Consider the following 114,870-nt stretch of genomic DNA (forward strand, 5'->3'; position numbering starts at 1 on the left):
CGCGGCATCGTCGCTGACACCTCGGCGGCACTGCCGATGCGCGGGAAGTTCCCTCGGCGAGATTCGAACTCGCACGACGCAGGGTCTGAGCCTGCGGCCTCTACCAATTGGGCTACGAGGGATGGAGCGCGGACGAAGGGATTCGAACCCCCAACCGGCGACTTTGGAGATCGCTGCTCTTCCGTTGAGCTACGTCCGCACGGAGAGGGCGACGAAAAAGGGCCGCTCCGTGGCGAATTGCCCGGCAAGCGGCCCTGGGAGAGGTCGAGAGAACGTCTCAGGAACCACGTCGAGCGAGCAGGCGTAGGACGCGCCACTGTCGAACACATTGCGAACGGCGCTGTCGCCGATCCATCTGCCCGATCATCATCACGTCTCCTTTCGCCTGTCCCGCAGTGTGATTCGAGCCTAGCACCACGAATCCACCGAGGAAACGGATTTATCCGCGGATCGGGAACAGTGGCTCGATGATACTGAAATCTATTGTGCCGCTATGTATCTCGGAAGGGGTCAGGACTTGCGGGCCTGCACGGTGAAAGTGAACGGCAGCCGGTCCCGGCCTTCGATCAGCCGCCATTCGCCGTCGTCCCCGCACGTCATCCGGCCGGGCAGCACCTGCCACGGCGCGCTGTCGTGCTCGACCAGGCCGGTGATGCTCAGCCCGGCGTCGAGCAGCGCGGTGACGATCTCGCCGAGACCGTGATTCCACTGGTGGGTGGTGGTGGCCTCCTGGAGCGCGCCGTCGGTCTCGACGTAGGTCTGCGTCCCGGTCCACACCTGCGGTTCGGCGGTTTCGAAGTACGGGTACGTGACCGCCAGCAGGTCCTCGCGGGCGTCGTCGAGCGTGCTCGCCATCGGATGCCCGTCGCGCAGCAACAACCGGCCGCCGGGGCGCAGCAGTGCGGCCACCGTCCGCGCCCAGCGGTCGATACTCGGCAACCAGCACAGCGCGCCGATGCCGGTGTACACGAGGTCGAAACGTTCCGGGCCGAGCGCCGTCACCGCGTCGTAGACATCGGATTCCACGAAATCGATTGCGGCCCCGCAGCGTTCGGCGAGGGAACGTGCGTGCGCGAGCGCGACCGGTGAGAAGTCCAGTCCGGTCGGGTTCGCTCCGAGCCGGGCGAGCGACAGCGTGTCGGTCCCGAGATGGCATTGCAGATGCACCGCGCGCAGCCCGCGGATATCGCCCAGTCGCGGCAGGTCGAAACGCACCACACCGCTGAGCAGCCCCGGATCGGCGACATACCGTTCCAGCGCGTAAGCGGGTGAATTCGCGTGCAGGGGTGCGCGCTCGTCCCAGTTCGCGCGATTGACGTTGCGATAGTCACTCATAGCGGTGACCATCGCACGTCGATCGGCTTGTGCGCAGGGGAATTTCGCGCGGTATGGATCGTGGTGCCGGGTGTCGCTACTCCGCGAATGCGCCCATGGTCGGCTTCCACTCCACGATGCGGGTTTCGTGGATGAGGCCGTGTTGGGCGAAGGGGTCCTGGGCGAAGAGGGTTCGGGCGGCGGGCAGGTCGTCGGCGGCGATCAGGATGAGGGCGCCGGAGCCGTCCGGGTAGGGGCCGCTGGTCAGGACGGTGCCCTCGGCGAGGAGGTCGTTGAGCCAGGCACGGTGGGCGGGGCGATGCTCGTCGCGGCCGGCGGCCCGGTCCTCGGCGTAGGTGTAGTGGACAGCGAAGATGGCCATGGGGACTCCCGGACGTTCGGAGCGGACAAGATCAGAGGTTCAGCAGCATACGAGTATTGCCGAGGGTGTTGGGTTTGACGTAGCTCAGGTCCAGGAATTCCGCGACGCCGGTGTCGTAGGAGCGGCACATCTCGGCGAAGACCTCGGCGGTCACCGGCGTCCCGTCGATCTCGGCGAAACCGTGCCGCTCGAAGAAGGGGACCTCGAAGGTCAGCACGAACAACCGGCGCAGTTGCAACTCGCGCGCGATCGTGATCAGCTGATCGACGATCAGGCGGCCCACGCCCTTACCCTTGACGCTCGGATGCACCGCCACCGTGCGCACCTCGCCCAGATCCGCCCACAGCACGTGCAATGCGCCACAGCCGATCAATTCGCCGTCCAGTTCGGCGACCCAGAACTCCTGCACCGCCTCGTAGAGCGTGACCAGGTTCTTCTCCAGCAGAATCCGCCCGGCGTACACGTCGACCAGGGTCTTGATGGCGGGCACGTCCGAGGTACGGGCGCGGCGCACGATCGGGGCGTCGGCCACCGTCCCGTCGCTCGAACCGCTGTGCGTCGCCCGTGTCGTCATGGGGTGCACAGTAGTCGGGTTCGGTACCGATAGTCTGGTGTGGTGCCGCACATCCACTCCGCCCGCTCGCCCGAGTTTTTCCGGGCCCGCCCCGGTCGAGGGTGCCGGTGAGCGTGCAGAGCGACGACATGGACAGCGGCTGGTCCGACTCACACCACCCCCGGACCGAAACACCGCGCGCGCGCCCGAATCTGGTGCCCGCCCCACCCGCGCAGAGCGCCGAACCCGCCCCGGTGCCGGTGCTCAACATCGCCAACATCCTGACCGTGCTGCGCATCCTGATCGTGCCGTTGTTCCTGGTGGCGCTGTTCACCGGGACCGGGCACGACACCGGCTGGCGGATTCTGGCCGCCGCACTGTTCGGCATCGCGGCCATCACCGACCGGATCGACGGTCAGGTGGCGCGCAAGTACGGTCTGGTCACCGATTTCGGCAAACTCGCCGATCCGATCGCGGACAAGGCGTTGATCGGCGCGGCGTTGATCGGGCTGTCGGCGCTGGGCGATCTGGCGTGGTGGATCACGCTGGTGATCTGCGCGCGTGAGATCGGAATCACGCTGTTGCGATTGGCCGTCGTGCGGCGCGGGGTGATTCCGGCGGGTCGCGGCGGCAAACTCAAGACCTTGGTGCAGTCGCTGGCCATCGCGGTGTTGCTGCTGCCGCTCTCGGGTGTGTTCGCGACCGCGGGGCTGTGGTTGATGTATGTCGCCGTCGCGCTGACCGTGGTCACCGGTTTGGACTACGTCGTGCAGGCCGCGCGCCTGTGGTCCCGCCCGGCCCAGCCCAAATGACGGTGGACATCGATCCGCTCACCGCGGCAATTCCGGCCGCTGACCTGGTACGACTCTTGATCGCCGCACGCGCGACCGTGGCCACCGCCGAATCGCTCACCGCTGGGCTGCTGTCGGCGACGATCGCGGGCGTGCCGGGGGCGAGCGCGGTGCTGCGCGGGGGTCTGATCGTCTACGCGACCGATCTCAAACACACGCTGGCCGGGGTGGACGAACAGTTGCTGGCCAGTGCCGGACCGGTTGCGGCGGGGACGGCCGAACAGCTCGCGGCCGGGGCGCGGCGGGTGTGCGGGGCGGACTGGGGGATCGGGTTGACCGGGGTCGCCGGGCCCGATTCGCAGGACGGTCACGCCGTCGGCACCGTGTTCCTGGGGGTGGCGGGTCCGGACGGAACCGAGGTGTTGCGGTTGAAACTGGCCGGTGACCGGTGGACGATCAGGATGGGAGCGGTGCACGCGGCCGTGACCGAACTCGCCCGCGGCCTGGGCGGGGGATGAGCGAGTCGGCGAGGGAGCGGCCACCGATGGGAACCAGTCGAGGGCACGTGACGTTGTCACTTGCATAGGCTCGGTCCGGCCAGGCATGAACCGTTAGGAGAACGAGATGACGCTGCTACGAGAGGCAATCGGAGACAGTTTGCGGCGTGCTCGGATCGCCCAGAGCCGGACCCTGCGGGAGGTGTCGACCTCGGCCCGGGTGAGTCTGGGCTATCTGTCCGAGGTGGAGCGCGGCCGCAAGGAGGCGTCCAGCGAACTGCTGGCGGCCATCTGCCAGGCCCTGGACGTGCCGTTGTCCGAGGTGCTGTCCGATGTGAGCATCACGATGGCCGAACAGGATTTCGCCGCCGGACGGGCCCAGCGCGAACCGGCGCTGCCCGAGCGCGCCGCCGCACCGGCCGCGCCCGCGCCGTCGGCCTTCGCCCGGATTCCTGGGGAGACCAGGATCGTCATTCCCGCGCCCACCGCCGACAAGCTGGTACTCGTCCAGGCGAACTGACGCGGGAAAGATTTTCGACCGGTAAAGGTATGTGATCGGTATCGGCGAGGCTGTGCGACGGAACGGAAACGGATAGATTCTCTAGTGGGCTTCGGTCCCGGGCGAGTTTCGCTCGCCCGGGACACCGGGCATATGGAGGATAGGTACCACAGGGGTGCGTGACGGTCGCGCACTACAGTCGCGTGGGAGCGCGGCGCGTCAGATGGAGGCGGGATCAATCGATGGCTAATCCGTTCGTCAAGGCCTGGAAGTACCTGATGGCCCTCTTCGATTCCAAGATCGAGGAGCACGCGGATCCGAAGGTACAGATCCAGCAGGCCATCGAGGAGGCGCAGCGGCAACACCAGGCGCTGTCGCAGCAGGCCGCGTCGGTGATCGGTAATCAGCGTCAGCTGGAGATGAAGCTGAACCGTCAGCTGGACGAGGTGGAGAAGCTCAACTCCAACGCTCGCCAGGCGGTCATGCTCGCGGATCAGGCCGCTACGGCCGGTGACACCGACAAGGCGATCCAGTACACCAACGCGGCCGAGGCATTCGCCGCGCAGCTGGTCACCGCCGAGCAGTCGGTCGAGGATCTGAAGGTGCTGCACGACCAGTCGTTGCAGGCGGCCGCGCAGGCCAAGAAGGCCGTCGAGCAGAACGCGATGCTGTTGCAGCAGAAGGTCGCCGAGCGCACCAAGCTGCTCAGCCAGCTCGAGCAGGCCAAGATGCAGGAGCAGGTGTCCGCATCGTTGCAGTCGATGGACTCGACGCTGGCCACCCCGGGCAGCACGCCGAGCCTGGACGCGGTGCGCGAGAAGATCGAGCGCCGGTACGCCAACGCGCTGGGCGCCGCGGAGCTGGCCGGTAACTCGGTGCAGGGCCGCATGATGGAGGTGCAGCAGGCCAGCGTGCAGATGGCCGGGCACAGCCGCCTCGAGCAGATCCGCGCCTCGATGCGCGGTGATTCGCTCACCGCCGGTGACGCCACCCCGCAGGTGACCGCCCCGGCCCCGAATCCGGCCGCGGCGCAGCCGCAGGTGAACCCGGGTCAGGCCGCGCAGCAGTAGTCCGTGCGGCGGTTGCCGCGAGTTCGAGAACAGTTCGAAAGGCATCGAGGATGGGGAGATCGCAGGCCGCCGACGAGCCTGCGACGGGCCGTGCCCGCCCGTCCGCGATGCGCTCTCGGGTGGCACGAGAAGTGTTGTCGCAGTCCGGAATCGAGCCCGAACAGCTCGACCGGGCGCGACGACTGCCCGACACCCTGCGGGAGGCGGGGGAGACCGCGATGCACGCCGTGCGCGCCTGGGCCGATCCGCGGGAGCGGGAGTTGCGGCGGCGTCGGCGCGCGCGGCGACGCAGTCTGCGGTGGAGCGCCGCCTCCGGAATCACGGCACTGGGTGCGGCCGGGCTGGCGATCGCCTCCGCACCCGCCTGGGCGGTGATCGTGCTGGGCAGTGGTGCGGCGGCGCTGGTGACCGGAGCCGCGGTCAGCACCCGCAGTTATCTGCATCTTCGTCGAAATCCCTTGCCGCAGGCCGCATTCGTGCCGCGTCGCCTGCCGCCGGTCCGGTCGGCGGCGCGGGCGCCGATCGCTCGTCTGGTGCGCGCCGAGGCCGCGTTGCACGCGTTGAGCGCGCGCATCTCGCAGGGTGGCCGGATGCCCGCGGCGGATCTCACCGATACCGTCGAGACCGCTGCCTCCTGCGCTGCGGCACTACATGCTCTGGCCGCCGATACCGTGGCCATGGAGAAGACGGCAGCTGTTGTGGGACAAAGTGATTCGATCCCGGGCCTGGACCTGTCCGGGCAGGTGCGGGTGGTGGTCGCCCGGCTCGACTCGGGCGTCGTCGAATACGAGGCCCTGGTCGCCGCCGCGGGCCGCATTCTCGCGGTCCCCGAATCCGCCGCGCTGCCCTCCGAAATCGATTGGGCCCTGGTGCATCTCCGCGAATCCGCCGATCGCCTGGACGGCTGGGCGCAGGCGCTGACCGAGCTCGCCGACAGCCGGTTCCGCTGACCTCGGTTCGGAAATCCGGCGTGATCACCGGGAATTGCGGGGTCATTCCGGGTAGGGTCTGCGGCCATCGCTGTCGTCGACGATAGGAGTGGATTCATGCGTGTCAGGCGAATGACTGCCGGGGTGGTTGCGATTACCGGGTTCGCGGTGCTGGGTGGGGTGGTGGGTGCGGCCGGTGCCGGTGCGCGTCCGGTCATCGCGCAGCAGCAGTACACCTGCACCGGGACGGATTGGGCGGGGAAAGCGTTGCCGGCGCTCACTTTTCAGATTCCCGGTAGTGCGTACCAGGCGGCGCATCGGGCGCAGACAACGTGGGGTGGGGTGGCGAAGTTCTCCTCAATCGTCTGTCAGTCGAGTTGAGTGTCAGCAGGTTAGGCTAAGCTTCGCGAGTAGGCCGCTGATCGGTTGCGAGACCGGAATTTCGGTGTGCGGGTGGGAATTCGTGGGGAAGAAGGACTGACGTGGTGCGAGAGAGTGGATCGGGGAGTTCCGCCGGGCATACCCAGGGAGAGAGCGTGTGGGTGCCGACGCCGGATGGGCGGCGGCTACACACGATGGTGTTGGCCGGGCCCGGGGATTCGGAGATGCCGACGGTCGTCTTCGAATCGGGGGCCGCGGTGAACCGGTCGATGTGGGCGCTGGTGCAGCCGCTGGTCGGGGAGTGGGCGCGGGCGATCGTGTACGACCGGTCCGGGTACGGGCGCAGTGCCCCGGATCCGGAGTCGCGGACGCTCGCCAGAATGGCCGCGGATCTCGGCGCCGTTCTGGACCATTTCGGGCCGGGGCCGTATGTGCTGGTCGGGCACAGTGCGGGTGGTCCGATCGTGCGCACGACGGCGGCCGCGAACCCGGAGCGGATCGTGGGCCTGGTGCTGGTCGACCCGACCGAGGAGGGGCAGGATGTGCTGTTCCATCCCGTCGTGCGGCGGTTGGAGAGGGTGGCGTTGGCGGCGCTGCGGTTGGGTGCGCGGCTGCGGGTGCTGCCGTGGTTCTATCGCTCGACCGTCACGCCGTTGCCCCCGGACGCGCGGCAGGATATGCGGCGTGAGGGATTCACGCTCCAGGCGATGCGGACGTTCACCGCGCAGCAGCGCACGAATCTCGACGAACTCGCCGAATATCGGGATGCTCCACCGGATTTGGGTGAGCTGCCCCTCACGGTGATCTCGGGTGGTCGCGGGGGTAACGGTGTGCCTCGTTCGCAACGTCCGGTGCTCAACGCCCTGCACGCTCAGCGCGCGGCGCGTTCGTCGAACGGACGTCACGTGGTCGCAGCGCGCTCCCACCACTACGTGCTGCTCTGCGAGCCCGAGCTGGTCGCCGACGAGATCCACCACCTGGTCGAGGCCGCCGCGCACCGCTGAGCGGGTGTCCGCAGTGGGCGGGCGCGGGTACCGTGGAAGGTGCGGTCCGACGGGTGGGGGTCCTCGGGAACTACCCTGATTTAACCCTGATATCGGGGTTGACGTGGTGATTTTCCCCGGCGGGATCGGCAGTATGGAAGGTGTCGGATCACGCAGGGAGCCCTACTTTCCGGCCTCAACGGCCGGACTCCATTGCGGGCGGGCGGCGGGAGGAATGGAGCAAATGAGCATGTTCTGGAAGATCCTGGGCGTGGTCGCAGTCGTGTGGCTGGCGTTGATGGTGGTGGGCGCGCTGGTGAAGGCGCTGTTCCCGATCCTGATGATCAGCCTCGTCGTATTCGGGCTGTACCTGCTGTACAAGGCGGTATCGGGCTCGAAATCGACGGTCGACAAGCTGTAGACCGCGTCGCGAGGGCCGCCCGGGAATTCGTTCCGGGCGGCCCGTTCGCATGCGCGGTGCTTCAATGGGACCCATGGAACAGGTACCCGAGGACTGGCAGACCGGACTCGTCATCGCCGCGCATCCCGGCGACATCGAGTACGAAGCCGCGGCCGCGGTGCATCGATGGACCATGCAGGGCAAGCGGATCCGCTATGTGCTGGCGAGTCGCGGCGAGGCGGGGATCGCGGGACTACCCCCGGCGCAGACCGGTCCGCTGCGGGAGAAAGAGGAGGTCGCCGCGGCGAAGGCGGTCGGGGTGTACGACGTGGAATTCCTCGACTACCCGGACGGCCGGATCGAGGAGAGCCTCGCGCTGCGCCGGGATCTGGCGCGGGCGATCCGGCGGCATCGCCCTGAGATGGTCGTACTGTTCGACTTCCGCGACACCTGGGCGCCCGGGCGGGCCAACAGCGCCGATCACCGCGCGGTCGGGCGGGCCGCGCTGGACGCGATCGCCGATGCGGCCAACGAGTGGATCTTTACGGAGTTGAGCGGTCTGCCGATCTGGACGGCGCGGTGGGCGGCGGTGACCGGACAGGCCGCCACGCACGCCGTCGACGTCACCGATTCGATCGCGGCCGCGACGGAAGCCGTTCTGGCGCATAGTCGTTATCTCGCGGCGCTGGGGCCGGCGCCGGTTGCGGTGCGGGCGCGGGAGATCGTCGAGAACGCCACGGCGGCGGTCGACGGGTTCGCGGCCGAGCGGGCGACCGGGTTCGAGCTGTTCTACATTCGGGGCTGAATTGCGCTGTGGCCGTGGCTGATTCGCGCTACGTCTGTTGCTGCGCCGCCGCGACCCGTTCGATCACCGGACGCCAGAATTCCAGAGGCGCCACGGCGAGTCCGACGATCTTGCCCGCATCGTCGGCCCGGCGCAGGGTGAGTGCGGCGGTGAAATCCGGATCGGCTTCGAATGCGGTGGCTTCGGCGGGTGTCATCGGGCCGCCCTGAGTGACCAGGGTGCGTCTGCTCGAGTCGGACAGTGTCGCGGTGTGGTGCGAATCCGTCGCTGCCAGATAGCGTTTCGCGACGACGTGCAGTTCGACCAGTCGCGCCACATGCTCACCGAGCAGCCCACGCACCGCGTCCGCGCCGGTCCGGCCGTGTCCGGCGTCGTCACCGGGAACCAGCAGGTGGCCGATATCGTGCACCAAACCCGCGACCTGGAGTTCCTCGTCCTCGGGATGATCGCGCCGCAACAGCTCCGCGCACTGCCGATCATGATCGAGAATATCCACCGGATCACCGCTGCGATCGGGCATATCCCAGGCATTCGCGCAGGTCGCGAGCAGGAACATCAGTTCGTCCACGGATTCGGGCGCGGGTAGTGCGGCCCGTTGTTCGTGCGTCGCGTCGCGCATGGGTCGTGCTGCGTGCTGCTCGCTCATGGTGCCGGGCATGCGGTGTGTGGTTCGCTGCTCGCTCATAGTGCCAGGCGTGGGGTGCGTTGGGTTCTGCTCACGCATTGTGGTGGGCGCGCGGCGTGTGGTGTCCTGCTCGCTCACGGTTCTCCTCGCCTCGGTGTTTGTCATGGTAGCCAGCGGACGTGCTTGGTTGCTGTGTGTAGCAGCATCATCGAGGGCGGTGCGGGGGTGGGGTGGGGCCGGGCGCCTGCGGGGGTTGCGGGGGTGTGGCAGGGTGGGTGGATGCGAGTTGCTGTGGTCGCGGGACCGGATCCGGGGCATGCGTTTCCGGCGATCGCGTTGTGTCTGCGGTTGCTGGCGGCGGGGGATGAGCCGGTGCTGTTCACCGGGCCGCGCTGGCTGGATGTGGCGCGGGCGACGGGGATCGGGGTGCGGCGGCTCAAGGGGCTCGCGCCGCGGCCGCAGGACGACGAGCTCGATGCCGGAGCGCGCATTCACGAACGCGCCGCGCACATTTCCACCGAGATCCTGCCCGAACTCGGGGCGATGCTGCCGGAACTGGTCGTCTCCGATGTGCTGACCGTCGGCGGCGGGATGGCGGCCGAACGGATCGGGGTGCCGTGGGTGGAGCTGTCCCCGCATCCGCTGTATCTGCCGTCGAAAGCGTTGCCGCCCATCGGAAGTGGGCTCGCGCCGGGGGAGGGCTGGCGCGGGCGGGCACGGGATGCGGTGCTGCGCGGGATGACCGGGCGCGCGATCGCGCGCGGGGACCGTCAGCGGGCGGCCGCGCGCGCGAGTGTCGGTCTGCCCGAACAGGATCCGGGTCCGGCCGCCCGGCTGATCGCCACCCTGCCCGCGCTCGAGGTGCCGCGACCCGATTGGCCGGACGAGGCGCACGTGATCGGGCCGCTGCTGTGGGAGCCGACCACCGAGACGCTGCCGCTGCCGCCCGGGGACGATCCGCTGGTCGTGGTCGCGCCCTCGACCGCGCAGACGGGTGTGTCCGGGATGGCGTCGACGGTGCTCGAGGCGCTGGACGGGGTGGGTGTGCGGGTCGCGGTGTCGACCCTGGATACGCCGCCCGCGGACCTGCCGCCGTGGGCCACCGCCGGACTCGGACGGCAGGACGAACTGCTCCGGCACGCCGCGGTCGTGGTCGGTGGCGGCGGGCACGGTCTGCTCGCGAAATCGCTGCTGGCCGGTGTGCCGATCGTGACTGTCCCGGGCGGCGGGGATCAGTGGGAACTGGCCAATCGTGCTGTGCGCCAAGGGGTTTCGCTGCTGGTGCGGCCGTTCACCGTCGAGGCCGCGCGGTCCGCGGTCCGCACGGTCCTGGCCGAGCCGTCCTTCACCACCGCCGCGCGGGCCGCCGCCGCGAGCGCCGCCGAGGTCGACGATCCGGTCGAGATCTGCCATCGCGTCTTGGACCGCGCCCGCTTCCGCTGAGCACGACCTGTAGCCTCGACACGGTGCGGTTGACGGAATTCCAGGAACTGTTGCATACCGAGTTCGGGGTGTCCCGCGGCGACGTCCTGCTATCCGATCACGTATTACCCGCCATGGGCGGCCGCACCGGCGCACAGGCCATCGAGGACGGCGTCGACCCGCGCGACGTGTGGCGCGCGCTCTGCGGAGAATTCGACGTCCCCCGCGGTCGCTGGTAGTACTCCCCGCTGTTTCCCGCTGGGTCGAGGCTCACGAGTGTCTCGATCCGAACCCTCCGGGCATGGATGACGTAGTCACCCCTGTCGATCTGCTTCGAATGATGACGGCTGTCCGGTCCGGACGGTAACTCCCGCGCGGATCCGAGCGGCATTCGGGCGGATTTGATCGAACGTGGGGTGGGCCGGGGTCCGGGGGCGGATCATCGTCGGCGGAGATGGCTGTCCGTACAGGTGTCGGTTATGCATTTCCGGCATTACTCGGCGGCTATGGGTGATGTTGCTGTGCCGGGTTCGGTGGTGCGTGGGGTGGCGGGGTGTGTGGTCGGTTCCGGTGGCGGACAAGCGGTTCCGGTGTGGGCGTGTGGCGAGCCCGGAAGGGCAGATCAGCGGGCGACCGAGGGGTTGCCGGAGGCGGTTTCGGGCTGCTCACGGACTTGGCCGGAATCGAAGTGAAAATGGAGCTTCCGCCAGACGGAAATGCTACTCTCGTCACTTGACAGATCAGGAGAACGTGCATGTTTGGTACTGGAAGTGCACGCCGGGGCGTCGATCGGGGGTTGTCGGGTGAAGTTCGAGGGTGTTGCCCGGGCCGGAATGTTGCTACAGTAACTGTGTTACGGAGGTAACATTCTCGCCTGAGGAGAATGACGCTTCCTACTCCAGGAGGAGGCGGACGCCGGGGTAACCCCCCGACGGATCCGCCTCACCGATGCCGGGCCAGCGCACAGCCCCGTGCTGCCCGAGCGCTCGGCATGCTGCGTCGGTCGCGCAACTCGCGGTTGCGGCATGGAAGTACGCCGGATCAGGGAGGAATCGATGACCGACAGTGCCGAACCCGTAGCAAGTGAAGTGAGGCCGTGATGAGCGCACCAGCGGCCGGAATGGATGTTGCCGGGCAGTCGGCGGTCGGTGAGATCAAGCGGTGGATCGCGGGATATCTGCGACGCCACCCGCTGGCCTCCCTGGAAACCGTTGGCGCACAAGTCATTCTGGCGGTGCAGGCGGTGCGGTACCTGTGTGTCGACATCGTCACCGGGCAGTTCCCGTTCCGGGAGTTCGTGCAGCAGGCCACCTTCATGGCCAAGACCGCGGTGGTGCCGACCGTCGCGGTGGCGCTGCCGATCAGCGCGACCATGTCGATCCAGTTCGGCCTGCTGGCCGGACAGGTCGGCGCGACGTCGCTGGCCGGCGCGGCGGGCGGGCTCGCGGTGATCCGCCAGGTCGCCCCGCTGGTCACGGCGATTCTGCTGGCGGCGGCGGTCGGCTCGGCGATCTGCTCGGACCTGGGCGCGCGCACCATCCGCGAGGAGATCGACGCGATGGAGGTCATGGGCGTCTCGGCGCTGCGGATGCTGGTGGTGCCCCGGCTCGCGGCCGGAATCCTGGTCGCGATGGGCCTGACCGGTTTGAGCTGTTTCGTCGGATTTCTCGGCGGATATCTGTTCAACGTGTACGTGCAGAATGGCGTCCCGGGTAGTTATCTGGCGACGTTCTCCTCCTTCGCGACCATCGGTGATCTCTGGCTGGCAATGGTCAAGGCCATCACCTTCGGCATCATCGTCACGCTCGTGTCCTGCCAGAAGGGATTGAGCACCAAGGGTGGTCCCGGCGGTGTGGCGAATTCGGTGAACGCGGCCGTGGTGGCCTCCATCGTGCTGCTGATGATCGTGAACGCCGGCTTCACCGAGTTGTACACCCTGCTGTTTCCGAGGACAACGCTCTGATGGCATCCAGATATTATTTTCCGGGCACGAAAACTGCCCTGGTGGCCGGTAACGCGACGGCCGTCCCGGTCATGCGGCTGGGCTACATGGCCACATTCTTCTTCCGGATGATCGGCGGAATTCCGGTGGTGCTGCGGCATTATCGGGCCGAATTCCTGAAGATCCTGTCGAATGTGACCTGGGGCAACGGCTCCATCGTGGTCGGCGGCGGCACCGCGCAGGTGATCCTGGTGCTGGGGGCCGCGGCTGGCGTGGTCGTCGGCATCGAGGGTTTCAGCGCGCTGAAACTGCTGGGTATGGCCCCCGCGACGGGCATGATCGCCTCGACCGTGGCCACCCGCGAACTCGCGCCGATCATGGCCTCGATCGCGTTCGCGGCCCAAGCCGGATGCCGGTTCACCGCGCAACTGGGATCCATGCGGATCGCCGAGGAGATCGACGCACTGGACTCGATCGCGATCCGCCCGATTCCCTATCTGGTGACCACGCGCATGCTGGCCTCGATCGTGGCGATGATTCCGCTGTATCTGGCCTGTCTGGCGGTCAGTTATCTCGGCGTGGAAATCGTCGTCGGGGTGGCGGGCGGACAGTCGCCGGGCACTTACGAACATTATTTCCGACTGGTACTGAGCGGGTCGGACATAATCTATTCCCTGGTGAAGGCGATCGTCTTCGTCGTCACCACCACGACGATTCAATGCTATTTCGGCTTCTACGCCTCGGGCGGCCCGCAGGGCGTCGGGGTGGCGGCCGGACGGGCGATGCGCGCGAGTATCACCGTGATGATCTTCGTGGATCTGATGTTGACCCTGACGCTGTGGGGTTTCAACTCCGGCGCGAGAATCAGCGGGTAGCCGATGTCCATTGCATTCGAATCCGACGGCAAGGTTCTGCCCAATTGGAAGCTTTTCCTGCGCGGGCTGGGATTCCTGATCGTGCTCGTGGTGATCGGGGTGGCGATGATCGCCCGATCGCAGGGCGTATTCGACAAGACCGTGCAGGTCACCGCCGATCTGGTGAACGTCGGCGACGGCCTGCCCAGTAAATCCGATGTGAAGTACGAGGGCGTGCTGGTCGGCATGGTCGACAGTGTCACCCCGGCCACCGACGGCGGGCCCAATCAGGTGCACATCTCGCTGCTGCCGCAGTACTCCTCGGGCATTCCCGGCACGGTGACCGCGCGGGTGGTGCCCAGCAACGTGTTCGCGGTGCCCTCGGTGCAGTTGGTCTACAACGGTCAGGGCCGTTCGCTGGCCTCGGGTGCGCACATTGCCGAGGATCGCAGCCTGGCGACCGTGCGGTTGCAGACCTCGCTGACCGCGCTGGACAAGATCGTCGCCGCGGCCGGACGGTCGGAGTCCGATCCGGTGCTGGGCATCCTGACCACCGTCGAGCAGGCCACCGCCGGACACGGCGCGCAGGCCGCGCGCGCGGGCGCCGAGCTGACCCGAATCGCCCAGGCGCTCAACGGAGTCATGGCCCCGGACGGCACCGCGCCGATGCTCGGCACCCTCGCCGACGCCCTGGCCGGACTGCGCGATTCGGCGCCGGATCTGCTGGGTGCGGTGCACAATGCGGTCGGCCCGCTGCGCATGGTCGCCGAACAGCGAGATCAGTTGACCACCTTGCTCGGTGGCGGCCTGACCACCACCGGCACCATCGGCGCGGCCCTCGAGCACAACACCGGCACGATCACCGGACTCACCGGCAAGTTCTCCCCGGTGCTGGACGTATTAGCAAGGGGCAGTGCGAATTTCACCCAGATGACGACCTCGGAGACGATCCTGTCGAGTAAATTCCGCACCCTGTGGCATCCCGACGTGCAGAACATGACCGCCAAGGTCATCATCGAACTCACCCCGCACAAGCAGTACACCCGCGCCGACTGCCCGCGCTACGGCAATCTGGTCGGCCCGAGCTGCGCGACCGGCCCGGCCGGTGGACCCACCATCGTGGCCCCGCACACCGCGCCCGCGAGTTACACCGGCGGCAATGTCGGTGACACCGGAAGTCCGCGCGAGCAGCGGCAGATCGCCGCGCTGCTGGGCGGAAAGCCCAATGCCGCAACGGATCTGATCGTCGGTCCGCTGCTGCGGGACAACTCGGTGACGGTCACCCCGGCCTCGGACACGCAGCCCGCCGTCCCGTCAGGAGCGCACCGATGAGCTATCGCAAACCGCTGATCTGGCTGATCATGTTCCTGACGGTCTCGATCCTGCTGACCTGGACGGTCTATATCACCTTGGCGCGCAGCGTGAGTGGTCGCACCGACTCGTATTCGGCGTTGTTCACCGACGTGTCGGGCCTGCATTCGGGCGATGACGTCCGGATGGCGGGCGTGCGGGTCGGCCGGGTGAAAACTGTTGCGCTGCAAGGGATCAACGCCAAGGTGACCTTCGAGGTGCAGCACGATCAGGTGCTGTACGGCAACACCTCGGCCTCGATCACGTACCAGAACCTGATCGGGCAGCGCTATGTCGGTCTGTCCCTGGGCAACTACGGCGATCCGAAGGTGCTGCCGCCGGGCGGGCAGATCCCGATCGCGCACACCGAGCCGTCCTTCGACATCTCCAAGCTGCTCAACGGATTCGAGCCGCTGTTCAGCGTGCTGGATCCGCAGCAGGTGGACAACATCACCCAGGCGGTAGTGCGGTCGCTGCAAGGGGACAACGGTGCGATCACCTCGCTGATCTCCCAGACTTCCGAACTGGCACAGTCACTTTCGGGTCCGGATCAGATTCTGGGGCAGGTCATCGACAACCTCGCCGAGGTGATGTCGGATCTGGCGAAACAGAGCGGGAACCTGCAGACCGTCGTGCAGCAGACGCGCAAGATCTTCGACGGCCTGTCGCAGGATCGGGACGCGCTGTTCAACCAGGTCAGCTCGATTTCCGCGGTGGTGGGCCGGGCGGCGGCGGTGGTGCGCGGCTCGGCGCCGGCGATGAACGACTTCGTCGTCCGCCAACCGGGATTCGCGCAGCATTTCATCACCAACAAACAGAAGTTCGCGTACCTGGGCTTCAATCTGCCGTACATGCTGAAGGGGCTGTCCCGGATCACCAATACCGGCGCCTACCTCAACGCGTACGTCTGCAATGTGCAAGTGAGCGCCGTTCCCGGCATCGATCCGCTGATGTCGCAGATCCTCGGGATGACGACGCCCAGTGGCAAGGTCGAGAATTCGGCGATCTGTCGATAGGGATCATGGTGAGAAGACTCGGACACATGTGGCAGCGGATGCGTCGGCGTCCGCTCGAGGAGTACGGCACACTGCGGATCGGCACAGTCGCGATGGTGGTACTCGCGGTCGTCGTCGGTGTCACGGTCTTCGTGAACTCACTACATCTGGGCGATGACAGCTATACCGCGAATTTCGCTCAGGCAGCGGGGGTTTCGGCGGGGGACGCGGTGACATTGGCCGGGATCCAGGTCGGCACGGTCACCGGGACCAAGCTCGACGGCGATCACGTGGTGCTCACCATGAAGCTGCACCGCGATCTGCCGCTGGGCAAGGACACCAAGGCCGCGATCAAGCTGACCACTCTGCTCGGATCGCGGTACGTCGAATTGCGGCCCGGGGGTGCGGGGCATCTGCGCGACAACGTGATTCCGTTGTCCGCCACCGAAGTTCCCTACGATCTGCAAGCCGCGCTGGCCAATGCCACCACCACCTTCGGCGGGATGGACGCGGATCGGATCGCGAAATCCATGCAGGAGCTGAGCACACAGTTGCAGGGCACGCCGAAACTGGTGCCGCAGGTGTTGCAGAACGTCAGGGATCTGGCGACCGTCATCGCGGATCGGCGCGATCAGCTGGGTTCGCTGCTGACCAGCACCCAGCAGGTGACCGATGTGCTGGTGCAGCAGAAGGCCGAACTCGCCCAGTTGATCGGGCAGGGCCGGAATGTGTTGTCGCAGATCATCTCCCGGCAGGCGGCGGTGGTGAATCTGCTCAATGCCACGACGACGCTGATCCAGCAGCTCGAACCGATCGCGGTCGGTGATCGCGCCGAAATACAGCAGCTGCTCACGAATCTGCGGCAGATGACCGGGATGCTGGCCGGACACGACGATCTGCTGCGCAACCTGCTACAGATTCTGCCCGTGCCGTGGCGGTTGTTCGCCAATGCCACCGGAACCGGTCAGGAATTGGTCGGTAACGGCCCGGACGGCGCGTTCATCGATTCGTTCATGTGCGCGCTGAGCGGATACGCGCAGAAGGTGAATCGGCCCACGTACCTGAAGGATTGCAAATGAGTACCGTGGGCCGCGCGCTGAAGCTGCTGCTCGTGCTGGTCACCGGTGTCGCGGTGGCCGGATGTTCCAGCGGGCCGGTCGGGAATCTGGTCGACTCCTCGATCACCGTGACCGCGAAATTCACCTCCGCCAACGGGCTGTACAAGGGCAATACCGTTGCGGTGCTGGGGATGAAGGTCGGCAAGGTCGTCTCGGTGACCCCGCATCCGACGTATGTGGACGTGACGATGCAGGTGGACAAGTGGGTGAAGATTCCGGCCGACGCGATGGCTGTCACGGTCTCGGATTCGCTGCTCACCGATCGGCACGTGGAATTCACGCCGGTCTATCACAGCGGTCCGACGCTGGGTGACCACGCGGTGCTGGGCACCGATCGCACCCGCACGCCGGTCGAGTTCGACAGCCTGCTCGCCATGGCGGACAAGCTTTCCCAGTCGCTGGGCGGGGACGGCAAGGGCAACGGGCCCGTCGCGGGCCTGCTCGATGTCAGCTCGCAGATCGCCACCGGGAACGGTAAGGAGATGCGGGACGCGATGACCGAGTTGTCGCGCGCGCTGCGCATGGGTTCGGACAACGGCGCCGCGACCAAGGACGCGGTGACCAAGGTCGTGCGGAATCTGGACGCGCTGACCTCCGCGGCCTCGCGCAACGATCAGCAGATCCGCGAATTCGGTTCGGGCGTGGACACTCTCAGCGGAATCCTGGCCGATCAGAACCTGGGCGCGGGGGATACCGGTAAGAAGCTCAACCAGATTCTGGTGCAGGTCACCGATCTGCTGCAACGCAATCGGGACAACCTGCACGGCCTGGCGACCAATACCGACACCGTCACCAAGTCGATGGCCGACTACAACGACAATCTGGCCGAGTTCCTGGACATCTTCCCGATGGTCACCGACAACGTCTACAACGCGATGGACACCAATATCGGCGCGTTGCGCGGCACCGTCGGCCTGGACAAATTCCTGCTGGACGGCCAGATGGTCAAGGAGGTCTGCAACCTCCTGCAACTGCACAATCTGGGCTGCGCGACCGGCACCATGCGCGATATGGGACCGGACTTCGGCATCGGCCAGATGCTCGCGGCCATGGCGGGAGCTCCGGGCGCGGCGCAGCCCGGTGGTCCGGTGAATCAGCAAGGGGTACCGAGGAAATGACGATATTCCGATCCAGGCGACGGTTGGCTGGTCTCGCGGCGATGGTGGTGCTGTCGAGCAGCGCGTGTTCGGTGAGTCTGGACAAGTTGCCGCTGCCCGCGCCGGGGGTGGGGGCCGATTCCTATTCGCTCACAGCGACTTTCGCCAATGCGCTGAATCTGCCGACCAAGGCGAAGGTGCGGCTCAACGGCGCCGATATCGGTGAGGTCGAGTCGATGCAGGCGAAGAATTACACGGCTCTGGTGCATATGCGCATCAAGTCCGGGGTGTTGCTGCCGACGGGGACGTCGGCCGAATTGCGTTCTGCCACACCGATGGGCGATGTGTTCGTCGCGCTGACTCCGCCCGCGCATCCGGATCCGGACGCGCCCCGGCTGGCCGACGGCGCGAGTATTCCCGAGCAGTCCACCGCCGCGGCCGCGACCATCGAAGAGGTGCTCACCCGGGCCGCACTGCTGGTCAACGGTGGTGCGATCGAGAACGTCACCACGTTGGCGAACAGTCTCGGTGCGGCGGTCGGCGGGCGCGGGGACAAGTTGGCCCTGATGATCCAGCAGACCCGTCAGCTGGTGGACAGTCTGCTGGCTCGCACCGACCAGATCCGGAAAGTCCTGGCCACCACGAAGGATCTGAGTGCGACGCTGGCCGCGCATCGGCCCGATGTGAATGCCGCGGTGGCCGCGGCCGGGCCGGCGGTGCAGGTCATCGGCGACAATACGCAGCAGATCATCGATCTGGTCGGGCAGTTGAACGGGATCAGCCAGCAGTTGTCGCGGTATCCGTCGGTGCAGGGCAAGAACGATCTGAGCCTGATCAAATCGGTCAACGAGCTGGCCGCGAATATGAATGCGGCGGCGAACAATCCGAAGGCGAACCTCGATCCGCTCATCGCGATCCTGCCGATCGTGGTGAAGGTGACCGATGCGCAGTCCGCGCACGTGAACGTCGACATCGCGCGGCTGGCGATCGGCGCGACGCCGGACATCAATTCGCCCGGTGACGCGGGGTCGACCATGCCGACGCCCACGGATTGGACGAATTTCGTTGGGTCGCTGGCATATACGTTGAACCGGCTCAAGGATCGCGTGACGGTGCCGGGCGCCGCACCCGCACCGGGAGTGATTCCGGGTCTGATTCCGGTGCCGGGCGCCGTGACGAAACCGGGGACGACGACGGGACCGGGCCGATGAGCATCTCCGCGATATTCGAACCGCCCGCGCGCGCAGTGGTTTTCGGCGCACGCGCGCTGACCCGGCATCGGCTGCTGACCTCGATGGTCGGCCTGGTGCTGGTGTTCGTGCTGGGCGCGGGCTATCTGCTGCTGGGGTCGCTGAAGATCGATCCGCTGCACGCGCAGTACCAGGTGACGGTGCAGTTGGCGCAGTCCGGTGGGCTGCTGCCCAATCAGGACGTCACGTTGCGCGGCGTGCCGGTGGGACGCGTGCAGTCGGTGAACATCAACGGCGACAAGGTGATCGCGGTCGCGGCCATCGACAACGGCGTGCACATTCCGGTGGGCGGCGACGTGCGGGTCGCGGCGCTGTCGGCGGCGGGGGAGCAGTACCTGGACTTCCTGCCGACCACCGACAAGGGGCCGTATCTGACCGACGGCGCGGTGGTTGATCCCTCCCGCACCTCGACCCCGGTGCCGCTGGCCACCCTGCTCGATCACCTGAACGGTCCACTGCAACAGATGGATCCGGCGAAGCTGAAGGCCATCGAGGCCGAACTCGGCGTCGGTCCGCAGGGACCGGACAAGCTGGCCGCCATCCTGGACGGCGGCATGTTCATGGTCTCGACGCTGGATTCGGTGCTGCCGCAGACGGTTTCGCTGCTGCACAACAGTAAGACGGTGCTGACCACGATGAGTCAGGTGAGCCCGGGCCTGCGTAGGACGTCGCGGAATCTGGCCGAGGTGATGGCCGGTGTCGGCTCGATGACCGGCGGCTACCGGACCATGGTGAACGCCGTGCCCGGCCTGACCACCTCGATCGATCAGATCATCGCGGACAACTCCCCGACCATGGTGCAGTTGCTGGGCAATCTGGCCACCACCTCGCAGATGGCCTACCTGCACATTCCGGCGTTGAACGAATTCTTCTGGCCGCAGCAGCGCGCCGGTTCCGCGCTCGACGCCATCTCCTCGGCCTTCCACGACGGCGGCGTCTGGGCGGAGGTCGCCATCTACCCGCGCTCGACCTGCGACTACAACGTGCCGCGCCTGCCCGGTTCGGTCCCGAACTTCCCCGAACCGCTGCTGAACGCGCGCTGCACCAGCCCGGCGCCGAATCTGGTGCGCGGCGCGGCCAACGCGCCACGCCCGCCCGGCGACAACACCGCCACCGCACCGCCCGGCTCGAACCCGCTCCAGCGCGCGGATCCGACACCGACCGGCCCACTGTCGATCCCGACCCCGTACGGGGGCTCGCCCGCCCACAACTGACCCGCGTCGCGGTAACCAGCCCGAGACCCGACGAATGGAGATACAGATGAACGAGCACACCGCGTTGGTGACAGCGGAGCGCGATGCCGATCCATCGGCCGAGCTGGACGACGATGCCTCAGTGCGTGAGCAGGCCGCTGATTCCCTTGCCACAGAGGTGGATTCCAAGCTCGGAGTCGACCCTGAGCTCACCGGCTCCGATGCGGTCGAAGACCATGCGCAGAAGTCACCAAAGGACGAGGCAGGTGCTACGGAGAACTCGGCGGCCGTGCGCAAGTCGAAGGCCGCGGAGAAGAGGAACGCCGAGAAACCGACGGTGAAGCAGGATGCGGCCGCCGACGAGTCCACCGCCGTGACTAACTCCGTCGACACGGAGACGGTCGATGCGCATAGTGCTGCGGCCGAGGAGGATTCGGTCGACACCGAGACCGACGCCGAGGCACCCTCGAACGAAACCGACGCTGCGGCAGCGAAACCCCGCTTCCGGTGGCGCAGCCTGATTCCCCGCCCGCTCACCGCCGTCCTGCTACTCCTGCTGGTGGCGGCCATCGTCCTCGCGGCGGTGTTCGGCTGGAAACTGAAGGCGCGCAACGATGACGCCGCATCCGGGCAGGCCGCGCTGGCCGCGGCGAAGGATTACGCGGTCGCGTTGACGAGTATCGATTCGACCCACATCGACGGCGATTTCTCGACCGTGCTGAACGGCGCGACCGGCGAGTTCAAGGATATGTACAGCCAGTCCGCCACCCAGCTCAAACCGCTGCTGCTGCAGGCGAAGTCGGTGAGCAAGGGGCACGTGGTGGCCGCGAGCGTGCAGTCCGCGTCGAGTGATCACGCGGTGGTGCTGCTGTTCGTGGACGCCGAGATCACCAACGTGACCAACCCGACCCCGCGCGTGGACCGCAACCGCATCCTGATGACCATGGACCGCGTCGGCGGGCACTGGTTGGCCAGCAAGGTGGACCTGCCCTGACGAATTCGCCGGAAGTGCTTGCGGTCAGGGCTTTTTCGCGTACGGCGCGCTGACCGCGGGGGTGGCCACGCCGACCTCGACGCGTACCCGGTCCTGATAGAAGCCGAGATGTCCGCGGATCAGCGCGACCTCGGCATACGGTTCGGCGTACTCCCAGACGATCGGTTCGTCACCGTCGGCCGCCCGCCAGTATCGCGCGGTGCCCTTGAAGGGGCAGCGGCTGGTGAGGTCGATGGGGGTCAGCAGATCGAAACGCACATCCTCCTGGGGAATGTAGAACGCGATGCCGTGATCCTGTTCCGCGACCAGCAGACCCGCGCTGGTCTCGGCGAACACCCGATCCCCGGCGGTGACGCGGATCAGATTGCGGACCCGGGTCACCTCCACCCGGTAGTCCGGCCAGTCGACATATCCCGACGGTTCCATGTGTCATGCCTTTCTCGCAGCAGCCGCACTACCCCTGCACAACGCCGGAACCCGGCACCGGAATTCCTCCGATGCCGGGTTCGATACGTCCGCGATCAGCTCGCCCGGTAGGCCGCGGCGTACTCCTTGCGGGACCTGGTGGAGGTGTCCACGTCCTTGGCCTGCGCGCGCAACGCGCCCACGGTCGCCTGGTCCTTCGGGATGTGTGCGAACGGATCCCAGTTCAGGAAGCGGCAGGCGTTCTGCCAGGTGATCTTGTCGATATCCGAGTCGTCGGCGCCGACGGCCTGCAACTCCTCGAGCACGAATTCCGGCGCGTTGGGCCAGATCGAGTCCGAGTGCGGGTAGTCGCACTCCCACGCGATGTTCTCGATGCCGATCTCGTGCCGCAGCTTCAGCGACGTCTTGTCGGTGACGTAGCAGGCGACGATGTGCTCCTTGAACACCTCGCTGGGCAGCTTGCCGCCGAAGTCGCGACGCAGCCAGCGCTGGTTGGTGTAGTGCCGGTCGGAGCGGTCCAGGAAGAACGGGATCCAGCCCACGCCGCCCTCGGAGAACGCGACCTTCAGACCCGGGTAGGTGCGGAACGCCGGACCCCACAGCAGGTCCTGCGCGGCGATCAGCGAGACGCTGGGCGCGAGCACCATCAGGTTGTCGATCGGTGCGTTCGGGGCCAGGTTCAGCACCCGGAAGCCCTGTCCGATATGCAGATTCATCACGGTGCCGTGTTCGGCGAGGGCGGCCCACACCGGACCCCAGTACTCGCCGTCGTGGTAGCTGGGCAGGCCGTCCAGGTGCGGCAGCTCCGGCATGGACACCGAATGGCAGCCCTTCTCGGCGACGCGCTCGATCTCCGCGACGGCGAGCTTCGGGTCCCACAGCGGCAGGATCGACAGCGGGATGAACCGGCCCGGGTAGGCCCCGGCCCAGTCCTCGATGTGCCAGTCGTTGTACGCCTGGATCATCGCGACGGTGATCTCGTCCGGGAAGTGGGCCAGATGTCCGGCGCTGAACCCGGCGAAGGTCGGGAAGCACATGGAGGACAGGATGCCGTTGACGTTCATGTCGCGGATGCGCTCGTGCACGTCGTAGACGCCGGGCCGCATCTCGGCGTATCCGGCCGGGTCGTAACCCCATTCCTCGGCGGGCCAGGAGACCACGGCGTTGAGGCCGGTCACACCGGTCGGGCGGTCACGGTAGACCCATCGGTCGATGCCCTTGTCGTCGACGATCACCTTGGGGGCCAGATCGGCGTACTTCTTCGGGACATGGCCGTCGAACATGTTGATCGGTTCGACCACATGGTCGTCGATGCTCACCAGGATCATGTCGTCGATATTCACGGGACTCCTTGCTGGTTGTGCGGAATGTCGTAAGAGTCGACCTCGGCTGTCTCTCGGAGATGCGCAATCTCCACACATGAGAATGATACTCTCGCGCCCCTCTCGCCCGCCAGGGTGGCAGCCGATGTTGGGGAACGAGTCCTGTCTTGTCGCGATCGAAACCTCACGTTGCCGTCTGCGAGAATGCTATTCTCATTTCAGTTATACGAGTTCGGTCCCGGAGGCGTTTTCGATCGGTGTCGTTCTCGTCGAAGTTCCTTCGGGGGCCGGATGGATGGAGAAACAGGTGCGAACGATGACGTGCAGCACGCGAGCCGAGACCCTGAATTCGCTCCGCGAGAGCCTGCGCGTGCAGGCCACCCGGACGGTCGTGCTCTACTCGGCGGTCGCCGCCGATCTCGGCATCACCGTCGCGGATCTGACCTGTCTGAATCTGCTGTGGATGCGCGGGCGGCTGACGCCCGGGCGGCTCGCGGAGTTGCTCGGCATCGCGCGCGGCGGCGCCATTACCGCCGTGATCGATCGGCTCGAGCGCGCGGGTTACGTGCGGCGGACCCGTGATTCGGAGGATCGCCGCAGGGTGTGGGTGGAATTGGTGGCGGTGCGCGCGGAGGTTGCCGTGGCGCCGCTGTTCGGTGAACTGGCCGCGTTGGACGAGACGCTGCCGCAGGACGACGAGACGCTGGCGGCGCTGGTGGATTTCGTGCGCGACGTCAACGGGGCGCTGGCCCAGGCGACCGCGCAGGTGTCGGGTAATCGCGCGCTCTGAGCGGTCGGCGTGCGGCTCGATCGCGAGGTCGCGAAGGTGTTCGCACGCATCTCGTCAGAACGGCTCGCTTCGCTGGGGAGAATGTTATTCTCGCCGTGATGCCGCCCCGGCTCCGGCGAAGGATGGAAATCATGGTTGCTCACATCTCCGGTTCGCGCGATCAGGCTCTCGACGAGGTGTACTCGGTCGCGGGCTGGCGGGCGCACTCCCGTAAACACCTGCTGCGCTACCGGCTCGCGGTGGTCGCCTCCGATGCCGCGGCGGCCGTGCGACACGTCGGCGGCTGGATCTACGACCGGACCATGGCGGGCTGGGAGGTCACCGCCATGTTGGCCGACACCTCCGATGTGCGCCCGCTCCGGATTCTGGGCGCGGTCGTGCTGGACCTGGAGGATTCGCTGGCCTCGCCGGTGCACGACATCTGGCCGCACGCGGTGGCCGTCGCGCCGGAGATGATCGAGAGCGATCCGCGGGTGCGGCAGGGGGTGCTCGATTCACTTCAGCAGCGGCGCACGGAGATCGCGCTGTGGGGTGCGCAGCTGCCCGCCGATCTGGACGGCCGGCTGGAGCCCGCGCATCATCGGCTCAGTACCGCCGCGCGGGCGTTCAAGGGCGTCGCGCTGGCCGCCGCGGGGGAGCCGGAGGGGGAAGTGAGCGGCGTCGAGACGTTCCACTGCGGCGAACTGCTGCTCACGGGACTGTGGGGCGGGGCGGATCTCACCAGGACCGCCTGACGGATATGATATTCTCGTTTTGAGAGAATGGTAATTTCGTTGCGCCGGAGGGGATCCGTGCGGTCGCCGGAGCGGTGTCGTGGCGAAGTCGGACGCGGATCGTCGCGGCCGCGGAAAGGATCGCAATGGTCAAGAACGGCAATCGGCTGCGCAGTCAGGTGTGCGATACCGAGGTGATCGTGGTGCGGGCTGCGGACAGCCTCGCGGATCTGCGTGCCGGAGGTGTTCCTATGATCCCGATCGACGGGAAGCCGGAACCGGGTGCGACGGCGGCCGCCGAGCTGAGCGAGGGCAATCTGCTGGGCAAGCGGTACGTCGACGAGTCCGGGGCCGAGGTGCTGGTGACGAAGGCCGGTGCGGGCACCCTGAGCGTCGGCGCGACGCCGCTGGCGCTCAAGGAGGCCAAACCGCTTCCCGCCAGCGACTGAACCGGAAGGGATTCCGCCATGAACTCCAAGATGCTCGTATTCTCCAATGCCGTTGCCGGACAGGATGATGCGTTCAACGACTGGTACGACAACGTGCACCTCGCCGAGGTGGTCGAGGTGCCCGGCGTGATCAAGGGTGAGCGGTACGAGATCGCGCCCAGCGCGCTCGGCGGTGGCGGCGAGCCCCCGCATCGCTACCTCGCGGTGTACGAACTCAGCGGCGATCCGGACGAGGTTGCCAAGGCGTTCGGCGCGAAGGCGGCCACCGGGGAGATCAAGCTGAGCCCGACGCTGGACATGTCCACGTTGTCGGTGCAAATCTGGCGTGCTCGCGGTACGGACTGAGTTCCGAAGAGGTCGAAAAGCTTGTGGCCCGGCGTGATTCGCCGGGCCACAGGTGTTTCACCTTGTGTAGGAAACGGGTTCGTCACCGATGATTGCAGCGGGACCGGTGACAACAGGCGGACCGGCGATGATGGGCGGCTCGGTGCCGCGCCGCCCATCGTGGTGCCGAAGCTGTTGCGGTGGATCAGGATTCGGGTTCGCTCATCCGGATGATGGCGTGGGCCGGGCAGTCGAACAGGGCGCGCAGTACGCCGTCGCGGTCGGCGGGATCGACGACGCCGTCGCCCTCGAGCGAGGCGTAACCCCAGTCATCGAGGGAGAAGTAGCCGGGGGCGTGGGCGGCGCAGGCGCCGAAGCCGTCGCAGAGCGTGCGGTCGAGTCGAATCTTCACGGCACCAGGACCTTTCGGGCGTCGAACGGGCGATCGGCTCGGTACATCTGTTGCGCGCAGTCCGGGCAGTTGCCCGCGAGGTGGGCGGTGATCTCGGCGGGGAATCTGCTCAGCAGGGTGGCGGCGGTGTTGCACGCGCCGTCCAGGGTGCCGCAGGCGCCGCGACCGCGCAGCACCACCGACCAGCGTTGCAGGCGTTCGAGATCCGCGTCGGTGGCCCGGCCGTCGCGCAGGGCGGCGGCGACCGCGGCCATGGCGGCGGTGCCGTTGAAGCAGGAGCCGCACTGTCCGGCGTTCTCGCGGTCGAAATATTCCAGCACCGCGGCGGCCACGGCGACCGGGCATTCGCCGGTGAGCAGACAGATCGCGCCGCAGCCCAAGCCGTAGCCGAGGCCGCGGATGGATTCGTGATCGAGGGTGGCGTCCAGGATCGCGCGATCGGCGATTCCCGAGAAGTAGCCGCCCATCAGCGCGCCGCGCACATCCTGGGGTGAGATGCCGTGCAGGGCAAGCAGATCGGTGAACGGCGTGCCGTGCGGGAGTTCGTACAGGCCCGGACCGCGACCGCCGCCGGTGAGCGTGACCAGGAAGGTGCCGGGGGATTCGGGCGTACCCGTCGCGCGGAACGCCTGGCCACCGTGCCGATGGATGTAGGGGAGATTCGCCAGGGTCTCGACATTGTTCACCGCCGTGGGCAACTCGTCCACGCCGGATTCGAACGGCCGCGGCGGTTTGTCCGAGGGTTTGGCCGGGCCGCCGTTGATCGCGCGGATCGCGGCGGTCTCCTCACCGGCCACGTAACCCGGTGCGACGGTGACCAATTCGATGCGCACATCGGCGATTCCGGCGTCGTCCAGTTCGGTCAGCGCGGCGTCGACACGCTGTGCGGCCTCGGGATCGGAGAGGTATACGTACGCGTACCGCGCACCCGCCACCGCGGCGGCCAGGCGCAGCCCGTCCAGCACCAGATGCGGGCGGTGGCACAGCAGCCAGTGATCCTTGAGCGAGGCGGGTTCCCCCTCCTCACCGTTGGCGACCACGACGGTCGCGCGGCCGCGCAGGTGCGCCGCACGCACCGAATCCAGTTTGATCGCCGTCGGGAACGCCGCGCCGCCGCGTCCGCGCAGACCGCTGTGCCGAATCTCCGCGAGCAGCTCCGCCGCCGAGTCGAGCGCGCGGTAGCCCCCGCTCGCGCGATAGGCCGACAGGTCCTCGACCGCCGCTCCGGCGCGCAGCAGACGCGGTGTGACACCGGGCGCGGCGACCGGGGCGAGTACCTCGGGTTGGTTTGGAATATCTTGCATGACAACCTCTTTCGGCTGGAAACAGGCCAGTGGACGGAAGTCGGTCACGGGCTGGCAGCGACGCCGCGCCGGTGGTTACGCTGGCCGACATGAGAACCGCAGTGCTGCGTATCGATGTCGACCCGGCCCGGGAACTGACGGTGGAACGGTGGGGGCGGGGGATGGGCGCCCTGCGCGAGAACGCCGCGACGCTCGCCGCCGAAATCCTCGGCGACAGTGCGGAACTCCCGGTGCGCCGCGAGGTACAGATGCTGATCGACACCGACGACGCCGACGCCAGTATGAGTGAAGCGATTCGACTGTGCGCCAAGGCATTCGGCACCGAACCGACGGCCTCGACGATCACCTACGTCAGCCGCGGCACCGACGACGACGCGCACGGCGTACTGGCCGGTTTCGGCCTGACCGGCGAGGTGGCGCGCGAGCCCGGCACCGATGGTTTCGACATCGTGCACGTCACGCTGCGCGCGGCCGACCTCGAACGCATCCCCGAGAGCCGGATCCACACCGCGCTCGAGGCCGCACTCAACTGCGAGGTCCGCATCGGCACCCGGTGAGGGGCGGGCGGCCACCGTCATGGGCGGTCCAGGAATTCCAGGATCGGCGGGGCCGCCAGCACCCAGGTGTCGAACATGTTGTAGTGATCGACCCGCCCGGCGACCTGATCCTCCATCGCGCGTTCCCAGGCGTCCTCGGGCCACGGCGGTTCGATGACGGTCGAGTTCGCGATCAGGCAGCTCACCTCGAGCGAGGTCCGTTTGGGATGATCCAGATCGCCAGCCCCACCGCGAATGATCAAGGTGGGCACCGTGATTCGATCGAACATCTCGTCGTCCACCCCGGCGATGGTCTGCCCGGGTTTGGACACGTACGCGTTGAGCCAGCGCAGCGACAGCTTGATGAACTCGTCCCGATCCAGCTCCCGCAGCCGCTGTTCGTTGCGCGGATTGACCGCCACCCGCTCCCGCCATTCGCGCAGCTTCGGCAGGGCCGCGGTGCCGCCGCCGCGCACGGCCTGCAAACTCGGCAGCACGTAGTACGCGCCGAGATTGAACGTCCCGTAGATGCCGCCGACGATATTCCAGAGCGCCAGTTTGGTGACCCGCTCCGGATACAGCATCGTGGTCAGCATCGAATCGCGCGCGCCGCCCGAACCGCCCGCGAGGATGCACGGACCCTCGCCCAGCGCGCCGAGCAGGCTGTTCAGCGTCTCGGCGCGCATATGCGATTCGGACTGCCCGTAGAACTGCACATCCGAGGCGCCGCAGTTGGGCCGATCCCACAGCAGCACCCGATAGCCGCCGGCCACGATCGCCTCGGCCAGCGGGCGCAGTCCCGGAATATCCATCCCGAACCGGCCCCCCGGCGTCAGCACGACCAGATCGCCTGTGTCGCCGAGCATTTCGTAGACGACCTCGCCGCCGTTCACCGTCACCGAAGCCATGGGCTCCCTTTCTCAGGCCAGCACGACGACCGAGTCCCCGACGATCCGCACCGGATAGGTGCGGATGCTCCACTCGGGTTTGACCGCCGTCGTTCCGGTCGCCAGTTCGAAACCCCACTGGTGCCAGGGGCAGTAGATGTATTCCTGATCGCGCACCATCACCTGATCGCCGGGCACCGATTCGTCGACGACGGTGCGTCCGCGCGCGCGGCCCGAACACAGCGGACCGCCCTCGTGCGGACAGTAGTTCGCGATCGCGTAGAACGTCCCGTTGACGTTGTAGACCCCGACCCCGTGCCGCCCGATCGGCACCACCTTGGACGATCCGGGCGGAATCTCCTCGACCGTCGCGACGACGTGCTCACGCCCCTGCGCCAGGCGAGGCGGATGCTCCTCGGCCATCAGAACACCCGTCGCTGTCCGTCGAGCGCGGGCACCGTTTCGGGCAGGTGGTAGGTCTCGATCCCGTTGAGGTACATGACCTTGTCGCGCGCATGCACCGGCAGATGTTTGACCAGCCAGCGCGGATCGTCGAACGTCCAGTGCGGATAATCCGAGGAGAACAGCAGGATCTTGTCCGCCTCCATCCACTCGAACGCCCGGGTCAGCTCGGTCTTGTCCTCGGGATAGTCCAGCGGCTGCGTGGTGAACCGGATGTGTTCCTTGACGTAATCCGAAGGCTTGCGCTTGATTCCGGTGAAGGAGCCGCGCGCGCGGTGGATCGCGTCCATCCGCCACATCAGCGGCAGAATCCAGGTGAAGGCGTGCTCCACGAACACGATCCGCAGCGTCGGATACCGGTCGAACACGCCGTCGAAGATCAGGCTCATGATCTGATTCGCCGCGAGCATCGAGTACGTGACCATGAAATCGTGGTTGTAGCTGGGGAATCCGACCGGCGGCATCGGCATCGTCTCGTACGCGCCACGGCTGAGGTGGCAGCTGACCGGCAGATCGTGTTCGACCGCGGCGGCCCAGATCGGGTCGTACCGCGCATCGCCCCAGGACGGTCGCGGTTCGGCCTTGATCAGGATCTGCGACATGTAGGGATGCCCGGCCCAGTCCCCGATCTCGCGCACCGCTTGGCCCGGGTCGTCGATGGCCACGCAGATCGAACCGCGCCAGCGCTGATGCCAGTTGTTCTTCGCGTCCAGCCAGTGATTGGCGAGCCAGTGGTTGATCCCGGTCGCCATGGCCGAGGTCGCCTCGGGCAGCCGGGTGGCCTTCACGGTCGGTTCCAGGATGGCGATATCGGATCCGGCGTCGATGATCAGCTGCCGGAACGCCAATTCCGGGTCGCTGCCCGGGAATTCGCCGCCCTCGGGGAAGGTGTCCACGCGCATCGCGTAGCTGTGCGCGTAGTCGGGCGCGTCGTAGACGATGGTGTCGCCGACGCGGTGACTCAGGAAGTACGAGGTGCGGTACGGCTCGGGGATGTACTCCAGGAGTTCCCCGCGCCGCGGCACCGGGTGCACGTCCGAGTCGACCACCCTGACCGGGGTCTGCTCCGCGGCCGGTGCGCGATGCTGTTGATGAGCCAGCGTCATGACCTCTCCTTCACACGGTGGCCGATGCGGCCGGTACCTCGATGCCGTAGAGCCGGGATGCGTTGCGCCAGCACACTTTCTCGCGCTGCTCGGGGGTGAGTGCGGACGGCAGTTCGTCGATGTCGGCGCAGTGCCAGTGCGGGTAGCTGGAGCCGAACATCAGCATGTCCTGTTTGCCGGTGAAGTCGAGCCATTCGCCGGCGAAATCGGCCTCGCCCGGACCGTCGATGCTGTTGTGCACGAAGTAGATGTGTTCGGGCAGATAGTCACTCGGCATGCGTGGGGCCCAGGGGGTCTGCTCGAGATGCGGCCGCCCGAAGGTGTCCATCCGCCAGATGATCGGCGTGAGCATGTCCGCGGCGCCGTCGGCCCAGACGAATCTCAGCTCCGGGATCCGCTCGAACACGCCCTCGGCGATCATGTTCATCAGGTGATAGATGTAGTTCAGCGAGGTGAAGCCGAAGTACTGCTCGTAGGTGCGGGTGTGTCCGGACGGCGTCGGCGGCAGGCCGACGCTCTCCCCGGTCTCGCTGTGCACCGCCACCGGCAGGCCCGCGTGCGCGGCGGCCTCCCACAGCGGCCAGAACTGTGGTTTGCCGTACAGCTCCCGCGACTGGAGCGGCACGCCGATCTGCACGATGCCGGGATGGCTTGCCCACCTGTCGATTTCGCGCAGCGCGCCGGAGATGTCCTCGGGATTCACCCGCAGCGTGCCGCGGAAGCGGTCGGCGTACGGATTGTCCTCGAGCCAGCGCGAGACCATCATCTCGTTGTGCGCGGAGAGCATGGCCGTGGTCAGATGCCGGTCGGGCAGGATGCCGCGCGTCATCGGGTGCAGCACGGCCACATCCACGCCGCGCCCGCCGAACAACGCCTCGCCGACCAGTTCGGGATCCGAACCCGGGTACTGCTTGTTCGGGCCGCGGGTGCCCGGCGCGTATTCCCCGCCGGGTGCGCCGTACCAGTCCATCTCCACGTCCGGGATGCCCCGGCTGGCGAACGGTTCACGCAGGAATCCGCGCATGTCCCGGTTCGAGCGGAAGAAGATGTGCACGCTCGCGTCGATGACGGGGATGCGGGTCCCGTCGGCCAGTAATCTGCTCATCGGTTCACTCCCGGTGCGCCGCTCAGGTCCAGTCGATCCGCGCGATATCGGGGCGCTCGGTCACGGGTGCGGCGAGTTGCTGTGTGTCGCAGACCTTCTGGAGTTTCTGGATGGTCTCCTCGAGCCCCGGGCCCAGGCGCTTGCCGGGGGTGAAGGTGGCCGGGAGGTTCCGCATACCCTGGATGACGCCGATGGTCTCGTAGTGCACGGTGCCCTCGGGGTCGCACTGGTAGTCCGGCATCCGGTCCAGCACGGCGGTGAGCATCTTCTTGAACACCGCGCGCGCCACGTTCGAGCCGATGCAGCGGTGGATGCCGAGTCCGAAACTGAAGTGGCGGTTGCCCCTTCGGTCCAAGTCCACCGTGTTCGGGTCCGGGAAGACCTGCGGATCGCGGTTGGCCATCGCCCAGGACAGCCACAGCCGGTCGCCCTCGGCGAACTGGGTGTTCGCGACGGTGACGTCGGAGGAGATGGTGCGGCCGTCGCCCGGTGCGGGGGTGAAGTAGCGCAGGAATTCCTCGGTGGCCGGATCGAGCAGGTGCTCGCGTTCCTTGCTGAGCGTTTCGCGCTGATCGGGGTTCTGCGACAACCACTCCAGCGAATGCGCGGTGAGCGCGGTGGTGGTGTCGAAGCCGCCGCCGATGAGCAGGCCCAGCATGCCCAGGATCTCCAGATCGGGCGCGGGCTCGCCGTCGATGCGGAGTTTGATCAGGCCGTCGACCAGGCCGGGACGCGGGCTGGCCTTGATCTCGATCAGGCTGTTGAGCAGGTCCAGGCCCATCGCGCGGTGCATCTCGGCCACGCGCGCGGCGTCGGGGGAGCTCTCCGGGGTGTAGACCGCCGCGTGCACCGGCTCGCTGTACATCGACCAGCGGTCCAGCGGGATGCCCAGCATCGCCAGAGTCAGTACCGCCGGAACGATATTCGCCATATCGTCCACGAAATCGATGCGGCCGGACTCGATCTTCTCGTCCAGGGCCGCGCGCACGATCTCGTCCACGACCGGATCCCAGCGCTTGACCGCGGCGGGGGACAGGTACGGGTTCAGCACCTGCCGGTACAGCCGGTGCTCGGGGTCGTCCATCTCGAGCATGCCGCCGCGCACGGCCTGCGCGCGCCGGGCGGTCGGGATCGAGATCCCTTTGTAGCCATTGCGATCGCCGGTCACGTCGTGGTCGTTGGAGACGTGCGGGCAGCGCGCGAGTTCGAAGACCGCCGTGCTGTCCGCGGCCACCCAGTGCCCGCCGTGCGTGTCGCTCCAGGCGACCGGGCACGTGGCCTGCATCTCCTGGGTGATCTCCTCGAACCGGTGCCGGTATTCGGGGGTGTGCCGGTCGAAGCTGTACCGGATCTTCTTGCGGTCCTGGTCGACGGTGGTGTCTTCGATGCTCACGTTGTTCTTCCTCCGCAGCTCACGGATTTAGCCGCACCCTCGCGACCACCTGGTGGGTGATGCGCGAGGGCGCGGTCCGGGGGATCACAGGTGGTGTTCGTACAGCTTCAGGTAGCCGCCGCCGTCGACACGCATCTGCATGCCGGTGACGTACCGCGCCTCGTCGGAGGCCAGATAGAGCACGGCGTTGCTGATGTCCTCGGGCTCGACGTAGGGGATGAGCATGGACTGCTGCACGCCGAACACCGGTTCCGCGTCGGCGCGGGTCGGGTGCTCGAGGTCGGGGCGGAACGAGCGGTACATCGGCTCGCTCTGCAACATCGGGGTGTTGCAGTTGGTCGGGTGCACGACGTTGGCGCGGATGCCGCGCTCGGCGAGCTGGCGCGCGAGGTCGTAGACGTAGGCGGTCAGCGCGCGCTTGGAGTGCACGTAGGCCGAGCCGCCCGGATCCTTGCCCGGCTGATCGACTTTGGAGATGTCCATCAGGGCGGCGGTGGAACCCGTCGCGATGATCGAGGCGCCCTCGCTCAGGTGCGGGATCGCGACCTGGATGGCGTTGATGGTGCCGATCAGGTTCGTGTTGATCACGTCGATCCACGCCTGCATCGGCGGCTGGCCCTTCATACCGGCGATACCGGCCTGGGCGACGACGATGTCCAGCCGCCCGAGTTCGGCGATGCCGGTCTCGACCGCCGCCTGCAACTGTTCCGCGCTGCGCACGTCCGCCTTGGCGGTCACCACCCGGCGACCGGCCGCGGAGACCAGTTTGGCGGTCTGCTCGAGGTCCTCGGGCCGCGCCAGCGGGTATCCGACGGTCGAGATGTCCTCACACAGATCCACCGCGATGATGTCGGCGCCCTCCTCGGCGAGGCGGACCGCGTGACTGCGACCCTGCCCGCGCGCGGCACCGGTGATGAACGCGACCTTGCCTTCAACACGTCCCACAGCTGACTTCCAATCTCTCTCACCGGGATGGCGCTGCCGCCGCGACGGATCTCCGTCCCCGCTGGTTGCCGCAGCGGCCGATGCGTACGACATCGGCCGCTTCATGATCTCGCCATAGAAGAATTTTCCTTGCGGTGGAAGAGAACATTACTCTCGCGCCGAAGTTGCCGCAAGGGTCCGAGAGTGGCACTCGGCAAGGGTTCCCGGGGGAGATTTTCAAGGCGAAGCACCGTCGTTTCGGCGGATTTCCGGGCATTTTCTGCGAAAGTGACCTTTGCATCTGACGAGAACATTATTCTCGTCTACATCGAAGGGCGCCGCCTGTGACGCCCGACCGAATGAGAGCCGAGATGCGAACCATCCCCGAGGAATTGCGCCGCAGCTACGAGCGTGCGGGCTGGTGGCGGCCGGAAACGCTGGGCGATCTGCTCGGGCGCGGCCTGGCCGCCGCGCCCGAGGCCGAATTCCGGGTGCATTCGCAGGTCAGGCCGTGGTCGGGCACGCTGGCCGAGGTCGAGCACACCGCGCGGCGGCTCGCGGCCGGACTGCGCGCGCGAGGCGTGCGGCCGGGTGATGCGATCGCGTTCCAGCTGCCCAACTGGATGGAGGCCGCCGCGACCTTCTGGGCCGCGTCGTTCCTCGGCGCGGTGGTGGTGCCGATCGTGCACTTCTACGGCGACCGCGAGGTCGCGCACATCCTGGGCACGGTGCGCCCGGCGGTCTACATCACCGCGGCACGGTTCGGCACGCGCAGTTTCGATCCCGGTGTGGCCGTGGGAGTTCCGGTGGTGGGCGTGGTCGGGCGGGATTTCGGCGCATTGCTGGCCGACGAGCCGATGCGCGGCACGATTCCGGTCGATCCCGCGGGCGCGGCGTTGATCGCGTTCACCTCGGGCACCACCAGTGCGCCCAAGGGTGTGGTGCACAGCCATCAGACATTGGGTTGCGAGGCAAGGCAATTGGCCGAGCAGAACGCGCTGGACACCGAGGATCAGCTCACCGCGACTCCGGTCGGGCACTTCATCGGCATGCTCGGCGCGTTCCTGCTGCCGGTGTTGAGCGGCAAGGCGATTCATCTGCTGGACGTGTGGGAGCCGGGCAAGGCGCTGGCGCTGATGAGCGAGTACGGCCTGTCGGTCGGCGGCGGCCCGCCCTACTTCGTGACCAGTCTGCTCGATCATCCGGACTTCACTCCCGCGCATCTGGATCACGTGCGATACGTGGGCCTGGGCGGTTCGGCGGTGCCCGCCGCGGTGACCCGCCGCCTCGCCGATCTGGGGCTGATCGCGTTTCGCGCCTACGGCAGCACCGAACATCCCTCGATCACCGCGTCCCGTTACACCGCACCGGAATTCGAGCGGCTGAGCACCGACGGGCGGCCGCTGCCGGGGGTGGAGATCCGGTTGGCCGACGACGGCGAAATCCTCAGTCGCGGACCGGATCTGTGCCTGGGCTACACCGATGACGAACTGACCGAACGGGTTTTCGACGCCGAGGGCTGGTACCACACCGGCGATATCGGCGTCCTGCACCCGGACGGTCATCTCACCATCACCGATCGCAAGGCCGACGTCATCATCCGCGGCGGTGAGAACGTCAGCGCGGTGGAGGTCGAGGAGGTGCTGGCCGCAATGGCGGCGGTGGCCGAGGCGGTCGTGGTGGCCGTCCCGGACGCGCGGCTGGGCGAGATCGTCGGCGCGGTGCTGCGGATTCGTCCGGGGCACGCGCTGCCCTCGATCGAGGCCGTGCGCGGGCATTTCCGGGAGGCGGGCGTCGCGCGGCAGAAATGGCCCGAGCGGCTGTTCGAGGTGGCGGACTATCCCCGGACGCCGAGCGGCAAGGTGCGCAAACAGCTGATCCGCCAGCAGATTGCCACATCCAACTGACGAGAATATGATTCTTCTCATTCGTAAATGGAGGTCTCATGGCTAGTCGTGCAATCGACGCCGATACATCCGAATCCGAAGTCGACGTCGTCGTGCTGGGCAGCGGCGCGTCCGGCCTGACCGCGGCGCTGACCGCCGCCGTGCGCGGCGCCTCGGTCGCGATCGTCGAGAAGGCCGCGACCGTCGGGGGAACCAGTGCGGTATCCGGTGGTATCGCGTGGATTCCGGCGCACGACCGCTCGCCCGACGGGCCGCTGAGCATCCAGGACGCGCTGCGGTACCTGCACGCCCAGTCGCTGAACTCGATGGACGACGAACTGGTGGAGACCTTCGTGCGCACGGGCGCGCGGATGGTCGAGTTCGTCGAGAAGCACAGCGGGCTGCGGTTCGAGATCGCCGACGGTTTCCCGGATTACAAGCCCGAACTGCCCGGCGGGCGGCCCGGCGGCGGACGCTCGCTGAGCCCGGTCGCGTTCGACAGGTCGCGGCTGGGCCGGTGGCGCGAGCGGATCACCGCCTTCCCGGAAGACTGGAGCAACGTCGGGTTCGACGCCGAGACGCGCGCGCGGCTGCACGCCGGGACCGACACCGAATCGACGGATCTGGTCGTGGCCGGGGCCGCGCTGGTCGCGGGACTGCTGTTCGGCGTGCTCGAGGCCGGGATCGTGCCGCGCACGAAAGCCCGTGCGGTGGAACTGCTCTCGGAGGACCGGAGGATCACCGGCGTGCGGTTCACCACGCCCGAGGGTGAATCGGTCATCCGGGCGCGCAAGGGCGTGGTACTCGCGACGGGCGGCTTCGAATGGGATCCCGGACTGGTCCGGGCGTACCTGCGCGGTCCGATGTCCGGGCCGGTCTCCCCGCCCAACAACACCGGTGACGGTCTGCGGATGGCGATGGCGCACGGCGCGGATCTGGGCACGATGAGCGAGGCGTGGTGGGTTCCGGTCGTGCAGATCCCAGGCGACACCATCGAGGGCAAGCCGCGCAGCCGCAGTGTGCGGCTCGAGCGCACCCGGCCGCGCAGCATCATGGTCAATCGCGCGGGGCGGCGGTTCGTGAACGAGGCGTCGGAGTACAACTCGATGGCCGGGGCGTTCCACTATCTCGATCCCAAGGGCGGATACGTCAACGATCCGGGCTGGATCGTGTTCGACGCCGAACATCTGCGCCGGTACGGCTTCCTGGGCGTCGCGCCGGGGGAGACGGTGCCCGAATGGTTCTGCGAGTCGAAGGATTTCGAGGAACTGGGCGCGAAGACCGGCATCGATCCGCAGGGGCTGGCCGCGACGGTCGAAGCCTGGAACCGCGACGTCGCCGCCGGTGTCGATCCCGACTTCGGCCGTGGCGCAAGCGCTTACGACGGCTGGTGGGGTGACGAGAACGCCACCACCGCCGCGGGCCGCACCCTCGGCCCAGTCGACACCGCGCCCTACTACGCGGTGCCGGTGACCGTCGGCGCGATGGGCACCAAGGGCGGACCGCGCACCGATCGCGACGGGCGGGTGCTGCACGTGGACGGCGCGGTCATCCCGGGGCTGTTCGCGGTCGGCAATGCGATGGCCGGTGTCACCGGACGGGCCTACGGCGGGGCGGGCGGAACCATCGGCCCCGGCATGGTGTGGGGCTTCCGGGCCGGTCACACCGCCGCGACCGGTACGTCGGCGGACGACTGAAAACAGCTGTCCCGCCCGATCGAGTCGCCGGAACGGGCAGGCCGGATCAAGGAGGTTACGAGTTGTCGGAGTACGAGAGCATCTGGAGCGATCTGCAGGGCGTCGCGTTCACCCAGGGCTATCTGGACGTCGGCGGGGTGCGCACCCGCTACCTGCACGCGGGCGACCGGGACAAACCGGCGCTGGTGCTGCTGCACGGGTCGGGCGGGCACGTCGAGGCGTATTCGCGCAATCTCCAGGCGCACGCCGAGCACTTCTCCACCTGGGTGATCGATATGCTCGGGCACGGCTACACCGCCCGGCCCGGTCACCCGCTCGAGGTGAAACACTATGTGGCACACCTGATCGCGTTCCTGGACGCGGTCGGCGTCGAGCGCGCGAGCATCAGCGGTGAGTCGCTCGGCGGCTGGGTGGCCACCCGCACCGCGATCGACCACCCCGACCGGGTGAACCGGCTGGTGCTCAACACCGCCGGGGGATCGCAGGCCGATCCCGAGGTGATGAAGCGGATCATCACGTTGTCGATGGCCGCGGTGACCGAGCCGACCTGGGAGACCGTGCAGGCCCGGATCCGCTGGCTCATGGCCGACAAGACCAAGGACTACGCCGACGTCGTCGCGAGCCGCCAGCGCATCTACCGGCAGCCGGGTTTCGTCGACGCGATGCGCGACATCATGGCGTTGCAGGACCCGGAGATCCGGCAGCGCAACATCGTCTCCCCCGAGGACTACGGCCGCATCACCGCCCCCACCCTCGTGCTGTGGACCAGCGACGACCCCACCGCCGACGTCGCCGAGGGCCGCCGCATCGCCTCGATGATCCCCGGCGCGCGCTTCGAGGTGCTGCCCGACTGCGGTCACTGGCCACAGTACGAGGACCCGAAGAGCTTCAACGCTTTGCACATCGATTTCCTGCTGGGCGGCTGATCGTGAGTGAGCCAAGCGATTCCGCCCCGGACGCTGGGGGCTGCGACATCGATTCCACTGGGCCGGGTGTGAGTGCTGCCGGGCTGGGGGGCGCAAACGCGCTCGGTCCGAAGAGGCTCGGGCTGGACAGTATGCAGCGCGGAGATGCGGGCCAGGGTGAGCGCGGCCTGAACGGGGCCGAGCAAGACGATGCTGGGCCGAGTGGTCCCGGGCCGGCGAGCGTAGTCCCGCAGGGGGCCGATCAACGCGATTCCGGCGCAGTCGATTTCGGGGACCGAAGCTTCGGTGCGGAGAGCTCCGCGCAAGTTACTTCTGCGGCAGTGGGTTCCGGGTCGTTCATCGATGTGGATGTGGTGATCGTCGGGGCCGGGCCGGTGGGATTGACGCTGGCGAACATCCTTGGTGGGTACGGCGTGCGGACTCGTGTGGTCGAGGAACGGCCCACGTTGATCGACTATCCGCGTGGGGTCGGGCTGGATGACGAGTCGTTGCGTACGTTCCAGTCGATCGGGTTGATCGAGCAGATTCTGCCGCACACCACGCCGAATCAGTTCATGCGGTTCGTGGATGGTAAGCGGCGGCTGCTGGCCGAAATCGCGCCCACCGATGCACAATTCGGATGGCCCAAGCGCAACGGGTTCGTGCAGCCGCTGGTGGATGCCGAGTTGTCGGCCGGGTTGTCGCGGTATCCGCATGTCGAGGTCGTCTGGGGTGCGGGGATGAATTCGGCGACCGATTCGGGGGATCGGGTCAGCATCGAATTAGCCACTGAGACAGGGACTTCCACTGTCAGCGCTCGTTACCTGATCGGCTGCGACGGCGGCCGGAGCGCGACGCGGCGGCAGATGGGTGTCTCGTTCGAGGGCACCACCTCCTCGACCCGCTGGCTCGTGGTCGATCTGGCCACCGATCCGCTCGGGCATCCGAATCTCGAGGTGGCCGCCGATCCGGCGCGGCCGAACGTGTCGGTGTCCATCGCGCATGGCATCCGGCGCTTCGAATTCATGATCCACGACGACGAATCCGATGAACTGGCCGAGGATCCCGCGTTCGCCCAGCGCCTGATCGCGCCGTTCATACCGCATCCCGACCGGCTCGAGGTCATCCGGCGGCGGGTGTACACGCATCATTCGCGGATCGCGGGATCGTTCCGCAAGGGCCGGATGTTCCTGGCCGGTGACGCGGCGCATCTGATGCCGGTGTGGCAGGGCCAGGGATACAACAGCGGCATCCGCGACGCGGCCAATCTCGGCTGGAAGCTCGCCGCGGTCGTCACGGGTAAGGCCGGTGACGGGCTGCTCGACAGCTACGACCTCGAACGCCGCAAGCACGCACGGGCCATGATCGACCTGTCCACCATGGTCGGCAAGGTGATCTCGCCGACCGACCGGAAGGTGGCCGCGGCGCGGGACGTGCTGGTCCGTGCGGCGGCCGCGATCCCGCCGGTGCGCCGATACGTGCTGGGCATGCGATTCAAGCCGATGCCGAAATACGAGCAGGGCGCGGTGGTGCACACCTGGTCCCGCACAACGAAATCCGCGGTGGGCACGCTGTTCATCCAGCCGCGCGTCGACACCCGCGAACAGTCGAACGTGCTGCTGGACGAGGTACTCGGCCCCTGGTTCGCGGTGCTGTGCTGGAACAACGCGCCCCGCCGTGTCCTCGGCGACACGGCGTTCGGACAGTGGAAAGCGTTGGGGGCCAGGTTCTTCGAGATCCTGCCGGTCAACCAGCTGCACTGGACCGGGCACGACGATCCGGACGTGACCATCCTGGCCGATCGCGGTGGCGCGCTGAAGAAATGGTTCGACGGCCAACAGGATTCGGTGCTGTTCCTGCGCCCGGACCGCTGTATCGCGGGCGCGAGCATCGCCCAGCTCGCCCCCGAGCTCAGCGCGGATCTGCTGCGCACCCTCACCGTCGTCCCGGGAGGAGGTCCCGATGCCGCTGGCACTGTGCTGCGTCTCGCACAGCCCTCTACTTGATCTACCCGGACCGGATTCCGAGCTGCTCGACGATATCCGCGCGGCTCTGGACCGGGCCGCGGAGTTCGTCCGCGAGTTCGATCCCGAACTGGTGGTGATGTTTTCGCCCGATCACTACAACGGGTTCTTCTACAAGCTCATGCCGCCGTTCTGCATCGGCGCGGCGGCCTCGGGCGTCGGTGACTACGGCACCCACGCCGGACCACTGGACGTGCCCGCCGATCTGGCCCGCGACCTGGCCGAATCGGTGCTGGACGCGGGCGTGGACGTGGCGATGTCGATGTCGATGGAGGTCGATCACGGCACCGTGCAGCCGTTGCAGCGGCTGCTGGGCGCGGCCACCGCGCGTCCGGTGATCCCGATCTTCGTCAACTCGGTCGCGGTGCCGCTAGGTCCGCTGCGCCGGGCCGCCGCGCTGGGGGCGGCGGTCGGCGATCACCTTGCGGGCCTGGGCAAACGGGTGCTCGTGGTGGGTTCGGGCGGGTTGTCCCATGACCCTCCGATGCCCGCGCTGGCGACCGCGACGGGTCCGGCGCGCGAACGAATCCTGAACGGCGGCACCATGTCCGGCCAGCAGCGTGCCGCACGGCAGCAGCAGGTGATCGCGGTCGCGCGCGAATTCGCTTCCGGCAGCGGGCAGTTGCGCGCGCTCAATCCCGACTGGGACCTGCGGGTGCTCGGCGCGCTGGACGACGGCCGCCTGGACGAGTTCGACGACTGGTCCAACCCGTGGATCACCGAGGTCGCGGGCAACTCCGCACACGAGGTGCGCACCTGGGTCGCGGCCTTCGGCGCGCTCGCGAGCCAGGGCCCCTACGGGACCACCGTGCGCTACTACCGGCCCGCCCCCGCGCTGATCGCCGGATTCGCCGTGCGCACCGCGCTCCCACAGCGCGATCTCGATTCGACCAGCAGGAGGCAGCCGTGACAGCAGAGACCACCGGAACCACGGAAACCGGTGCCGCACACCAGGATGACGCCTTCGACCGCACCGTGGACGTGCTGGTGGTCGGCTCGGGCGGCGGCGGGATGACCGCGGGCCTGGCCGCTCGGGCCGCGGGCCTGCGCACCCTGATCGTCGAGAAGTCCGCGCACTACGGCGGCTCCACCGCGCTGTCCGGCGGCGGCATCTGGGTGCCCAACGCCCCCGCCCAGGTCCGCGACGGCTACAGCCCCGATCCCGAGGGCGTGGTCCAATACCTGCGCACCATCACCCGCGGTCTGGTCACCGAGGAACGCCTGCGCGCCTACGTGGAGACCGCGCCGGAGATGATGGAGTTTCTCGAGCGCAGCAGCGACTGGTTCGAATTCGTCTGGAAGCCGGGCTATGCCGACTACTACCCGGAACTTCCCGGCGGCTCGGGCGAGGGCAGCACCATCAACGTCCCGCCGATCGATCTGCGCAAGCTCGGCCCCGACGAGGAGCAGCTGCTCCAGCCGCTTGCCCTCGCGCCGAAGGGAATCTGGCTGGGCCCCAAGGATCTTCGGATGTTCTACCAGGTCCGGCAGAACTGGCGCGGCAAGGCCGTGCTGGTCAAGCTGGTGTGGCGGATGTTCCGGGCCCGGGTGTTCGGGGATCGCATCGCCGCGATCGGCCAGTCGCTGATGGCCCGCATGCGCCTGGCCCTGCGCGAGCACGAGGTGCCGCTGTGGCTCGATTCCCCGATGAAATCCCTGATCACCGGGCCGGACGGCGAGGTGATCGGCGCGATCGTCGAACAGGACGGCCGCGAACTGCGGGTGCGCGCCGAGGGCGGTGTCATCCTGGCGACCGGTGGATTCGAGCACGACATGGTGTGGCGCAAGGAATTGTGCCCGGAGATCGATCAGGACTGGAGTTTCGGCAATCCGGCCTCGATGGGCGACGGGATCCGCGCGGGCCAGGAGGTCGGCGCCGACACCGATCTGCTGGACGAGGCGTGGTGGTTCCCGTCGATCCAATGGCCCGACGGCCGAATGCAATTCATGCTCAACGAGCGGATGATGCCCGCCCAGTTCATCGTCAACGGCGCGGGTAAGCGATACATCAACGAGGCCGCGCCCTACATGGATTTCGGCCACGCGATGATCGAGGGGCAGCGCTCGGGCGTCACGCACATCCCGAGCTGGTTGATCACCGATTCGCGGTCCTGGCACCGGTACGTCGTCGCGGGACATCTGCCCATTCCGAAGGTCCCGTTCGCGCCGGTGCCGACCGGCGGGAAGATCCCGCAGGCGTGGCTGGACTCCGGCGTGGTGAAACAGGCGAACTCGTGGGCCGAACTCGCCGCGAAGATCGACGTGCCCGCGGACCAATTGGCCGCCACCGCAGAGCGTTTCAACGAACTCGCGCGCAAGGGCCACGACGACGACTTCCAGCGCGGGGACAGCGTCTACGACAACTACTACGGCGACCCCACCCTGCCCAACCCCAACCTGCACCCGCTGGGCAAACCGCCCTACTACGCGTTCCGGATGGTGCCCGGGGATCTGGGCACCTCCGGCGGTCTGCGCACCGACGAGTTCGCCCGGGTGCTGCGGGCGGACGGCACGGTCGTCGCCGGTCTCTACGCGACCGGTAACACGACCGCCGCGGTGATGGGCCGCAGCTATGCCGGGGCCGGGGCCACCATCGGACCCGCGATGACCTTCGGATACATAGCGGCCCAGCACATTTCAGCACAGCAGACGACCACCGATCCCAACGGAGGAAGTAAATGAAGATATCCCTGTTCTACGAATTCGCCCTGCCGCGCCCGTGGGTCCCCGACGACGAGCGGCAGATGTTCCAGGACGGGCTGGACGAGGTCGAGGCCGCCGACAAGGCCGGTTTCTCCACGGTGTGGCTGACCGAGCACCACTTCCTCGAGGAGTACTGCCACTCGACCGCGCCCGAGATGTTCCTGGCCGCGGCGAGCCAGCGCACCAAGGACATTCGGCTCGGCTTCGGCGTCATGCACATGCCGCCCGCGATCAACCATCCCGCGCGCGTCGCCGAGCGGGTCTCCACGCTGGACCTGATCTCCAACGGGCGCGTGGAATTCGGCACCGGTGAGTCCTCCTCGGTGGGTGAGCTGGCCGGATTCAATATCGACCCCGCCGACAAGCGCGGTCAGTGGGAGGAGGCCCTCGACGTCGCTATCCGCTGCATGATCGAGGAGCCGTTCACCGGATTCAAGGGCAATCACATCGAGATGCCCGCCCGCAACGTCATCCCGAAGCCCGCGCAGCGGCCGCATCCGCCGGTGTGGGTGGCCTGTACGCGGCCGTCCTCGGTGCAGATGGCGGCCCAGAAGGGTATCGGCGCACTGAGTTTCGCGTACACCGGCCCGGGTCCGCTGGCCGAGCGCGTGCGCGGCTACTACCAGGAATTCGAGGACAAGGCCGAGCCGACCATCCCGATCCTGAACCCGAACATCCTGGCCATCGGCGGCGACCTGTCGATGATGGTCGCCCCCACCGACGAGCAGGCGTTGCAGCGCCTCGGCGTCGGCGGCGGGTTCTTCTCGTTCGGCATCATGCACTACTACATGACCGGCCAGCACACCCCCGGTCGCACCGGCGTCTGGGATCGCTACCTGGACGCGGTCAAGGAGGACGAGACCCTCGCCTACGGTCCCGGCCGCGGCGCGATCGGCTCGCCGGACACCGTGCGCGAATTCCTGCGCGGCTACGAGGAGAGCGGGGTCGACGAGATCATCCTGCTGCTGAACCCGCGCAGCCACGAGGGCACCATGGAGTCCATCGAACTGATGGGCAAGGAAGTACTGCCCGAGTTCATCGAGCGTGACGAGAAGCAGGTCGCGGCCAAGGCCAAGCGGCTCGAGCCGATCATCGAGAAGGTCGAGGCGCGCCGGAAGCCTTTGGCGGGACCGGAATTCGACGAGAGCTACTCCTTCGGCGGGCTGCCCACCGGACGCGGCGGCAAGTTCACCGCGAGCGAGATCCCCGAGGCCATGGCCGAGATCAACGAGGGCCGGGTGCAGGCCGCCCAGCGCGCCAAGGACGAGCAGTAGCGGTAGCGAGGTAATCGACGATGGGACGAACAGATCAGCTGTGGCGCTATGACGGTCGCCGGGTCGTGGTGACCGGATGCTCCTCGGGCATCGGCGCGTGCGTGGCCGAACAGGTGCGGGAGCTGGGCGGGACGGTGATCGGGCTGGATCTGGCCGAGCCGTCCGGTGAACTCGACGGGTTCCACCGGGTGGACATGGCCGACGCCGACTCGATCGACCGCGCCGTGGCCGCGATCGGCGGACCGGTGGACGCGCTGTTCAATGTCGCCGGGGTGTCCTCGGGCATCGGCGATCCGCTGAAGGTCGTCACCATCAATTTCCTGGGCCTGCGCCGCTTCACCGAGGCGCTGGCGGCGGGAATGGGCCCGGACTCGACGATCGTGAGCGTGTCCTCGCTCGCCGCGTCCGGGTACCTCGAGCACCGCGAGCAGTCCGACGGACTGCTCGCGACCACCGATATGGCCGACGGAATCGCTTGGTGCACAAGCAATCCCGAGGCGATCGCGGACGGCGGCTACCGGCTGTCGAAAGAGGCGATCATCTACTACACGATGCGCAACGCCGTCCCGCTGGGCGCGCGGGGCATCCGCATCAACTGCACCGGGCCGGGGGTCACCGAGACCCCCATCCTGGATCAGCTGCGCTCGGCGTACGGGGCGCAGTATCTCGACACCATCCCCAAACCGCTCGGCCGCGTCTGCGAGCCGGCCGAGCAGGCGGCCGTCCTGGTGTTCCTCAACAGCCGGGCCGCCAGCTATGTGCACGGCCAGGTGCTGTGGGTGGACGGCGGCAATGTGGCCGCGCGGATCGCGGGCACATCCACCACAGAAGGAGAGGCATAGTGGCCACCCTGACCGAATTCCGGCGCGTCGCCGAACAAGTGAGCAACTGGGGCCGCTGGGGCGCGGCCGACGAGCTCGGCACGCTCAACTTCATCACCCCGGACAAGATCGCGCAGGCGGCGGGGCTGGTGCGGCACGGGCGGGTGTTCCCGCTCGGGGTCGACTTCGATTCCTCGGGACCGCAGGGGGCGTTCAAGTTCCGGCAGAACCCGGTGCACGTGATGACCGTCGACGGCGGCGACGCGCGGACCATGGCGCAGTACGGACCGCAGTGGGCGGCAAACGGTTTCGGTCAGGAGTTCGGTGGATTCTTTGCCGGAGAAGAGAATCCGTTCCGGTTCAACGACGACATGATCGTCATGCCGTTGCAGGCGGCCACGCAGTGGGACGCCCTGTCGCACGTCTACTACGACGAGAAGCTGTACAACGGATTTCCGGCCGATTCGGTGACCAGCGCGGGTGCGTTCCACTGCGGGATCGACAAGGTCGACGGCAAGGGCATCACCACCCGCGGCGTGCTGCTGGATCTGGTGCGGCATCGCGGCGCGGACGTCTTCCTCGAGCCCGGAAACCCCATCACGCCGGACGAATTGGACGAAGTGGCCAAGGCGCAGGGCGTGGAGATCGGCCGCGGTGACATCGTGCTCGTGCGCACCGGCTGGTGGTCCCGGTTCCAGGAGACCCGCGACGGTGCCGAACCGTATTCGGGCCTGGACTGGATGTGCGCCAAGTGGTTGCACGAACGGGAAGTGGCCGCCGTGGCCGCGGACAACCTGATGGTCGAGGACGTGGTGTCCGGCGTCGAGGGCACCTTCCTGCCGATGCACATGCTGTGCCTGCGCGATATCGGCCTGATGCTCGGCGAGTACTGGGATCTGACCGCCCTGGCCGCGGATTGCGCCGCCGACGGGGTGTACGAATTCCAGCTCGTCGCACCGCCTTTGCGGGTCGTCGGCGCGGTCGGCTCCCCGATCAACCCCATCGCGATCAAATAACGAGCCTGGAGGTTTCGACATGACCGCAAGTACGACCAGTGCGGACCCCGCCGTGGCGGCGCGCGACGGACGGCCGTTCGTCGTCGGCCTCGGCGGCACGTTGCGCGCGGGTTCGACGACCGAACGGGCGCTGCGGCACTGCCTTTCGGCCGTCGAGCGCCAGGGCGGGCGCACCGCGTTGTTCTGCGGTGCGGACATCAACCTGCCCATGTACAACCCGCACGACCCCGAGCGCACGCCCGAGGCGATCGCGTTGATCGAGGCGTTGCGCAGTGCGGACGCGGTGGTGATCGGCTCGCCCGGCTACCACGGCGGCATCTCCGGACTGGTGAAGAACGCGCTGGACTACATCGAGGATCTGCGCGGCGACCCGACGGTCTACCTGGACAACAAACCGCTGGGCTGCATCACCTGTGCGTACGGCTGGCAGGCCGCGGTCGGCACGCTGGGCCAGCTGCGGGCGATCGGCCACGCCCTGCGCGCGTGGCCGACACCACTCGGCGTGCCGATCAATTCGGCCGATCCGATCTGGGACGCCGAGGGGAACCTGTCCGACGAGACCGTCGCAGCGCAGCTGGATCTGCTCGCCACCCAGGTGCTCACCTTCGCCCCGGCGGGCGGTGCGCGGGCGTGAGTTCCCGGACACCGGATCCGGCCGCGGTGCGCGCGGCGATCACCGCGCTGCGCCGCGGCCGAATGGTGTTGCTGGTCAGCGAGATCGACGGCGGGTATCGCGGCGATCTGGTGCTGGCCGCCGAGCGGGCGACCGCGGAGTCGGTCAACCTGCTCGGCGGCATCGGGCGCGGGCTGGTGCACGTGGCCATGCGGTCGGCGGCGCTGGACCGGCTCGAGATCCCGCCTGCCGATCCGTCCATGACGGGTCCGGGGCGAGCGCGGTTCCGCGTGCCGGTGGGTTCGGTCGCGGCGGGCGCGCATGCCTCGCAGCGAGCGAAAACCATTCGTGCGCTTGCGGATCCGGCGAGCATGCCGGGCGACTTCGGTCGTCTCGGGCACGTCTTTCCGCTCGGCTGCGCCGAACTGGGCGTGCTCGAGGCGCCCGCGCCGCCCGAAGCCGCGATGGATCTGGCCGAGCAGGCCGGGATGTCGGCGGCGGGTGTGCTGTGCGAGGTCTGCGGGGCCGACGGGGAAGCGGCCCAGCTCCCCGAACTCCTCGAACTCGGTGCCGCGCACGGCTTTCCGGTGGTGTCGATCGAGGACCTGATCGCCTACCGCCGCCGCGAACTGTGCCGGGTGGAACGCCGCGGCGTCGCACGAATCCCCTTGCCGGTGGGCGAATTCCGCGCGGTCGGCTTCATCGACGGCCTCGGCCGCGACCACATCGCCTTCGTCCACGGCCAACCCAGAGCCGATCGCGTGCCGTTGGTACGAGTCCACGTGGAATGCCTGTTCGGCGACACGCTGGGCTCCCTGTTCTGCGACTGCGGCGCGAGATTCGAGCGTGCGCTGGAACTGATCGCCCACGCGGGCCACGGCGTGCTCGTCTACGTGCGTTCCCGCGACGCCGTCCTACGAGGTCTGCCCACAGGCGAGAACCACACTGCCACAACGCATCAGGTCGACCCTTCCGACCTGCTGTCTGCCTTCGAAATCCTCGACGAACTCGGCCTGCACGAGATCCGCCTGCTCACCGCCCCCGACGAGGACCCCTACCTCCCCGACCAGGTCCGCATCCTCGACCGGATCGCGTTGACCGCCGACGCGCACGAAATATCCGACCGGCCATCGTTTCGGGCCGATGCCGCATCGACCCAGGGGCCGATCGGAAAGGTCTCGTGATGAGCACAACCGGTGCGCCGACTCGAGTTTCGAGGTCGCGATGTTGAGCGAACTACGCCGAGAGGACTTGCGCTGCAACGCCCATGGTGTTCGTGCGCAGGCGTGCTGCCTGGCTCCGATACGTGTTGTCGGCACCGGAATGACGACTGAGAATATCTGTGCCACAAAAGGACTGGCTCTGTTGGGCACTCGGTGGTTGTGCGCCTTCCCGACGGTCCGCTCGGAAGCACATAACGCTGGCGGTGCTCGACACGACGGCCGCGGCAGGCTACGCAGAGTGCGTGCCCGGAGGCTGTGCTGTGACGACCGAATGTGTACAAGAGACAAGGGATTGACACACCGCAGCGATGTTGCGAGATCTTGGGAGAGTCGGCCGTGGAGCGGGAGCAGAGGGCCGCTCGCTGTCGGGGCGATAGTGGAAGGGGATCAGCGATGAGCCAGGAGGCAGTTGTGCGGCTGGGCGTTGGTGTGCAACGTAGGACGTTGGTTGTGGATGGGTTGGTGACCAGTTATCTGGAAGCCGGGGCCGGTGAGCCGGTGGTGCTGCTGCACGGCGGGGAGTTCGGGGCGGGGGCCGAGGTCGGTTGGGAGCGCACGATTGGTGTGCTTGCGGAGCGGTATCGGGTGATCGCGCCGGATATGTTGGGGTTCGGGGAGTCGGCGAAGGTGGTGGACTTCACCGATGGGCGGGGGATGCGGATTCGGCATATCGCACGGTTTCTCGCGTTGTTGGGGGTGGAATCGGCTCACTTCGTGGGTAATTCGATGGGGGCGGTGAACATGTTCGCCGATATCACCTCTGCGGCACCGCGTTTGCCGATGCGCAGTATGGTGACGATCTGCGGTGGCGGGGAGATCCAGAGCAACGAGCACATGCGTGCGCTCTACGACTACGATGCCACTCCGGAAGCCATGCGGCGCATCGTGATCGCGCTGTTCCACTCGGACAAGTATCCGGCCGACGAGGAGTACGTGCGTCGGCGGTACGAGGCGAGTGTTGCGCCGGGGGCGTGGGAAGCGTTGGCGGCGGCCCGTTTTCGTCGTCCCGGTGCCGACGCGCCGCCCGCGCCGTCGAGTCGCCGTGCGTACGAACGCATCTCGATTCCGGCCCTGGTGGTCGAGGGCGGCGGCGACAAGCTGCTGCCGCCGGGGTGGGCCGCCGAGATCGCCGGTGCGATCGCGCTCGGACGGCACGCGGTCGTCCCGGAGGCGGGGCACTGCCCGCAGATCGAGCAGCCCGAGGTGGTCAACGAACTGCTGCTGGCCTTCCTGGACGAGCAGTCCCGCACCGAGTCCGAGTCGCCCGCGCCCGTCCGGGTCGCAAACGCGAGTTCGGCTGTGGCCGAACCAAATCGAAAGGATCGAACATGATCGACGAACTGGCCGGAAAGGTCGCCGTCGTCACCGGCGGGGCCTCCGGAATCGGCCGCGCGACGGTGGCGAAACTGGTCGCGGAGGGCGCGAAGGTGGTCATGGGCGACCTGGACCCCGAGCGCGGCGCGGAGGCGATCGCCGAACACGGCGACGCGGCGGTGTTCATGCAGACCGACGTCTCCGACCCGGCGCAGGTCGAGCGGCTGGTCGAGCACGCGGTCGCGACCTTCGGCGGCCTGCACGTGATGTGCAACAACGCGGGCATTCCCGGCAAGATGCATCCGAGCCTGCTGCTGGACGACCTCGCCGACTTCCACCGGGTGCTCGGCGTGAATCTGCTGGGCGTCATGGCGGGCACCAAATTCGCCGCGCGGCACATGGCCGAGCACGGCGGCGGATCGATCATCAACGTGTCCTCGGTCGGCGGCGTCATGGCGGGCGGGGGAGTGCAGACCTACCGCGCGTCCAAGGCGGCGGTCATCCACTTCACAAAGTCCGCGGCAATCGAGTTGGCGCAGTACGACATTCGCGTCAACTGCCTCGCGCCCGGCAATATCCCGACCCCGCTGCTGACCACCTCGGCCGCCGGGATGCCGCCGGACAAGGTGGAGCGTTTCGCCAAGGCCGTGCGCGCGTCGATGAACAGCGAGCGGCCGCTGCCGCGCGAGGGCGAGCCCGAACACGTCGCGGACGCGGTGGTGTACCTGGCCGGTGATCGGTCGGTGTACGTCACCGGGACCGTGCTCGCGATCGACGGCGGCACGACCGCGGGTAAGCCGCTCAAGCCGCGCAAGAAGCCCGAGGAGGGCAAGTCCGCCGAGCAGAACTCGGCCGCACAGGCGGCCGTGTCGAAGAACTGAGCTGCGACGGAACCATTTCCTAAGTCAATCAGTTGACTTAATCCCCTTCGAGGTATTGACTGGAGGTAATCCCGTGATCGGAATCGAGAACATGATTCTGCAACGGCCGCTCAGTCGATACCGCTGTGCGGCTCCGGCGGGAAATCCGAAGGGGCACATGATGGGATCCGTTCGTTCCGACCGCGTGGACACCACGCGCGAGGCCATCCTCACCGCCGCGGAACGCCTGTTCGCCGAGCGCGGCATCGCGGCGGTGTCGAACCGTCGGGTGAGCGAGGCCGCGGGCCAGGGCAACAACACCGCGGTCGGCTACCACTTCGGCGGTAAGGCCGATCTGGTGCGCGCGATCGTGCGCAAACATCACGTCTCCACCGAGCGGCTGTGTCAGGAGATGGTCTCGCGGCTGGGTCCCGATGCCGGACTGCGGGACTGGGTGGGCTGTCTGGTCCGCCCGATGACCGAACATCTTGCGGCACTGGATAATCCGACGTGGTATGCGCGTTTCAGCGCGCAGGTCATGCCCGATCCGGTGTTCCGCGACCTGATCTCGGACGAATCGCTGGCCTCGCCGTCGGTGGTGCGCATCGTGGAGGGTCTCCAGGGCTGTCTGCCGGAGTTGTCGCCGCAGTTGCACCGGGAGCGAAATGCCATGGCGCGCTTGCTGATCGTGCACAGCTGCGCCGAACGCGAGCGCGCGCTCGCGGACGACACGCTGGTGTACCGCACGAGCTGGGAACAGACCGCGGTCGGCCTGATCGACGCGATCACCGGGCTGTATCTGGCCCCGGTCACCCGAGGGGGCGCGACATGACCGACCCCCACCCGATCGTCGACAGAGCCGTACGAAAGAGGAGCCCGCAGTGACCACATCCGGTCGAATCCGCCGCACGGGCGTGCTCGTGGTCGGAGCCTCCGTCTCGGGGCTGAACACGGTCGAAGCCTTGCGCCGCAGCGGTTTCCGCGATCGCATCACGGTCGTCGGCGACGAACCGCACCTGCCCTACGACCGTCCGCCGCTGTCCAAGCAAATCCTTTCCGGCGCATGGCGTCCCGAACGCACGCTGCTTCGAGCCCCGCGCGTGCTGGCCGATCTGAACATCGATCTGCTGCTGGGCCATCGCGCGCTGTCGCTGGACCCGTCCACTCGCACGGTGCTGACCACATCCGGTCCGATCACCGCCGACGCCGTCGTAATCGCCACCGGCGCAACGCCTCGCGCGCTGCCCGTCCCCGACGGAACGAGCGGCGTGCACGTCCTGCGCACCCTCGACGACTCCCTCGCCCTACGTGACGAATTCGCCGCGAACCCGCGCGTCGTCGTGGTCGGCGAAGGCGTACTGGGTGCCGAAATCTCCGCCACGGCAAGACAATCCGGCCTCGACGTGACCATGACCGGCCCACTGCACGCGCCGATGGCCGCCCAACTCGGCGACCTGGTCGCCACGCAGCTCGCCGACCTGCACACCCGGCACGGCGTAGCGCTGCGGCTGGGCGTCGGAGTGCAGCGCATCCTCGGTGAGAACGGCCGGGTATCCGGTGTGCGCCTGGAGAATTCGCAGATCCTGCCCGCCAGTGTGGTGGTCGTGGCGATCGGTGCGATCCCCGCGACGGACTGGCTCACCGACAGCGGCCTGAGCCTCGACCGTGGCGTGGTCTGCGATGCGACCTGCCGTGCCGCCGACGGGATCTACGCGGTCGGCGATGTCGCCCGCTGGCCCGGCAACGACGTGAATTCCACTGTCCGACTGGAGAATCGCACCCACGCGGCGGAACAGGCCGCCGTGGTCGCGGCCAATATCCTCGGCGCCGAGGATGTCTACCGGCCGATTCCGTACTTCTGGACCGATCAGTACGAGGTCAAGATCCAGGTGCACGGCACCATCACACCCGATGCGCGGGCCACCGTCGTCGACGGCGATCCCGCGCAGGGCCGCTTCCTCGTGCGATACGAGCGCGAGGGCGTGCCGACGGCGGTGCTCGGCTGGAACATGCCCAAACAAGCGCGCATGCAGCGCCGGATCCTGGTGGACGCGCAGTCCGCACCGGGCCCGGCGCTGACATCGGCGCATTCATCCTAGGAAGTAGGTCTCGATGAAAGTGACTGTCGACCAAGACAAATGCATCGCGGCGGGCCACTGCGTCATGCATGCCGGGGCGGTGTTCGATCAGCGCGACGACGACGGCGTCGTCATCCTGCTCGACGCGAATCCGCCGAGCGAACTCGCCGCGGACGTACGGCACGCGGCGGCGATGTGCCCCGCACTGGCCATTCAGATCGAGGAATGAACCGACATCCTGCGGTTCGCCCCGCAGCCGATCACCAGGAGTGAGAAGTGTCCGAAGCATTGACCGACACGGCCACGCAGGTCCCCGAATATCCGATGCTGCGCTCGTCCGCGTGCCCGTTCGCGCCCCCGCCCGAGGCGACCCGGCTGGGCCGCGACAAGCCGCTGAACCGGGTGCGGATCTGGGACGGCAGCACCCCCTGGCTGGTGACCGGACACGCCGAGTTCAAGGCGCTGATGTCCGATCCGCGGGTCAGCGTGGACGATCACGTCGCCGGGTTCCCGCACTGGAACGAGGGTATGGCCGCGATGGTCGAGACCCGGCCCAAGTCGCTGTTCACCACCGACGGCGAGGAGCACAGCCGGTATCGCCGGATGCTCACCAAGCCGTTCACCTTCAAGCGGGTCGAGGCGCTGCGAACGGCGATCCAGCAGATCACCGACGATCACATCGACAAGCTGCTGGCCGGACCGCAGCCCGCGGATCTGGTTGCGGGACTGGCGCTTCCGGTGCCGACGCTGATGATCAGCGAGATGCTCGGCGTGCCGTACGAGGATCACGAGTTCTTCCAGCAGCAGGCCGTCACCAGCGTCGACCGCTTCGCCACCAAGGAACAGGCCGAGAAGAGCCGAATGGGCTTGGCGCGCTACCTGATCGATCTGGTGAAGAAGAAGCTGGACGAGCCCGCCGAGGATCTGATCTCCGATATCGCCGAGCGCGTGCGCGCCGGGGAGATCGATATGAAGGAGGCCTCGCAGCTGGGCACCGGCGTGCTCATCGCCGGGCACGAGACCAGCTCGAACATGATCTCGCTGGGAGCCCTTGCGCTGCTGGAGAATCCGGAGCAGTTCGCGTTGCTGCGCGACACCGATGATCCGAAGGTGGTCGCCAACGCGGTCGAGGAGTTGATGCGGTATCTGAGCGTCATCCAGAACGGGCAGCGGCGAGTCGCGTTGGAGGACATCGAGATCGCGGGGGAGACCGTGCGCGCGGGTGACGGTCTGATCCTGGACCTGGCACCGGCCAACTGGGACGAAAAGGCTTGGGAGCAACCGGACAAGCTGGATCTGACGCGTCCGGCCGCGCAGCATGTGGGCTTCGGTTTCGGTCCGCACCAGTGCGTCGGGCAGCAGCTCGCGCGCGCGGAGTTGCAGATCGTCTTCCAGACCCTGGTGCGCCGGATTCCCACACTGCGCCTGGCGATTCCGTTCGATCAGGTCGAGTTCAAGCACGATCGGCTCGCGTACGGGATCTACGAACTGCCCGTGGCCTGGTAGCGATCGGAACGCGGTCACCCGGCCGCGCAGTCCGCCCCCGCCCCTCGGTGCCAGCCCGGGGCGGGGGCGGTTGTGTGCTGCCCCGCGTCCGCGATGTCTTCCGGATTCTCGATGAGAATGAGACTCTCGAGATATGAGAAGATCAGTTGCAACAACGTTCTGTCACATTTACACTGAGTAGTACTTTTTCCGAAGCCTCGGTCCCGGTGAAGCCCGCCCGCATCGAGCGCGATGAACTTCTCTGCGAGAGGTGAACCCCTGTGACCACCAGCGCGGCCAGTGACGTCTACTACGACCCCTACGACGTGCGGCTCAACGCGGATCCCTATCCGATGTTCAAGCGGCTGCGCGAACAGGAGCCGCTGTACTACAACGAGCAGCACGACTTCTACGCGCTGAGCCGGTTCGAGGACGTCAACGCGGCGCTGCTGGACCACGGCACCTACAGTTCGGCCAAGGGCGCGATCATCGAGCTGATCAAGGCCGATATCCCGATTCCGCCGGGCGTGCTGATCTTCGAGGATCCGCCGATCCACGACATCCACCGAAAACTGTTGTCGCGCATGTTCACTCCGCGCAAGATCCGCGAACTCGAGGACAAGATCCGCGAGTTCTGCGCGCGCAGCCTGGACCCGCACGTGGGCACCGGCAAGCTGGATTTCATCGCCGACATCGGCGCGCAGATGCCGATGCGCGTAATCGGCATGCTGCTGGGCATTCCGGAGCAGGACCAGGAGGCCATCCGCGATTTCGCCAACGAGCAGATGCGCACCGAGGAGGGTAAGCCGATGAAGGCCGCCTCCGAGGGCATGGACACCGGCGACATCTTCGGCGCGTACATCGATTGGCGGGTCGAGCACCCCTCGGACGACATCATGACCGAGCTGCTGAACGTCGAATTCACCGACGACACCGGCACCGTGCGGCACCTGACCCGCGAGGAGTTGTTGACCTACGTCAACGTCGTCTCCGGCGCCGGCAACGAGACCACGACCCGCCTGATCGGTTGGGCCGGAAAGGTTCTCGCCGAACACCCCGACCAGCGCCGCCAGCTGGTCCAGGATCCGAAGCTCATCCCGAACGCCGTCGAGGAACTACTGCGCTTCGAGCCGCCGGCCCCGCACGTCGCCCGGTACGTCACCCGCGACGTCGAACTACACGGCCGCACCGTCCCCCAGGGCAGCGCCATGATGCTCCTGATCGGCTCGGCCAATCGCGACCACCGCCACTTCGCCCCCGACGGCGACGTCTTCGACATCCACCGCGACACCCGCCAACACCTCACCTTCAGCGTAGGCACCCACTACTGCCTCGGCTCCGCCCTGGCCCGCCTCGAAGGCCGAATCGCACTGGAAGAGATCCTCAAACGCTTCCCGGAATGGGAAGTAGACCTCTCCACCGCCAAACTTTCCCCCACCTCCACCGTCCGAGGCTGGGAAACGCTCCCCGCCACCACCCGCTGAGGTATTTCCGGGCACCCTCCAAGATCTTTCGCTGAAACCGAATGCCTTCCTGTGGGTGGTAGTGGCGGCATGGTGTATATCGGTTTTGATATACCTGCCAGGTGAGCGATCATCGGCCGCGGAAGGCTATCGATACTGGCAAGAAGCGGTATCGGATGGCAGAAGCGCTAGCGGAGGAGGAGAAATGACGCGACAGCGGTTCAGCTCGGTGTGGGATGCGATCTCCGACACCCCGCAGGAAGCCGAAAACATGAAGGCGCGAGCGGTATTGATGCGTGCCATCAACGACAGGCTGGACGAGTTCGATTGGTCGCAGAGCACTGCGGGTGCGAACCTCGGGCTGACGCAGCCGCGAGTGTCCGATCTGCGGCGCGGCAAGCTCGGTAAGTTCAGCTTGGATGCCTTGATGGATATCGCGAAGAAGGTCGGGCTGACGGTGGAGCTGAAGATCACCGTGGACGAGAAGTGCGGTGCGTAATGGACCTGTCCAGCTCGCTGGACAGGTCCAGTTGACCATCACCGCTGCGGAGGCCCTTGCCGTGGTGCGGGGCACTTGGCAGGACCTCGCAAGCGATAGCTGACCGATATGTTCTGCTCGGCCGCCGGGGCGCTCACCCGGGCCTTATGCCGATGCGGGGCCGAGTGTGCCTGTGCCGCTGGTTGTTTCGGGCATTGCGGTGGTGTCGCGGTGGCGGGTGCGGGGGCCGAAGAGGGCTAGTACCACTGCGCCGATCATCCAGGTGGCGGCGATGAAGATGAAGACGGAGCGGTAGCCGCTCCAGGTGTAGAGGTGGGCGATGATCAGGGGGCCGGCGGCGTTGGAGAGGCGGCCGAGGCCGTAGGAGACGCCGGTGCCCAGGGAGCGGGTTCTGGTGTCGAAGAGTTCGGGGGAGTAGGCGTAACCCAGTGCGGTGTAACCACGTTCGAAGAGGTTCACCAGGAAGCCGAAGGTGACGATCATCGCGGGGGTGAAGGTGAGTCCGTAGAGCAGACCGCAGGCGGCGATGACGGTGCCGAAGACGACCAGGCACCATTTGCGTTCGAACCGGTCGGTGACCTGGGCGGCGAGGTACGAACCCAGCGGCGCGCCGACCGTCGACAGCGCCACGTACAGCGTCGAACTCTGCACGCTGAAGCCCTCCTTCGCCAGAAGTGAAGGGGCCCAGGTGGAATAGCCGAAGAATCCGATCGACTGGGTCACCCACAGGACGGTCAGCAGCAGTGTGGGCAGCAGGTATCTGCGCTGTAGCAGCAGCGACAGCGGCGCCTTCGTCGCGGGCGGCGCGTCGACCTGCGGCGCGGGTTCGGCGAGCGGGCCGTGCTGGGCGATCACCCGGGCCTCGATATCGCGCAGTACCGCCTCCGCGGCGGCGTAGTCGCCCCGATTCTCCTGCCACACAGGCGATTCGGTGAGATGCCGGGACAGGAACAGCACGATCAGCCCGAGCGCGCCCCACAGATACACCAGCCGCCACGTCCAGGGCGCGAGGCCGACCAGTCCGCTGGCGATGAAATTGGTGACCGGGGTGCCGCAGATACCGATCACGATGGCGTACGCCTGGTATTTACCGCGCACGGCCGCGGGGAAGATCTCGCTGACGTAGATGACCGCGACCACCGTCATCGCCGACAGGCCCGCGGAGGTCAGCACTCGAAATACCCCGAGCGACAAGATATCCCAGGAGAATACGGCCGCCAGCGAGAACGTCGAGAAGAACAGGGTCGTCCACAGCAGCGCCTTCTTGCGGCCCCAGCGGTCGGCGATCCAGCCGGCGGCCAGCGATCCGATGAACATGCCCACGAACGACAGCGAGGTCACATAGGCGATCTCGTCGACACTCACCTTCCACAGCTTGATCAGTCGCGGCGCGGTGATCGAAAAGCTGTTGATGTCGGCGAATTCGAAGAAGTACGCGATCGCGACCGCGGCCAGGGTGAGGTAGTGGTACCGGGAGATGGGCAGCCGGTCCAACCGGTTGGCCGCATTGCAACGCTGCATGGTCGATCCTTGTCGAGCTGAGTGAAAGCGGTTGTGGTTCAGGAGATCTCACCGGGCCAGTACAGCCGCATCGGATTGTCGACGAGCAGCTTGCGCTGGAGTTCCGGCGTCGTGGCGATATGCGGGATGTGGTCGACCAGCAGCCCGTCGTCGGGCATGTGGTCGGTGAGGTTCGGATGCGGCCAGTCGGTGCCCCACAGCACCTGGTCCGGAAATTCCTCGATCACCTTGCGCGCGAACGGAACCACGTCGGTGTACGCATTGCGCTCGCCGTCCAGCGCGGGCGGCCCGCTCAGCGAAAGCCGTTCGGGGCAACTGACTTTCACCCAGGCTCCGGTCCGCTCGGCGAAGCGCAGGAAGTTCGAGAACTCCGGCCCGTCGACCGGCCGCCCCACATCCGGGCGACCCATGTGATCGACCACCAGCGCGATGGGCAGCGTAGCGAAGAAATCCTCCAGCTCGGGCAGATCCGGAGCCTCGAAGTAGATCACGATATGCCACCCGAGCGGCGCGATCTTCGCCGCGATCGTGGCCAGATCGTCCTTCGGCGCGGTATCGGCCAGCCGCTTCAGAAAGTTGAACCGCACCCCCCGCACCCCCGCCTCATCCAACGCCCGCAGCTCACCCTCACTCACATCCGGCCGCACCGTCGCGATCCCCCGCGCCCGCCCCCGGGCAGCCCGCACCGCGTGCACCATCGCCCGATTGTCGGCCCCATGACAAGTGGCCTGCACGATCACATTCCGCCCCACCCCGAGCCGATCCCGCAACCCGAACAACTGCTCCTCGGACGCATCACACGGCGTGTACTTCCGCTCCGGCGCGAACGGAAACCGCTCCCCGGGCCCGAACACATGACAGTGCGCATCGACCGCCCCTACAGGCAGCCGGAACCTCGGTGCACCCGGCTCCGGACACCAGTCCAACCACCCGGCGGACTTCGTGAATGTGATGTGCTTCCCAGCGGCCATGGAGCAAACATAATCGTTGACAAGATTGTTGACAATAATTCGGAGATTTTCCCCATGCCGGACCGCGCAGCACCGCAGGCGTGACCCGCGCGCCGGAGCGACGACGAGCCACACCTGCGGCGTGGTGGCTGGCGAAGTCAGCGCGACGGAGTCTGCCGAGACCCGTCGTCGATACCCCGGAGGTAGACCACCACCGGTACCGCACTGAACACGAGTGATTCGTACAGCCGTCGGGCCGGGGCGTGGAAATCATCGCCACCGGTGCCGATCTGGACGACTTCGACCCCGGCCTCTCACATGCCCGCGATGGCCCGCTCGCACAGCATCCGCCCGATCCCCTTGCCGCGCTGATTCCCGCGCACGCACAGCACGTCTATCTCGCCGTGTCGTCGATCCGAATCACTGTGCCACGCAACGTATCCGACGATCTCGCCACGTTCTTCGGCCACCGCGACGTGCCTGCCTTCCGTAGGGCAGAGCAGCCCAGGAACCATCCGCCGATAGTCCTCGTCCCAGGTGTCGTGCTGGTGTTCGAAAACCTCGGGAGTAACCATCGCCCGGAAGGTCTGTTCATAGAAGGGACCGAAAACCTCGATCGTAATATCAACGGCCGCAACAAGATCGGCCTCCGTGCACATTCGTATACGCATGTCGCTGTCTTCCGCTGAGTAGATTCGCCTGCATCCGTGCGCCCCGGTGGGGCTGCACGGCAATCGGTGAGTCGTCTACTCAGCGCCGGGTGCGCCCTGCGGCGAAACATGCCATGCCGGAACGTTAGCGGGATACCGTCGGCAAGTCATGGGGATTTCGGGATACTTCGGTGTGTGTCGAGCGGGTCGTCCGATGATGCTGAACCGGTGGGCATCCCCGGTTGCTCGATGCGTGTCGCGGCCGGTTCGTGCGACGGAGCATCGGCAGCGCCCGCTATCGGACTGACTGATACGTATGTGCAGTGAAATATAGTGTGCGCGAATGTGATTGAGTCACTTGTCCAGGGTGAAGATTCTGATTTCACATTGGCTCAGGGGTGTTCCTGGAGGCTTTTCGGCGTTAGCATTCGAACATGGATTCGATAGGGGTGGAAGATGGCGGGCTGACTGCGGACGCGTTGCTGGCTGCGGTCGGTGAGTTGATGGAGCGGCCGTTGACGCCGTTGTCGGACGGCGAGTTGGTGAGGTTGTTGCTGGCAGTGGAGCATGCGGCTCGGGCGGTCGCGGTGATACAGCATCGGTTGACGATGACGGTCGATGCTGCTCGATCTCAGCGGATGTGGTGCGCCGAGGTGGATTGTGGAGGTGGAGTGCGCGATCGGAGGGCAGTTGAATGTGCGCGACTGGCCGAGTTGGTCGGCGATTTCGACGCGGTCAACGGTCCTGCGGATCCGATGGCGTTGGCGGAGAAGATCTCTCGGTTCACCCGCCGTGGATCGGGTGCCGAGCGGTCCGAGAACGAATAATTGGCGTAGGAGTGTCGCCGAGCGGGCTGATGTCGACAGCGCTCGCATCGAACTGGAAGGGGCGATGAGTTTCGGTGGGGGTGGGCGTCTGTATTTGTGACCTGATCGACTGCACTCTAGGAGGAGTCCTGTGAGCGTCACCTATACCGTGGATGTTTTCTCGAGTCTTGATGGGTTCGGTACGGCCAGTGGGGACTGGGGTGGGTACTGGGGGAAGCAGGGGCCCGAGTTGCTCGGGCGGCGGCTCGCGTTGTATGCGGAGCCGCAGCGGATGGTGTTCGGGGCCAACACTTATCGGGCGTTCGCGCAGATGCTGGCTGCTGGGACCGAGGAGACGGTGGGCGATGCGTGGGTTACCCGGATGCGGAATCTGCCTGCGACGGTGGTGTCGACGACGCTCACCGGGCCGCTCGATTGGCCGGATGCGACCGTCGTGAGTGGGGATGCCGTCGATGTCGTCGGTCGGCTCAAGCGGGAGTCCGAGGTGCCGTTGCGGTCGCACGGGAGTCTGTCGATGAATCGGGCGTTGCTGGCGGCGGGGCTGGTCGATCGTGTGCAGGTGACCGTTTTTCCGGTCATCACGGGTCGAACCGGTACCGAACCGATCTTCGGGGGTGCGGCCGACTTCGACCTCGAACTGCTCGAAGCCCGCACCCTCGACGGCAGCATCCAGGAACTCGTCTACCGGCCTACCCTGCACGCCTGATATTCCTTGGTAGACAGTCGATTTCGGGCTGTCGGAGTGACGGAGACGTACGGTGGGCTGATGTAGTGACGCCGTGCGGCGTCACTGGCCATCAACCTCGAAGCAGCGCTACTTCGCCGCCAGTTTCTCGGCCTTGTCCGCCTGTTCCTGCGCCTGAGCACGGTAGAGGCGACGCAATCTCAACACACCCAGATCATGCTGATAGAGGTTCTCGGCTTGGTCGGCGTCGGCGGCCATATGCTCGAGCATGACCCGGTCCTGCTCGAGGACGTGCCAGTGCCGCTCCTCCAGCTTGGTGCGGTACAGGAACTGCCAGACGTCGCGTTCCCACCCGGTAACCCTGCGGTAGCGCCAGAAGAAGACGGCGGTGCGGTGCTCGTCGATCGGAGTCCCGATCCCGACGATGCCGAACTGCCCGCCGGGGCCTGCGGTCGGCGGATAGGGGATTTCCAGGTCGACCCAGTCGATTCCGGTGCGGCAGAACTCGACCCAGTCGAAGTTGACGCCGCGCTGGTCCGTCTTCTCGAAGAAGAAACCCCGGTCGGTCTCGCGGATGCGGAAACGCGCGGTGGTCCCGCCCGCGAACATGGTGTGCGAATCGCGATGCAGGAACGCGCCGTGCATCGGGTCCAGCAGATTCTCCATGGCCCAGCGCCACGGCGACTCCCATTCGGCGTAGCACAGGAACGCGGCGGTGTCCTCGTCCACGAGCGGGCCGGGCAGCTCCAGCGGGCCGGGCTCGGCGGCCGGATCGATGCCGAACCAGGCCAGGATCGCGCCCGCGACCTCGCGCACGGGCAGGCTCCGCACGAGCTGCTTACCCTCGAGATTGCAGCCGGGCATACCGGGCACGGCCACCACGGTGCCGCCGCCGTCGACCTCGATGCCGTGATAGCGGCAGGCGATCCGGTCACCGAGATGCTGACCCAGCGACAGCGGCGCGCCGCGATGCGGACACCGGTCGGCGAGCATCCGCACCGTCCCGTCGGACTGCCGGTACAGCAGCCAGTCCTCACCGAGGCGGGTGATGCGCCGCATCCCGCCGCGCTCGACGAAGTCGGACGGGCAGATGGCGTGCCACTGGTCGCGCATGCCGGTGGTGAAGATCCGGTCGGCAGTCAGTGTGGCAGTGGGTGATTCGTTCATCAGCGGGCTCCCAGCCGTGCGATTTCGGTGGTGAAGGATGCGGCGGTCCATGCCTGGCCGTCGGGCGCGTAGATGCTGCGGCCGTTGAGCCCGGCCACCAGGGCCTCGAGGGTGTGGTCGCCACCGCCGAAGACCTCCTCGATGGCCCCGGCCAGTTTCATTTCGTACGGGGTGGGTTCGCCGGTGCGAGCCTGGTGGATGACCAGGTACTGGTCGTTCATTGGATTCTCCTAGAGGTCGAGCACGAGCTCGTCGGTGAGCGCCCGGGAGACGCAGATCATCATGGTTTTCCCGGAGGTCTGTTCGGCGCTGGACAGCACATCGTCGCGATGGTCCGGAACACCTTGCAGCACAGTCGTTTCGCAGCTGCCGCAGATACCTTCGCGGCAGGAACTGGGCACGTCGACCCCGGCCTCTTCCAGAGTGTCCAGGATGCTGCACCCCGGGGCGGCGGTGGCGGTGATGCCCGAGCGCTGGCACACCACCCGCACGGGCTGCTCGCCTGCCGCTTCGGTCGGGCTGGACCGTGCGGTGGGCGCGAAACGTTCGAGCCGGACCGTCCCCTCGGGCCAGGCCGCCCCGAGTTGTTCGACGGCGCCGAGCATGCCCTCGGGTCCGCAACTGTAAACCAGTGTGCCGGAACGTGATTCACCGAGCAGTTCGGGCAGGTCGAGTCTGCCCTCGCAATCCTCGCTGACGACGTGCACGCGGTCACCGTGCGGCAGGAGTTCGTCGAGAAACGCGAGTGCCGCGCGGGTGCGCCCGCCGTAGTGCAGTTCCCAGTCCGCACCCCGCCGCTGCGCCTCGCCGATCATGCCGAGCAACGGTGTGATGCCGATACCTCCGGCGAGGAACAGATAGCTCGGCGCGTCGAGCAGCTCGAAGTTGTTGCGCGGCAGGCTGATCGTGATCGGCCGGCCGACCCGCAGACCGTCGTGCACATACCGGGAACCACCCCGCGAGTCCGGGGCGAGATGGACCGCGACGCGGTAGCCGGTCTTGTCGGCCGGGTCGCCGCAGAGGGAATACTGCCTGATCAGACCGTTGCCCAGATGCAGATCGATATGTGCGCCCGGCGTCCAGTCGGGGAGCGTCGCGCCGTCGGCGTCTTCCAGCCGGACGGATACGACCTCGCGCGCCTCCCAGCGCAGCTGGCGCACTACCAGCTCGAGGGTTTCGACTCCCATATCGCGACCTCCTTCGGTCGAAATGCCTGTGCGCCAACTATTTCGGCGCTGTGATCAGTTGCCATGCGTTGCGTGCGGCAGGTGAGCGTCCCGGTCAGGACGCCGTCGGCACCGACACCGGCGGCGTGAACGCCGTCCGCATCGGCCCGTACGCCACCAGATCGACCTCGACGATCACGGGCGCCTGTAGACTCGCGGCCTCGGCGAGTACCGTCGTCGCCTGATCCGGGCCTTCGATGCGGCGATACGGCACCCCGATCGACTCCGCCAGCAGCGCGAAGTCCGGATTCACCAGATCTACCGCATATGTGTGAGTCCCGTTGGCCTGCTGCATATTCCGCAGCACCCCGTAGCCGCCGTCGTTGCAGACGAGCAGTACCAGCCACGGCTTCTCCTGCGCCATGGTCAGGATCTCTCCGAAGTGCACCGCCAGCCCGCCGTCGCCGCACAGCGCCAGCGTCGGGCGGGTCTCGTCGGCCAACGCCGCGCCGAGCGCCATACCCAGCCCCTGCCCGATACCGCCGCCACGCGGGAACACATTCGCGCGCGGATCGTAGACGGGCAGCAGCCGGGTGCCCCACGAACTGGAGGCGATGGTGACATCCCGCGCGATCACCGCGTCCCGGGGGAGTGCGGCGCGCACGGCGTCGGACAGGACGGCATGGTCGCCGAGCCCGTGCCGCTGCGTTGCCCGAACCTGCTCACGGGTGGTGCGAGCGCGCTCGGTCCAGGCGGCGTCGACGGGCGCGAGACGTCCGGATTCGATTGCGGCGCGCAGAAATTCGCCGATATCGCCGGTCACCGGCACGGTCGCCGGATACACCCGGCCGTTGGCCGCCGGATCGAGATCCACCTGCACATGTGCGGCCGGCACCGGCATGCTGTAGTCACCGGTCTCGTTGGAGCGGAAATGCGTTCCGAGCGAAAGCAACAGATCGGCCTCGCCGAGCAACTCCCGCCCCGCGGGCGAGGTGCCGTAGTTCCCGATGCACAGCGGGTGATCCTCGGGAACCGCACCGCGACCGGAGTTGCTGGTCAACAGCGGCACACCCCAATGCTCAACCAGCGCAAGCAGTTCCGCGCCCGCTCGGGCGACACCGCCACCCGCCCAGATCACCGGCCGTCGCGCGGTCGCCAAAGCCGCGATCGCCGCCTCGAGCTGCCCGGCGTCGGGCCCGGGAGCCCGCGGGACGACCAACTCCTCGACGCTGATCTCCTGCTCGGCGTATTGCAGGTCGATCGGCCATTCGACACTGACCGGACCGCCCGGCCGCGACAACGCCCGCACCACCCCGTCCCGCAACGTCTTGCCCGCCGACGCGGCATCGAGAACCGTTGCGGCATAATAGGACACGGCCTGCAACATGCCCAGCTGATCCTTGGTCTCGTGAATGAACCCCCGACCCGATCCCAGGTACCGGCTCTCCACCTGACCGGTAACATGCAGCACCGACGTTCCCGCGGAAAGGGATTCGACCAACGCCCCGGCCGCATTGCCCGCACCCGTGCCGGTGCTGGTCAGCGCGCACCCCAAACCGCCTGTCGCACGGGCATATCCGTCGGCGGCATTGACCGCGGTCGCCTCGTGCCGCACCGGCACGAACCGCAGCTCCCGCGCGACCGCCTCCACCAGCGGCTGATTGTGCACGGACACGATGCCGAAGACGGTGTCCACACCGGCCTCCCGCAACACCTGCACCAGCAGGTCTCCACCATTTCGACGCACTGTTCGCGCTCCTCTCACATGTAACGGGCGACGCCGCCACAGACGTCGAGAACAGCGCCGGTCACATAGGACGAGCGCGGGGACAACAGGGTGACGATCATGGCCGCGACCTCCTCGGCGTGGCCGAACCGGCCCAGGCCGATACCGCGATCGGCGGCGATCTCCGCCTCCCATTCGGCGAAAGTCGCAGTGCCACCGGACTCTTCGTAGCGCCGACGCCACTGCCCGGTATCCACCAGGCCGAGCGCGACCGTGTTCACCCGGATACCCTCGGGCGCGAATTCGATCGACATCGACTTGGTGAGATTCAGCAGTCCGGCGCGGGCGGCGCCGGTGGTCACCAGCCGCGGTTCGGGCTGCCGCGCCAGCACGGCATTGATATTGACGATGGCCGGCGCGGGCGAGCGACGCAGCAGCGGCAGCGCGGCGTCGACGGTGTTGAGCACGCTGGCGAACTTGAGGTCGAGTTCATCTCGCCAATCATCGAGTCCCGCTTCGGCTCTCGGCACCATCCGAGACTTTCCGGCATTGTTGACCACGCCGTCCAGCCCGCCGAAACGCTCGACCCCGGCCGTCACGAGGGCGTCGACCGCGGCGGTGTCCCGCACATCGCAGGCGGCGGCATACACGCGCTCGGCACCGGGCAGCGCACCGACGACCCCGCGCAGCCGCTCGACATCACGGGCGCAGGTGACGACGTTCGCACCCTCCTCCAGCAGCAGCGCGACCGTGGCCGCACCCACTCCCGAACTACCGCCGGTCACCAGGTAGGTGCGGCCACCGATGTTCAGATCCATTGTGTCCGTTGTCCTTTCCGTGCCGTCAGTGCAGGACGAAGCCGCCGTCGACGACCAGTTCCTGGCCGGTGATGTACCCGGCCTCCGGGCCGAGCAGGAAGGCGACCGCGCCGACCAGATCGGCGGGTTGCTGCGGCCGGTCCAACGCCCGGTTCAGCCGGTACAGCTCGTGCCGAGCCGCGGGCACGAACGCGGCGGATTCGCTCTCGGTCAACCCCGGCGACACCGTGTTGACGGTGATGCCGTACGGCCCGAGATCCCTTGCCGCGGTACGGGTCAGCGCGGCCACCCCGCCCTTGGCGGCGATGTAGTGGGTCAGGCGTGGCGATCCGTACCGGGCCGCGTCCGAGCCGATCGACACGATCCGCCCGCCCGCACCGGCCGCGATCAGCGCCCGCGCCGCGCCCCGCGTCACCAGGAAGGTGCCGCGCAGGTTGACCCCGACCACCCGGTCCCAGTCGGCGGCCGCGAGTTCGTGAATTGCCTTGCCGCCCACGCCATCCGCGAGCGCGGCATTGTTGACCACGCCGTAGAGCGGGCCGTCGGCGGCAATGGTCGCGAACATCGCGTCCACCGAATCCTCGTCCAGCAGATCGACCGGGACGAACCGCGCGTCCGCACCCGCGGCCCGCAGTTCGGCGGCGGCGTCCTCGCCCCAGTCCGCCCGCACATCGGCCAGCCACAGGGTGGCGTGATCGGCCGCGAGCCGTCCCGCGATCGCCCGGCCCAGGCCGCGACCGGCCCCGGTGATCAGAATCGTCCTGCCCGCCAACATCAGTCGCGCGTGATTCCGTGCATCGCCGAGGTCTCCGGGTAGGTGGGGACCTGGGGCTTGCGGGTGCCGATGACGACGCAGAACAGCGCGGTCTGCTCGCCGTTGTTCTTCAGGCTGCGCGGCACGCCGGCGGGCACCACGATCATGTCGCGGTAACCGAGGGTGCGGGTCTCGACCTTGCCGTCGCGGTGCACGCCGACCTCGATCTCACCCTCGAGCACGAAGAACGCCTCCTCGGCGTCGTGATGGGTGTGCTCGGGCCCCTCGGCGCCGGGCGGCAGCATCATATTGGAGAAGGTGAAGCCCTCCGAGGCGATGATGCGGCGGTCGTCGTCGTGGTTGCCGGTCGCGCCGGAACCGACGTAGCGGATCTGCGCGCGCCGGAACCGCTCACCGGCCTTGGCCTGGAAGCCCAGCGCGTCCCAGTCCTCGTGGCGGCTGGCGCGGGTCAGCACCAGCGAATCGGTGAACTCGGCCAGATCCGATGTCGAGTAGTCCATGATGAATCTCCTTGTGTGTCTAGCGGTTCCGCAACCGCTCGGTGATGTGGACGAAGGATTCGACCCAGGCGTCGAACGCCTCGGACCGCTCCTGATTGGCCAGATGCCCGGCTCCCCGCAGGGTGACGAACACCGCGTCGGGAATGCCGCCCGCCAGGATCTGTCCGGCCGCGACCCCGGTGACGCCGTCCTGATCGCCCGCCAGCACGAGGGTGGGCACGTGGACGTTCGGCAGGTCGGCGGTGTGGTCGGTGGCGGCCATGGATTCGGCCGCGGCACGATACCCGTCCGGCCGCAAAGCGCCGGCCATCGCGGCCGCGACCGCGGCGACGTCCTGCGAATCCGCCTGCGGTGACAGGAGTTTCGGTGCGCGCGCGGCGGCGAACCGCTCCGCCCCGACGGCATCCAGTTCGTCGGCTCGGGCGCGCATAGCCGTTGCGGCCGAGGGGTCGGCGCCCGAGCCGACGGTGGAGCTGCCCAGGATCAAGCTGCGCAGCAGTTCGGGGTGCCGCAGCGCCAGGCGGGTCGCGATGACCCCACCCCACGACATGCCCAGCACGTGGGCGGTCCCGCAGCGGTCGGTGATCACCTTGGCCGCGCGATCGGCGTAATCGTCCATGGTGCACGGGGTTTCGGGGATGGCGCTGCGGCCGTAGCCGGGCGCGTCCCAGGCCAGCACGTGCAGCCGGTCGGCCCAGTCGGCGAACTGCGCGACGAAAGTGTCCGCGCTGCCGCCGATTCCGTGCAGCAGCACGATCGGCGGGGCGTCCAGCGGCCCGAGTTCGGTGACGTGTAGATCGGCCATGGCTCAGTACTTCCCGGCGGCGACGCGGACGCCGGCACCGATCTCGCTGGCCTCGACCGCCCCCGGAATCCGCTCGCGCAACTCCGGAAAGCGTTCGAACGCACCGGGATCCGCGATCCCCGCCATATGGGTGCGGGTCTGCGGCGAGGGCGGTCCGGCGGTTCCCCAGGTATCGGAGAGCTCCGGAATACGCCGCCACACCCGGCACAGCCACCGATCCTCGTCGACCTGCGCGATCCCGCTGGTGTATTCGCACACCAGCCCGGCTGGATCGGCGAAGTAGGAGAAGGTGTTGTCGCCGGGACCGTGCCGCCCCGGACCCCACAGCGGGGTGATGCCGCTGTGTCGCAGCCGCCCGATCCCGCGCATGAAGTGGTCCACACTGGGCATCTCGTAGGCGACGTGGTTGACCGAGGTCCAGCCCGCCTGGTTGAACGCGATGCTGTGATGGTCGGAATTGCAACGCAGGAAAGCCATCTGGTGTTCGGACCAGTCCGAGACCCGCATGCCCAGCACCGAGGTGTAGAAGGCGACGGCGGCGTCGATGTCGACGGTATTGAGCACGACGTGGGTGACCCCGACCGGCACCGCGTCGTGACGGCCGAGTTCGGCGACGGCGTAAGTGCCGGTGAGCAATTCGATGACGCGGCCCTCGATATCGGCGAACCGCAGGCCGTAGCCGCCACCGGCGTCCGCGACCGGGCCGGGCCCCTCGAGCACCGGGATGCCGAGCTGTTCGAGGCGGCGCGCGGCGGCGTCGACGTCGGCGGGGGTGGATACGGCGAAACTGATGCGGCCCAACCCGTTTCGCTCGGCGGCGGTGAGCTGTAGCACGTGATGCTGGGCGCCGCTGCCGCGCAGCCAGGCGACGTCGTGGTCCTGTTCGACGGTGCGCAGACCCCAGATCTCGGTGTAGAAGTCCACGGATTCGGGGCAGGCGACGGTCCGCAGTTCCACCGAGCGAAGTGCCCGTAGCCGGGCGATCGGCTCGTTCATGGGAATGCCTCCAGATTGTTTGAGCAATAAATAACTTAGCGCTAAGTTATATGAGCGGCAAGTCCCCATCGCGAATCGGTTTCCGGTGACGCCGGATCCGGTTCACGGCGGTTCCGGTCAGTTCTCCGCCCAGGCGATCGGCGCGTCGTCCATGCCCAGATAGATACTCTTCTGCCGGGAATAGGCGCGAATTCCCGTGCGCCCCTTCTCCGTTGCCAATCCGCTCTGCTTGACCCCGCCGAACGGCGTGGAAATGCTGAACTGCTTGTAGGTGTTGATCCACACCGTGCCGGTGTGCAGCGCGCGCGCCAGCCGCCAGGCCCGCCGATAGTCCCGGGTCCAGATGCCCGCGGCCAGACCGTAGACGGTGTCGTTCGCCTGCGCGATCAGATCCGCCTCGCTGTGGAACGGCAACGCCACCAGTACGGGGCCGAAGATCTCCTCCTGACACACTCGCGCGTCGTTGCTCAGCCCGTCGATGACGGTCGGCAGATAGTACGCGCCGTCGGCCAGCCGGGGATCATCGGGAACCGTTCCGCCGCAACGGATCCGACCGCCTTCGCTGCGTGCCAGATCCACGTACCGGGCGACCGAATCCCGATGCCGGTGATGCACCAGCGGACCCACCTGCACACCGGGTTCGCGGCCGGGACCGATCCGCAGTGCCTGTGTCTTGGCGACGAGCCGTTCCATGAATTCGTCGTAGACCGCGGCGTCCACGAACAGCCGCGATCCGGCGATACAGCTCTGCCCCGAGGAGGAGAAGATGCCGTACAGCACCCCGTTCACGGCCTGTTCGACATCCGCGTCGGCGAGCACGATGGTCGGCGATTTGCCGCCCAGCTCCAGCGATACCGGCATCAGTTTCTCCGCGGCCGCGTGCGCGAGCGTGCGACCGGTGGTGGTGCCGCCGGTGAAACTCACCTTCCCGACCCCGGGATGTCCGACGATCGCGTCGCCGATCACCGATCCGCGGCCGGGCAATACCGACAGCAGTCCCGGCGGCAGTCCGGTCTCGTCGATGATCCGGGCCAGGGCGAGCGACACCAGCGGCGTCCACTCGGCCGGTTTGAGTATCACGGCATTCCCCGCGGCCAGCGCGGGCGCGATCTTCTGCGCGTCGCTGGCGATGGGGGAGTTCCACGGCGTGATCGCGCCGACCACGCCGATCGGCTCGTGCACGCTCATGGTCAGGTACGGGCCGCGCGGTGTGGTCAGCTCCTCGTCGGAGGTCTCCAGCACGGCGGCGAAATAGCGAAATGTGTTGGCGGCGCTGGCAACCAGGGCGCCGGTCTCGGTGACCGTCTTACCGGTGTTGTAGCTCTGCAACAGCGCCAGGCGCGGGGCCGCCCCCTCAATGGCGGCCCCGATCCGGTGCAGGTATGCGGCCCGCTGATGCGGTAGCAAACCGCGCCACGCGGGGTCGGCGGCCGCCGCGGCACCGGCGCTGACCGCCGCGTCGACGTCCGCGACGTCCGCGTGCCCGACCCGCTGCAACTCCGATCCGGTCGACGGATCGATCACGCTGGTCGCGGGGCCCGCGCCGTGCTTCCAGTTGCCCGCGAGCAGGAATTCGTCGGGCACGGGCTCGAATACCTTGTCGGCCAACGCCTTCGATGCGCCGGTCATGCGGTGATCTCTTCCAATGTCTTCTCCTTCGTTTCCATGGCGAACAGCCCGAAGATCAGCGCACCGGCCAGCGCGATCGCGCCGAAGATGGCGAAAAGGGTATGCAGCGCACCGTGATCCAGCAGCCAGCCCACCAGCAGCGGGCCCAGCACCGCGCCGAGCCGGCCGCACGCGCCGCCGAACGAGACGCCCAGCGCGCGCATCGAGGTGGGGAAGACCTCGGTGGTGTACAGATACAGCGCCAGGGTCACCGAGAACACGAAAAGCGATGAGGCGGAACACCACAGCATGACCTTGAACGCGCTGCCGGTGGCGACGGCGGCGGTCAGGAACAGCAGTGCCGCGGCCAGGCCGAGCGCGAAGGCGATGGACATCCGGCGACCGAGTCCGTCGATGAGCAACGCGACCAGCACGCAGCCGACGACCCCGACCAGCGTGGTGATGACGCTGTAGTGCAGGGCGGTGGTCAGCGACACGTGGAATCGTCCGGTGTACAGCGTCGGCAGCCACGAGGTCAGGCCGTAGTTGACGAAAAATGTGGTGAGCCAGGTGAATCCGATGACGGCGGTGTGTCGCAGATACCGGCCGCGGAACAGGTCCAGCAGACTCGCGGCCCGCGCCGGCGCACCGGCGGGGACGGGTTCGGGCGGCGGCAGGATCTTGCCGGAGGCCGTGATCTCCTGCTCGATACGGGTCATGGCGGCGTCGGCGTCGGCGATCCGGCCGCGCGCGGTCAGCCAGCGCGGCGATTCGGGCAGTCTCAGCAGGATCGGCAGCAGCACGATCGGGATCAGACCGGTGACGAACAGCCAGCGATATCCGACGTGCGGCACCACCCACGAGGACGCGATCGAGGACAGCAGCAGCCCGACCGGGAAGATCGTCTCGTAGAGCAGCACGAATCGGCCGCGGTGCCGCGCCTTGGAGATCTCGCCGATGTAGCAGGTGGCGACGGGGACCTCCGCGCCCAGGCCCAGCCCCTGCACGAAGCGGAAGACGACGAACAGCGCGAGCGTGCTGCTCATCGCCATACCCAGGCTCATCAGCGAATACAGCACCATCGAGCCGATGACAACCGGCATCCGCCCGATCCGGTCGGCCAGCCGACCACCCAGTAGCGACCCGATGAGCATGCCGATGCCGCCCGCGGCGATCACCCATCCGCTCGCGGTGGTGGTCAGATGCCACTGCTTGGCGATCTTCGGCATCGCGTAGGCGATCATGAGCTGGTCGAAGCCGTCGAAGAAGGTGACCGCGCCGACGGCGATGCGGGCCTTGATGTGCCAGCGACTGATCGGCAGTCGTTCGAGGCGGGCCGCGATGGCGGCGGTATCGGCCGCGCTTGCGATGGATGTCATGGAGGTATCTCTCCGATCCTCAGCGAGATCATTCACTGAGCACTAAATCATTTGGCACTAAGATATAGACCGGCTCACATCTGCGGTCAACCCTTGACATCGGTCGAAACTTGCTGTTATTGCGGGTTAACCGAGTCGCAACACGACCGGGGATGGAGTTGACCACCGCCGCGTGGCAAATTAACTTAGCGCTAAAGGTTTTTATCAGCCGGTTCCGTGACCGAGGAGATCACCCCATGTCAACTGCGGTTTCCGCCCAGCATCCCTACCGTCCGGCCGTGCGCGCGGGGCAGTTCGTCTTCGTATCCGGCGCGCTGTCGGTGGATCGCGACTACGTGCCGGTGCCCGGCCGCGTCGAGGCCCTGGACGCGGCCGCCGATCGGATGCTCGAGCGGCTCGCCACCGCCGGCGGCGGCCTGGACGACGTGGTGAAACTGACCTACTTCGTCACCGATCTGTCGCTGCGCGAGGAGGCCAACCGCCAATTCGAGCGGCTGTTCGCCGTCGCGCGCCCGGCCCGCACCTTCGTCGAGGTCAGCGCGCTCCCGTACGGCGCGACCGTCGAGATCGACGCCATCGCGTGCCTGACGGCCGAACCCGGTGCGGTCGGCGAGTAGCCTGGCCGATACCGTCATCCGAAATTCGTTTCAGCGAAATTCGTTCTAGCCCAACGGGAGGAAGTGTGGCGCGGTCGGACCCGGACCGGGATGCGGTCGACGACATCGTCGCGCAATGGCATCTCCAGCGACCGGACCTGGATGTGTCCCCGCTGGAGGTGTTCGGGCGGCTGCATCGCAGTTACATCTACTACCAGTCCTCGCTGACCGCACTGTTCGACCGGCACGGCATCAATATGGCCGCCTTCGATGTCCTTGCGGCCCTTCGCCGTTCGGGCCCGCCCTATCGGATGACGGCGGGGCAGCTGGCCGAGATGGCGCTGGTCACCACGGGCGGTATGACGCTGCGGGTGGATCGGCTCGAGAAGGCGGGTCTGGTGGAGCGCGAACGTGATCCGGACGATCGGCGGATCGTCTACTCCCGCTTGACCGAAGCGGGGCTGCGCGTGCTCGAGTCGACGGCGGACGATCACTTCGCCAACGAAGCCCGCATGCTCGCCGGGCTCACCGCCACCGAGCAGGCCGGGCTGGCGCATCTGCTGCGCAAGCTGGAGCGGTCCATTCTCGCTGTGGAGCCTGCGAAAGCCGAAGAGCCGCACGCGGATTCGGCTTAGCGAGTCCAACGGTCAGCTGTGAGAACTGCCCATCCGAACGCGATCATGACTTGTGTCGAGGGGCGTACTCTTCGGGCGATCGCGGGAGGCCGGATCGGGGACGGTACAGAGAGCTCTAACCCTTGCGTTCCTGCTGACCGGCGATCTCCAGCGACTGTTCCAGGCGTTCCAGCAACGCCGCGAGTCGGCGGCGTTCGGCCGGGACGAGTCCGGCGAGCATCTCGAGTTCGTTGGCGAAATGGTCCTCGATGAGTTGATCGGTGAGGGTCAGTCCGGCGTCGGTCAGTCGCAGGTAGACGATGCGGCGGTCGTGCTCGTCGCGTTCGCGCCGGATCAGTCCTGCCTCCACCAATTTGTCTGCGCGCAAGGTGATTCCGCCGGTGCTGACCAGGCTGGAGGTGGCCAGATCTCCGGCGGTGCGGCGGTAGGGCGCGCCGGTACGGCGCAGTGCGGTCAGGACGTCGAGTGCGGCGAAACTGATGCCGTGCTGTTCGACGATCCGGCTGATCTGGGTCTGATAGCGCAGGAAGCAGCGGTGCAGGCGGCCGAAGACGGACAGGGCCGAGACATCCGTGCCGGGCAACTCCGTCTGCCATTCGCGCAGGATGCGGGTCACCGCACTGGTGTCCGCGGTGTCTTCGCGGGTCGGCATATCCTGCAGCGCGACCGCCAGTACCGCCGCCAGCGCGGGTTCGAGTTGTTCGGTCGGCACGGAGTGGGCGGGTTCGTGCGCGAACAGGTAGCGCTCCATGATCACGCCGAACAGGATGCTGCGCACCAGTCCGGCGGTCGCGTCGGCGGTGGCCGAACCTTCGAGTAGACGCGCCAGCGGGCCGCTGACCTGCTTCTCCAATACCTCGCGCAGCATGGTCGCGCTCGGCGGGTGGGTGAGTGCGGAGCGGATGAGGGCGGGCCAGGGATCGTCGGACGGTAGCCGGTCCCAGCGTTCGAGGTAGGCGTGGGCCAGGGCCTGGGCGAGTCGTTCCGGGCCGTCGTCGGCGTGGGCGAGGACGTCGGTGCCGATGCCCGCGCCGCCGCCGACCACCTCGCGGAAGAGTCCGTCCTTGTTGCCGAAGTACGACATCACCAGTCCCGCGGTCACTCCGGCCTCCGCGGCGATGGCCCGGATGCTCACCGCGTCGTAGCCCTGCGCGGCGAAGAGTCGTCGCGCCGCGGCCAGGACGGCTCCGCGGTTGCGCTCGGGATCATACGCACGCCTGCGTGCTGTCGACCGTTGCTCACTGCGGGAGGTCATGCGATCCACTTTAACGAGTGTTCAAAACTGGGTGGAGTTGTTGAACAGATGTTCAAAACTCTGAGCGCCCATGCTGTGCCGCTGCTGTGCTCTTCGCGGCCGGTACAGGTGGCTCTACATGGTCACATGTTGCAGGCATGTTGCATCTCGGGTCGCACGGAATTTCCTCTTGCTAAAGGAGAAAAGCTCGGGTAATAATCTTAATAGTAAGATATTCTCCGATGTGAGGAACCCGACGGCGGCGCTGCCCAGCCCGGTATGTCGACCGGCCGCACCTCACCGCATCACTCGAACATCACCCCGGAAGACACGATTCGATGAGCGACAGCACTCGAACCCTGCGGGTTCAGCAGAAATCGTGGGAGGCCGAGGGCGTCACCGCCATCACCCTGGTCGATCCCACCGGAGCGGACCTGCCCGGCTGGGAGCCCGGCGCGCACCTCGCCCTGCGTCTCCCCAACGGCATGGTGCGCGAATACTCGCTGTGCTCCGATCCGGACGATCGGCGACGCTGGACCGTCGCGGTCCTGCGCAAGCCGGATTCGCGCGGCGGCAGCAGTCACATCCACGACGCGCTGCCGGTCGGTGCGCTGCTCGAGGTCGACGGCCCGCGCAACGCTTTTGCGCTGGAAGATGCTGCCGCCCAACATATTCTGGTCGCGGGTGGCATCGGGATCACCCCGATCATCGCCATGGTGCGCCGCCTCGAACAGCAGCAGCGCGCGTGGCATCTGCTCTACACCGGACGTTCCCGCTCGACCATGGCGTTCCTCGACGAGATCGCGGGGCTGCCCGCCGACCGGGTCACCGTGCACGCCGACGACGAGGCCGACGGCCGCTACCCGGATATCGCGGGACTGCTCGCGGAGCTGCCGCCGACCGGCCTGGTCTACTGCTGCGGCCCCGAACCCCTGATGGATGCGTGCGGCGCGGCACTGGCCGATCCGAGCCGGTTGCGACTCGAACGCTTCAAAGCGCCCGAACCGGTGGCCCGCACGACCCCCGACGACGAGTTCGACGTGGTGATCTCCTCGACCGGACAGCGCGTGCGCGTCGACGCCGCGACCTCGGTCCTGGACGCGCTGACCGACGCCGGAATCCCGCTGGCCTCCTCGTGCACCGAGGGGATCTGCGGCACCTGCGAGGTCGCGGTCGTCAAGGGCGATCTCGATCATCGCGATTTCGTGCTCAGCTCCGCCGAGCAGGAGAGCGGGACCACCATGCTGCCGTGCGTATCCCGTTGTCGCTCAGCCGAACTCGTTCTGGATCTGTAGGACGCCGACTTTCGTTCAGCCCCCTCCGACGATAAGGAGCCACCGTGCTCAAAACCGCTGACAACGCGCAGATCTCACAGGTCGGGCCCGGCACCCCGATGGGAACCTATCTGCGGAAATTCTGGATGCCGGTAGCCCGCAGCGCGGCGGTGCGCGCGGGCGCGGATCCGGTGCGCGCCAAGGCATTGGGTGTGCCGATGGTGATCTACCGGCTCGCCGACGGCTCGCTCGGCTGCCTGGACGAGCAGTGCCCGCACCGCCGTGCCTCACTGGCCCTCGGGTTCAACTCCGGCACCAGCCTGACCTGCATCTATCACGGCTGGGAGTTCGGCAGCGGCGGTCGCTGCGTCGCGGTGCCGACCGAACCCGAACAGCGGCGGGACCGATTCCGGGAGATTCTGCCGGTCAATGCGCATCCGGTGCGGGAAGCGGCCGGAATGATCTGGGTGTATCTGGGCGACGGCGACGAACCACCGTTCCCCGACATGGATTTCATGGGTTTGGACGAGACGCAGTGTCAGGCCGTGGTCGGGGTGACCCGGTGCGGTTGGGTCCAGTGCCTGGAAGGTCTGGTCGACACCGCGCATCTGGGTCAACTGCACAAGACCCAGTTCCCCGGCCAGGATCAGGTGGCCTACGAGGCCGCGCCCTCGATCATCGTCCGGGACCGCCCCTACGGCATGCGCATCTACGCGGATCGCCCGCGTCCGGGCGGCGGCCACTACTACCGGGTCACCGAATACATCGCGCCGTTCTGGTGTTTCGTCCCGCAGAACGACGAGCGCGCGGCCTTCTGCATCGTCCCGATCGACGACACCCACTGCATGCAGTGGGTCATCTGGTACAACAAGGAGGACCCGCTCGACCCGACCATGCCGCTGGGCCGCCACGTCGCCCCCCTGACCCGCAACCCCGACGACTTCACCGCCGACATGCGCGGCAAGGACCGCTGGGGCCAGGACCGCGACACCCTCGGCCGCGACCACTTCTCCGGCCTGAACAACCTGTTCTTCGAGGACCTCGCGGTCCAGGAGAGCCAGGGCGCGATCATGGACCGCGAGAACGAACACCTCGGCTCCAGCGACGTGGGCGTCGTCCGGCTACGCAAGATCCTGCGCGACGCCGCGACCAAGGCCGTCGCGGAACCTGCCGTCATCTTCAACCACCCCGGCGAGAACGACCTGAAATCGATCCGCGGCGCCGCCTTCGAAAGCGAAGGCGACAACCCGGAAGAAGCACTCGCGGTCGCCGGACGCGCGGTGTGAGATCGGTGATGGGCTCCGAAAACCTCAGTGCCGCGGCAACTTACGCCACCGACGTCACGGTCGCGGAATACGATTCGATCCAGCTCCCCGAAATCGGCTGGATCGGAATTCAACAATTCCGCCGAGATCCGCAGGGCGCGTTCTCCGTATCGGGACTCGACGCCGAGGGCCGCTGGGTAGAGAACATCCCATTGCCACACGGAGTTCGGTTCCGCGTGCGGTGAGCCGATGGCGGCGCATCGTCTCGCGGTGAGCTTGTCCGGTCCCGAGCGGATTCCGGGTGAGGGAAGTACGACTACGAGGTTGGGCGTGATCTCGTTGCAGGGCTCACCGCCCGGAGGCCGGTGGATTCGCGCGACCGTATGCCTTCTCGCCTCGGTAGCCGATGCGTCGCTCAGGCTTTCGCCGCTGCCGAAGCAGGAATCGCTGACCCGCACACCGCCAGTTTCGGGGTCGTCGCCGCAGTGATTGTGGTGGTGTGGATTTCGGCTTGCTGGCACGGTGGTCAGTCGTTCTTCACGGGTGTGCGGATGACGGCGGGGGAGCCGCCGATGATGCCTTCGGACTCGAGTTCGTCGATCTCGGCGGCGGTGAGGCCCAGTGCCGCAAGTACTTCGGTGGTGTGTTGGCCGAGTAGCGGTGCCGGGGTGCGGTGGTATCGGTCGGGGCCGGCGGAGAAGCGGATGGGGATGGTGCTGTGGCGGGCGGTGTGGGCGATGGGGTGGGGGACCGGTTCGAAGAAGTCGCGGGTGGTGAGCTGGGGGATTTCGGGCTGGCGGTGGGGTTGCATGACCTTGGCGACGGGAACGCCTGCGTCCCAGAGGATTCGGACGATCTCATCGCTGTCGCGGGCGGCGCACCACTCGGTGAGGTGGGTGTCGATCGTGTCGTGTTCGCGGCGTCGGCCGGTGGCCGTGGACAGGTCGGGGGATCGGGCCCAGAGAGGGTCGCCGAGCGCCTTGGTCAGGGACCGCCACTGGTCGTCGGTGGTGACGGCGAGGGCGATCCAGCAGTCCTGGTTGCCGAATTCGTCTGTGCCCGAGGCTTTGTAGAGGTTCTGGGGGGCGGCTTCGGGGCCGCGGTTGCCGTCGCGCTGTAGCAGAGCGCCGTAGGCGGAGTGTTCGATGACCTGTTCGGCGGCGACGTTGAGGGCGGCGTCGACCATGGCGGCCTCGATCAGCATGCCGTTGCCGGTGCGGCGGCGGTGTTCCAGCGCGAGCAACAGGGCGTTGAGGGCATGCACACCGGCGTTGGGGTCGCCGATCGAGTAGGGCTCCAAGGGATTTCGGTCCGGGTGGCCGGTGAGCCAGGTCAGGCCGGAGGTGTCCTCGATGACGTACGCGAAGGCCGGATTGTCGCGCCACGGCCCGTCCAGCCCGAAGCCGGGCATCCGAACCATGATCGTATCCGGTCGAAGCCGTTGCACCGCAGGGTAATCCAGGCCGATCTGATCGAGCACCCGCGGCGTGTAGTTCTCCACGATGACATCGCAGGTCGCGGCCAGACGCGAGAGCAGCTCACGCCCACGCTCGGAACGGAAGTCCAGGGTGATGCTCTTCTTGTTGGTGTTCAGCCCGGAGAAGATCGGCGAGTACTCCCACCATTGTTCCTGTGTCGCAGGCACTCCCGCGATCAGGCGGGTGCCGTCGGGGCGGCTCGCGGACTCGACGTGGATGACCTCCGCGCCCAGCATGGCCAGATAGTGGGTGCAGCACGGGCCCGCCCAGTAGGTGGTCAGGTCCAGCACCCGAAGTTCCTGGAACGGAAGGGGATTCAATGCCGCCGCCGGGCGCGTGTCATGCCGTTCGGGACGCGCGGCGCGATATCGAGCGGTGTGCTCACCCAGCCGGGGCGCGGGCAACGGCTCGCTCAACCAGTTCGGGTCCGGACGATACGGCGGACGCGGCTGCGCGAACCCGTCGCGCGGATTCACCGTGAAACTCTCCCGGGCGAGGTGATGATCCATCGCGGTGGCATTGGCCCCGTTGACCACCGGCCCGTTCGGAATCCTGAAGGCGGAGGCCAGATCCCGGATCACCTCGGTCGGCTGCTCGGCCAGCCAGGCGAAGATCTCCGGCGCGTTCTTCCCGGCCCGCTCGGTGATCGACAGGTCGGTGTCCTCGTCGATCCACTCCGGATGCCCGACCATCGCACACAGATCGAACCACTGCTGCGAGGTGCCGCACCCCAGCGCGACCATCCCGTCGGCGGCACTCGCCACACCCGGCACACTCAACCGCCGCTGGGTGCGGAACGGCCGGTCCAGGGCCTCGTAGAACGACACCGGAAAATAGGTGAGCCCGAGAATCTGCGTCTCCAGCACGGACAGATCGACCAGCTCGCCGGTCCCGGATCCCAGCGTGCGTAACCGCGAGGTCATGGTGGCCGCCGAAGCGTATGCCCCCGCGAACCATTCGCCGACGCGCCCGCCGATATACACCGGGGCCTGTTCGGGCGCACCGCGCCCCAGCCCGACGATCCCCCCAGACCACGCCTGCAACGTGAATTCCGTTGCCGCACGGTCACTCCATGGCCCTTCGAGCCCGAACGGCGTGATCGCGGTGACCACCAGATGCCGATGCGCACGCCGGATCGCGGACACGCTCAACCGCGGATGTTCGGTCAGCCGCGAACCTCGCGACCACACCACGACGTCGGCCGAATCCAGCAGCGTGTCAACCAGATCCAGATCCTCGGTGCGATCCGGATCCGCCAGCACACTTTCTTTACCACCGGCCAGGAATCCGAACAGCGCACCGTCGCAACCGCTTTCGATCACGGCACCGGACGCCGACCAGGATCGCAGCGAATCCCCCTCGGGCGCTTCGACCTTGATGACCCGCGCGCCGCCGTCACGCAACATGCGCGTGCAGTATCCGCCCGCGATCCCACTGGACAGATCGATCACCACGCACCCGCGCAGCGGTGGTTCCGCGGCACGGGTGGTCTGCCTGGATGACATTCTCGCTCACCGACTTTCGCCACGCACCCGGGTGCGGCTACACCTTCTTGTTCCGGCCCGACCTGCTCAGCCGGAAGTCCGGCGGGAACTGCGCGTCGTTGTCCTTCACCGAATTGTTCAGGCCCTTGTCGAAGGCGTCGTCCAGCATGAGCTCGTCGTCATCGGCGCGAATATGCCCGCCCATCGACTCGAAGAACCCGCTCAGCAGGCTGCCCATGTACTCGCCCTGATGCTGCTTCATCACCTCGAAGAACACCTTCTGCATGAAGACGGTGTCGGTGGGGCGATTACGCGAGCAGGCCAGCGCGTACTTCTCGGTCTCGGCCTCGAGCTCGTCGCGGGGGACCACCTTGTTCAGGAAATTGCACTCGTACATCTCCTGCGCGGTGAAGGCGCGTCCGGTGAACACCATCTCCTGAAAACGCCTGAGCCCCATGGTCTGTGCCCACGTCCACATGCGCGGGCCCCACCCGTAGTAGCGGAAGGAGGGATGCCCGAACAGCGCGTCGTCGGAGGAGATCACCAGATCCGCGTCCGCGGCCTGATAGAAGTGCCAGCCGTAGCAGTAGCCCTTGGTCTCCACGATGCTGATCTTCTTGAATTCCTGGAGACTGCGGCAGCCCGCCGAGGCGTTGGCGTACCACTGGCTGATGGTCGCGCCGTGCCGGAAGGAGTCCTGCGGCGGATAACGCACCTCGTCCTCGCCGATCCGGTACTCGGCCAGCCGCCGCTTCTGCGACGGATCCTTCTGGATGTCCATGAATTCCGGCAGATCCGCGCCGGTGCCGAAGTCGTCGCCCGCACCCCGCACGACGAGCACCTTCACCTCGTCGTCCACGCTGGCCCGGTGCAGCAGATCCGCGTAACGTAGTCGCGCGGCGACGGTGGGCGCGTTGAGCTGATCGGGCCGGTCGAAGGTGATCGTCGCGATCCTGGTCTTCGTGTCCTTCTCGTAGCGGATGATCTCCTCCGCGGAGGGCTGATCGTTCGAGGGCTGTTCGGATTCGGACATGCTCGCCTTCTTCGCTGAAAATAAGTGGGGGACAGCAGATCCGGAGCCTGCGATGTGGCGGGCTCCGGACCTCTCAGTGCTCCCAGTGGGGTGCGGAGGTGAGCACCTCGCAACCGTCGTCGGTGATCAACACCGCGTCCCGGCCGAACACCGCGCCGACACCGGACTCCCAGACATAACCGGTGACCGACAGCACCATGCCCGGCTCGAGCAGTTCGGCCTCGGCCGTGGCCCGCAGCTGCGGTGAGACCACGGGTGAATCGAAGCCCATGCCCAGACCGCGCGCGACCGGCATCGCGGGCAACGGCTCACCCGCGAGTTCGTAGGCGGCGAGTAACCCCGCGGCCTTCGACCCCGGATGGCAAGCCTCGAATAGCCTGTCCTGCAATGCATCCCAGCGCCGATACAACTTCCGGGCACCGTCACCGACCGCCCCGACCGGATACGTCCGGCCGACCTCACCGATGTACCCGTCGCCGAGCACCCCGGCCGAGAACGCCACCAGATCACCCTCGTGCGCGCGCCGATCCGCGCCCGCGTGCCGCCACGGGTGCTCCTTGGAGGTCACCCACACCGAATCCTGTGAGGCCGGAGTGCTGATCCCGGCCGCGGTCATCGCCTCGAGCATCGCGCCGATCAGCACCTGTTCGCTACTGCCGGAAGCGAGTTGGGCCACGGTCGCGGCCAGACCCTCCTCGGCGACCCGCAGCGCGCCGCGCAATACCGCGATCTCCTCGGCGGTCTTGATGCGCCGCGCCGTGCGCATCGCCAGCTCGCCGTCGACCAGTTCGGCATTCGGGAACGCCAGCGGCAGCAGCTTCGCGAAATTCGGGGAGAGCGCGTCGGTGCCTACCCGCACCGCGGTCGCCGCACCGGGGATATCCCGAAGTGCCGCAATGGTATTCATCGGATTCCACATCATCCCGTACAGGTGATCGTGCGGAATGTCCTCCGGCACACCCTCGTCCCAGGTGCTCAGCAGGTGGACCGCGCCGGTCTCCCGCACCACCGTGGCCACCGGTCCGAACGGACGGGTTCCGGCGACCCACAGCTGGGGCGCACCCGCGACGTAGCGGGCGTTGGCCTGTCGGCCGAGCACCAGAACGTCCAGATCATGGGCTTTCATCTGTGCCAGTGCGCGATCGCGCCGCCCATGCCGCAGGGCGCGATCGTCCGGCATCACCTCAGTGCGCATAGGGCGCGTACGGGTAGTCGGTCAGGGCGATCGAGCCCTCTTCGGTGATCACGATGATCTCCTCGCTTCGGTAGCCGCCGGTGCCGTCCTCCCAGACGACCGGCTCCAGAACCAGCACCATGTTCGGTTCGAAGATGAAGTTCTCGTCGAACTCCGCGCCCAGATCCGTTCCGATCATGGGTGTTTCGGCCGCGCTCACCCCGATCCCGTGACCGAGGTAGAAATGCGGCAGCCAGGGTTTGACCCCATCGTTGGCGGCCGTGGCCGCGCGCGCCAGATCCGCGGCGCTCGCCCCGGCCTTCGCGACGTCCAGTACCGCGCTCAGGATCTCGTGCCAGCGCTGGAACTGCTTGTGCTGCCGGGCATTCGGCTCCGCGCCCACGGTCCAGGTGCGGCCGAAATCCGAGCAGTAGCCGCCGTAGGTGATGCTGACATCGGTCCACAGCACATCACCGGCGGCGAGTTCGCGTTCGGTGGTGAGCAGCGGCAGCGCCAGATCACCGTGCGTGGTCCACACGCCCTCGGCCTTGGTGTCGGGCATGACCTGCCAGATCGCGTCCAGCATGGTCGCGCTCGCGCCCAGTTCGAAGGCCCGGCGCACGAAACGCGCGGACAGATCGATCTGGCGGCGTCCGGGCGCGAGCGCCGCCTGCACGTCGACCATGGCCTGATCGGTGATCCGGGCCGCGGTGCGGATGCAGGAGATCTCGTCGGGTGTCTTGATCAGTTTGGCCGGGCCGACGACCAGGGCGGCGTCGGTCGGCGCGGTCCCCGGGAACAGATCCGAGCGCGCCCGCAGCATCGCCCCGGTGTACTCGTCGATCGCGACGGCCGAACCGGCGGGAATCAGATCCGCGAGAATCTTCGCGAATTCCGTTACGCCCTCGTCGAATTCGAGGTAGAGCGGGCCGTGCAGGTGATCCGCGGGCAGTTCGGTCTCGGCCGACGCGCCCTCCCGGAACGGCAGGAACAGATGCGGCCACGGATCACCCGCGACCACGACCGCGACCGGTCGCTCGACGTGCGACAGGCCCGCGTCGTTGAGCGGCCAGTTGGCCCCGGTGGCGTAGACGACATTGCTGTTGTTCAGCAGGACCAGCGCGTCGACACCCTGCTTGGCCATGGACGAGCGCAGCCGCGCGCCGGTCTCGCGGCGCATGCGCGCCCGGTCGGGTACCTCGGGGATGACGAGTGCCGGCGTGCCGGTGGTGGAGGAGGTCATGGTCACAGGCCCAGGAATTCGGTGATGTTGCCGCTGACGATCTTCGCCGCGTCCTGCGGTCCGACCGCCTCGACCACCCCGGCCAGCGATTTCTCCGAATAACCCCAGGTGCTCTCGTTGTGCGGGTAGTCCGAGGACCACATCACCCGATCGCGCCCGATGTGATCGATCAGCGACAGCCCCAGCGGATCCACCATGAACGACGCGCGCATGTGGTTGTCCCAGTAGTGCCGCACCTCGTGCTCGATCGGCCGGTTGTACATGTGCTGATACGAGGCGTTCATGTGCTCGGCGTCCTGGATGGCCGAGGGCACCCAGTTGATGCCGCCCTCGAACCATCCGATGTTCAGGCCGGGATGGCGGTCGATGATGCCGCTGAACACGTACTTGGAGAACAACTCCCGGAACGGCGCGACATTGTGCATCATGCCGACCACCACACTGTTCACCTCACACGGCGCGGACAGCGGGGATTCGCCGATGTGATGTGAGACCGGCACCCCGGACTCCTCGATCGCGTCCCACACCGGGATCATCGCGGTGCTGCCGTAGTCGATGACCTTGCCCTCGTCGTCCTTACCGGCCGAGAGTGGCAGCAGGAATGTCTTGAGCCCCAACGACTTCAGCTCGTCGAGCGTGCGGCGCGCACCGGCCGGATCCCACCAGTTGATCAGCCCGACGCCGTAGAAGCTGCCGCCCGAACGCTCCTGGAGCCCCGCGATGTACTCGTTGTACACCCGGAACGCCAGCTCGCGGACCTCCTTGTCGGGATAGAACAGCAAGGCCAGCAACGCATTCGGGAAGGCGAGTTCCTTGGCGATGCCGTCCGCGCGCAGATCCGCGGCGCGCGCGTCGAAGTTGGCGCTGCCCGAGCCGTCCAGCGGGTCGTACTGCATCAGCACACTGCTGAAATCCCCTGGCAGGAAGGACTTTCCCTTGCGCCCGATCTGGAATGCGCCGTCCTCGTACCAGATTCGCGGCGCGCGGTCCCTCATGTTCTCCGGGAACCGCTCGTAGAAGATGTCGTCGGCCAGGGAGATGTGGTTGTCGGCCGAGAAGACCTCGGTGCCCGCGGGCAGACCCACCGAGCCCTTGGCGTGGCCGCGACGATCCTTCGGCGGCCCGAATCCGCCGGGCGGGTACAACGAAGCGCTACTGGTGGGAACCGACATCATCACCCTCCAAGGGAGTTCTCGTTTCGCGGGATCGGCGCCTGGTCGATGGCGGTGCGGGCTCGTCCGGGTGGAGTCCGGTGGGCCGGGCGGGGCCTGGGTGCCCGCGTGGCTCCCCGGCGCTGCGCCCGGAGACCGTGAATCCCGATGGGAATGAAGTTATCACATGAGGAGAGGCTCATACACCAACCTTGGCCGAATTTGCCCCTATTAGGGCAGTTCAACCTGCGAGAATGGGATTATCGTCAGTACCCATCGACGGTTGCCGGCTTGAGACCCTTGTCACAGCACCCCCAACCAACCTACTGTGTGTTCACTAGGTTCGATCGAAGAGAGCTTCTCGTGACTGATCCTCGTCCCTACGCCTCGTTGCGCGCCAAAGGCGAAGACCGCCGCCAGCGCATCCTGGCGGTCGCTCAGCGACTGCTCACCCGGAATGGTTGGCGCAGTACGACTTTGGCGCAGATCGCCGGTGAGGCCGGGGTGAGTCCGGCCGGACTGCTGCATCACTTCCAGTCCAAGGACCAACTCCTGCACGCGGTTCTGGACGCCCGCGACGCCGACGACGCCTCGGATACCGACCTGAGCGGTGATCTGATCGTCGAGATCGGCAAGGTCGCCGACCGCATGGAACGTTCACCGGACCTCGTGGGCACCTTCGTGGTGCTGCTCGTGGAGAATCTGGTGCCCGAGGCCCCACTGCACGACCGCATGCTCGACCGATGGAAAGTGGCGGTCGGCATCGTCGCCGACATCATCCGGCGCAATCAGGAGGCCGGACGGTATCGGGCCGACCTCGATCCCGACATCCGAGCTATGGAAATCGTCGCTTTCATCAATGGAATGGAGATGTCATGGCTGCTAGATCACTCGATCCCGCTGCCCGAGGTGTTCGCCGAGTACACGAGATCGCTGGCGCGCGATCTGGCTCCCGTCGATCCCGTGAACTGACCGACGCCGAAGAGTCCGGCGACCAGCGCGGCACCATGCGGTACCGGCTCGACGTCGTCGCGACCAGCGTCGCGGATGTCGTCGAACACGCCGGGGGCTGGCTGTTCGACCGTTCGATCGCGGGCTGGGAGGTCACCGTCCTGGTGGCCGACAACTCGGACCCGCGACCGCTGCGCATCCTCGGCGCGGACTCGATCGCCCTCGAGGACGTGCTCGCCTCGCGCGGGCAGGGGCGTCGGCCGCACGCGCTGGCGGTGGCTTGCGATGTGTGCCAAGGGGATCCGCGCGCGCGACGCGGTCTGCTCAAGGCGCTGGGCGACGGCGGCATCGAGGTCGTGGTCTGGGGTGAGGGCTGGCCGACCGCGCCGGAGGACCGGGTCGATCCGGTGCTGCACCGGTTGAGTGTGGCCGCGCAGGCGTTCAAGGCGCAGGCGTTGACCGCGGCCGCGCGGCCGGTGAGTGCGGTCGGGACCACCGAGGTGTTCCGCAGCGGGCTGTCGGATATCCCGCCGGTCGGCGCGGATCTCAGTCCGGTCGGCTGAACAGGGGTTCGCCGACAGCCGTGCCGCGTCCGGGATCAGGACGCGGCGGATCGGCGTTGATATCGATCAGTGTCGAAACCTACTGCTCAGTCCCACAGGCCCGCGCAGGGTAGGGAGGGTAGATCCGGGCGGACGTTGTCGTCCACGATCACTGTGATCCCGGCGTTCGTGCGTAGTTCCGCGACGATATCCGCGATCTGTTCGGCACCGGCCTGGTAGTCCGCCGTGACCGCACCGGCCTCGATCCGGATGTGCCTGATGCGGCGGGGCGGCGTCTGCACCGCCGTACCGCCGAGGGGCCCTCGATGCGTGACGCCGTCGTCACGTGACAACACGTTCTTCCTCCGGGGATTGATACGGCCTCAATCGGCCGAACGAACCGTCGAACTTGTACCTGCGGTGGCTACGAAAAGGTGAGGCATCAGAGTTGCTACGACAGCATCTTTCGATAGTATGTTCGAGTGGATGAGGTGGTGCGGTATACCTACCGGTTGCGGCCCGGACGTAGCGCTGCGGCTGCGCTGCTGGCCGAGTGGGGTCGCTGCCGCTGGTTGTGGAACGAGGCTGTGCATCAGCAGAAGTCCGGGCAGAAACCAACGTTCGTGCGGCTCGGGAAGCTGCTCACCGAGGCGCGGGCGAGATTGCCGTGGTTGAGGGCGGGTTCTCAGGTCGCTCAACAGCAGATGCTTCGTGATTACGCCAAAGCATTGGACCGCTCGTTCAAGGTGACCAGGTGCGGTCGTCCAAAGGTGAAGTCCCGCAAGACTTCCTTGCCGTCGTTGGAATACACGGCGCGCGGGTTCTCGATCCGTGATGGCCGTTTGGTGTTGCCGAAGGGCGTCACGATCCCAGTGGTGTGGTCGCGGGAACTGCCGTCGCTGCCTACCTCGGTTCGCGTCTACCGTGACAGCCTCGGCCACTGGTATGCGTCGTTCGTCATCCGTCGGGAAGTCGAGTTCCATCCGCCCGGTCAGGGGAGTATCGGTATCGATTGGGGTGTGTCTACCACGGCGACGACCACCGATCCTCGCTTCGATCTGCCTTATCTCGGGCATCGGAAGCGGTGCGCCGCCGAGTTGGCGAAAGCGCAACGCAAGATGGCGCGGCGCCGACGGAAGGGGGGACCGCAGTCCAGGGGCTACCGTGAGGCGCAGCGGCAAACTGCCCGGCTGGCGAGAAAAGCTACCAGGCAGACCGTCCATGATTCCCAGGTCTGGGCCACACGACTTGTCCGTACTCATGACCTGATCGCTGTCGAGGATTTCGAACCGGCGTTCCTGGCGAAGTCCACGATGGCTCGCAAGGCGGCCGATGCCGCGATCGGTGCGGCGAAACGGGTGTTGATCGAGCGTGCTACGCGAGGCGGACGGACGGTGGTGTTGGTCCGGCCCGCCTATACGACCATGACGTGTAGTTCTTGTTTCGCGAGAGCCAAGCGACTTGAACTGCACGAGAGGGACTTCCGGTGCGAGGTTTGCGGTTTCGCGGACAGTCGGGACCGGAACGCTGCCAGAGTGATTCTGGCCGTGGCAGAACGGGGCCACGTTGGTGTCGAGGATGTAAGACAGTCGGCTCACCTCCTCCGGGGGCGTGGTTCGGTTGCGGTCTGAGCCGGAAATCCCCCGCCACAAGGTGAGGGAACCGTTAATGCTCGCCTCCTGCACGGCGCGTCGCCAGGCCCGCGCCACCATGGTCGCGCCCACCCGGCGGCGGTATGCGGCCGAACCGTGCACGTCGGCGGGGATCGCGGTCAGTTCCGCCGTCGCGCTCGCGCCGATGTCCCGCGCCGCGACCTCGGCGACCGGCCGCCCGAGGAGTTCAGCCTCGGTGGCGCGGGCCCGGACCGGGGTCGGGGCCAGGCCGAACAAACCGATGGCGCAGTGCGAGATTCGGGAGTCCGCGTCGAGCTGGACCGCCAGGGTCGTGCCCGCCATCGCGAAATCACCGGTGCGGCGGGCGAATTCCTCGATGGCGAAGCCGGATCGGCCGTGCCGCACCGGGAATCGGATCGCGGTGACGATCTCGTCCGGTTCCAGTGCGGTACCCCACATGCCGGTGAAGAAGTCGGCGGCCGGGATCGTGCGGTGACCGCGCGGTGACAGGGCCTCGATATCCGCGTCCAGAGTCGTTGCGACAGCGGGATATTCGCCCGCGGCGTCGGCGTGGGCGATCGCGCCGCCGATGGTGCCGCGATTGCGGATCTGGAAGTGCCCGATCAGCGGGGTCGCCCGCGACAGCAGCGGCGCCGCCAGCCGCACCTCGGGGGACGCGCCGACCGCCGCATGCGTGGTCCCCGCGCCGATCCGCACCGAATCCGGGCCGACCTCGATGCCGCGGAGTTCGGCCGGACGCCGCAGATCCACCAGATGATCGAAGACCGCCAGCCGCAGCGCGAGCATCGGCACCAGGCTCTGCCCGCCCGCGATGATCTTGGCCTCCTCGCCCAGCTCGGCCAGCAGGGCGACGGCCTCCGCGGCGGTGGCGGGCGAATGATAGTCGAAGGCAGCGGGTTTCATCGCTCCGTCTCCCGGGCCCGGTCGAGCAACTCGACGATCCGGCTGGGGGACAGCGGCAGCTCGCGGATCTCGATCCCGAACGGCGAGAGCGCGTCGACGACCGCGTTGAGTACCGCCGGGGCCGAACCGATCGCACCGCCCTCGCCGACGCCCTTGAAACTGCCCGGCCCCGGACTCGGCGTCGTCACGTGCCCGATCTCGATCGTGGGCACCTCGGTCGCGGTCGGCAGCAGATAGTCCAGGAAGGTGGTGGCGATCGGATTGCCGTCCTCGTCGTAGGGCAGATGTTCGTACAGCGCGCCGCCGATGCCCTGCACGGTGCCGCCGTAGATCTGCCCCTCCACGACATTGGGATTGATCATCGGGCCGCAGTCCTCGCTGACGATGTAGCGCAGCAGCGTCACCTCGCCGGTCTCGATATCGACCTCGCAGGTGCACACGTGCGTCGCATTGGCCCAGATCGCGATCTGCGGAGTCTTGTACCGCCCGCTGGCCTCGAGCCCCGGCGTGACGCCCTCGGGCAGCGAATCCGCTTGGAAATAGGCGATATCGGCGATGTCGCGCAGGCTCAGGCCGCTGTCCGGATTGCCGCGCACAGTGGCCCGGCTGTCGGCGAGATCGATCTCCTCGGGGGTGGTGTGCAACCGCTGCGCGGCGATCGCGCGGATCTTCGCGCGCAGCACCGCCGCGGTCTGTTCGATCGCGCCCGCGGTCATCGACCCCGAGCGGCTGCCGCCGGTGCCGCCGCCGAACGGGGTGATCGCGGTGTCGCCCTGGATGGTTCGCACATCGGCCAACCTCGCGCCCAGGGCCTCGGCGGTGAGTTGGACGACGGTGGTCTCCAGGCTGTTGCCGGCCGAACCGCCCGCCACGTAGACGTTGACCTTGCCGGTCGGCTCGATCCGGATGGTCGCGCCCTCGGTGGCCAGGAACGGGGTGGCGCCGGTGGTCGGCTCCACATAGGTGCAGGTCCCGACGCCGAGATAGCGGCCCTGGGCGCGGGCGTTGCGCTGATCCGCGCGGAAACCCTCGTAGTCCAGCATCTCGACGGCCTGCTCGAGCGTTTCGAGCGGGGAGATGTTGTCGTAGGTCATCCCGTTCGGGTTCGCCCACGGTAATTCGTCGCGGCGCAACATGTTTCGCCGCCGCAGTTCGATCGGATCGATGCCGATCCGGCGCGCCGCGTGATCCAGCAGCACCTCGCGCGCGACCGATTCGAACTGCCACGGCCCTCGATAGGCCACGCGGCCAACGGTATTGGAGTACCGGAACTTCGCGCTGAACGAGGTCTCGGTGACCCGATACGGTCCCGGGAACAGGATGCCGACCGGAATGCCGCCGATGATCGGCGAGGGCGTCGGATACGCCCCGACGTTCTGCACATGCGCGATGGACGCGGCCAGAATCCGGCCCTCGGCGTCGAAAGCCATTGCGGCCTCGGCATGTTCGTGCCGGGACATGCCCGAGGCCATCAGATTCTCCTGGCGGTCCTCGATCCACTTCACCGCCCGGCCCAGATCCCGCGCGGCCAGCAGTACACAGGTCTCCTCGCGCAGCGGCAGCTGTTTGAGCCCGAAGCCGCCGCCGGTGTCGCGGGCGATCACCCGGACCTGGTGTTCGTCCGCGCCGATCAGTCGCGCGCAGAAGGCGCGGACCTCGTGCGGGGACTGGGTGGAGATCCACACCGTCATCTCCGCGGTCGGCGCGGACCACTCGGCGATCAGACCGCGCGTCTCCATCGGGACCGGCAGATATGCCTGCTGAAAGATGTGCTGGCGCACCACATGTGCGGCCGCATCGAAGATCGGCTGCAGGTCGCCGGCGGGCCGCCCGCCCATCTCCCCGGCGGAATTGCCCGCGAATCCGGCGTGCACCAGATTCGGCGAGTCGGCGGCGGTGACGTAGTCGACCACCGGGTCCAGCGGGTCGTAGTCGATGATCACCAACTCGGCGGCGTCCTCGGCGATGTACCGATCCGTGGCCAGCACCAGGGCGACCGGATCGCCGACGAACCGCACCTCCTCCTCGGCCAGCGGCGGGCGCGGCACCGGCGGCATACCGGCCATGTCCAGGTCGTAGGAGATCTCGCGCGCGATGGGATTGAGCTCCGCGGCGGTGTAGACGGCCAGCACGCCGTCGAGTTCGCGGGCCTCGGAGACGTCGATCTCGCCGATGCGGGCGCGGGCGAGCGGACTGCGCACGAAACAGGCGTGCACCAGGCCCGGGCGGGTGACGTCGTCGACGAAGGTGCCCGCGCCGGTGACCAGGCGGGCGTCCTCGAGGCGCGGCACGCGCGCACCGACGACCCCGGTGGTGGCGGTCCGCGCGCCGGTCATCGCTGGGCTCGATCGTCCCGGTGGACGAAGCCGCGGGCACAGAAATCCCACGCCTCGTCGGCGCTGATCGGCTGCTGGCCCTCGTCGCCGGACGTCGCGGCGGCCTGCGCGATGAACATCAGCGTCTGCATGAGCATGGCCGCGATCCGGCGCGGGGCGACCTCCGAACGCAGCTGCCCGGCCTCGCAGGCCGCTTCCATCAGCTCGGTGAACAGCGTGAGCATCGGCTCGTGCGCGGTCTTCACGTGACCGGGATGCGAGATCAGCAGCTGCGGCGCGAAATCGGTGAACAGCGGCCGCGCGGTGTCCGGATCGGGGCGGCACAGCTCGAACAGCAGCACCGCGGCGGTGCGCAACTTGTCCAGCGGCTGGGTGCGGCCGTCGGCCGCGGCGCGCAGCTGATCGGCGGTGCGGGCCAGCGCGTCCTCGAACAGGGCCAGCAGCAGTTCGTGTTTGCCGTCGAACTGCATGTAGAAGCTGCGCAGCGACTGCCGGGAGCGGTCGACGACCTCCTGCACGGTGAAGTCGGTCGTGCCCTTCTCGGTGATGATCACCTGGGCGGCGTCCAGGAACCGCTGCACCCGCTGTTCGGCGCGCAGTTTGGCGGTGTGCAGGGAGCGTTCGACGGCTCGCTGCTTCCAGGCTGGTTTCTCGCTAGGGCTGGTCACCGCTGCCTCGTTCCCCGGTCATCTGGTGAGAACATGGATGTACTATATAGGAGAATGAGATGTTATTCTGGTGATTATGGGATTCTCATTCCATCTGACAAGTAACTTGCTCGCCAGTTGGGAGAATCTCATTCTCTGATGCGTCATACGTGAGCCGCGGGGAGTGTCGGTGCGGCTCGGTGTGAGTGTTCGCGGTGGTCGCGCTCGGTGGTTCCCGGTGGTGTCGTCCATGTGCCACGGTGGCGGCGGGATTTGCCGCTTCCCGGTGATTCTGCTGCTGTGAGCCGTCTCGCGGGGCGGATTCGACCCGATGAGAACCTCATTCACGCTATTGGGTAACTGTGTTACCATCCGTATGTTGCCCAGCTCACTCAGGAGATCTCCGGATGGTTGATTTCGATTCGGTCGATTACTTCACCGACCCGTCGCTAGTACCCGACCCGCACCCGTACTTCGATCACATGCGGGCCAAATGCCCGGTGTCGCAGGAGTCGCATCACGGTGTGTACGCGGTCACCGGATACGAGGAGGCGGCCGAGGTGTTCAAGGATCCCGACCTGTTCTCCTCGGTGATCTCGGTGGGCGGGCCGTTCCCGCCGCTGCCCTTCGAGATCGAGGGCGATGACATCGGCGCGCTCATCGAACAGCACCGCGCCGGGATGCCCATGTCCGAGCACATGGTCACGATGGATCCGCCGGAGCACACCTACGCGCGTTCGCTGCTGAACCGCCTGCTCACCCCGGCGCGGTTGAAGGAGAACGAGGACTTCATGTGGCGGCTGGCCGACCGCCAGCTGGACGAGTTCGTGAGTAACGGCAGCTGCGAGTTCCTCACCGAGTACTCCAAACCCTTTGCGCTGCTTGTTGTCGCCGATGTGCTGGGTGTTCCGGAGGAGGACCACCAGCAGTTCCGCGTCGTGCTCGGCGCCGAGCGTCCGGGCACCCGGGTCGGTTCGCTGGACGACGACATCGTCGTCGGCAACCCGCTCGAATGGCTGGACGAGAAGTTCAGCGCCTACATCAGCGACCGCCGTGAGAACCCGCGCGACGACGTGCTGACCCAGCTGGCGCAGGCCAAGTACCCGGACGGGTCCACCCCCGAGGTGATCGACGTCGTGCGGTCCGCGACCTTCCTGTTCGGCGCCGGACAGGAGACCACGGCCAAGATGCTCGGCTCCGCGCTGCGGATCCTGGGCGAGCGTCCCGACATCCAGGACGCGCTGCGCGCGGATCGCAGCAGGATCCCGGTCTTCATCGAGGAATCGCTGCGGATGGACGCGCCGGTCAAGAGCGGCTTCCGGCTGGCGAAGCGGGCCACGACGGTCGGCGGCGTCGAACTGCCGGTCGGATCCAAGGTCATGGTCTGCCCCGGTGCGGCGAACCGGGACCCGCGGCGGTTCGAAAACCCGCACGAATTCCGGTTGGACCGCAAGAACTTCCGTGAGCACATGGCGTTCGGGCGCGGTAACCACACCTGCCCCGGGTCGCCGCTGGCGCGGGCCGAGGGGCGGATCTCGCTCGAGCGGATCCTGGATCGGATGCTCGACATCCGGATCGACGCGGAACATCATGGGCCCGAAGGGGATCGGCACTTCGACTACGAGCCGACCTACATCCTGCGCGGATTGTCCAACCTGCACATCAACTTCACGCCGAATCCCTGAGCCCGAACCCCGGACGCACGGATTCCCTTGTACATCAAGCCTTTCCACGGGGAAGGCGACTTTCGACAGCACAACGAATCGAGGAAGAAATGACCGGACGGGTCGAAGGCAAGGTCGCCTTCATCACGGGTGCGGCACGCGGTCAGGGCCGCAGCCACGCGGTGCGGCTGGCGCAGGAGGGCGCGGACATCATCGCGATCGACGTCTGCAAGCCGGTGAGCGGTAGCGACGCCATCGCGGCGTCCACACCGGCCGATCTGGCCGAAACCGCCGACCTGGTCAAGGGTTTGGGCCGCCGCATCGTCACCGCCGAGGTCGACGTGCGGGACTTCGACGGGCTGAAGGCCGCGGTCGACATCGGTGTCGAACAGCTGGGCCGGCTGGACATCATCGTGGCCAACGCCGGTATCGGCAACGGCGGCGAGACGCTGGACAAGACCAGCGAGCAGGACTGGGACACCATGATCGGGATCAACCTCTCGGGTGTCTGGAAGACCGCGAAAGCCGGTATCCCGCACATCCTTTCGGGTGGTCAGGGCGGTTCGATCGTGCTGACCAGCTCGGTCGGCGGCCTCAAGGCGTACCCGAACACCGGCCACTACATCGCCGCCAAACACGGCGTCGTCGGCCTGATGCGCGCGTTCGCGGTCGAACTCGGTCAGCACTCCATCCGCGTCAACTCGGTGCACCCCACCAACGTGAACACCCCCATGTTCATGAACGACGCCACCATGAAGTTGTTCCGCCCCGACCTGGAGAACCCCACCAAGGAGGACTTCGCCCCGGTCGCGCAGTTCATGCACGTCCTGCCGGTCGGCTGGGTCGAGCCCGTGGACATCAGCAACGCGGTGCTGTTCCTGGCCTCGGACGAGTCCCGTTTCATCACCGGGCTCCCGATGACGGTGGACGCGGGCAGCACGCTGAAGTAGGTCTTCCTCGAAACCCGTTGTCCGCGTGGATGAATTCTGTTCTCCACGCGGGCAGCGGGTTTCGTCGTTCGGTCGGTGGCCGGTGGCGTTGTTGGCTACGTGGGCAACGGGTTTCGATGTCCCGTCGACTGCTGGTGAATGTCTGGAGTGTGCTTGTTCACGCACGCAACAGGTTTCGGTGGGTGCGGATATCGCGGGTGATTCGGCGGAGTGGTCTTCCGGTATGCGATGTGGGCTGCACGAATCGGTTGCGTGGTGGCCGTTCGTGGCGGAAACGCGCGGTGGCCCGTCGGTGGTGGAGGAAAATCGCCGACAGGGCCGTGGTGGCTGCTGATTTCGGTGGGTCGCCGATAGCGTGATCGACCATGCGAAGTGATATGGACGACTGGGATATCACCACCAGCGTGGGGTCCACGGCGCTGTTCGTGGCGGCCGCGCGGACTCTTGCCGGGCGGGAGGACGATCCGCTCGTGGTCGATCCGCTGGCCGAGTTGTTCCTGCGGGCCGCGGGTGGGGAATGGGCGTTGCTGGCCGACCCCGATCCCGAACTCACCCGCGATCACATTCTTCGGTCGGCGGACTTCGGGACGTCGTTTCGTGCCCATATCGCCGGGCGGACAAGGTATCTCGACGATTATCTGAAGGCTGCGCGGGAAGCGGGCATCGGGCAGGTCGTGATTCTGGCGGCGGGGCTGGACGCCCGCGCCTACCGGCTGGACTGCCTGGAAGGCGCGGTGGTCTACGAACTCGATCGCCCGCAGGTGCTGGACTTCAAACGCGAGACGTTGGCCGCGGCCGGTGTCGAACCGCTGGCCGATCGTCGCGAGGTCGCGGTGGATCTGCGGGAGGAGTGGCTGAATGCCCTGCGGGACAAGGGATTCGATCCTTCGATGCCGACCGCCTGGCTGGTGGAGGGGCTGCTGATCTACATCACTCCCGAGGCGCAGGACCAGCTGTTCGGCACCCTCGATTCGGCCAGTGCGGCGGGCAGTCGCGCCGCCATCGAGCAGATGACGCCGCTGCCTCGGGAGACCTACACCGAACTGGCCGCGGCCGATCAGGACGGTGACGAGGCCAAGAGCGATTGGGCGCGGCTGATCTACAACGAGCCGAGATCCGATGCGGCACAGTGGTTCTCCGAGCGTGGCTGGGATGCCGAGCGCACCGGCCTGGCGGAGTATCTGCGGGCCGCGGGGCGGACGCTTCCGGCGACCGAGGAGGGAACGGGGCACGTCGGCGCGCCGCTGGTCAACCTGGTGACCGTCGTGCGTCGGTGACGGTCCTCGCCGGTCTCGCGGTGTGAACGATATCGATCGAGCGGATGGGGTACGGGGTGCGCGCGTCGCTGTGGATCCGGACCCGGCCGGCCGATCTGCACGCGGTGGGCACCGCCGTCGCGGCCTTCCCCGAGACGGCGTTCGCCGCCGCGACCACGGGCGCGACCAATCTGGTCGCCTCGATCGTGTGCCGGGACACCGCGCATCTGTACCGGTACGTCACCGAGCGGCTGGGTTCGCTCGACGGCATCAGCGACGTCGAGGTCACCCCTCGCTGCGGGTGTTCAAGCAGGCCCAGGCGCTGATGGGCGCGGACCGGATCGCGGTGGCGCCGCCGGAGCGCAGGGGCTGAAACGGGCCGGGGCCTGCGGTTCGAGGGCGGTTGCCAGCGTGTCGCTTGCCTCGAACACGTGTTCGTCTAAGCTGGTCGACGGAACTTGTCGGTGCCGCCCTCTACTGTGGGCGCCAACCACACAACGAACCCGTGAGAAGGGGAACAGACGATGGCACCACAGGCCTACGATCGCGACAAGGCACTCGAACTCGCCCTGGCTCAGGTGGAGAAGAGCTTCGGCAAGGGCGCGGTGATGCGCCTCGGCGAAGAGGCGCACCAGCCCATCTCGGTCATCCCGACCGGATCGATCTCGCTGGACGTGGCCCTCGGGCTGGGTGGCCTGCCGCGCGGTCGCATCGTCGAGATCTACGGTCCGGAATCCTCCGGTAAGACCACGCTCGCCATGCACGCGATCGCCAACGCCCAGGCCAACGGCGGTGTCGCGGCCATGATCGACGCTGAGCACGCGATGGATCCGGAGTACGCCCGCAAGCTCGGCGTGGATACCGACGCCCTGCTGGTCTCCCAGCCCGACACCGGTGAGCAGGCGCTCGAAATCGCCGACATGCTGGTGCGTTCCGGCGCGCTGGACATCATCGTCATCGACTCGGTGGCCGCCCTGGTGCCCCGCGCCGAGATCGAGGGCGAGATGGGTGACAGCCACGTCGGTCTGCAGGCCCGCCTGATGAGCCAGGCCCTGCGCAAGATGACCAGTGCGCTCAACAACTCCGGCACCACCGCCATCTTCATCAACCAGCTGCGCGAGAAGATCGGCGTCATGTTCGGGTGTTTCAATTACAGCACTCGTGTGCAGCTGGCAGACGGCACCACCGAGAAAATCGGAAAGATCGTCAATCAAAAGATGGACGTCGAGGTGTTGTCGTACGACCCTGACACGAATCAGATTGTTCCTCGGCGCGTGGTGAATTGGTTCGACAATGGCCCTGCGGACCATTTCCTGCAGTTCACTGTGGAGAAGTCGACCGGCAACGGTCGTGCTCAGTTCGCCGCGACTCCGAATCATCTCATCCGAACCCCTGGAGGCTGGAGCGAAGCGGGGGAGATCATCGCTGGTGATCGCGTTATGTCGACAGAGACGCACCGACTCGGTGAACAACAGTTCCAGGTTGTGCTGGGATCGTTGATGGGCGACGGTAACCTTTCGCCGAATCGGCACGATCGTAACGGTGTTCGCTTCCGGATGGGGCATGGCGCAAAGCAGCACGAATACCTGGACTGGAAGGTTTCGCTGCTGGGTAATATCGAGCGTTCGGAACGGATAAATGCCAAAGGCGCCAAGTTCGCCGACTTCACCCCGTTGCCGGAACTCGGTGAGTTGCAGCGTGCGGTTTACATGGGGGACGGAAAGAAGTTCCTTTCCGAGGAATACCTGAAGGCTCTCACACCGCTGGCCCTGGCTGTCTGGTACATGGATGATGGCTCATTCACCGTGCGCTCCAAGGGATTGCAGGAACGGACTGCTGGTGGTAGCGGTCGCATCGAAATCTGTGTCGAGGCTATGGGAGAGGGGTCGCGCTATCGGTTGCGTGACTATCTGCGTGACACCTACAATTTGGATGTGCGGTTGCGGACAGCAGGCGCAGCGCAGGTTGCGGTGCTCGTGTTCTCGACGCAGTCGAGTGTAAAATTTCAGGAGCTGGTAGCGCCTTATATGGCCCCGTCGATGGAATACAAACTGCTGCCCAGGTTCCGCGGTCTGGGCAACGTTGTTCCTGAGTTCTCCGAGCCGGTAGAAAAGTTGGTGCCTGCCCGAGTGCTCGATGTTCATGTTAAGCCGGAGACTCGGTCTATGCACCGGTTCGATATCGAGGTAGAGGGTAATCACAATTACTTCGTAGACGGTGTGATGGTGCACAACTCCCCCGAGACCACCACCGGTGGTAAGGCGCTGAAGTTCTACGCCTCGGTGCGTCTGGACATCCGCCGCATCGAAACCCTCAAGGACGGCACCGACGCGGTGGGCAACCGCACCCGCGTCAAGGTCGTCAAGAACAAGGTGGCCCCGCCGTTCAAGCAGGCCGAGTTCGACATCCTCTACGGTGTGGGCATCTCCAAGGAGGGCTCGATCATCGATATGGGTGTCGAGCACGGCTTCATCCGCAAGTCCGGCTCCTGGTACACCTACGAGGGCGATCAGCTCGGCCAGGGCAAGGAGAACGCGCGCAAGTTCCTGCTGGAGAACACCGACGTGCGCAACGAGATCGAGAAGAAGATCAAGGAGAAGCTCGGCATCGGTGCCGACGTCACCGCAGACGCGGGTGCCGAGGCACCCGTCGACTTCTAACCGATGCCGCACCGGGAACCGCCGGGGTCCGGGCCTGCCCGCGACCCCGGCGCGACTCGGCTCGAAGCGGTGGAGCGCCTCCGCCGCCAACTCGAACAACTGGAGTCCGGCGGTCGAGCGCGCCCCGACGATTTCGACGATTCCGTTCGCCCGCAACGCCGTTCGATCCGTCGGAAGCCTCCCGGAGAGGGCGGCGGCCTGTGGCGGTCCGACGGTGGTCCGATCGAGTCGGACGCTGCGGAACGTCCTCCGGGCGGCTCTCACACCGCTGACGCTGGCGACTCCGCACCCCGCGCCCGACCCGAATCGCGCCCCGCCACCCCTGAATTCCGCGGCGGCCCAGAGTCCGATGGGTATGCGGGGGATTCCGGGCGGCGTTTCCGGCGCGGTGGGCGGCGGCAAGGTACGGGCGTTGCGGGGGAGCGGGCGGGTGGGACCGAGGGGCAGGCCAAGGATCTGTGTTTGCGGTTGCTGACGGATCGGGCTCGTAGCCGGGCCGAGCTGGCGGACAAGTTGGCGGAGAAGGGGTTTGCGTCCGCGGTCGTCGAGCGGGTGTTGGATCGGCTGGCCGAGGTCGGGCTGATCGATGATGCGGCGTTCGCCGAGCAGTGGGTGCATTCCCGGCACACATACTCCGGCAAGGGCAAGAAGGTGCTCGCTCAGGAACTGCGCCGCAAAGGTATCGCCCCCGACGTGGCGGCCCCCGCCCTGGAATCCATCAGCACCGACGACGAACACACCCGCGCCACCGACCTGGTCCACCGCAAACTCCGCACCCTCCCCGCAGATCTGGACCGCGACAAGGCAACCAGCCGCCTCGTAGGCATGCTGGCCCGCAAAGGTTACGACCCATCCACCGCCTACGCGGTGGTGAAAGCAGCCGTCGCCGAGGCCGACCTCCCGACCCCGCCCCGCCCCGAACGCCCGGGCTCGACCCTGCGCCGCCCCGAACCACCGGCTCGTACCACGTTGGACGACAACACCACCCGCGCCATGCCGTTCGGTCGCCGCACTACCGACAATGACCATTCGGCCGACCGGGACGCTCGGCGTCACCGTGCTGCTCGATCCGAGCGCGATGCTCAACTCGACCGTGATGCCCGGCGTGACCATGACGCCTGGCACGACGATGACATCCGGCACGATCGTGATGATGCCGCAGACAGTCGCACCTCTGTCGCAGACGCTTTCGCCGACACTCACGCCGCCTCCGATACCGACCCCGACGATGCCGCCATCACCCTGATCCACCGCAAACTCCGCACCAGCGCCCGAAACCTGGACCGCGACAAGCTGATCCGCCGCCTGGTAGGCATGCTCGCCCGCCGCGGCTACAACCAATCCCGAGCCTATGCCCTCGTCAAAGCCGAACTCGCTGTCGCCGACCTCGACTGATCCACCCCGAATCATTCGCGCCGACCCCACCGACCCCACCGTGGCCGAACTCCTGTACACCGCGATCGGCGGCGACCCCTCCCGACTCACCGCCGCCCGCGAGAACTACCGAACCAACTGCGCCACAGTACTTCTCGCCCTGATCGCGCACGCCCACCCGATCGGCATAGCGGGATACGAACTGAACCACACCACAATCACCCTCCGGCACATAGCCACCGCCGCCCAACATCGCCGCACCGGCACAGCCCGCCACCTACTGACCGAAATCCGTTCCCGCCACCCGAATTCGGACCTGACAGCCGAAACAGACGCCGATTCCCTCCCCTTCTATCTGGCCATCGGCTTCACCGCCACCTCACTCGGGGAGAAGTACCCCGGCACCGAACGCTTCCGAGTCCACCTACCCGGCCTCCAGCCCAACGACTCACCTCCGCCGCCCTCGCGTGAGCCATGAGCCCGAGGTCGATCGATAGATGGCAGCTGGTTCGGCCAATCGGGAGGTGTCTGAGATCTGCCTCTGTCGCTCTTTCGGCTCTGGTTCACATTCGGTGGTCACGCCGATCCGGTGGTCCGCGCGGGCTGCGCATCACGATCGCTGCGCGAAATACCCCTTACGACAAGATCATTCACGCCGCATCCGAGCCTGCGGAATCGGCGGCCGTACCGAGACCAGCGAATGTGTGCCCCGGAGCCAAAATTCCCAATGTCAGGATTATGCGGTCGCCGGTTCGCGCCCCGTTATTCCGTCGGCGTGGCTTTTGTCGGTTTTGCGGCCGGCGGCACCGAGCGAAACCGCCCGGCATGGCTCGAGAGGAACGTGGCATCGCCCCTACTGGGATATGCCCGACACTCCCGCCGATCATCTGCGAAGGGGTGTTCGTTGTGGCGGCGCGGTAGGAATTCGGTGGTCGGCGTGGTGGGTGCGCGGGGATGATCGGCGGGCATCTGTTGACTGGCGTGTACTGGACTTGTTTCGGGAAAGGGGTTTGTGGTGGCGAAGACTCATCGTTATGAAGTGGGGGTGACCTGGACCGGGAACAGCGGGACGGGCACCAGTGGGTATCGGGAATACGAACGGGCGCATGAGGTTTCGGGGTTGGGGAAGCCGGTGATCGCGGGGACTGCGGATCCGGCGTTTCGGGGGGTGGCGGAGCGGTGGAATCCGGAGGAATTGCTGGTCGCGAGTTTGTCGCAGTGTCATATGTTGTGGTTTCTGGGGCTGTGTGCGCAGGAGGGGGTGGTTGTCACCGATTACGTCGATCGTCCGTCGGGGACCATGGTCGAAACTGCCGATGGGGGTGGACATTTCACGGAGGTGGTGTTGCGGCCGCAGGTGCGGATTGCGGAATCCGAGCACATCGAGCGGACGCGGAAGATCCATGAGCGTGCGCACGAGCTGTGTTTCATCGCCAATTCGGTCAACTTCGAGGTGCGTTGCGAGCCGGACGTGTCGGCAGCGGACGCATAACCGAGGCTCAGTTCAATGCCGTGACGGCGGCGTTCGTGGCCTGGGCGACGAGGGCGTTGTCGAAGCTGTCGTCGTGGTTGTGGCGGGTGGACATGACGGCCAGCACGATGGGTGCGCGGTGGGGTGGCCACAGGACGGCGATGTCGTTGCGGGTGCCGTAGTCACCGTTGCCGGTCTTGTCACCGACGACCCAGTCGGCCGGGACGCCGGCACGGATGAGACCCGTGCCGGTGGTGTTGGTGCGCAACATCGTGGTCAGCAGGGCGCGGTTGTCGGCGGACAGCACGGTGCCCAGGACATAGGCGCGCAGATCGGTGGCGAAGGTGCGGGGTGTGCTGGTGTCGCGCGGATCGCCGGGTGTGGCGTCGCTGAGGGCGGTTTCGAGGCGGTCGCTGCGGGTCACCTGATCACCCAGACTCCGCAGGGCGCGTTGGAAACCGGCGGGACCGCCCAGCTGTCCGAACAGCAGATTGGCCGCGGTGTTGTCGCTGTAGCGCACCGCGGCATCCATCAGTTCGCGCACCGTCATACCGTCGGCCACGTGCTGTCGCGTGATCGGCGCATATTCGGTGAGATCCGTTGCGGTGTAGGTGATCCGGCGGTCCAGTGCGGCGGCGTCGGCGGTGGTCAGGATCGCGCCCGCTTCCAGCGCCTTGAACGTGGAGCAGAACGCGAACCGCTCGTCGGCGCGGTACTCCACGGTGTGCCCCGACCCGGTATCGAGCGCGAAAACCCCCAACCGCGCCCCGAATCTGCTCTCCAGTGCTCCGAATCGACCCGACAACTCGGCGCCACCGACCGACGTCGTCGAGGCGACGGCAGTACCGGTCGCCGCGGAACCGGATTGCTCCGAGCCGCATGCGCACACCGACAGCAGCGCCGCACCGACCGCGACGGTGGCAGCGGCCCGGCGGGTCCGGACGGAATGAAACATCGAAGTAGCCTCCCGAGTGATCGCCGCACCGGAATGGGCGGCGTAGTGACGACGAGCCTGGCACCGCTCACCGATGCTGTCCAAGACAGAAAGCGCCGCGACGATGCCGAATCGGCATAGACTGCGGCCGTGGATATCGTCGCCGCCTGCCGGGCGTTCGTCTCGGTCAGCAGTCACGGCAGTTTCACCGCCGGTGCGGCCGCCGCACAGATCCCGCAGTCGGTCGCCAGCCGTCGCATCGCCGCGCTGGAACGACATTTCGGGGCTCGGCTGCTGGACCGGACCTCGCGCACCGCGACGCTCACCGCCTTCGGTCGCGACATGTTGCCCTCGGCCCGCCGCCTGGTCGAACTGACCGAAGCGATGTGGGACGAGGCCGAACGTGCCCGCAGCCGCCCGTTCCGAATGGCGGTCCCGGCCCTTTGCGGCCCGCTTCCGCTGGCCCGCCTGGTCGCCGACGGCACCGCGCACGGCCTCACCCTCGACCTGCATCCCGCCGACCCGCGCGAACGCGCCGAACTGGTCCGCACCCAGGAGGTGCGCGCGGCCCTGATCGCGGTGCCCGACGACCGCGCGGTCTGGCGAATCCCGTTGGGCCTGGCCGACACCGGCGGCCCGCACAGCACACCGCTCTACCTGGAAACCCTGCGCGCCGGCCGCGCCGACCGTGACAGTCGCCGCCGCCGCGTCTGGATCCAGCCCGAGGACGACGTGCCACACATCCGCGACCGCATCATCCGCCTGCGCGACGCACTCGGCCTGCAACCGATCCAGGTCGTCGTCGGCCCCGCACTGGTCACCGCCGCAGCCGCCGTCCTCGCCTCCGACGACCTCCTGCTCTGCTCACCCACCCAAGCCGCCGAACTCGCCCTGAACTGGCGACCCATCGGCGAACTGACCCCGGCGCGCGGCTACGACCTCACCGCCGCCCACCCCGAAGACGCCGACCGCATCACCACCCTCCCTCACCGCGCAATCGCCCACTGCCTCGGCCAACTGCCCCCCGGCAACGAAACCCCGAACTCCGGCGGCACCCGACCATGAGAGCAAGCGACACCTCCGCAGACGGCGCACACAAAGATTCACCGACTCCCGGCCACCGCCCGAGCATCGACGAATCCCGACCGCCCCACACCGGATGCCATCAGCACCAACTACCGACCACTTCGCGCGCCAGCCCCCAAGATCTGGTTGGATCTGTAATTCACTGTGCGGCAATAGAAAAGCCGTCATCCACCCACGATCCCGCCGCTCTGCTGCCGGACCACGTCGAAGCTGGGCGTATTGCACCGCCTGGCATAAACGGTGTGACGGTGAGAGCGGTTTGTGAGAAGTTTTGTGCGGCAATGGAGAAATCATCGTTCACCCCGGGTACCGTCGAACTTCCGCCGGACCGCGTCGGGCCAGGCGTATTGCATCGCCTGGCGCAGTGCGATGTGAGGGTGCGAGTGGATCATGAGAAGTGTTGTGCAGCAATGGAAAAGTCATCGTCCACCCGTGATGCTGTTGACCTGCTGCCGGACCACTTCGGGGCCGGGCGCATAGCTGGCACAGATCGATGTGACGGTGCAAGTGGATCGCGAGAAGTGTTGTGCGGCAATGGAAAAGTCATCGTCCATCCGCGATGCCGCCGACCTGTTGTCGGACCGCGCCGGGACTGGGTGCATTACCTCGCCTGGCATAAATCGGTGTGACGGTGAGAGCAAATCGTTAGAAGGGTTGTGCGGCAATGGGGATGACCACGGCGGTGCGGATGGCGCGGCGGGAGTTGGATGATGCCGGGCTGCGCGGGTCGATTCTGGTGCGGGATCTGGACAGTGGGGATGAGCTGGGGATCGATGCGGAGTTGGAGTGGCCGATTGCCTCGCTGGTGAAGGTGCCGCTGGTGGTGGCGACATTGGAGCGGATCGGGCGCGGGGAGCTGGATCCGGCCGCGCCGATCACGGTGCGGCCGGGGGCGATCGCCACGCCGGGGCCGATCGGGGTGTCGAAATTCCGGCATCCCGCGACCATCGCGCTGGAGGACCTGCTGTATCTGAGCATCGCCCTGAGCGACAGCGCCGCGGCCGACGCGCTGTTCGCCCTGACGCCGCCCGCCGCCGTGGCCGCCGAACTGCGGCGACTCGGATTCGACGGCATCGCGGTGCGGCACCTCATGGACGATCTGACCCGCACTCCGGCCGAGGCGCTCGAGCAGGCCCAGGCGTATCTGGCGCACACCCTCGCCATCGAGGCGGCCACCGCCGGACACGGTCACCCGGTGCCGCAGCTGGACGTGGGCAGTGCGAACATCGGCTCGGCACGCGCCTTCGCCGACCTGCTACAGGGCCTGTGGCGACCCACCACCATCACCGAACCGACCGCCACTCGGACGCGAGAACTGATGGCGGACAACGTGATCCGCCATCGCCTTGCCCCGGACTTCAGCTCCGACGCCTCCCGCTGGTCCTCCAAGACCGGCTCCCTGCTGAACTTCCGGCACGAGGTCGGCGTCGTCGAGCACGCCGACGGACAAACCCTCGCCGTCGCGGTCCTGACCCAGTCCCGTGTCCCGGCGGTGGTGCAGCCCGGCGCGGAGGCGATCATGGCCAAAGCGGCGCGAATCATCCACAACGAGTTGAGAATTCGCCCCTGACCGGATTTCGGCCACCGACTCAGAGAGTGAACACCGCGGCGTCCGAATGCCCTACGACCCGGGCGATCCGGGCGCACAACTCGACCGGCCGCTGAACGTCGGTGGACGCCTTACCGCTGGTCAGAATCGCCCCGGACAACCCCCGAGCCGGATCCGCCCAACCGTACTGCGTGGTCAAACCGCTTCGGCCGAAATGGGATTCGGTGTTCGGACCGAACTTCGACCGCCGCCCGCCGAGTTCGTATCCGGCGCGGCTCACCTTGCCCGCGGCCCCGGGAATCCACTTCGCCGGCGCGACCGCCGCCCGGATGGTTTCGGGTTTCATGACCCGAATGCCATCCAATTCGCCTCCACGCGTGAGGATTTCGTAGAACCGCGACAGCTCCGAAGCGGTGGTGACCAGATTGCCCGAGGGCAGCTCGGCGGTCAGGAAGTCGCGATTCTTCTCCGCCGACATCGGCCCGCTCAACGCCCCGCCGAGCGCCTTGTGCGCCAGGAACTTCATCACCGGCGACGGTTTCGGCCCCGTCTTGACACTCGGCACGACGCGCTCGACATCCTCGGCCCGCACCCCGAAACTCGTCCACCGGAAACCCAGCGGGTCCAGGATCTGCTCGGCCAGATGATCGCGCATCCGCTTGCCCGTGAGCCGCTGCACCAGCATCCGCTGGATCAGCCCGGCGGTCATCGCGTGGTAGACCCGGAACCGCCCCCGCGGCCACGCCGGTGTCAGATCGGCCAGCGCCCGCGCCGCCAGCTCGTCGTCCACGACCAGCTCGAAACCCCGGTACGGCCCGGTCACGAACGGCACACCGGCCGCGTGGGACAGCACGTCACCGATGGTGATCGCCGCTTTACCGTGCGCGGCGAACTCCGGAACGTACCGGGCCACCTCGTCCTCGTACGCGAAATACCCCTGCTCGATGAGCATGGCCATGACCGCCGCGGCCACACCCTTCGCGGTGGAGAATCCGCAGAACGGCATATCCGGGGTCAGCAGCACTTTCTCGGCGGCGGGATCGTCACCGGGCGCATTCCCCCAGCCGTGCCCGATCGCGCGATCGAGCACGACCCGCCCGTTCCGCCGCAGACACACCTGAATCGCCGGAGTGGTACCCAGCCGATACCACTCCCGCACCGACTCCCAGATCGCCTCGACCTGCGCCCTGCTCAACCCGGCAGCGCCCGGGTCGTCCTCGTCACCGATCGTGGTCACCGCATCCACATCCTCGGCAACGCTCACCAGCATCGTGGGTGTGCTCATCCGGCCAGCATAGGTCGGCCGATGAGCACATCACCCTACGGATTCCCGTGGGCGGTCGATCGCGGTCTGCGCCTGTATTCGTAATACGTTGCCCCACAAGCTATATGGCGGTACTCGATCATCGTGTGAACGCCGGGAACCCGCCATAGGGACCGCGTACGAGATCATGCGTGGGGTGCCGCCCCGCGCAGCGACGTCGAATGCCTCCCGGTTGTGATCGCCGAGCCGGGTGCGCCGGGCCTCGTGCGGAGTCCGGCGCTTCCTACCGTCCTCGCGGTATCGCACGACGATCCTGTGATCGCGGGAGAACCTGCTGTGATCGCGCCCGGGATCATGTGCCGAGGCGCCGCCCCGTACCTGAGGGTGTCGAATGCCGCCGGGCTTCCCTGCGGAGCCCGGCGCTTCGTGTCGTCCTCAGACCGCGGCGAACCCGGCCCGCAGGTCGGCGAGGATGTCCTCGATCCCCTCGACGCCGACCGCCAGACGCACCAGCCCCGGGGTGACGCCCGCGGCGAGCTGCTCCTCGGGGGTCAGCTGCGAGTGGGTGGTCGAGGCCGGGTGGATCACCAGCGAACGCACGTCACCGATGTTGGCGACGTGGCTGTGCAGGGTCAGCGCCTCCACGAAACGCTTCCCGGCGTCCACGCCACCGGCCAGCTCGAAGCCGATGATCGCGCTGGTTCCCTTGGGGGCCAACTGCTTTCCGCGCTCGTACCACGGCGAGGAGGGCAGGCCCGCGTACGCGACCGAGGTGACTTCCGAACGCTCGGAAAGGAATTCGGCGACCGCCTGGGCGTTCTGCACGTGCCGCTCGACGCGCAGGCTCAGCGTCTCGAGCCCCTGACTGATCAGGAACGCGTTGAACGGCGCGACGGCCGAACCCAGGTCGCGCAGCAGCTGCACGCGAGCCTTGAGCGCGTACGCCGGAGCGCCCAGATCCGCGTAGACCACGCCGTGGTAGCTGGCATCCGCCTCCACGAAGCCCGGGAAACGCGGCTTACCGTCGGCATCGGTCACGGTCCAGTCGAACGTGCCGCCGTCGACGATCACACCCGCGATCGCGGTGCCGTGGCCGCCCAGGTACTTGGTCGCCGAATGCACCACGATATCCGCGCCGTGCCGCAGCGGCTGGATCAAATACGGTGTGGGAACGGTGTTGTCGACGATCAGCGGCACCCCGGCGGTGTGCGCGACCTCGGCGATACCGGGGATGTCCAGGATGTGGTTCTGCGGGTTGGAGACCGTCTCGCCGTAGAGCGCCTTGGTGTTCGGGCGGATCGCCGCGCGCCACTGCTCGAGATCGTCCGGGTCCTCGACGAAGTCGACGGTGATGCCGAGCTTGGGCAGCGTGTAGTGGAACAGGTTGTAGGTGCCGCCGTACAGCCGCGGGCTGGACACGATGTGGTCACCGGCCCCGGCGATGTTCAGCAGCGCGAACGTCTCCGCGGCCTGACCCGAGGACAGCAGCAGCGCGGCCACACCACCCTCGAGCGCGGCGATCCGCTGCTCCACCGCGTCCTGGGTGGGGTTGGCGATGCGGGTGTAGATGTTGCCGGGCTCGGCCAGACCGAACAGCGCCGCCGCGTGCGCGGTGTCGCGGAAGGTGTAGGAGGTGGTCTGGTAGATCGGCAGCGCGCGGGCGTTGGTGGTCCCGTCCGGCGCCTGCCCCACATGGATCTGCTTGGTCTCGAAACTCCAAGCGGCAGTGGGGTCTTCGGGCGTGGTCGAATCGGGCTGAGGAGACTCGTTGGCGGTCATTCGGCAACGGTAGAAATGATGCTCCCGCCAGGAAATATTTTCACGCTGCGTGAATCCAACGGTGGCCGCGAACTTCGGGCGTCCACCGCCGGAACGCGCCGTCAGTACCGGTTCACGGTGGGCGGCGCGGGGATCGGGAAGTCCGGGCCGAGATTCTTGCTCAGCGCGGTCTGCCACGGCTTGGCCGGATCGTTCAGCATCGCGCTGATCGCGTCGTCGATCTTGTTGCGAGATTCGTTGTCGCCCTTGCGTAATCCGATGCCGTAGAGCTCCTGCACCGGCTTGCCGTCGAGGGTGATCGGGCCGAGCAGTTTCAGCAGCCGGGGCGAGCGCGCCTGGTAACCCGCCAGGATGATGTCGTCGGTGGTGACCGCGTCCACCATCCGGCTCTGCAACGCCTCAACACACAGCGAATACGTATCGTACTCAATGAGTTTCACACCATGCGGGAATTCCCGCTTCACCTGGTCGACGGTGGTGGACCCCGCGACCGTGCACAGCGTGCTGCCCGTGGGCAGCGAGTTCGGATCGTGGATGCTGGTGTTGTCCGCCCGCACCAGCAGCCCCTGATGCGCGACGAAGTACGGCCCGGCGAAATCGACCTGCTGCTTGCGCTGATCGGTGATCGAATACGAGGCCACCACCATGTCGACCTGCCCGCTCTGGATCAGCCGCTCGCGCTGGGCCGAGGGCGCCTCCTTGAACGTGATGTGCTGCGGCGCGACCCCCAGCTTCCCCGCGACGTACGTCGCGACGTCCACGTCGAACCCGGAGAACGTGCCGTCCCGGTTCTGCAACCCCATCCCGGGCTGATCGAATTTGATACCGACGGTGAGCTTTCCGGCCGCGGCGTCCTGAACGGCGGTTCTGGGACTGCCCGAGCCGCATCCGCTCGCCACGACCGTGAGTACCAGAACGCCGATGCCGAGGCGCAGTGCCCGGGTGAACCTCATCGAATGCCCTCTCTGCCGAACGACGGACCGTGCTGAATGCGGATCGGTGGCATTCCCAGTGTGCGGCAACGCCGGTCGATGCCTGAGGATCTTGCCCGGAATGCCCGCGGCGCGCCGGACCGCCGCCCGGCCGGTCGCGCCGGGGAACGGCCCGATCCGGATTTGCGTCCTACCGATACCCTGGACGGGTGAATTCGTCGATGCAGGTGGCAGCCGGTGCCGCGGGAGGAGCGGTGGCCGCCGCGGACGCGACCCGTACCTACGAGGTGCGCACGTACGGGTGCCAGATGAACGTGCACGACTCCGAGCGGCTCTCGGGCCTGCTCGAAGACGCCGGATATCATCGCGCCGCACCCGGTGCGACCGCGGATCTGGTCGTGTTCAACACCTGCGCCGTGCGGGAGAACGCGGACAACAAGCTCTACGGCACGCTCGGGCATCTGGCCCCGATCAAGGCCGACCGGCCGGGTATGCAGATCGCCGTCGGCGGCTGCCTGGCGCAGAAGGATCGCGACACCGTGCTGCGTCGCGCGCCGTGGGTGGACGTGGTGTTCGGCACGCACAACATCGGCTCGCTGCCGGTGCTGCTCGAACGCGCCCGGCACAACGAGCAGGCCCAGGTCGAGATCCTCGAATCGCTCGAGGCGTTCCCCTCGACGCTGCCCGCCAAGCGCGAGTCGGCGTACGCGGGCTGGGTGTCGATCTCGGTGGGCTGCAACAACACCTGCACCTTCTGCATCGTGCCGTCGCTGCGTGGCAAGGAGGTGGACCGGCGGCCCGGCGATGTGCTCGCCGAGGTACAGGCGCTGGTCGATCAGGGCGTGCTCGAGGTGACGTTGCTCGGGCAGAACGTCAATTCCTACGGGGTGAATTTCGCGGATCCGGAGGAGCCTCGCGATCGGGGTGCGTTCGCGCAGTTGCTGCGGGCGTGCGGGCGGATCGAGGGGCTCGAGCGGGTCCGGTTCACCTCGCCGCATCCGGCCGAATTCACCGACGACGTCATCGAGGCGATGGCGCAGACCCCGAACGTGTGCCCGCAGCTGCACATGCCGCTGCAATCGGGTTCGGACCGGGTGCTCAAGGCGATGCGGCGGTCGTACCGTTCGGCGCGCTACCTGGGCATCATCGAGAAGGTGCGGGCCGCGATGCCGCACGCCGCGATCACCACCGACATCATCGTGGGTTTCCCGGGGGAGACCGAAGAGGACTTCCAGCAGACCCTGGACGTGGTGCGCCAGGCGCGGTTCACCAGCGCGTTCACCTTCCAGTACTCGATCCGTCCGGGGACGCCCGCGGCCACCATGGCAGATCAGGTGCCCAAGGCGGTGGTGCAGGAGCGGTACGACCGGCTCATCGCGTTGCAGGAGGAGATCTCGCTCGAGGCGAACCGGGCGTTGCTCGGGACCGAGGTCGAACTGCTGGTCGCCGAGGGCGCGGGCAAGAAGAACGCCGCCACCGCCCGGATGAGCGGCCGGGCCCGCGACGGACGGCTCGTACACTTCCGCCCGCCGGAGCAGAACACCATCCGCCCCGGTGACATCGTGCGCGTCGTCCTGACCGAGGCCGCGCCGCACCACCTCATCGCCGACGGTGAGATCCGCGAGCACCGCCGCACCCGCGCAGGCGATTCGCACGAGCGCGGTATCACGCCCAAGACCGCCCCGATCGGCGTCGGACTCGGCCTGCCCCAGATCGGCGCACCCGAACCACAGCCTGCCGCCGCGGCGTGCGGGTCCGGCTGCGAGGTGTGACGGTCGATCCGCGCCCGCCGCTAAGGATGGCTGCGAGGTGTGATTCCCGGTCGCGTGTCCGTCGCTGCGGCGTGCAGGTCCTGTGGCGCGGGTGACCACCGGTCGCGTGCTTGCGGTGGGGTCGTGTCCGGTCGGAGGTGCCATCCCGGTCGCGTGCTCGCTGTGGGGTGTGTCCGATCGGAAGTGCGACCACCGGTCGCATGCTCGCCGTGGGGTACGTGTCCGATCTGGGGGGCGATCAACGGTCTGCGGCGCGCTAATACGACGTCGGGTCGTAGTGCGCTGACGTCGAGTCGTAGGGTGGGAGCGTGACTCGGTGGCGACGGTCGGAGGTTCGGCCAGAGGTGATGCGGCGGCCGGATCATCCCAGCGCAGAACCGCGACCAGTGGTGGAGAACTGATGCTCGAACGTCCCGAAGACGAATCCCGGCCGGATGGGATCACCCCGGCCGGTCCCGGCGCGTCCGGCGATCGAACATCCGAGCCTGTCGCGAGGGGTGGCGATGCCGGTCGATCGGATACCGAAGACGTTGTGCCGCAAGAGAATTCGGCCGAGTCGGGCGCTGCCGCGGAACCGGAAGCCGGTGCCGACACCGCGCCCGAGAGCAGCGATTCCCAGTCGAACGAGGAGCAGATGAACCCCGAGCAGACGCAGGTCTTCGAGTCCTATCACGACGATCTGGAGGCGGTCGAACGCAAGATCGCCGGGGAGATCGATCCCGGCTACCGCGCGATGGTGGTCGCGGCGGCGGTCTTCGTGCTGCTGCTGACCCTGATCCTGCCGCATACCGGGCACACCCGCGGGATGGACATCCTGCTGTTCGACCACACGGCCGTCGCCGACCACATCGGGCTGCCCTCGCGGGTGTTCCAGTGGTTCGTGCTGATCTTCGGCATCGGCTTCTCATCGCTGGCCCTGCTCACCCGACGCTGGGCACTGGCCTGGATCGCGGTCGCGGGTTCCGCGGTCGGCAGCGTCTTCGGCGTGCTGTCCATCTGGCATCGCCAGACCCCGGAACTGGGCAACTACCACGGCGCCGGACCGTCGTTCGGCCTGATCCTGGGCGCGATCGCGATGATCGTGCTCACCTTCCACTGGCTCAAGGTGGTCTGGAGCCGCACCGCGGTCCAACTCGAGGCCGAGGAACAGCGCCGCCTCGCCGCCGCCGAGGAAGAGGAGCGCAGCCGCCGCTGGCTGCGCGGCGAGGACGACGCGGACACCGGCAAGTAGCCCGCGTCAGCGCCGCGGCATATCCATGCTCACCGTCGGGTGACGGCGCCCTCGGCGGCTTCGGCCCATTCACGCCACTGCTGGGCCTGTTCGAGGGCCTTGTCGGCGTCGCGGGTGCGGCCGGCGGCCTGGGCCTTGGCGGCCTGCTCCTCGAACTGGGCGACCCGTTCGCGGAACTGCGCCGCGCGGGCCACGGCCTCGGGATCGGTGCGCCGCCACTGGCTGTCGACCGCGTCGCGGACCTGCTTCTCGATTCCGCGCAACCGGCCCTCGAGTTCCTGCATGCGCTCGCGCGGGACCTTGCCGATCTCGTCCCACTTGTCCTGGAGATGCCGCAACTCGTTGCGGGCCGCGTCCAGATCCGATTCGAGATGGGTCGTGATCCGGTTCTCGAAGGAGGACAGCAGATCCAGTTTGGCGGTCGCGTTGTCCTCGAATTCCGCGTCACGCTCCGAGGCGGCGGCGTTGCGCGCGCCGAAGAAGACGTCCTGGGCGTCCTTGAAACGCCGCCACAGCTGATCGTCGGCCTCGCGCGGCGCCCGGCCCGCGGCTTTCCACTCGGTCAGCAGATCGCGGAAGACCGCGGCGGTGCCCGCCCAGTCGGTCGAGGCGGACAGTTCCTCGGCGCGCGCGCACAACTCCTCCTTGCGCGTCTTGGCCGCGGCCCGCTCGCGATCGAGTTCGGCGAAATGCGCGCCACGGCGGCGGTTGAACGCCTCGCGGGCCTTGGAGAATCGCCGCCACAGCGCGTCGTCGACCTTGCGGTCCACGCCGCGGATGGTCTTCCACTCGTCCAGGATCTCGCGCAGCCGATCGCCCGCGGCCTTCCACTGGGTGGAATCGGTGGCGATCTGCTCGGCCTCCGCGCACAGCGTTTCCTTGCGCTCGGTCTGCTCGTGGCGGGAGCGCTCCTTCTCCTCCTTGGCCTGCGCGGCCGCCTCGTCGGAGTGCTCGGCGATGGCCTGCAGTCGCTGGGCCAGGCCATCGACGTCGCCGATCACCGCTGCCGTGGGCAACGATTCGGCTAGTGCCAGGGCCGCGGTCTTGGTCTTGCGCGCGTCGGTGCCGGCCGCCAATCGGGCTTCCAGCAGGGCGACCTCGGTGGCCAGATCGTCGAAGCGGCGGCCGAAATGCGCCAGCCCCTCGGCGGCGTCACCGGCCTGCCAGGAACCGATCTGGCGTTCGCCCTCGGCGGTTTTGACCCAGGCGGTGCCGTCCTCGTCGACGCGGCCCCAGCGGCTCGGATCGCTGACCGTGGGCACCACCACCGGGTGCGGATGCTCCTGGGGCGCGCCCGTCGGGGGTTTGATCGCATGCGGTTTGGGCGCGTCGTGCGGGGGCTGAGGTTTGCGAGCGCTCGGCGCGGGAACACCCGGTTTGGGTGCGCCCGGCTTCGGGGCACCGGGTTTGGGAGCGCCGGGCTTGGGCGCCGGACCGGGCCGGGCCGTGCTATCGGCGGGCGTGGATCCCGGTGCGGCGGGGGTGCTGGACTGCTGCGCCGTGCCGGTTTCCGGGTGGGTAGCCTTCTCGGTTCCGCTGTTCTCGGTCATCACTCCTCGTCCCTGCCGCGCGTCACGGCTGCCTGGTTACGCCCTAGCTTCATCCCATTCAACCAGCCCAACCGCCGATACGCCGCCTCTTATCGCGGGTGGCGCAGCGCGAGCGGTGGCAGGGACCGCGAATACGTGGTAGAGCCCCCCGCGCACGGTTCCGCCCGACCGCCGCTGACCTGCCCCCTGACCGGCCGAGCGCCACGTCGCCGACCGCGTCCGGACCGGCCGCACCGCCGCACCCCGCCGGGCCGCTACCGTTGTCGGCGTGTTCGGTCTCGCCGCATTGATCCCCTCACCGCCCGTGCTGGTCCCCGAGTTGTGCGGCGGACTGCCCGAGGCGGACGATACGCACCTCGCCGTTCAGGTGCCCCCGCTGCGGGAGGCGGTGCTGGCTGCGGTGCGTGAGCTGGCGGGGGTCGCTTCGCGCTGGGTCGTCGTGGGGGTGGGTGCCGTGGGGCCGGGATTCGACGACGAGCCGGGCGTTTCCGGAGGTGACGGTCGCGCGCCGGACTCCGAGGTGGACGCGATCTCGGGGTCACCTGCTGCGCACGGCGCAGGGGTGGCGTTCGATGCCGTAGCGATCGGCACGGTGAGGAGACCACCCGAGCCGAACGCTTCTCGAAGCGATGGCTTGGCGTTCGATGTCGAGGTAGGCGGCGTTTCGGGGGGAGCGCCGCAGCAGGGTGCCAGCTCGGGCCGGGCGCGGGCTGTCGATGGGGGGATGGGTAGCGCGTCGGCTGGGGCGCGTGCAGGTCTGGATGACGTGCGGCTGTTCGATGCGGGGACGGTCGGGACGTTTCGGGGGTATGGGGTTGATCTTCGGGTGGGGTTGTCGGAAGCGGCGTTGGAGGGGGACGGGGCTGCTGATGCGGGGTTGCCGCTGGCGGTGTTGATCGGGGGGTGGGCGCGTGGGTGCGCGGGGGACGGGGTGTCGGTTGATGCGTGGGTGGTGGATGAGGATGCGTCGGGGTGCGTGCAGGTGGGGGAGCGGTTGCGGCGGGAGTTGGATGCGGACGCCGGGACGTGCGGTGTGCTGGTGATCGCGGATGGGGCGGCTACCTTGTCGACCAGTGCGCCGGGGTATCTGGATCCGCGGGCGCGGGCGGTGCAGGATCGGATCGATGACGCGCTGTCCGCGGGTGACCTCACCGTGTTGACGACGTTGGATACGGAGCTGTGTGCGGAACTCGGGGTGTCCGGGCGGGCGGCTTACCAGGTGTTGGCCGGGTTGTTCGCCGATGATGCTCCGAAGGTCGAAACCCTGTATCGGGCAGCGCCTTTCGGTGTCGGCTATCAGGTGAGTACGTGGCGTCCGGGAGCCGGTTCGTGATCACACCGATCGCGGTGGTCGGCCCCACCGCCACCGGAAAGTCCGATCTCGCACTGGAATTGGCGCAGCGCCTGAACGGGGAGATCGTCAACATCGATGCCATGCAGCTGTATCGCGGCATGGATATCGGCACCGCCAAACTGCCGGTGGCCGAGCGTCGCGGTATCGCCCATCATCAGCTCGACGTCCTCGAGGTGACCGAAACCGCCACTGTCGCAACGTATCAGGCCGACGCCTCGGCCGATGTCGAGGCGATCATGGCGCGCGGGCGCACCCCGGTCATCGTCGGCGGATCGATGATGTATGTGCAATCCCTGCTGGACCGTTGGGAATTCCCGGCCACCGATCCGCAGGTCCGCGCGAAGTGGGAGGCGCTGCTCGCCGAGGGGGGTGTAACCGCTCTGCACGCCGCGTTGCGGGACGCCGATCCTGTTGCGGCACAGACGATCCTGCCTACCGACGGCCGTCGTATGGTGCGTGCGCTGGAGGTGGTCGAACTCACCGGCCGCCCGTTCGCCGCCTCACAACCGCAGATCGGCGAACCGCACTGGGGCACCATCATTCTCGGCGTCGACCGGGAAACCGCCCAACTCGACGCCCGCATCGAACTCCGCACCGCGGCCATGTTCGCCGTCGGCCTCATCGACGAGGTTCGCACGTTGCTCGACCACGGGTTGCGTGAAGGCCAAACTGCCTGCCGTGCAATCGGATACGCCCAAGTCCTGGCCCACTTCGACGGCGAATACGACCTCGCCCAGGCTCAGGAACGCACCCTCTTCGGTACCCGCCGCTATGTTCGCCGTCAACGCTCCTGGTTCCGCCGCGACCCCCGTGTCCACTGGCTCGACGGCGCTGACCCCGACCTCCCCGAAACTGCCCTCGCCCACGTAACTTCTCGCCTCGCCTCGGACATCGGCTGACTCTCGAAGCACTGAGACATGCGGATCCGAGTGTGGGCATGCGGATCCGAGTGTGGGCATGCCGACCCGAGCGCGGACATGCGACCCGAGTGCGGGCATGCGGATCCGAGTGTGGACATGCGGATCCGAGTGTGGGCATGCCGACCCGAGCGCGGACATGCGACCCGAGTGCGGGCATGCGGATCCGAGTGTGGACATGCCGACCCGAGTGCGGGCATGCGGATCCGAGTGTGGACATGCGGGTCCGAGCGTGGGCATGCCGACCCGAGCGCGGACATGCGACCCGAGCGCGGACATGCGACCCGAGTGCGGACATGCGGATCCGAGTGTGGACATGCGGGTCCGAGTGTGGACATGCGGGTCCGAGTGTGGACATGCGGATCCGAGTGCGGGCATGCGGATCCGAGTGCGGGCATGCGGATCCGAGTGTGGGCATGCCGACCCGAGTGTGGACATGCGACCCGGGCGCGGACAATCCGATCCGAGCGCGCAGAATCGTGCCCGATGCGCTCGATCGTCGCTGGCCGCGATGAC

Annotated in this window: 108 protein-coding genes, 2 tRNA genes and 2 pseudogenes; 67 read left to right on the forward strand and 45 right to left on the reverse strand. The window is 67.3% G+C overall.

The genetic code is table 11. The features are described from left to right. Positions 1–48 precede the first annotated feature (48 nt). The 5 genes from NRB20_RS09320 to NRB20_RS09340 all read right to left on the reverse strand — a co-directional run bounded on the left by NRB20_RS09320 (position 49) and on the right by NRB20_RS09340 (position 2,270). A tRNA-Leu gene (locus NRB20_RS09320) sits at positions 49–122 on the reverse strand. Positions 123–127: 5 nt separating this feature from the next. After that, a tRNA-Trp gene (locus NRB20_RS09325) sits at positions 128–199 on the reverse strand. Positions 200–510: 311 nt separating this feature from the next. After that, positions 511–1,335 carry a class I SAM-dependent methyltransferase gene (locus tag NRB20_RS09330; RefSeq protein ID WP_153409489.1) on the reverse strand — a complete coding sequence of 275 codons (825 nt, stop codon included), beginning with the start codon at positions 1,333–1,335 and terminating at the stop codon, positions 511–513. A gap of 76 nt (positions 1,336–1,411) precedes the next feature. Next, entirely contained in the window at positions 1,412–1,696 is a 285-nt protein-coding gene (locus tag NRB20_RS09335) for a YciI family protein (RefSeq protein ID WP_153409491.1), read from the reverse strand. 31 nt (positions 1,697–1,727) lie between these two features. Continuing rightward, positions 1,728–2,270 (reverse strand): amino-acid N-acetyltransferase, encoded by a 543-nt coding sequence (locus NRB20_RS09340; protein ID WP_153409493.1) that lies wholly within the window; start codon positions 2,268–2,270, stop codon positions 1,728–1,730. A 107-nt stretch (positions 2,271–2,377) separates the two neighbouring features. Between NRB20_RS09340 and pgsA the strand changes: the two genes are divergently transcribed. The 9 genes from pgsA to NRB20_RS09385 all read left to right on the forward strand — a co-directional run bounded on the left by pgsA (position 2,378) and on the right by NRB20_RS09385 (position 8,604). Continuing rightward, the gene (gene pgsA / locus NRB20_RS09345) at positions 2,378–3,061 is read left to right on the forward strand and encodes a CDP-diacylglycerol--glycerol-3-phosphate 3-phosphatidyltransferase (RefSeq protein WP_406603796.1); all 684 of its coding nucleotides are present in this window, start codon (positions 2,378–2,380) and stop codon (positions 3,059–3,061) included. Then, the gene (locus NRB20_RS09350) at positions 3,058–3,558 is read left to right on the forward strand and encodes a CinA family protein (protein ID WP_153409495.1); all 501 of its coding nucleotides are present in this window, start codon (positions 3,058–3,060) and stop codon (positions 3,556–3,558) included. Before pgsA ends, NRB20_RS09350 begins: the two co-directional genes overlap by 4 nt. A gap of 106 nt (positions 3,559–3,664) precedes the next feature. Further along, positions 3,665–4,057, forward strand: a complete 393-nt coding sequence (locus NRB20_RS09355) for a helix-turn-helix domain-containing protein (protein WP_153409497.1) — start codon at positions 3,665–3,667, stop codon at positions 4,055–4,057. Between the two features lie 221 nt (positions 4,058–4,278). After that, the gene (locus NRB20_RS09360) at positions 4,279–5,106 is read left to right on the forward strand and encodes a PspA/IM30 family protein (protein ID WP_153409499.1); all 828 of its coding nucleotides are present in this window, start codon (positions 4,279–4,281) and stop codon (positions 5,104–5,106) included. 50 nt (positions 5,107–5,156) lie between these two features. Further along, positions 5,157–6,056 carry a phage shock envelope stress response protein PspM gene (gene pspM / locus NRB20_RS09365; RefSeq protein WP_227833339.1) on the forward strand — a complete coding sequence of 300 codons (900 nt, stop codon included), beginning with the start codon at positions 5,157–5,159 and terminating at the stop codon, positions 6,054–6,056. Positions 6,057–6,152: 96 nt separating this feature from the next. Then, a complete protein-coding gene (locus NRB20_RS09370) occupies positions 6,153–6,416 on the forward strand; it encodes a hypothetical protein (RefSeq protein ID WP_153409501.1) in 264 nt (87 codons plus the stop codon). Positions 6,417–6,577: 161 nt separating this feature from the next. Beyond that, on the forward strand, positions 6,578–7,420 hold the full coding sequence (locus NRB20_RS09375) for an alpha/beta fold hydrolase (RefSeq protein WP_319944665.1): 843 nt from the start codon (positions 6,578–6,580) through the stop codon (positions 7,418–7,420). A gap of 223 nt (positions 7,421–7,643) precedes the next feature. Further along, positions 7,644–7,820 (forward strand): hypothetical protein, encoded by a 177-nt coding sequence (locus NRB20_RS09380; RefSeq protein WP_153409503.1) that lies wholly within the window; start codon positions 7,644–7,646, stop codon positions 7,818–7,820. A 73-nt stretch (positions 7,821–7,893) separates the two neighbouring features. Continuing rightward, entirely contained in the window at positions 7,894–8,604 is a 711-nt protein-coding gene (locus NRB20_RS09385; protein WP_153409505.1) for a PIG-L deacetylase family protein, read from the forward strand. 28 nt (positions 8,605–8,632) lie between these two features. Here NRB20_RS09385 and NRB20_RS09390 read toward each other — a convergent pair whose 3' ends face one another. Continuing rightward, entirely contained in the window at positions 8,633–9,289 is a 657-nt protein-coding gene (locus tag NRB20_RS09390) for an HD domain-containing protein (RefSeq protein WP_227833340.1), read from the reverse strand. 219 nt (positions 9,290–9,508) lie between these two features. Here NRB20_RS09390 and NRB20_RS09395 point away from each other — a divergent pair, with 219 nt between their 5' ends. The 11 genes from NRB20_RS09395 to NRB20_RS09445 all read left to right on the forward strand — a co-directional run bounded on the left by NRB20_RS09395 (position 9,509) and on the right by NRB20_RS09445 (position 21,444). Beyond that, positions 9,509–10,672, forward strand: a complete 1,164-nt coding sequence (locus NRB20_RS09395) for a glycosyltransferase (protein ID WP_153409507.1) — start codon at positions 9,509–9,511, stop codon at positions 10,670–10,672. A gap of 23 nt (positions 10,673–10,695) precedes the next feature. Then, complete coding sequence (locus NRB20_RS09400; RefSeq protein WP_319944666.1) at positions 10,696–10,890, forward strand: DUF3046 domain-containing protein; 195 nt, start codon at positions 10,696–10,698, stop codon at positions 10,888–10,890. Between the two features lie 860 nt (positions 10,891–11,750). Continuing rightward, positions 11,751–12,614 (forward strand): MlaE family ABC transporter permease, encoded by an 864-nt coding sequence (locus NRB20_RS09405; protein ID WP_153409509.1) that lies wholly within the window; start codon positions 11,751–11,753, stop codon positions 12,612–12,614. Then, entirely contained in the window at positions 12,614–13,468 is an 855-nt protein-coding gene (locus tag NRB20_RS09410) for an ABC transporter permease (RefSeq protein WP_153409511.1), read from the forward strand. The genes NRB20_RS09405 and NRB20_RS09410 overlap by 1 nt, the downstream gene beginning before the upstream one ends. 3 nt (positions 13,469–13,471) lie before the next feature. Next, a complete protein-coding gene (locus NRB20_RS09415) occupies positions 13,472–14,779 on the forward strand; it encodes an MlaD family protein (RefSeq protein WP_153409513.1) in 1,308 nt (435 codons plus the stop codon). Continuing rightward, a complete protein-coding gene (locus NRB20_RS09420) occupies positions 14,776–15,813 on the forward strand; it encodes an MlaD family protein (RefSeq protein ID WP_153409515.1) in 1,038 nt (345 codons plus the stop codon). The genes NRB20_RS09415 and NRB20_RS09420 overlap by 4 nt, the downstream gene beginning before the upstream one ends. An 8-nt stretch (positions 15,814–15,821) precedes the next feature. Beyond that, positions 15,822–16,871, forward strand: a complete 1,050-nt coding sequence (locus NRB20_RS09425; protein ID WP_319944667.1) for an MCE family protein — start codon at positions 15,822–15,824, stop codon at positions 16,869–16,871. Further along, complete coding sequence (locus tag NRB20_RS09430) at positions 16,868–18,028, forward strand: MCE family protein (protein WP_153409517.1); 1,161 nt, start codon at positions 16,868–16,870, stop codon at positions 18,026–18,028. Before NRB20_RS09425 ends, NRB20_RS09430 begins: the two co-directional genes overlap by 4 nt. Then, positions 18,025–19,218 carry an MCE family protein gene (locus NRB20_RS09435; RefSeq protein WP_153409519.1) on the forward strand — a complete coding sequence of 398 codons (1,194 nt, stop codon included), beginning with the start codon at positions 18,025–18,027 and terminating at the stop codon, positions 19,216–19,218. The genes NRB20_RS09430 and NRB20_RS09435 overlap by 4 nt, the downstream gene beginning before the upstream one ends. Beyond that, positions 19,215–20,471 (forward strand): MlaD family protein, encoded by a 1,257-nt coding sequence (locus NRB20_RS09440; protein WP_153409521.1) that lies wholly within the window; start codon positions 19,215–19,217, stop codon positions 20,469–20,471. The genes NRB20_RS09435 and NRB20_RS09440 overlap by 4 nt, the downstream gene beginning before the upstream one ends. A 46-nt stretch (positions 20,472–20,517) precedes the next feature. Further along, on the forward strand, positions 20,518–21,444 hold the full coding sequence (locus NRB20_RS09445; RefSeq protein WP_153409523.1) for a hypothetical protein: 927 nt from the start codon (positions 20,518–20,520) through the stop codon (positions 21,442–21,444). Between the two features lie 24 nt (positions 21,445–21,468). On the opposite strand, the gene NRB20_RS09450 is transcribed toward NRB20_RS09445, so the two are convergent. Then, the gene (locus NRB20_RS09450; RefSeq protein WP_153409525.1) at positions 21,469–21,870 is read right to left on the reverse strand and encodes a DUF427 domain-containing protein; all 402 of its coding nucleotides are present in this window, start codon (positions 21,868–21,870) and stop codon (positions 21,469–21,471) included. Between the two features lie 95 nt (positions 21,871–21,965). After that, on the reverse strand, positions 21,966–23,213 hold the full coding sequence (locus NRB20_RS09455) for an amidohydrolase family protein (protein ID WP_319944668.1): 1,248 nt from the start codon (positions 23,211–23,213) through the stop codon (positions 21,966–21,968). A 295-nt stretch (positions 23,214–23,508) separates the two neighbouring features. Here NRB20_RS09455 and NRB20_RS09460 point away from each other — a divergent pair, with 295 nt between their 5' ends. The 4 genes from NRB20_RS09460 to NRB20_RS09475 all read left to right on the forward strand — a co-directional run bounded on the left by NRB20_RS09460 (position 23,509) and on the right by NRB20_RS09475 (position 25,489). Continuing rightward, positions 23,509–23,982 (forward strand): MarR family transcriptional regulator, encoded by a 474-nt coding sequence (locus tag NRB20_RS09460; protein WP_153409529.1) that lies wholly within the window; start codon positions 23,509–23,511, stop codon positions 23,980–23,982. Between the two features lie 131 nt (positions 23,983–24,113). Beyond that, positions 24,114–24,716, forward strand: a complete 603-nt coding sequence (locus NRB20_RS09465) for a hypothetical protein (protein ID WP_319944669.1) — start codon at positions 24,114–24,116, stop codon at positions 24,714–24,716. Positions 24,717–24,841: 125 nt separating this feature from the next. Continuing rightward, positions 24,842–25,144 (forward strand): hypothetical protein, encoded by a 303-nt coding sequence (locus NRB20_RS09470; protein WP_153409531.1) that lies wholly within the window; start codon positions 24,842–24,844, stop codon positions 25,142–25,144. A gap of 18 nt (positions 25,145–25,162) precedes the next feature. Further along, positions 25,163–25,489, forward strand: coding sequence for a DUF4286 family protein (locus NRB20_RS09475; protein WP_153409532.1), 327 nt, complete (start codon positions 25,163–25,165; stop codon positions 25,487–25,489). Between the two features lie 184 nt (positions 25,490–25,673). Here NRB20_RS09475 and NRB20_RS09480 read toward each other — a convergent pair whose 3' ends face one another. Together NRB20_RS09480 and NRB20_RS09485 are read right to left on the reverse strand one after the other, a co-directional pair. Then, positions 25,674–25,880 (reverse strand): ferredoxin, encoded by a 207-nt coding sequence (locus tag NRB20_RS09480; RefSeq protein ID WP_319944670.1) that lies wholly within the window; start codon positions 25,878–25,880, stop codon positions 25,674–25,676. Beyond that, positions 25,877–27,184 carry an NADH-ubiquinone oxidoreductase-F iron-sulfur binding region domain-containing protein gene (locus NRB20_RS09485; RefSeq protein ID WP_153409534.1) on the reverse strand — a complete coding sequence of 436 codons (1,308 nt, stop codon included), beginning with the start codon at positions 27,182–27,184 and terminating at the stop codon, positions 25,877–25,879. Before NRB20_RS09485 ends, NRB20_RS09480 begins: the two co-directional genes overlap by 4 nt. 89 nt (positions 27,185–27,273) lie before the next feature. Between NRB20_RS09485 and NRB20_RS09490 the strand changes: the two genes are divergently transcribed. Further along, positions 27,274–27,741, forward strand: a complete 468-nt coding sequence (locus tag NRB20_RS09490) for a hypothetical protein (protein WP_153409536.1) — start codon at positions 27,274–27,276, stop codon at positions 27,739–27,741. Positions 27,742–27,758: 17 nt separating this feature from the next. Here NRB20_RS09490 and NRB20_RS09495 read toward each other — a convergent pair whose 3' ends face one another. The 6 genes from NRB20_RS09495 to NRB20_RS09520 all read right to left on the reverse strand — a co-directional run bounded on the left by NRB20_RS09495 (position 27,759) and on the right by NRB20_RS09520 (position 33,618). After that, complete coding sequence (locus tag NRB20_RS09495) at positions 27,759–28,628, reverse strand: alpha/beta fold hydrolase (protein WP_153409538.1); 870 nt, start codon at positions 28,626–28,628, stop codon at positions 27,759–27,761. A gap of 12 nt (positions 28,629–28,640) precedes the next feature. Then, the gene (locus NRB20_RS09500; protein WP_153409540.1) at positions 28,641–29,030 is read right to left on the reverse strand and encodes a Rieske (2Fe-2S) protein; all 390 of its coding nucleotides are present in this window, start codon (positions 29,028–29,030) and stop codon (positions 28,641–28,643) included. Next, a complete protein-coding gene (locus NRB20_RS09505) occupies positions 29,030–30,175 on the reverse strand; it encodes an amidohydrolase family protein (protein WP_153409542.1) in 1,146 nt (381 codons plus the stop codon). Before NRB20_RS09505 ends, NRB20_RS09500 begins: the two co-directional genes overlap by 1 nt. 10 nt (positions 30,176–30,185) lie before the next feature. Beyond that, complete coding sequence (locus NRB20_RS09510) at positions 30,186–31,280, reverse strand: amidohydrolase family protein (protein ID WP_153409543.1); 1,095 nt, start codon at positions 31,278–31,280, stop codon at positions 30,186–30,188. A 22-nt stretch (positions 31,281–31,302) separates the two neighbouring features. Then, positions 31,303–32,673 (reverse strand): cytochrome P450, encoded by a 1,371-nt coding sequence (locus NRB20_RS09515; protein WP_319944671.1) that lies wholly within the window; start codon positions 32,671–32,673, stop codon positions 31,303–31,305. An 84-nt stretch (positions 32,674–32,757) separates the two neighbouring features. After that, the gene (locus tag NRB20_RS09520) at positions 32,758–33,618 is read right to left on the reverse strand and encodes a mycofactocin-coupled SDR family oxidoreductase (RefSeq protein ID WP_319944672.1); all 861 of its coding nucleotides are present in this window, start codon (positions 33,616–33,618) and stop codon (positions 32,758–32,760) included. A gap of 350 nt (positions 33,619–33,968) precedes the next feature. Here NRB20_RS09520 and NRB20_RS09525 point away from each other — a divergent pair, with 350 nt between their 5' ends. From NRB20_RS09525 to NRB20_RS09615, 19 genes are all read left to right on the forward strand, one after another. Next, on the forward strand, positions 33,969–35,504 hold the full coding sequence (locus NRB20_RS09525; protein WP_153409549.1) for an AMP-binding protein: 1,536 nt from the start codon (positions 33,969–33,971) through the stop codon (positions 35,502–35,504). A 38-nt stretch (positions 35,505–35,542) separates the two neighbouring features. Continuing rightward, complete coding sequence (locus NRB20_RS09530; protein ID WP_153409551.1) at positions 35,543–37,180, forward strand: FAD-dependent oxidoreductase; 1,638 nt, start codon at positions 35,543–35,545, stop codon at positions 37,178–37,180. Between the two features lie 62 nt (positions 37,181–37,242). Further along, a complete protein-coding gene (locus NRB20_RS09535; RefSeq protein ID WP_153409553.1) occupies positions 37,243–38,106 on the forward strand; it encodes an alpha/beta fold hydrolase in 864 nt (287 codons plus the stop codon). Positions 38,107–38,426: 320 nt separating this feature from the next. Then, entirely contained in the window at positions 38,427–40,091 is a 1,665-nt protein-coding gene (locus NRB20_RS09540) for a bifunctional 3-(3-hydroxy-phenyl)propionate/3-hydroxycinnamic acid hydroxylase (RefSeq protein ID WP_319944673.1), read from the forward strand. Further along, a complete protein-coding gene (locus NRB20_RS09545) occupies positions 40,048–41,019 on the forward strand; it encodes a 3-carboxyethylcatechol 2,3-dioxygenase (RefSeq protein ID WP_153409556.1) in 972 nt (323 codons plus the stop codon). The genes NRB20_RS09540 and NRB20_RS09545 overlap by 44 nt, the downstream gene beginning before the upstream one ends. Then, positions 41,016–42,791, forward strand: coding sequence for an FAD-binding protein (locus NRB20_RS09550; protein ID WP_194289791.1), 1,776 nt, complete (start codon positions 41,016–41,018; stop codon positions 42,789–42,791). The genes NRB20_RS09545 and NRB20_RS09550 overlap by 4 nt, the downstream gene beginning before the upstream one ends. Next, positions 42,788–44,086 (forward strand): LLM class flavin-dependent oxidoreductase, encoded by a 1,299-nt coding sequence (locus NRB20_RS09555; protein ID WP_153409558.1) that lies wholly within the window; start codon positions 42,788–42,790, stop codon positions 44,084–44,086. The genes NRB20_RS09550 and NRB20_RS09555 overlap by 4 nt, the downstream gene beginning before the upstream one ends. Before the next feature lie 20 nt (positions 44,087–44,106). Continuing rightward, positions 44,107–44,928, forward strand: coding sequence for a coniferyl-alcohol dehydrogenase (locus NRB20_RS09560; RefSeq protein ID WP_153409560.1), 822 nt, complete (start codon positions 44,107–44,109; stop codon positions 44,926–44,928). Further along, positions 44,928–45,923, forward strand: coding sequence for a cyclase family protein (locus NRB20_RS09565; RefSeq protein ID WP_319944674.1), 996 nt, complete (start codon positions 44,928–44,930; stop codon positions 45,921–45,923). Before NRB20_RS09560 ends, NRB20_RS09565 begins: the two co-directional genes overlap by 1 nt. A 19-nt stretch (positions 45,924–45,942) precedes the next feature. Beyond that, positions 45,943–46,557 (forward strand): NADPH-dependent FMN reductase, encoded by a 615-nt coding sequence (locus tag NRB20_RS09570; RefSeq protein WP_153409562.1) that lies wholly within the window; start codon positions 45,943–45,945, stop codon positions 46,555–46,557. Then, positions 46,554–47,720 carry a 3,4-dihydroxy-2-butanone-4-phosphate synthase gene (locus tag NRB20_RS09575; RefSeq protein WP_153409564.1) on the forward strand — a complete coding sequence of 389 codons (1,167 nt, stop codon included), beginning with the start codon at positions 46,554–46,556 and terminating at the stop codon, positions 47,718–47,720. The genes NRB20_RS09570 and NRB20_RS09575 overlap by 4 nt, the downstream gene beginning before the upstream one ends. 432 nt (positions 47,721–48,152) lie before the next feature. Beyond that, a complete protein-coding gene (locus tag NRB20_RS09580; RefSeq protein ID WP_194289773.1) occupies positions 48,153–49,091 on the forward strand; it encodes an alpha/beta fold hydrolase in 939 nt (312 codons plus the stop codon). Then, positions 49,088–49,954 carry an SDR family NAD(P)-dependent oxidoreductase gene (locus NRB20_RS09585; protein WP_153409566.1) on the forward strand — a complete coding sequence of 289 codons (867 nt, stop codon included), beginning with the start codon at positions 49,088–49,090 and terminating at the stop codon, positions 49,952–49,954. Before NRB20_RS09580 ends, NRB20_RS09585 begins: the two co-directional genes overlap by 4 nt. Before the next feature lie 160 nt (positions 49,955–50,114). Further along, a complete protein-coding gene (locus NRB20_RS09590) occupies positions 50,115–50,765 on the forward strand; it encodes a TetR/AcrR family transcriptional regulator (protein WP_227833341.1) in 651 nt (216 codons plus the stop codon). A 49-nt stretch (positions 50,766–50,814) separates the two neighbouring features. Further along, positions 50,815–52,032, forward strand: a complete 1,218-nt coding sequence (locus NRB20_RS09595) for an NAD(P)/FAD-dependent oxidoreductase (protein WP_319944675.1) — start codon at positions 50,815–50,817, stop codon at positions 52,030–52,032. Between the two features lie 13 nt (positions 52,033–52,045). Beyond that, positions 52,046–52,240 (forward strand): ferredoxin, encoded by a 195-nt coding sequence (locus tag NRB20_RS09600; protein WP_153409570.1) that lies wholly within the window; start codon positions 52,046–52,048, stop codon positions 52,238–52,240. A gap of 47 nt (positions 52,241–52,287) precedes the next feature. Next, on the forward strand, positions 52,288–53,517 hold the full coding sequence (locus tag NRB20_RS09605) for a cytochrome P450 (RefSeq protein WP_319944676.1): 1,230 nt from the start codon (positions 52,288–52,290) through the stop codon (positions 53,515–53,517). A 260-nt stretch (positions 53,518–53,777) separates the two neighbouring features. After that, positions 53,778–54,980 (forward strand): cytochrome P450, encoded by a 1,203-nt coding sequence (locus NRB20_RS09610; RefSeq protein ID WP_319944677.1) that lies wholly within the window; start codon positions 53,778–53,780, stop codon positions 54,978–54,980. Between the two features lie 184 nt (positions 54,981–55,164). Continuing rightward, on the forward strand, positions 55,165–55,458 hold the full coding sequence (locus NRB20_RS09615) for a helix-turn-helix domain-containing protein (RefSeq protein ID WP_153409572.1): 294 nt from the start codon (positions 55,165–55,167) through the stop codon (positions 55,456–55,458). Positions 55,459–55,602: 144 nt separating this feature from the next. Here the strand turns inward: NRB20_RS09615 and NRB20_RS09620 are convergent, their stop codons facing one another. The 3 genes from NRB20_RS09620 to NRB20_RS39530 form a co-directional block, all read right to left on the reverse strand. Beyond that, a complete protein-coding gene (locus NRB20_RS09620) occupies positions 55,603–56,979 on the reverse strand; it encodes an MFS transporter (RefSeq protein WP_153409574.1) in 1,377 nt (458 codons plus the stop codon). 38 nt (positions 56,980–57,017) lie between these two features. After that, positions 57,018–57,950, reverse strand: a complete 933-nt coding sequence (locus NRB20_RS09625) for an amidohydrolase family protein (RefSeq protein ID WP_153409576.1) — start codon at positions 57,948–57,950, stop codon at positions 57,018–57,020. A 293-nt stretch (positions 57,951–58,243) separates the two neighbouring features. Beyond that, positions 58,244–58,600, reverse strand: a complete 357-nt coding sequence (locus NRB20_RS39530) for a GNAT family N-acetyltransferase (RefSeq protein WP_406603797.1) — start codon at positions 58,598–58,600, stop codon at positions 58,244–58,246. Positions 58,601–59,013: 413 nt separating this feature from the next. Here NRB20_RS39530 and NRB20_RS09635 point away from each other — a divergent pair, with 413 nt between their 5' ends. Next, on the forward strand, positions 59,014–59,406 hold the full coding sequence (locus tag NRB20_RS09635) for a hypothetical protein (RefSeq protein ID WP_153409578.1): 393 nt from the start codon (positions 59,014–59,016) through the stop codon (positions 59,404–59,406). Positions 59,407–59,536: 130 nt separating this feature from the next. Next, positions 59,537–60,112, forward strand: coding sequence for a dihydrofolate reductase family protein (locus NRB20_RS09640; protein ID WP_319944678.1), 576 nt, complete (start codon positions 59,537–59,539; stop codon positions 60,110–60,112). A 108-nt stretch (positions 60,113–60,220) separates the two neighbouring features. On the opposite strand, the gene NRB20_RS09645 is transcribed toward NRB20_RS09640, so the two are convergent. The 11 genes from NRB20_RS09645 to NRB20_RS09695 form a co-directional block, all read right to left on the reverse strand. Continuing rightward, the gene (locus NRB20_RS09645; protein ID WP_153409582.1) at positions 60,221–61,258 is read right to left on the reverse strand and encodes an aromatic ring-hydroxylating oxygenase subunit alpha; all 1,038 of its coding nucleotides are present in this window, start codon (positions 61,256–61,258) and stop codon (positions 60,221–60,223) included. After that, the gene (locus NRB20_RS09650) at positions 61,258–61,479 is read right to left on the reverse strand and encodes a recombinase-like helix-turn-helix domain-containing protein (RefSeq protein WP_153409584.1); all 222 of its coding nucleotides are present in this window, start codon (positions 61,477–61,479) and stop codon (positions 61,258–61,260) included. Before NRB20_RS09650 ends, NRB20_RS09645 begins: the two co-directional genes overlap by 1 nt. Before the next feature lie 9 nt (positions 61,480–61,488). Further along, on the reverse strand, positions 61,489–62,445 hold the full coding sequence (locus tag NRB20_RS09655) for a PDR/VanB family oxidoreductase (RefSeq protein WP_153409586.1): 957 nt from the start codon (positions 62,443–62,445) through the stop codon (positions 61,489–61,491). A 94-nt stretch (positions 62,446–62,539) separates the two neighbouring features. Then, positions 62,540–64,171, reverse strand: a complete 1,632-nt coding sequence (locus NRB20_RS09660; RefSeq protein ID WP_319944679.1) for a thiamine pyrophosphate-binding protein — start codon at positions 64,169–64,171, stop codon at positions 62,540–62,542. A 14-nt stretch (positions 64,172–64,185) separates the two neighbouring features. Continuing rightward, the gene (locus tag NRB20_RS09665) at positions 64,186–64,968 is read right to left on the reverse strand and encodes an SDR family oxidoreductase (protein ID WP_153409588.1); all 783 of its coding nucleotides are present in this window, start codon (positions 64,966–64,968) and stop codon (positions 64,186–64,188) included. A gap of 25 nt (positions 64,969–64,993) precedes the next feature. Next, complete coding sequence (locus NRB20_RS09670) at positions 64,994–65,746, reverse strand: SDR family oxidoreductase (RefSeq protein WP_153409590.1); 753 nt, start codon at positions 65,744–65,746, stop codon at positions 64,994–64,996. Continuing rightward, positions 65,743–66,243, reverse strand: a complete 501-nt coding sequence (locus NRB20_RS09675; RefSeq protein ID WP_153409592.1) for a cupin domain-containing protein — start codon at positions 66,241–66,243, stop codon at positions 65,743–65,745. Before NRB20_RS09675 ends, NRB20_RS09670 begins: the two co-directional genes overlap by 4 nt. A gap of 19 nt (positions 66,244–66,262) precedes the next feature. Continuing rightward, entirely contained in the window at positions 66,263–67,048 is a 786-nt protein-coding gene (locus tag NRB20_RS09680; protein ID WP_153409593.1) for an alpha/beta fold hydrolase, read from the reverse strand. 3 nt (positions 67,049–67,051) lie between these two features. Further along, entirely contained in the window at positions 67,052–68,044 is a 993-nt protein-coding gene (locus NRB20_RS09685; protein ID WP_153409595.1) for a VOC family protein, read from the reverse strand. 117 nt (positions 68,045–68,161) lie between these two features. Further along, positions 68,162–69,673, reverse strand: a complete 1,512-nt coding sequence (locus NRB20_RS09690; RefSeq protein WP_153409597.1) for an aldehyde dehydrogenase family protein — start codon at positions 69,671–69,673, stop codon at positions 68,162–68,164. After that, a complete protein-coding gene (locus NRB20_RS09695) occupies positions 69,670–71,031 on the reverse strand; it encodes an MFS transporter (protein WP_153409599.1) in 1,362 nt (453 codons plus the stop codon). The genes NRB20_RS09690 and NRB20_RS09695 overlap by 4 nt, the downstream gene beginning before the upstream one ends. Before the next feature lie 236 nt (positions 71,032–71,267). On the opposite strand from NRB20_RS09695, the gene NRB20_RS09700 reads away from it, so the two are divergent. Together NRB20_RS09700 and NRB20_RS09705 are read left to right on the forward strand one after the other, a co-directional pair. Continuing rightward, positions 71,268–71,648, forward strand: a complete 381-nt coding sequence (locus NRB20_RS09700; RefSeq protein WP_153409601.1) for a RidA family protein — start codon at positions 71,268–71,270, stop codon at positions 71,646–71,648. Between the two features lie 65 nt (positions 71,649–71,713). After that, positions 71,714–72,262 (forward strand): MarR family winged helix-turn-helix transcriptional regulator, encoded by a 549-nt coding sequence (locus NRB20_RS09705; protein WP_319944680.1) that lies wholly within the window; start codon positions 71,714–71,716, stop codon positions 72,260–72,262. A 115-nt stretch (positions 72,263–72,377) separates the two neighbouring features. Here NRB20_RS09705 and NRB20_RS09710 read toward each other — a convergent pair whose 3' ends face one another. Beyond that, on the reverse strand, positions 72,378–73,517 hold the full coding sequence (locus NRB20_RS09710; RefSeq protein WP_153409602.1) for a TetR/AcrR family transcriptional regulator: 1,140 nt from the start codon (positions 73,515–73,517) through the stop codon (positions 72,378–72,380). Positions 73,518–73,834: 317 nt separating this feature from the next. Between NRB20_RS09710 and NRB20_RS09715 the strand changes: the two genes are divergently transcribed. Next, positions 73,835–74,791 (forward strand): PDR/VanB family oxidoreductase, encoded by a 957-nt coding sequence (locus NRB20_RS09715; protein WP_153409604.1) that lies wholly within the window; start codon positions 73,835–73,837, stop codon positions 74,789–74,791. A gap of 44 nt (positions 74,792–74,835) precedes the next feature. Further along, complete coding sequence (locus NRB20_RS09720) at positions 74,836–76,056, forward strand: Rieske 2Fe-2S domain-containing protein (RefSeq protein WP_153409606.1); 1,221 nt, start codon at positions 74,836–74,838, stop codon at positions 76,054–76,056. 505 nt (positions 76,057–76,561) lie between these two features. Here NRB20_RS09720 and NRB20_RS09725 read toward each other — a convergent pair. From NRB20_RS09725 to NRB20_RS09745, 5 genes are all read right to left on the reverse strand, one after another. Further along, entirely contained in the window at positions 76,562–79,018 is a 2,457-nt protein-coding gene (locus NRB20_RS09725; protein WP_153409608.1) for a CaiB/BaiF CoA-transferase family protein, read from the reverse strand. Between the two features lie 37 nt (positions 79,019–79,055). Next, positions 79,056–80,030, reverse strand: coding sequence for an enoyl-CoA hydratase/isomerase family protein (locus NRB20_RS09730; protein WP_153409610.1), 975 nt, complete (start codon positions 80,028–80,030; stop codon positions 79,056–79,058). Between the two features lie 73 nt (positions 80,031–80,103). Beyond that, positions 80,104–81,225 carry a M24 family metallopeptidase gene (locus tag NRB20_RS09735; protein ID WP_153409612.1) on the reverse strand — a complete coding sequence of 374 codons (1,122 nt, stop codon included), beginning with the start codon at positions 81,223–81,225 and terminating at the stop codon, positions 80,104–80,106. Continuing rightward, positions 81,215–82,447: a M24 family metallopeptidase gene (locus NRB20_RS09740; protein WP_153409614.1), complete on the reverse strand. Its 1,233-nt coding sequence runs from the start codon at positions 82,445–82,447 to the stop codon at positions 81,215–81,217. The genes NRB20_RS09735 and NRB20_RS09740 overlap by 11 nt, the downstream gene beginning before the upstream one ends. A gap of 2 nt (positions 82,448–82,449) precedes the next feature. Continuing rightward, positions 82,450–83,622 carry an amidohydrolase family protein gene (locus NRB20_RS09745; protein ID WP_406603798.1) on the reverse strand — a complete coding sequence of 391 codons (1,173 nt, stop codon included), beginning with the start codon at positions 83,620–83,622 and terminating at the stop codon, positions 82,450–82,452. A 339-nt stretch (positions 83,623–83,961) separates the two neighbouring features. Between NRB20_RS09745 and NRB20_RS09750 the strand changes: the two genes are divergently transcribed. Both NRB20_RS09750 and NRB20_RS09755 read left to right on the forward strand, forming a co-directional pair. Beyond that, complete coding sequence (locus tag NRB20_RS09750; RefSeq protein WP_319944681.1) at positions 83,962–84,570, forward strand: TetR/AcrR family transcriptional regulator; 609 nt, start codon at positions 83,962–83,964, stop codon at positions 84,568–84,570. A gap of 35 nt (positions 84,571–84,605) precedes the next feature. After that, a complete protein-coding gene (locus NRB20_RS09755; protein WP_153409618.1) occupies positions 84,606–85,112 on the forward strand; it encodes a hypothetical protein in 507 nt (168 codons plus the stop codon). 86 nt (positions 85,113–85,198) lie between these two features. Here NRB20_RS09755 and NRB20_RS09760 read toward each other — a convergent pair whose 3' ends face one another. Next, complete coding sequence (locus NRB20_RS09760; RefSeq protein ID WP_194289775.1) at positions 85,199–85,444, reverse strand: hypothetical protein; 246 nt, start codon at positions 85,442–85,444, stop codon at positions 85,199–85,201. A 141-nt stretch (positions 85,445–85,585) separates the two neighbouring features. Here NRB20_RS09760 and NRB20_RS09765 point away from each other — a divergent pair, with 141 nt between their 5' ends. Further along, positions 85,586–86,722 (forward strand): RNA-guided endonuclease InsQ/TnpB family protein, encoded by a 1,137-nt coding sequence (locus NRB20_RS09765; protein ID WP_319944708.1) that lies wholly within the window; start codon positions 85,586–85,588, stop codon positions 86,720–86,722. A gap of 39 nt (positions 86,723–86,761) precedes the next feature. Here the strand turns inward: NRB20_RS09765 and NRB20_RS09770 are convergent. The 3 genes and pseudogenes from NRB20_RS09770 to NRB20_RS09780 form a co-directional block, all read right to left on the reverse strand. Further along, a pseudogene (locus tag NRB20_RS09770) lies at positions 86,762–87,628 on the reverse strand (FAD binding domain-containing protein); the annotation flags it as partial. Continuing rightward, positions 87,625–89,964 (reverse strand): xanthine dehydrogenase family protein molybdopterin-binding subunit, encoded by a 2,340-nt coding sequence (locus NRB20_RS09775; RefSeq protein ID WP_153409622.1) that lies wholly within the window; start codon positions 89,962–89,964, stop codon positions 87,625–87,627. The pseudogene NRB20_RS09770 and the gene NRB20_RS09775, both read right to left, overlap by 4 nt. Next, entirely contained in the window at positions 89,961–90,632 is a 672-nt protein-coding gene (locus NRB20_RS09780; RefSeq protein ID WP_319944682.1) for a TetR/AcrR family transcriptional regulator, read from the reverse strand. Before NRB20_RS09780 ends, NRB20_RS09775 begins: the two co-directional genes overlap by 4 nt. Before the next feature lie 386 nt (positions 90,633–91,018). Between NRB20_RS09780 and NRB20_RS09785 the strand changes: the two genes are divergently transcribed. The 8 genes and pseudogenes from NRB20_RS09785 to NRB20_RS09825 all read left to right on the forward strand — a co-directional run bounded on the left by NRB20_RS09785 (position 91,019) and on the right by NRB20_RS09825 (position 100,007). After that, a complete protein-coding gene (locus NRB20_RS09785; protein WP_153409624.1) occupies positions 91,019–92,296 on the forward strand; it encodes a cytochrome P450 in 1,278 nt (425 codons plus the stop codon). Between the two features lie 89 nt (positions 92,297–92,385). Next, positions 92,386–93,225, forward strand: a complete 840-nt coding sequence (locus NRB20_RS09790; protein WP_153409626.1) for a mycofactocin-coupled SDR family oxidoreductase — start codon at positions 92,386–92,388, stop codon at positions 93,223–93,225. A 365-nt stretch (positions 93,226–93,590) separates the two neighbouring features. After that, entirely contained in the window at positions 93,591–94,502 is a 912-nt protein-coding gene (locus NRB20_RS09795; RefSeq protein WP_153409628.1) for an SAM-dependent methyltransferase, read from the forward strand. Positions 94,503–94,546: 44 nt separating this feature from the next. Continuing rightward, the gene (locus NRB20_RS09800) at positions 94,547–94,807 is read left to right on the forward strand and encodes an Lrp/AsnC family transcriptional regulator (protein ID WP_227833343.1); all 261 of its coding nucleotides are present in this window, start codon (positions 94,547–94,549) and stop codon (positions 94,805–94,807) included. A gap of 198 nt (positions 94,808–95,005) precedes the next feature. Further along, complete coding sequence (gene recA / locus NRB20_RS09805) at positions 95,006–97,141, forward strand: intein-containing recombinase RecA (RefSeq protein WP_153409630.1); 2,136 nt, start codon at positions 95,006–95,008, stop codon at positions 97,139–97,141. Positions 97,142–97,513: 372 nt separating this feature from the next. Continuing rightward, positions 97,514–98,047, forward strand: a pseudogene (recX, locus tag NRB20_RS37975) (recombination regulator RecX); the annotation flags it as partial. Between the two features lie 529 nt (positions 98,048–98,576). Further along, positions 98,577–98,993: a GNAT family N-acetyltransferase gene (locus NRB20_RS09820; RefSeq protein ID WP_194289776.1), complete on the forward strand. Its 417-nt coding sequence runs from the start codon at positions 98,577–98,579 to the stop codon at positions 98,991–98,993. A 537-nt stretch (positions 98,994–99,530) separates the two neighbouring features. Further along, entirely contained in the window at positions 99,531–100,007 is a 477-nt protein-coding gene (locus tag NRB20_RS09825) for an OsmC family protein (protein ID WP_319944683.1), read from the forward strand. 7 nt (positions 100,008–100,014) lie between these two features. Here the strand turns inward: NRB20_RS09825 and bla are convergent, their stop codons facing one another. Beyond that, positions 100,015–100,941, reverse strand: a complete 927-nt coding sequence (gene bla / locus NRB20_RS09830) for a class A beta-lactamase (RefSeq protein ID WP_153409636.1) — start codon at positions 100,939–100,941, stop codon at positions 100,015–100,017. Positions 100,942–101,070: 129 nt separating this feature from the next. Here bla and NRB20_RS09835 point away from each other — a divergent pair, with 129 nt between their 5' ends. Further along, complete coding sequence (locus NRB20_RS09835) at positions 101,071–101,985, forward strand: LysR family transcriptional regulator (RefSeq protein WP_319944684.1); 915 nt, start codon at positions 101,071–101,073, stop codon at positions 101,983–101,985. A gap of 685 nt (positions 101,986–102,670) precedes the next feature. Continuing rightward, a complete protein-coding gene (locus NRB20_RS09840) occupies positions 102,671–103,576 on the forward strand; it encodes a serine hydrolase (RefSeq protein WP_153409638.1) in 906 nt (301 codons plus the stop codon). A gap of 19 nt (positions 103,577–103,595) precedes the next feature. Here the strand turns inward: NRB20_RS09840 and NRB20_RS09845 are convergent, their stop codons facing one another. The 3 genes from NRB20_RS09845 to NRB20_RS09855 all read right to left on the reverse strand — a co-directional run bounded on the left by NRB20_RS09845 (position 103,596) and on the right by NRB20_RS09855 (position 107,551). Continuing rightward, positions 103,596–104,840 carry a serine hydrolase gene (locus NRB20_RS09845; protein ID WP_153409640.1) on the reverse strand — a complete coding sequence of 415 codons (1,245 nt, stop codon included), beginning with the start codon at positions 104,838–104,840 and terminating at the stop codon, positions 103,596–103,598. A 414-nt stretch (positions 104,841–105,254) separates the two neighbouring features. Continuing rightward, the gene (locus tag NRB20_RS09850; protein ID WP_153409642.1) at positions 105,255–106,598 is read right to left on the reverse strand and encodes a bifunctional o-acetylhomoserine/o-acetylserine sulfhydrylase; all 1,344 of its coding nucleotides are present in this window, start codon (positions 106,596–106,598) and stop codon (positions 105,255–105,257) included. Positions 106,599–106,699: 101 nt separating this feature from the next. Further along, positions 106,700–107,551, reverse strand: a complete 852-nt coding sequence (locus NRB20_RS09855; RefSeq protein WP_153409643.1) for a glutamate ABC transporter substrate-binding protein — start codon at positions 107,549–107,551, stop codon at positions 106,700–106,702. A gap of 200 nt (positions 107,552–107,751) precedes the next feature. Between NRB20_RS09855 and miaB the strand changes: the two genes are divergently transcribed. Both miaB and NRB20_RS09865 read left to right on the forward strand, forming a co-directional pair. Beyond that, positions 107,752–109,302, forward strand: a complete 1,551-nt coding sequence (gene miaB, locus NRB20_RS09860; protein WP_153409868.1) for a tRNA (N6-isopentenyl adenosine(37)-C2)-methylthiotransferase MiaB — start codon at positions 107,752–107,754, stop codon at positions 109,300–109,302. A 634-nt stretch (positions 109,303–109,936) separates the two neighbouring features. Further along, entirely contained in the window at positions 109,937–110,533 is a 597-nt protein-coding gene (locus tag NRB20_RS09865) for an Rv2732c family membrane protein (protein ID WP_153409869.1), read from the forward strand. Positions 110,534–110,562: 29 nt separating this feature from the next. On the opposite strand, the gene NRB20_RS09870 is transcribed toward NRB20_RS09865, so the two are convergent. After that, positions 110,563–112,083, reverse strand: a complete 1,521-nt coding sequence (locus NRB20_RS09870) for a DUF349 domain-containing protein (protein ID WP_153409645.1) — start codon at positions 112,081–112,083, stop codon at positions 110,563–110,565. 268 nt (positions 112,084–112,351) lie between these two features. Between NRB20_RS09870 and NRB20_RS09875 the strand changes: the two genes are divergently transcribed. Both NRB20_RS09875 and miaA read left to right on the forward strand, forming a co-directional pair. Next, positions 112,352–113,416 (forward strand): class III extradiol ring-cleavage dioxygenase family protein, encoded by a 1,065-nt coding sequence (locus NRB20_RS09875; RefSeq protein ID WP_153409647.1) that lies wholly within the window; start codon positions 112,352–112,354, stop codon positions 113,414–113,416. Beyond that, positions 113,413–114,336 carry a tRNA (adenosine(37)-N6)-dimethylallyltransferase MiaA gene (gene miaA, locus NRB20_RS09880; protein WP_319944685.1) on the forward strand — a complete coding sequence of 308 codons (924 nt, stop codon included), beginning with the start codon at positions 113,413–113,415 and terminating at the stop codon, positions 114,334–114,336. Before NRB20_RS09875 ends, miaA begins: the two co-directional genes overlap by 4 nt. The last annotated feature ends 534 nt before the right edge of the window (positions 114,337–114,870 follow it).

Source organism: Nocardia macrotermitis, assembly GCF_009604405.1.
Classification (GTDB): domain Bacteria; phylum Actinomycetota; class Actinomycetes; order Mycobacteriales; family Mycobacteriaceae; genus Nocardia; species Nocardia macrotermitis.

Bases quoted from the DNA above. Each gene is read 5' to 3' on its own strand.
- NRB20_RS09570 (WP_153409562.1), top strand. From the start codon at position 45,943: ATGACCGCAAGTACGACCAGTGCGGACCCCGCCGTGGCGGCGCGCGAC.
- NRB20_RS09450 (WP_153409525.1), bottom strand. From the start codon at position 21,870: ATGGAACCGTCGGGATATGTCGACTGGCCGGACTACCGGGTGGAGGTG.
- NRB20_RS09355 (WP_153409497.1), top strand. From the start codon at position 3,665: ATGACGCTGCTACGAGAGGCAATCGGAGACAGTTTGCGGCGTGCTCGG.
- NRB20_RS09585 (WP_153409566.1), top strand. From the start codon at position 49,088: ATGATCGACGAACTGGCCGGAAAGGTCGCCGTCGTCACCGGCGGGGCC.
- NRB20_RS09475 (WP_153409532.1), top strand. From the start codon at position 25,163: ATGAACTCCAAGATGCTCGTATTCTCCAATGCCGTTGCCGGACAGGAT.
- NRB20_RS09505 (WP_153409542.1), bottom strand. From the start codon at position 30,175: ATGACGCTGGCTCATCAACAGCATCGCGCACCGGCCGCGGAGCAGACC.
- NRB20_RS09420 (WP_153409515.1), top strand. From the start codon at position 14,776: ATGAGCTATCGCAAACCGCTGATCTGGCTGATCATGTTCCTGACGGTC.
- NRB20_RS09360 (WP_153409499.1), top strand. From the start codon at position 4,279: ATGGCTAATCCGTTCGTCAAGGCCTGGAAGTACCTGATGGCCCTCTTC.
- NRB20_RS09530 (WP_153409551.1), top strand. From the start codon at position 35,543: ATGGCTAGTCGTGCAATCGACGCCGATACATCCGAATCCGAAGTCGAC.
- NRB20_RS09415 (WP_153409513.1), top strand. From the start codon at position 13,472: ATGTCCATTGCATTCGAATCCGACGGCAAGGTTCTGCCCAATTGGAAG.
- NRB20_RS09650 (WP_153409584.1), bottom strand. From the start codon at position 61,479: ATGAACGACCAGTACCTGGTCATCCACCAGGCTCGCACCGGCGAACCC.
- NRB20_RS09460 (WP_153409529.1), top strand. From the start codon at position 23,509: ATGACGTGCAGCACGCGAGCCGAGACCCTGAATTCGCTCCGCGAGAGC.
- NRB20_RS09600 (WP_153409570.1), top strand. From the start codon at position 52,046: ATGAAAGTGACTGTCGACCAAGACAAATGCATCGCGGCGGGCCACTGC.
- NRB20_RS09615 (WP_153409572.1), top strand. From the start codon at position 55,165: ATGACGCGACAGCGGTTCAGCTCGGTGTGGGATGCGATCTCCGACACC.
- NRB20_RS09680 (WP_153409593.1), bottom strand. From the start codon at position 67,048: ATGGCCGATCTACACGTCACCGAACTCGGGCCGCTGGACGCCCCGCCG.
- NRB20_RS09340 (WP_153409493.1), bottom strand. From the start codon at position 2,270: ATGACGACACGGGCGACGCACAGCGGTTCGAGCGACGGGACGGTGGCC.
- NRB20_RS09410 (WP_153409511.1), top strand. From the start codon at position 12,614: ATGGCATCCAGATATTATTTTCCGGGCACGAAAACTGCCCTGGTGGCC.
- NRB20_RS09785 (WP_153409624.1), top strand. From the start codon at position 91,019: ATGGTTGATTTCGATTCGGTCGATTACTTCACCGACCCGTCGCTAGTA.
- NRB20_RS09725 (WP_153409608.1), bottom strand. From the start codon at position 79,018: ATGTCATCCAGGCAGACCACCCGTGCCGCGGAACCACCGCTGCGCGGG.
- NRB20_RS09470 (WP_153409531.1), top strand. From the start codon at position 24,842: ATGGTCAAGAACGGCAATCGGCTGCGCAGTCAGGTGTGCGATACCGAG.
- NRB20_RS09385 (WP_153409505.1), top strand. From the start codon at position 7,894: ATGGAACAGGTACCCGAGGACTGGCAGACCGGACTCGTCATCGCCGCG.
- NRB20_RS09560 (WP_153409560.1), top strand. From the start codon at position 44,107: ATGGGACGAACAGATCAGCTGTGGCGCTATGACGGTCGCCGGGTCGTG.
- NRB20_RS09855 (WP_153409643.1), bottom strand. From the start codon at position 107,551: ATGAGGTTCACCCGGGCACTGCGCCTCGGCATCGGCGTTCTGGTACTC.
- NRB20_RS09590 (WP_227833341.1), top strand. From the start codon at position 50,115: ATGGGATCCGTTCGTTCCGACCGCGTGGACACCACGCGCGAGGCCATC.
- NRB20_RS09715 (WP_153409604.1), top strand. From the start codon at position 73,835: ATGAGCGACAGCACTCGAACCCTGCGGGTTCAGCAGAAATCGTGGGAG.
- NRB20_RS09790 (WP_153409626.1), top strand. From the start codon at position 92,386: ATGACCGGACGGGTCGAAGGCAAGGTCGCCTTCATCACGGGTGCGGCA.
- NRB20_RS09745 (WP_406603798.1), bottom strand. From the start codon at position 83,622: ATGATGTCGGTTCCCACCAGTAGCGCTTCGTTGTACCCGCCCGGCGGA.
- bla (WP_153409636.1), bottom strand. From the start codon at position 100,941: ATGTTTCATTCCGTCCGGACCCGCCGGGCCGCTGCCACCGTCGCGGTC.
- NRB20_RS09435 (WP_153409519.1), top strand. From the start codon at position 18,025: ATGACGATATTCCGATCCAGGCGACGGTTGGCTGGTCTCGCGGCGATG.
- NRB20_RS09625 (WP_153409576.1), bottom strand. From the start codon at position 57,950: ATGGCCGCTGGGAAGCACATCACATTCACGAAGTCCGCCGGGTGGTTG.
- NRB20_RS09430 (WP_153409517.1), top strand. From the start codon at position 16,868: ATGAGTACCGTGGGCCGCGCGCTGAAGCTGCTGCTCGTGCTGGTCACC.
- NRB20_RS09690 (WP_153409597.1), bottom strand. From the start codon at position 69,673: ATGACCGGCGCATCGAAGGCGTTGGCCGACAAGGTATTCGAGCCCGTG.
- NRB20_RS09490 (WP_153409536.1), top strand. From the start codon at position 27,274: ATGAGAACCGCAGTGCTGCGTATCGATGTCGACCCGGCCCGGGAACTG.
- NRB20_RS09675 (WP_153409592.1), bottom strand. From the start codon at position 66,243: ATGGACTACTCGACATCGGATCTGGCCGAGTTCACCGATTCGCTGGTG.
- NRB20_RS39530 (WP_406603797.1), bottom strand. From the start codon at position 58,600: ATGCGTATACGAATGTGCACGGAGGCCGATCTTGTTGCGGCCGTTGAT.
- NRB20_RS09405 (WP_153409509.1), top strand. From the start codon at position 11,751: ATGAGCGCACCAGCGGCCGGAATGGATGTTGCCGGGCAGTCGGCGGTC.
- NRB20_RS09695 (WP_153409599.1), bottom strand. From the start codon at position 71,031: ATGACATCCATCGCAAGCGCGGCCGATACCGCCGCCATCGCGGCCCGC.
- NRB20_RS09335 (WP_153409491.1), bottom strand. From the start codon at position 1,696: ATGGCCATCTTCGCTGTCCACTACACCTACGCCGAGGACCGGGCCGCC.
- NRB20_RS09795 (WP_153409628.1), top strand. From the start codon at position 93,591: ATGCGAAGTGATATGGACGACTGGGATATCACCACCAGCGTGGGGTCC.
- NRB20_RS09850 (WP_153409642.1), bottom strand. From the start codon at position 106,598: ATGACCGCCAACGAGTCTCCTCAGCCCGATTCGACCACGCCCGAAGAC.
- NRB20_RS09645 (WP_153409582.1), bottom strand. From the start codon at position 61,258: ATGAACGAATCACCCACTGCCACACTGACTGCCGACCGGATCTTCACC.
- NRB20_RS09865 (WP_153409869.1), top strand. From the start codon at position 109,937: ATGAACCCCGAGCAGACGCAGGTCTTCGAGTCCTATCACGACGATCTG.
- NRB20_RS09580 (WP_194289773.1), top strand. From the start codon at position 48,153: ATGAGCCAGGAGGCAGTTGTGCGGCTGGGCGTTGGTGTGCAACGTAGG.
- NRB20_RS09620 (WP_153409574.1), bottom strand. From the start codon at position 56,979: ATGCAGCGTTGCAATGCGGCCAACCGGTTGGACCGGCTGCCCATCTCC.
- NRB20_RS09685 (WP_153409595.1), bottom strand. From the start codon at position 68,044: ATGAACGAGCCGATCGCCCGGCTACGGGCACTTCGCTCGGTGGAACTG.
- NRB20_RS09445 (WP_153409523.1), top strand. From the start codon at position 20,518: ATGAACGAGCACACCGCGTTGGTGACAGCGGAGCGCGATGCCGATCCA.
- NRB20_RS09800 (WP_227833343.1), top strand. From the start codon at position 94,547: ATGGGGTACGGGGTGCGCGCGTCGCTGTGGATCCGGACCCGGCCGGCC.
- NRB20_RS09870 (WP_153409645.1), bottom strand. From the start codon at position 112,083: ATGACCGAGAACAGCGGAACCGAGAAGGCTACCCACCCGGAAACCGGC.
- NRB20_RS09665 (WP_153409588.1), bottom strand. From the start codon at position 64,968: ATGGATCTGAACATCGGTGGCCGCACCTACCTGGTGACCGGCGGTAGT.
- NRB20_RS09775 (WP_153409622.1), bottom strand. From the start codon at position 89,964: ATGACCGGCGCGCGGACCGCCACCACCGGGGTCGTCGGTGCGCGCGTG.
- NRB20_RS09755 (WP_153409618.1), top strand. From the start codon at position 84,606: ATGCGGTACCGGCTCGACGTCGTCGCGACCAGCGTCGCGGATGTCGTC.
- recA (WP_153409630.1), top strand. From the start codon at position 95,006: ATGGCACCACAGGCCTACGATCGCGACAAGGCACTCGAACTCGCCCTG.
- NRB20_RS09655 (WP_153409586.1), bottom strand. From the start codon at position 62,445: ATGGGAGTCGAAACCCTCGAGCTGGTAGTGCGCCAGCTGCGCTGGGAG.
- pspM (WP_227833339.1), top strand. From the start codon at position 5,157: ATGGGGAGATCGCAGGCCGCCGACGAGCCTGCGACGGGCCGTGCCCGC.
- NRB20_RS09710 (WP_153409602.1), bottom strand. From the start codon at position 73,517: ATGACCTCCCGCAGTGAGCAACGGTCGACAGCACGCAGGCGTGCGTAT.
- NRB20_RS09730 (WP_153409610.1), bottom strand. From the start codon at position 80,030: ATGTCCGAATCCGAACAGCCCTCGAACGATCAGCCCTCCGCGGAGGAG.
- NRB20_RS09485 (WP_153409534.1), bottom strand. From the start codon at position 27,184: ATGCAAGATATTCCAAACCAACCCGAGGTACTCGCCCCGGTCGCCGCG.
- NRB20_RS09465 (WP_319944669.1), top strand. From the start codon at position 24,114: ATGGTTGCTCACATCTCCGGTTCGCGCGATCAGGCTCTCGACGAGGTG.
- NRB20_RS09390 (WP_227833340.1), bottom strand. From the start codon at position 9,289: ATGAGCGAGCAGCGAACCACACACCGCATGCCCGGCACCATGAGCGAG.
- NRB20_RS09350 (WP_153409495.1), top strand. From the start codon at position 3,058: ATGACGGTGGACATCGATCCGCTCACCGCGGCAATTCCGGCCGCTGAC.
- NRB20_RS09525 (WP_153409549.1), top strand. From the start codon at position 33,969: ATGCGAACCATCCCCGAGGAATTGCGCCGCAGCTACGAGCGTGCGGGC.
- NRB20_RS09370 (WP_153409501.1), top strand. From the start codon at position 6,153: ATGCGTGTCAGGCGAATGACTGCCGGGGTGGTTGCGATTACCGGGTTC.
- NRB20_RS09845 (WP_153409640.1), bottom strand. From the start codon at position 104,840: ATGAGCACACCCACGATGCTGGTGAGCGTTGCCGAGGATGTGGATGCG.
- NRB20_RS09700 (WP_153409601.1), top strand. From the start codon at position 71,268: ATGTCAACTGCGGTTTCCGCCCAGCATCCCTACCGTCCGGCCGTGCGC.
- NRB20_RS09330 (WP_153409489.1), bottom strand. From the start codon at position 1,335: ATGAGTGACTATCGCAACGTCAATCGCGCGAACTGGGACGAGCGCGCA.
- NRB20_RS09635 (WP_153409578.1), top strand. From the start codon at position 59,014: ATGGATTCGATAGGGGTGGAAGATGGCGGGCTGACTGCGGACGCGTTG.
- miaB (WP_153409868.1), top strand. From the start codon at position 107,752: ATGCAGGTGGCAGCCGGTGCCGCGGGAGGAGCGGTGGCCGCCGCGGAC.
- NRB20_RS09740 (WP_153409614.1), bottom strand. From the start codon at position 82,447: ATGACCTCCTCCACCACCGGCACGCCGGCACTCGTCATCCCCGAGGTA.
- NRB20_RS09545 (WP_153409556.1), top strand. From the start codon at position 40,048: ATGCCGCTGGCACTGTGCTGCGTCTCGCACAGCCCTCTACTTGATCTA.
- NRB20_RS09555 (WP_153409558.1), top strand. From the start codon at position 42,788: ATGAAGATATCCCTGTTCTACGAATTCGCCCTGCCGCGCCCGTGGGTC.
- NRB20_RS09500 (WP_153409540.1), bottom strand. From the start codon at position 29,030: ATGGCCGAGGAGCATCCGCCTCGCCTGGCGCAGGGGCGTGAGCACGTC.
- NRB20_RS09840 (WP_153409638.1), top strand. From the start codon at position 102,671: ATGGGGATGACCACGGCGGTGCGGATGGCGCGGCGGGAGTTGGATGAT.
- NRB20_RS09510 (WP_153409543.1), bottom strand. From the start codon at position 31,280: ATGAGCAGATTACTGGCCGACGGGACCCGCATCCCCGTCATCGACGCG.
- NRB20_RS09380 (WP_153409503.1), top strand. From the start codon at position 7,644: ATGAGCATGTTCTGGAAGATCCTGGGCGTGGTCGCAGTCGTGTGGCTG.
- NRB20_RS09440 (WP_153409521.1), top strand. From the start codon at position 19,215: ATGAGCATCTCCGCGATATTCGAACCGCCCGCGCGCGCAGTGGTTTTC.
- NRB20_RS09495 (WP_153409538.1), bottom strand. From the start codon at position 28,628: ATGGCTTCGGTGACGGTGAACGGCGGCGAGGTCGTCTACGAAATGCTC.
- NRB20_RS09395 (WP_153409507.1), top strand. From the start codon at position 9,509: ATGCGAGTTGCTGTGGTCGCGGGACCGGATCCGGGGCATGCGTTTCCG.
- NRB20_RS09735 (WP_153409612.1), bottom strand. From the start codon at position 81,225: ATGCGCACTGAGGTGATGCCGGACGATCGCGCCCTGCGGCATGGGCGG.